Annotated in this window: 91 protein-coding genes, 9 tRNA genes and 2 pseudogenes (1 of these 102 running past the window's edge); 36 read left to right on the top strand and 66 right to left on the bottom strand. The window is 45.7% G+C overall.

Going from position 1 to position 115,343, the window contains the following annotated elements; genetic code table 11:
* The 5 genes and pseudogenes from L2744_RS01080 to L2744_RS01100 all read left to right on the top strand — a co-directional run.
* Window positions 1-104 (top strand): annotated as a pseudogene (locus L2744_RS01080) (transposase); the annotation flags it as partial.
* A gap of 656 nt (window positions 105-760) precedes the next feature.
* Window positions 761-5,515 (top strand): DUF3320 domain-containing protein, encoded by a 4,755-nt coding sequence (locus L2744_RS01085; protein WP_248990314.1) that lies wholly within the window; start codon window positions 761-763, stop codon window positions 5,513-5,515.
* Window positions 5,516-5,872: 357 nt separating this feature from the next.
* The gene (locus tag L2744_RS01090) at window positions 5,873-6,307 is read left to right on the top strand and encodes an OsmC family peroxiredoxin (RefSeq protein ID WP_248990315.1); all 435 of its coding nucleotides are present in this window, start codon (window positions 5,873-5,875) and stop codon (window positions 6,305-6,307) included.
* A gap of 373 nt (window positions 6,308-6,680) precedes the next feature.
* Window positions 6,681-7,523: a PRC-barrel domain-containing protein gene (locus L2744_RS01095; RefSeq protein ID WP_248990316.1), complete on the top strand. Its 843-nt coding sequence runs from the start codon at window positions 6,681-6,683 to the stop codon at window positions 7,521-7,523.
* A 32-nt stretch (window positions 7,524-7,555) separates the two neighbouring features.
* Window positions 7,556-9,268 (top strand): FAD-dependent oxidoreductase, encoded by a 1,713-nt coding sequence (locus tag L2744_RS01100; RefSeq protein ID WP_248990317.1) that lies wholly within the window; start codon window positions 7,556-7,558, stop codon window positions 9,266-9,268.
* Between the two features lie 505 nt (window positions 9,269-9,773).
* On the opposite strand, the gene relA is transcribed toward L2744_RS01100, so the two are convergent.
* Window positions 9,774-11,981 (bottom strand): GTP diphosphokinase, encoded by a 2,208-nt coding sequence (gene relA, locus L2744_RS01105; RefSeq protein ID WP_248990318.1) that lies wholly within the window; start codon window positions 11,979-11,981, stop codon window positions 9,774-9,776.
* A 152-nt stretch (window positions 11,982-12,133) separates the two neighbouring features.
* Entirely contained in the window at window positions 12,134-13,486 is a 1,353-nt protein-coding gene (gene rlmD / locus L2744_RS01110) for a 23S rRNA (uracil(1939)-C(5))-methyltransferase RlmD (protein ID WP_248990319.1), read from the bottom strand.
* 100 nt (window positions 13,487-13,586) lie between these two features.
* Between rlmD and barA the strand changes: the two genes are divergently transcribed.
* Both barA and L2744_RS01120 read left to right on the top strand, forming a co-directional pair.
* On the top strand, window positions 13,587-16,388 hold the full coding sequence (barA, locus tag L2744_RS01115) for a two-component sensor histidine kinase BarA (RefSeq protein WP_248990320.1): 2,802 nt from the start codon (window positions 13,587-13,589) through the stop codon (window positions 16,386-16,388).
* Complete coding sequence (locus tag L2744_RS01120; RefSeq protein ID WP_248990321.1) at window positions 16,363-16,962, top strand: YjaG family protein; 600 nt, start codon at window positions 16,363-16,365, stop codon at window positions 16,960-16,962. Before barA ends, L2744_RS01120 begins: the two co-directional genes overlap by 26 nt.
* A gap of 274 nt (window positions 16,963-17,236) precedes the next feature.
* On the opposite strand, the gene lldR is transcribed toward L2744_RS01120, so the two are convergent.
* Window positions 17,237-18,136: a LysR family transcriptional regulator LldR gene (lldR, locus tag L2744_RS01125; protein WP_248990322.1), complete on the bottom strand. Its 900-nt coding sequence runs from the start codon at window positions 18,134-18,136 to the stop codon at window positions 17,237-17,239.
* 499 nt (window positions 18,137-18,635) lie between these two features.
* Here lldR and L2744_RS01130 point away from each other — a divergent pair, with 499 nt between their 5' ends.
* Both L2744_RS01130 and recN read left to right on the top strand, forming a co-directional pair.
* Window positions 18,636-19,598 carry an AEC family transporter gene (locus L2744_RS01130; RefSeq protein WP_248990323.1) on the top strand — a complete coding sequence of 321 codons (963 nt, stop codon included), beginning with the start codon at window positions 18,636-18,638 and terminating at the stop codon, window positions 19,596-19,598.
* A gap of 128 nt (window positions 19,599-19,726) precedes the next feature.
* A complete protein-coding gene (recN, locus tag L2744_RS01135) occupies window positions 19,727-21,385 on the top strand; it encodes a DNA repair protein RecN (RefSeq protein WP_248990324.1) in 1,659 nt (552 codons plus the stop codon).
* Between the two features lie 92 nt (window positions 21,386-21,477).
* On the opposite strand, the gene L2744_RS01140 is transcribed toward recN, so the two are convergent.
* The 9 genes from L2744_RS01140 to glyA all read right to left on the bottom strand — a co-directional run bounded on the left by L2744_RS01140 (window position 21,478) and on the right by glyA (window position 29,129).
* Window positions 21,478-21,972, bottom strand: coding sequence for a phosphatidylglycerophosphatase A family protein (locus L2744_RS01140; RefSeq protein ID WP_248990325.1), 495 nt, complete (start codon window positions 21,970-21,972; stop codon window positions 21,478-21,480).
* A gap of 15 nt (window positions 21,973-21,987) precedes the next feature.
* Complete coding sequence (gene thiL, locus L2744_RS01145; RefSeq protein WP_248990484.1) at window positions 21,988-22,944, bottom strand: thiamine-phosphate kinase; 957 nt, start codon at window positions 22,942-22,944, stop codon at window positions 21,988-21,990.
* Window positions 22,945-23,022: 78 nt separating this feature from the next.
* On the bottom strand, window positions 23,023-23,427 hold the full coding sequence (gene nusB / locus L2744_RS01150; protein WP_248990326.1) for a transcription antitermination factor NusB: 405 nt from the start codon (window positions 23,425-23,427) through the stop codon (window positions 23,023-23,025).
* Window positions 23,428-23,441: 14 nt separating this feature from the next.
* Window positions 23,442-23,918, bottom strand: coding sequence for a 6,7-dimethyl-8-ribityllumazine synthase (gene ribH, locus L2744_RS01155; protein WP_198780709.1), 477 nt, complete (start codon window positions 23,916-23,918; stop codon window positions 23,442-23,444).
* A 130-nt stretch (window positions 23,919-24,048) separates the two neighbouring features.
* Complete coding sequence (ribBA, locus tag L2744_RS01160) at window positions 24,049-25,152, bottom strand: bifunctional 3,4-dihydroxy-2-butanone-4-phosphate synthase/GTP cyclohydrolase II (RefSeq protein WP_248990327.1); 1,104 nt, start codon at window positions 25,150-25,152, stop codon at window positions 24,049-24,051.
* Window positions 25,153-25,217: 65 nt separating this feature from the next.
* Window positions 25,218-25,874 (bottom strand): riboflavin synthase, encoded by a 657-nt coding sequence (locus L2744_RS01165; protein WP_248990328.1) that lies wholly within the window; start codon window positions 25,872-25,874, stop codon window positions 25,218-25,220.
* Window positions 25,875-25,885: 11 nt separating this feature from the next.
* Complete coding sequence (gene ribD / locus L2744_RS01170; protein ID WP_248990329.1) at window positions 25,886-27,040, bottom strand: bifunctional diaminohydroxyphosphoribosylaminopyrimidine deaminase/5-amino-6-(5-phosphoribosylamino)uracil reductase RibD; 1,155 nt, start codon at window positions 27,038-27,040, stop codon at window positions 25,886-25,888.
* Window positions 27,041-27,149: 109 nt separating this feature from the next.
* On the bottom strand, window positions 27,150-27,599 hold the full coding sequence (gene nrdR / locus L2744_RS01175) for a transcriptional regulator NrdR (protein WP_105251748.1): 450 nt from the start codon (window positions 27,597-27,599) through the stop codon (window positions 27,150-27,152).
* Between the two features lie 276 nt (window positions 27,600-27,875).
* Window positions 27,876-29,129 (bottom strand): serine hydroxymethyltransferase, encoded by a 1,254-nt coding sequence (gene glyA / locus L2744_RS01180; RefSeq protein ID WP_248990330.1) that lies wholly within the window; start codon window positions 29,127-29,129, stop codon window positions 27,876-27,878.
* A 189-nt stretch (window positions 29,130-29,318) separates the two neighbouring features.
* Between glyA and ettA the strand changes: the two genes are divergently transcribed.
* Window positions 29,319-30,986, top strand: a complete 1,668-nt coding sequence (gene ettA / locus L2744_RS01185) for an energy-dependent translational throttle protein EttA (protein ID WP_248990331.1) — start codon at window positions 29,319-29,321, stop codon at window positions 30,984-30,986.
* 127 nt (window positions 30,987-31,113) lie between these two features.
* Here ettA and L2744_RS01190 read toward each other — a convergent pair whose 3' ends face one another.
* Window positions 31,114-32,073, bottom strand: a complete 960-nt coding sequence (locus L2744_RS01190) for a LysR family transcriptional regulator (protein ID WP_248990332.1) — start codon at window positions 32,071-32,073, stop codon at window positions 31,114-31,116.
* Between the two features lie 234 nt (window positions 32,074-32,307).
* On the opposite strand from L2744_RS01190, the gene L2744_RS01195 reads away from it, so the two are divergent.
* The 6 genes from L2744_RS01195 to L2744_RS01220 all read left to right on the top strand — a co-directional run bounded on the left by L2744_RS01195 (window position 32,308) and on the right by L2744_RS01220 (window position 39,727).
* A complete protein-coding gene (locus L2744_RS01195; RefSeq protein WP_248990333.1) occupies window positions 32,308-33,231 on the top strand; it encodes an MBL fold metallo-hydrolase in 924 nt (307 codons plus the stop codon).
* Between the two features lie 109 nt (window positions 33,232-33,340).
* Window positions 33,341-34,006, top strand: a complete 666-nt coding sequence (locus L2744_RS01200; RefSeq protein ID WP_248990334.1) for a DsbA family protein — start codon at window positions 33,341-33,343, stop codon at window positions 34,004-34,006.
* The gene (locus tag L2744_RS01205) at window positions 33,999-34,496 is read left to right on the top strand and encodes a nuclear transport factor 2 family protein (protein WP_248990335.1); all 498 of its coding nucleotides are present in this window, start codon (window positions 33,999-34,001) and stop codon (window positions 34,494-34,496) included. Before L2744_RS01200 ends, L2744_RS01205 begins: the two co-directional genes overlap by 8 nt.
* 302 nt (window positions 34,497-34,798) lie before the next feature.
* Window positions 34,799-35,917 (top strand): efflux RND transporter periplasmic adaptor subunit, encoded by a 1,119-nt coding sequence (locus tag L2744_RS01210; RefSeq protein ID WP_248990336.1) that lies wholly within the window; start codon window positions 34,799-34,801, stop codon window positions 35,915-35,917.
* Window positions 35,917-39,057, top strand: coding sequence for a multidrug efflux RND transporter permease subunit (locus tag L2744_RS01215; RefSeq protein WP_248990337.1), 3,141 nt, complete (start codon window positions 35,917-35,919; stop codon window positions 39,055-39,057). The genes L2744_RS01210 and L2744_RS01215 overlap by 1 nt, the downstream gene beginning before the upstream one ends.
* Window positions 39,058-39,253: 196 nt before the next feature.
* Window positions 39,254-39,727: a LabA-like NYN domain-containing protein gene (locus tag L2744_RS01220; protein WP_248990338.1), complete on the top strand. Its 474-nt coding sequence runs from the start codon at window positions 39,254-39,256 to the stop codon at window positions 39,725-39,727.
* A gap of 105 nt (window positions 39,728-39,832) precedes the next feature.
* Here L2744_RS01220 and L2744_RS01225 read toward each other — a convergent pair.
* Both L2744_RS01225 and L2744_RS01230 read right to left on the bottom strand, forming a co-directional pair.
* Window positions 39,833-42,989, bottom strand: a pseudogene (locus L2744_RS01225) (efflux RND transporter permease subunit).
* Window positions 42,990-43,002: 13 nt separating this feature from the next.
* The gene (locus L2744_RS01230) at window positions 43,003-44,241 is read right to left on the bottom strand and encodes an efflux RND transporter periplasmic adaptor subunit (RefSeq protein ID WP_248990339.1); all 1,239 of its coding nucleotides are present in this window, start codon (window positions 44,239-44,241) and stop codon (window positions 43,003-43,005) included.
* A gap of 417 nt (window positions 44,242-44,658) precedes the next feature.
* On the opposite strand from L2744_RS01230, the gene L2744_RS01235 reads away from it, so the two are divergent.
* Window positions 44,659-45,285, top strand: coding sequence for a TetR/AcrR family transcriptional regulator (locus tag L2744_RS01235; protein ID WP_248990340.1), 627 nt, complete (start codon window positions 44,659-44,661; stop codon window positions 45,283-45,285).
* Between the two features lie 307 nt (window positions 45,286-45,592).
* Window positions 45,593-46,417, top strand: coding sequence for a substrate-binding periplasmic protein (locus L2744_RS01240; protein WP_248990341.1), 825 nt, complete (start codon window positions 45,593-45,595; stop codon window positions 46,415-46,417).
* Between the two features lie 28 nt (window positions 46,418-46,445).
* On the opposite strand, the gene L2744_RS01245 is transcribed toward L2744_RS01240, so the two are convergent.
* On the bottom strand, window positions 46,446-47,339 hold the full coding sequence (locus tag L2744_RS01245) for a LysR family transcriptional regulator (protein WP_248990342.1): 894 nt from the start codon (window positions 47,337-47,339) through the stop codon (window positions 46,446-46,448).
* Window positions 47,340-47,479: 140 nt separating this feature from the next.
* Here L2744_RS01245 and L2744_RS01250 point away from each other — a divergent pair, with 140 nt between their 5' ends.
* The gene (locus L2744_RS01250; protein WP_248990343.1) at window positions 47,480-48,736 is read left to right on the top strand and encodes an adenylosuccinate synthase; all 1,257 of its coding nucleotides are present in this window, start codon (window positions 47,480-47,482) and stop codon (window positions 48,734-48,736) included.
* Between the two features lie 209 nt (window positions 48,737-48,945).
* Window positions 48,946-49,371 carry a thioesterase family protein gene (locus L2744_RS01255; RefSeq protein WP_248990344.1) on the top strand — a complete coding sequence of 142 codons (426 nt, stop codon included), beginning with the start codon at window positions 48,946-48,948 and terminating at the stop codon, window positions 49,369-49,371.
* Window positions 49,372-49,428: 57 nt separating this feature from the next.
* Here L2744_RS01255 and L2744_RS01260 read toward each other — a convergent pair whose 3' ends face one another.
* Window positions 49,429-50,925, bottom strand: a complete 1,497-nt coding sequence (locus tag L2744_RS01260) for a putative bifunctional diguanylate cyclase/phosphodiesterase (RefSeq protein WP_248990345.1) — start codon at window positions 50,923-50,925, stop codon at window positions 49,429-49,431.
* 34 nt (window positions 50,926-50,959) lie between these two features.
* Window positions 50,960-51,802 (bottom strand): HDOD domain-containing protein, encoded by an 843-nt coding sequence (locus L2744_RS01265; protein ID WP_248990346.1) that lies wholly within the window; start codon window positions 51,800-51,802, stop codon window positions 50,960-50,962.
* A 262-nt stretch (window positions 51,803-52,064) separates the two neighbouring features.
* Here L2744_RS01265 and trhP point away from each other — a divergent pair, with 262 nt between their 5' ends.
* Together trhP and L2744_RS01275 are read left to right on the top strand one after the other, a co-directional pair.
* Window positions 52,065-53,432 carry a prephenate-dependent tRNA uridine(34) hydroxylase TrhP gene (gene trhP, locus L2744_RS01270; protein WP_248990347.1) on the top strand — a complete coding sequence of 456 codons (1,368 nt, stop codon included), beginning with the start codon at window positions 52,065-52,067 and terminating at the stop codon, window positions 53,430-53,432.
* A gap of 4 nt (window positions 53,433-53,436) precedes the next feature.
* Window positions 53,437-53,688 (top strand): YfhL family 4Fe-4S dicluster ferredoxin, encoded by a 252-nt coding sequence (locus L2744_RS01275; RefSeq protein ID WP_248990348.1) that lies wholly within the window; start codon window positions 53,437-53,439, stop codon window positions 53,686-53,688.
* Window positions 53,689-53,755: 67 nt separating this feature from the next.
* On the opposite strand, the gene ubiT is transcribed toward L2744_RS01275, so the two are convergent.
* Window positions 53,756-54,292, bottom strand: a complete 537-nt coding sequence (ubiT, locus tag L2744_RS01280) for a ubiquinone anaerobic biosynthesis accessory factor UbiT (RefSeq protein ID WP_248990349.1) — start codon at window positions 54,290-54,292, stop codon at window positions 53,756-53,758.
* 138 nt (window positions 54,293-54,430) lie between these two features.
* Between ubiT and ubiU the strand changes: the two genes are divergently transcribed.
* Window positions 54,431-55,432 (top strand): ubiquinone anaerobic biosynthesis protein UbiU, encoded by a 1,002-nt coding sequence (gene ubiU / locus L2744_RS01285; RefSeq protein WP_248990350.1) that lies wholly within the window; start codon window positions 54,431-54,433, stop codon window positions 55,430-55,432.
* Window positions 55,433-55,473: 41 nt separating this feature from the next.
* Entirely contained in the window at window positions 55,474-56,343 is an 870-nt protein-coding gene (locus L2744_RS01290) for a U32 family peptidase (RefSeq protein WP_248990351.1), read from the top strand.
* A gap of 8 nt (window positions 56,344-56,351) precedes the next feature.
* Here the strand turns inward: L2744_RS01290 and L2744_RS01295 are convergent, their stop codons facing one another.
* Complete coding sequence (locus L2744_RS01295) at window positions 56,352-57,038, bottom strand: DUF998 domain-containing protein (protein ID WP_248990352.1); 687 nt, start codon at window positions 57,036-57,038, stop codon at window positions 56,352-56,354.
* 727 nt (window positions 57,039-57,765) lie between these two features.
* Here L2744_RS01295 and L2744_RS01300 point away from each other — a divergent pair.
* From L2744_RS01300 to L2744_RS01315, 4 genes are all read left to right on the top strand, one after another.
* The gene (locus tag L2744_RS01300) at window positions 57,766-59,124 is read left to right on the top strand and encodes a YjiH family protein (protein ID WP_248990353.1); all 1,359 of its coding nucleotides are present in this window, start codon (window positions 57,766-57,768) and stop codon (window positions 59,122-59,124) included.
* Between the two features lie 152 nt (window positions 59,125-59,276).
* Window positions 59,277-60,344, top strand: a complete 1,068-nt coding sequence (locus tag L2744_RS01305; RefSeq protein ID WP_248990354.1) for a UDP-2,3-diacylglucosamine diphosphatase — start codon at window positions 59,277-59,279, stop codon at window positions 60,342-60,344.
* Between the two features lie 106 nt (window positions 60,345-60,450).
* Window positions 60,451-62,223 (top strand): bifunctional ornithine lipid synthase OlsF, encoded by a 1,773-nt coding sequence (gene olsF / locus L2744_RS01310; RefSeq protein WP_512700981.1) that lies wholly within the window; start codon window positions 60,451-60,453, stop codon window positions 62,221-62,223.
* A gap of 133 nt (window positions 62,224-62,356) precedes the next feature.
* Window positions 62,357-62,788: a CBS domain-containing protein gene (locus L2744_RS01315; protein WP_248990356.1), complete on the top strand. Its 432-nt coding sequence runs from the start codon at window positions 62,357-62,359 to the stop codon at window positions 62,786-62,788.
* Between the two features lie 46 nt (window positions 62,789-62,834).
* On the opposite strand, the gene L2744_RS01320 is transcribed toward L2744_RS01315, so the two are convergent.
* Window positions 62,835-64,187 (bottom strand): NCS2 family permease, encoded by a 1,353-nt coding sequence (locus tag L2744_RS01320; RefSeq protein WP_248990357.1) that lies wholly within the window; start codon window positions 64,185-64,187, stop codon window positions 62,835-62,837.
* A gap of 586 nt (window positions 64,188-64,773) precedes the next feature.
* On the opposite strand from L2744_RS01320, the gene L2744_RS01325 reads away from it, so the two are divergent.
* Window positions 64,774-65,145 carry a PilZ domain-containing protein gene (locus L2744_RS01325; protein WP_248990358.1) on the top strand — a complete coding sequence of 124 codons (372 nt, stop codon included), beginning with the start codon at window positions 64,774-64,776 and terminating at the stop codon, window positions 65,143-65,145.
* A 78-nt stretch (window positions 65,146-65,223) separates the two neighbouring features.
* Here the strand turns inward: L2744_RS01325 and radA are convergent, their stop codons facing one another.
* Window positions 65,224-66,588 carry a DNA repair protein RadA gene (gene radA, locus L2744_RS01330; protein WP_248990359.1) on the bottom strand — a complete coding sequence of 455 codons (1,365 nt, stop codon included), beginning with the start codon at window positions 66,586-66,588 and terminating at the stop codon, window positions 65,224-65,226.
* A 102-nt stretch (window positions 66,589-66,690) separates the two neighbouring features.
* Here radA and L2744_RS01335 point away from each other — a divergent pair, with 102 nt between their 5' ends.
* A complete protein-coding gene (locus L2744_RS01335) occupies window positions 66,691-69,072 on the top strand; it encodes a PilZ domain-containing protein (RefSeq protein ID WP_248990360.1) in 2,382 nt (793 codons plus the stop codon).
* A gap of 36 nt (window positions 69,073-69,108) precedes the next feature.
* Here L2744_RS01335 and L2744_RS01340 read toward each other — a convergent pair whose 3' ends face one another.
* On the bottom strand, window positions 69,109-70,086 hold the full coding sequence (locus tag L2744_RS01340) for an alpha/beta fold hydrolase (protein WP_248990361.1): 978 nt from the start codon (window positions 70,084-70,086) through the stop codon (window positions 69,109-69,111).
* Between the two features lie 115 nt (window positions 70,087-70,201).
* Window positions 70,202-71,197 (bottom strand): phosphoserine phosphatase SerB, encoded by a 996-nt coding sequence (gene serB / locus L2744_RS01345; protein ID WP_248990362.1) that lies wholly within the window; start codon window positions 71,195-71,197, stop codon window positions 70,202-70,204.
* A 79-nt stretch (window positions 71,198-71,276) separates the two neighbouring features.
* On the opposite strand from serB, the gene L2744_RS01350 reads away from it, so the two are divergent.
* A complete protein-coding gene (locus L2744_RS01350) occupies window positions 71,277-72,341 on the top strand; it encodes a YtjB family periplasmic protein (protein WP_376711922.1) in 1,065 nt (354 codons plus the stop codon).
* A 106-nt stretch (window positions 72,342-72,447) separates the two neighbouring features.
* Here the strand turns inward: L2744_RS01350 and deoD are convergent, their stop codons facing one another.
* The 11 genes from deoD to pnp form a co-directional block, all read right to left on the bottom strand.
* The gene (gene deoD, locus L2744_RS01355; protein ID WP_248990364.1) at window positions 72,448-73,158 is read right to left on the bottom strand and encodes a purine-nucleoside phosphorylase; all 711 of its coding nucleotides are present in this window, start codon (window positions 73,156-73,158) and stop codon (window positions 72,448-72,450) included.
* Between the two features lie 91 nt (window positions 73,159-73,249).
* Complete coding sequence (locus L2744_RS01360; RefSeq protein WP_248990365.1) at window positions 73,250-74,464, bottom strand: phosphopentomutase; 1,215 nt, start codon at window positions 74,462-74,464, stop codon at window positions 73,250-73,252.
* A 9-nt stretch (window positions 74,465-74,473) separates the two neighbouring features.
* The gene (gene deoA, locus L2744_RS01365) at window positions 74,474-75,805 is read right to left on the bottom strand and encodes a thymidine phosphorylase (RefSeq protein ID WP_248990366.1); all 1,332 of its coding nucleotides are present in this window, start codon (window positions 75,803-75,805) and stop codon (window positions 74,474-74,476) included.
* A gap of 183 nt (window positions 75,806-75,988) precedes the next feature.
* Entirely contained in the window at window positions 75,989-76,759 is a 771-nt protein-coding gene (gene deoC, locus L2744_RS01370; protein WP_248990367.1) for a deoxyribose-phosphate aldolase, read from the bottom strand.
* Window positions 76,760-77,169: 410 nt separating this feature from the next.
* Window positions 77,170-78,009 (bottom strand): nucleoside-specific channel-forming Tsx family protein, encoded by an 840-nt coding sequence (locus tag L2744_RS01375; RefSeq protein ID WP_248990368.1) that lies wholly within the window; start codon window positions 78,007-78,009, stop codon window positions 77,170-77,172.
* A 341-nt stretch (window positions 78,010-78,350) separates the two neighbouring features.
* A complete protein-coding gene (locus tag L2744_RS01380) occupies window positions 78,351-79,610 on the bottom strand; it encodes a NupC/NupG family nucleoside CNT transporter (RefSeq protein WP_248990369.1) in 1,260 nt (419 codons plus the stop codon).
* Between the two features lie 176 nt (window positions 79,611-79,786).
* The gene (locus L2744_RS01385; RefSeq protein ID WP_248990370.1) at window positions 79,787-80,551 is read right to left on the bottom strand and encodes a TatD family hydrolase; all 765 of its coding nucleotides are present in this window, start codon (window positions 80,549-80,551) and stop codon (window positions 79,787-79,789) included.
* Between the two features lie 10 nt (window positions 80,552-80,561).
* Entirely contained in the window at window positions 80,562-80,747 is a 186-nt protein-coding gene (locus L2744_RS21780) for a DUF5363 family protein (protein WP_312018316.1), read from the bottom strand.
* Window positions 80,748-80,830: 83 nt separating this feature from the next.
* The gene (prfC, locus tag L2744_RS01390) at window positions 80,831-82,411 is read right to left on the bottom strand and encodes a peptide chain release factor 3 (protein WP_248990371.1); all 1,581 of its coding nucleotides are present in this window, start codon (window positions 82,409-82,411) and stop codon (window positions 80,831-80,833) included.
* Between the two features lie 98 nt (window positions 82,412-82,509).
* A complete protein-coding gene (gene nlpI / locus L2744_RS01395) occupies window positions 82,510-83,412 on the bottom strand; it encodes a lipoprotein NlpI (RefSeq protein ID WP_248990372.1) in 903 nt (300 codons plus the stop codon).
* Between the two features lie 192 nt (window positions 83,413-83,604).
* Window positions 83,605-85,704, bottom strand: a complete 2,100-nt coding sequence (pnp, locus tag L2744_RS01400) for a polyribonucleotide nucleotidyltransferase (protein ID WP_248990373.1) — start codon at window positions 85,702-85,704, stop codon at window positions 83,605-83,607.
* Window positions 85,705-85,900: 196 nt separating this feature from the next.
* Here pnp and L2744_RS01405 point away from each other — a divergent pair, with 196 nt between their 5' ends.
* Complete coding sequence (locus L2744_RS01405) at window positions 85,901-87,949, top strand: putative bifunctional diguanylate cyclase/phosphodiesterase (protein WP_248990374.1); 2,049 nt, start codon at window positions 85,901-85,903, stop codon at window positions 87,947-87,949.
* Window positions 87,950-88,025: 76 nt separating this feature from the next.
* Here the strand turns inward: L2744_RS01405 and rpsO are convergent, their stop codons facing one another.
* From rpsO to rlmE, 14 genes are all read right to left on the bottom strand, one after another.
* Window positions 88,026-88,295, bottom strand: a complete 270-nt coding sequence (gene rpsO / locus L2744_RS01410) for a 30S ribosomal protein S15 (protein WP_011788446.1) — start codon at window positions 88,293-88,295, stop codon at window positions 88,026-88,028.
* A gap of 128 nt (window positions 88,296-88,423) precedes the next feature.
* Window positions 88,424-89,380, bottom strand: coding sequence for a tRNA pseudouridine(55) synthase TruB (gene truB, locus L2744_RS01415; protein ID WP_248990375.1), 957 nt, complete (start codon window positions 89,378-89,380; stop codon window positions 88,424-88,426).
* Window positions 89,380-89,823 (bottom strand): 30S ribosome-binding factor RbfA, encoded by a 444-nt coding sequence (rbfA, locus tag L2744_RS01420; RefSeq protein WP_248990376.1) that lies wholly within the window; start codon window positions 89,821-89,823, stop codon window positions 89,380-89,382. Before rbfA ends, truB begins: the two co-directional genes overlap by 1 nt.
* A gap of 63 nt (window positions 89,824-89,886) precedes the next feature.
* Window positions 89,887-92,529: a translation initiation factor IF-2 gene (gene infB / locus L2744_RS01425; RefSeq protein WP_248990377.1), complete on the bottom strand. Its 2,643-nt coding sequence runs from the start codon at window positions 92,527-92,529 to the stop codon at window positions 89,887-89,889.
* A 25-nt stretch (window positions 92,530-92,554) separates the two neighbouring features.
* Entirely contained in the window at window positions 92,555-94,054 is a 1,500-nt protein-coding gene (nusA, locus tag L2744_RS01430) for a transcription termination factor NusA (RefSeq protein ID WP_248990378.1), read from the bottom strand.
* A 29-nt stretch (window positions 94,055-94,083) separates the two neighbouring features.
* Window positions 94,084-94,539, bottom strand: coding sequence for a ribosome maturation factor RimP (gene rimP / locus L2744_RS01435; protein WP_248990379.1), 456 nt, complete (start codon window positions 94,537-94,539; stop codon window positions 94,084-94,086).
* A 171-nt stretch (window positions 94,540-94,710) separates the two neighbouring features.
* Window positions 94,711-94,787: transfer RNA gene (locus L2744_RS01440), tRNA-Met, on the bottom strand.
* An 82-nt stretch (window positions 94,788-94,869) separates the two neighbouring features.
* Window positions 94,870-94,956, bottom strand: a tRNA-Leu gene (locus tag L2744_RS01445).
* An 11-nt stretch (window positions 94,957-94,967) separates the two neighbouring features.
* Entirely contained in the window at window positions 94,968-95,303 is a 336-nt protein-coding gene (gene secG / locus L2744_RS01450; RefSeq protein ID WP_248990380.1) for a preprotein translocase subunit SecG, read from the bottom strand.
* A 1-nt stretch (window position 95,304) separates the two neighbouring features.
* Window positions 95,305-96,087 (bottom strand): triose-phosphate isomerase, encoded by a 783-nt coding sequence (gene tpiA / locus L2744_RS01455; RefSeq protein WP_006082720.1) that lies wholly within the window; start codon window positions 96,085-96,087, stop codon window positions 95,305-95,307.
* Window positions 96,088-96,282: 195 nt separating this feature from the next.
* Entirely contained in the window at window positions 96,283-97,620 is a 1,338-nt protein-coding gene (glmM, locus tag L2744_RS01460; protein ID WP_248990381.1) for a phosphoglucosamine mutase, read from the bottom strand.
* 80 nt (window positions 97,621-97,700) lie between these two features.
* Window positions 97,701-98,534 carry a dihydropteroate synthase gene (folP, locus tag L2744_RS01465; RefSeq protein ID WP_248990382.1) on the bottom strand — a complete coding sequence of 278 codons (834 nt, stop codon included), beginning with the start codon at window positions 98,532-98,534 and terminating at the stop codon, window positions 97,701-97,703.
* 210 nt (window positions 98,535-98,744) lie between these two features.
* The gene (ftsH, locus tag L2744_RS01470) at window positions 98,745-100,712 is read right to left on the bottom strand and encodes an ATP-dependent zinc metalloprotease FtsH (protein WP_248990383.1); all 1,968 of its coding nucleotides are present in this window, start codon (window positions 100,710-100,712) and stop codon (window positions 98,745-98,747) included.
* A gap of 29 nt (window positions 100,713-100,741) precedes the next feature.
* Window positions 100,742-101,371 carry a 23S rRNA (uridine(2552)-2'-O)-methyltransferase RlmE gene (rlmE, locus tag L2744_RS01475; RefSeq protein WP_248990384.1) on the bottom strand — a complete coding sequence of 210 codons (630 nt, stop codon included), beginning with the start codon at window positions 101,369-101,371 and terminating at the stop codon, window positions 100,742-100,744.
* Window positions 101,372-101,461: 90 nt separating this feature from the next.
* On the opposite strand from rlmE, the gene yhbY reads away from it, so the two are divergent.
* Window positions 101,462-101,761, top strand: a complete 300-nt coding sequence (gene yhbY / locus L2744_RS01480; protein ID WP_248990385.1) for a ribosome assembly RNA-binding protein YhbY — start codon at window positions 101,462-101,464, stop codon at window positions 101,759-101,761.
* A gap of 78 nt (window positions 101,762-101,839) precedes the next feature.
* Here yhbY and secF read toward each other — a convergent pair whose 3' ends face one another.
* The 7 genes from secF to L2744_RS01515 form a co-directional block, all read right to left on the bottom strand.
* Window positions 101,840-102,742, bottom strand: coding sequence for a protein translocase subunit SecF (gene secF / locus L2744_RS01485; protein WP_248990386.1), 903 nt, complete (start codon window positions 102,740-102,742; stop codon window positions 101,840-101,842).
* 2 nt (window positions 102,743-102,744) lie between these two features.
* Window positions 102,745-104,574 carry a protein translocase subunit SecD gene (gene secD, locus L2744_RS01490; RefSeq protein WP_248990387.1) on the bottom strand — a complete coding sequence of 610 codons (1,830 nt, stop codon included), beginning with the start codon at window positions 104,572-104,574 and terminating at the stop codon, window positions 102,745-102,747.
* Between the two features lie 220 nt (window positions 104,575-104,794).
* Window positions 104,795-105,346 (bottom strand): hypothetical protein, encoded by a 552-nt coding sequence (locus L2744_RS01495; RefSeq protein WP_248990485.1) that lies wholly within the window; start codon window positions 105,344-105,346, stop codon window positions 104,795-104,797.
* Between the two features lie 338 nt (window positions 105,347-105,684).
* The gene (gene greA, locus L2744_RS01500; RefSeq protein ID WP_248990388.1) at window positions 105,685-106,161 is read right to left on the bottom strand and encodes a transcription elongation factor GreA; all 477 of its coding nucleotides are present in this window, start codon (window positions 106,159-106,161) and stop codon (window positions 105,685-105,687) included.
* 286 nt (window positions 106,162-106,447) lie between these two features.
* Window positions 106,448-107,266 carry a DUF4198 domain-containing protein gene (locus tag L2744_RS01505; RefSeq protein ID WP_248990389.1) on the bottom strand — a complete coding sequence of 273 codons (819 nt, stop codon included), beginning with the start codon at window positions 107,264-107,266 and terminating at the stop codon, window positions 106,448-106,450.
* A gap of 36 nt (window positions 107,267-107,302) precedes the next feature.
* Window positions 107,303-107,815: a DUF2271 domain-containing protein gene (locus L2744_RS01510; RefSeq protein WP_248990390.1), complete on the bottom strand. Its 513-nt coding sequence runs from the start codon at window positions 107,813-107,815 to the stop codon at window positions 107,303-107,305.
* A gap of 15 nt (window positions 107,816-107,830) precedes the next feature.
* Window positions 107,831-108,427 carry a PepSY-associated TM helix domain-containing protein gene (locus L2744_RS01515; RefSeq protein WP_248990391.1) on the bottom strand — a complete coding sequence of 199 codons (597 nt, stop codon included), beginning with the start codon at window positions 108,425-108,427 and terminating at the stop codon, window positions 107,831-107,833.
* A gap of 424 nt (window positions 108,428-108,851) precedes the next feature.
* Here L2744_RS01515 and L2744_RS01520 point away from each other — a divergent pair, with 424 nt between their 5' ends.
* Window positions 108,852-109,532 (top strand): Ivy family c-type lysozyme inhibitor, encoded by a 681-nt coding sequence (locus L2744_RS01520; RefSeq protein WP_248990486.1) that lies wholly within the window; start codon window positions 108,852-108,854, stop codon window positions 109,530-109,532.
* Window positions 109,533-109,716: 184 nt separating this feature from the next.
* On the opposite strand, the gene L2744_RS01525 is transcribed toward L2744_RS01520, so the two are convergent.
* The 10 genes from L2744_RS01525 to L2744_RS01570 form a co-directional block, all read right to left on the bottom strand.
* Window positions 109,717-109,791 (bottom strand) — tRNA-Gln (locus tag L2744_RS01525).
* Between the two features lie 42 nt (window positions 109,792-109,833).
* Window positions 109,834-109,918 (bottom strand) — tRNA-Leu (locus L2744_RS01530).
* A gap of 83 nt (window positions 109,919-110,001) precedes the next feature.
* Window positions 110,002-110,078: transfer RNA gene (locus L2744_RS01535), tRNA-Met, on the bottom strand.
* A gap of 2 nt (window positions 110,079-110,080) precedes the next feature.
* Window positions 110,081-110,155: transfer RNA gene (locus L2744_RS01540), tRNA-Gln, on the bottom strand.
* A 21-nt stretch (window positions 110,156-110,176) separates the two neighbouring features.
* Window positions 110,177-110,251, bottom strand: a tRNA-Gln gene (locus L2744_RS01545).
* Window positions 110,252-110,312: 61 nt separating this feature from the next.
* Window positions 110,313-110,397 (bottom strand) — tRNA-Leu (locus tag L2744_RS01550).
* Window positions 110,398-110,471: 74 nt separating this feature from the next.
* A tRNA-Met gene (locus tag L2744_RS01555) sits at window positions 110,472-110,548 on the bottom strand.
* Window positions 110,549-110,756: 208 nt separating this feature from the next.
* Window positions 110,757-111,848, bottom strand: a complete 1,092-nt coding sequence (gene ychF, locus L2744_RS01560) for a redox-regulated ATPase YchF (RefSeq protein WP_248990392.1) — start codon at window positions 111,846-111,848, stop codon at window positions 110,757-110,759.
* A 135-nt stretch (window positions 111,849-111,983) separates the two neighbouring features.
* Entirely contained in the window at window positions 111,984-112,571 is a 588-nt protein-coding gene (gene pth / locus L2744_RS01565; RefSeq protein ID WP_248990393.1) for an aminoacyl-tRNA hydrolase, read from the bottom strand.
* 155 nt (window positions 112,572-112,726) lie between these two features.
* Window positions 112,727-113,974, bottom strand: a complete 1,248-nt coding sequence (locus L2744_RS01570; RefSeq protein ID WP_248990394.1) for an FAD-dependent monooxygenase — start codon at window positions 113,972-113,974, stop codon at window positions 112,727-112,729.
* Window positions 113,975-114,249: 275 nt separating this feature from the next.
* Here L2744_RS01570 and L2744_RS01575 point away from each other — a divergent pair, with 275 nt between their 5' ends.
* Entirely contained in the window at window positions 114,250-114,609 is a 360-nt protein-coding gene (locus L2744_RS01575; RefSeq protein WP_248990395.1) for a hypothetical protein, read from the top strand.
* 85 nt (window positions 114,610-114,694) lie between these two features.
* Window positions 114,695-115,343: the beginning of a tRNA (N6-isopentenyl adenosine(37)-C2)-methylthiotransferase MiaB gene (miaB, locus tag L2744_RS01580; protein WP_248990396.1), read on the top strand. 776 nt of this gene lie beyond the right edge of the window; 649 of the gene's 1,425 nt are visible here — the first part of the coding sequence; it begins with the start codon at window positions 114,695-114,697; its stop codon lies off the right edge, out of view.

The raw sequence follows: 115,343 nt of genomic DNA on the forward strand, positions 1-115,343 counted from the left end.
ATGGCCCTGTGGGAACATTGCAAGAACTTACCGATTACTGTGAGCATTTAGAGAAGCGACGACGGCACTTTGCGTCTTGCTGCCAGCACCTCAAAGCAGGCTGACTTCAAGTTTATTCATCGGCTTTATCTTTCTACACAGCCAACCAGACAATGGGTTAGGTAACTCTTGCTAAAAATCACCATTTTTCAGTTAAATAGCACAATTTAGCTCATCCTTATCCATTTGAACCCTGCCTTGTCGGTTTTTTCGCGACTTAGTGACTTGTCGTTGCTTGAATCTAAACTTCGAGTGCATTATGTTGTTTTAACTTGGGTGGCCGGATTTCCTTCGCCGGATTTCCTTCCGGATTTCCTTGCCGAATTTCCTTAGCCGGATTTCCTTGTAACCGGATTTCCATTGTTGATTAAATCATTCCGTAGCGCGTAATAGCTCCTCGGAGGCTGGCCGATTAGATAATTTGCTTGCAAAAGGGAATACCCAGAATTGCTGGAGCACATTTTTCCTAATTAGTCATAAGTTGAGCAGTAATCTCATGGCGAATAGCACCATCAACTTTAGCTAATTTCGTTAAATTTATAAACGGCTCATAAAAGCAATATACGCCCACTCACTTTCTGCACGACTTGTTCTTATCATTCTAATAATTCGCAAGATTGCTTTTAGAAACAACCGTTGATATGGTAGATTTTTAAACAACGCCACCAGCAAAACCTAGTGAAAACTATTGCTGTTCAGCATATCTCGGAGATGGATTTTTATGGTTGTTGAGCAGCAACTGGAACGTGCGCGTCTGGAATTACTTGATATGGGTCTTCGATCCAACCCTCAGCTGAATTACCGCAGTGGTAGTAAAGCCCTCGACATTATTGATGAGCAATCTGCCAAGATATTTGAAATGCTCGTTGAGCAAGAAAACACACTCAGCTTTTTACCACTGCCAGAAGCTTATCAGCAAAAAATTGCCGACAGCGAAGATGAAGGATCATTCTTTCAGACCGACGATGATTTGGAATTGCCACCTCTTGATTTATACCTCGAACAGAAAAAGGGAGCGGCCCGCTTCACCGACAAATACCTACAAACCGGATTAGTGCCCGCCAAGCTGGATAAAGCCCTGCTGAAACTGGAAACCGAAGCCCATACAATGCTGCAAGAGCAAGGTGTTGAGGTTCTGTATTTAGCACTTGGTTTTTTACAGTGGAATGAGCCAACAAACTCATCTGTTTCAAGATATGCACCTTTAATTCTGATCCCAGTTCAACTAATGCGATCATCAGCCAGAGATAGCTTCAAATTGCGCTACACAGGCGAAGAGCTGGGTTCAAACCTGACCTTAGCTGCAAAACTAAGGACTGAGTTTAAGTTAATGCTTCCCGCTTATTCTGATGAGATGGTCATCACAGATTATTATCAGGCGGTATCAGATGCGATTACAGCGCAACCTTCATGGCGAGTGCATCAGGATAAAATTGGTTTAGGGCTGTTCTCTTTTGGCAAGTTTCAAATGTACATGGACTTGGACCCTACAGGCTGGCCGGAAGGAAAAAAACCATCACAGTTACCGTTGATTGGCCGCTTATTTCGTGATGGCTTTTCCCACGATGCAGAGATCAATCCTGCAGATCTGAATCATCCAGAAAAACTCCACTTGGTAAAAGACGCCGATTCCAGCCAGATTGAAGCTATCTTGGCGATGAAGTCTGGCGCGGACCTGATCATTCAAGGGCCGCCAGGTACAGGTAAATCCCAAACAATCACCAACATTATTGCCGAAGCGGTTGCGCTGGGTAAAAAGGTGCTGTTTGTTGCACAAAAAATGGCAGCACTTGAGGTGGTGAAAAAACGCCTTGATGAAACTCATATGGGCTACGCCGTACTCGAACTACATAGTCACAAAAGTACCAAGAAATCTGTGCTTGGTTCTATTGCTGAGTCACTTGAGCAAGGTCGGCCACAAACAGCAAACCGGGAGCAAGAGTTTTCAGATTTAGCTGAATCAAAAGCCTCGCTGGATGCTTATGTGCATGCTATCCGAGCCCCTATTCTGCGTAGCGGTATCAATTACATTGAAGCGTTGGGCTCATTGCTGCAATTGAAGACAAAGGATCCCGACAACTCCTTACCAGCCCTCCCCTTTAGCTACTTCGAACAATGGACAGCAGAGCAATACAGCAATGCCAGAAAACTGGTGACTGAATTAGTGCTGCAACTAGCATGCGTTGGCATACCTGCAGCGCATCCATTTGCGATATCTGGCCGCACTGACTTTTCACCTGCGTTGCAGCAGGCATTAACCTCTACTTTGGCGGAGATATGCCAATTACTTAGCCAACTTGATACCCAAGCCCAAACTGTCAGTATTTTTCTCAAGCTTGAGAAACCACAAAGCTTGCAACAAGTCACGCCGCTGATTTCAACTACAAGCTGGTTATCTGAAGTGCCAGATCTTAAAAGCGTTAAAGTAAATAACCCCATATGGGCTTTAGAAACAAAGAGGATAGATAACGGCCTGACCTGCCTGGCCAATTTCTTATCACTCAAAGCAAGCAGTGAACAGCATTTTATCGCTCAAGCGCTGGATGCCGATTTGCTGAGTATCAGGCAAGGGCTTATTGGCAAAACAGATAAATGGTGGCGTTTCCTGTCGTCCAGCTATCGCCAAGCCAAAGCACAGTTAGCAGGGCTTTGGCTTGGCGCGCTGCCCGCTTCGTCTACCGACTGGCTTACTGCATTAGATACTGCCTTAACTTACCAAAGCGCGAAAAAAGAGTTAACTAGCTACCACACTCTGTTATCTGAAACTTTTGGCGCGCAGTGGCAAGGCGAATTTTCGGAGCACAGTGAATTAACGCAAATAAACAGCTGGATAAACACCTTTTACACAAAGGTAAACCGCCTTGAATTGTCGCAGTCATTGGCTGAACTGATTGATACGGGCCTTGATAAAAAGCTGCTGCGTGACCATACAAACTCACTGACAGCGCTCTGCACAGGCATATCTGTACAATTGAAAACACTGAAAGAGTTGATACAAATACCCAACAGCAATCCAAACCATGACTTAGCAGCAATGCAATTTACGCAACTAAATATCTGGTTAGAAGGCTGGAAAAACTCTGCCCTACTTTACGATTTTGCACGCTACAACCAGATTATTAAGGCGTTTGAGCCTTATAACATCAATGACTTCACTAAACATGCTTACTCATGGCATGCAGCCCCAGACTTGCTAATGACGGTATTCGAACTTAGCTATTATTCTGGTCTGGTTAACAATGCCTATGACAGCTCAGAAGCAATACGGCACTTTGACCGTAATAAACATGAACAAAGCCTACGCGACTTTAAACGTATTGATGGTAACAGTTTGTTTTTCGCCCAAGAATTTTTAGTAAACAGCCTATACGAGCGCTTGCCAAAGAAAACAGCTAAAGGTGAAATGGAATTAGTACTGCGTGAGTTAGGTAAGAAAAAACGCCATATTCCTATTAGGAAATTGCTGGCTGAAGCAGGTACAGTGATCCAGCAAGTAAAACCTATTTTTATGATGAGCCCTATGTCCATCGCCACCTACCTAAAACAAGGTGCGTTAGATTTTGACCTGGTGATTTTTGACGAAGCAAGTCAAATTCCAGCACCCGATGCCTTAGGCGCAATGCTGCGCGGGCGGCAAGTGATTGTGGTAGGTGACAGTAAGCAAATGCCACCAAGCAACCTATTTGGTAAAGCTGTTGAACTGGAAGAGGAAGAACTGGAAAACAGCGCCACCGCAGAAATGGAAAGTATTCTGGCATTAATGGAAGCCCGTGGTGCGGCAAGTAAAATGCTACGCTGGCACTACCGTTCTCGCCACGATTCACTGATCGCAGTGTCCAACGACCAGTTTTATAAAAACAAGTTAGTGGCCTTTCCAAGCCCAGGCTTTCACCCCGATGCAACAGGACTGAAGTTTCATTATTTACCTGAAACACATTACGACAAAGGCAGCTCTCGCACTAATACTGGCGAAGTAAAAGCTGTTGTAGCAGCAGTACTGAATCACGCTTTAACTAAACCTCACCTATCGTTAGGCGTTGTTGCGTTTAGCCTTTCGCAACGAGATGCTATCTTGCTTGAGCTGGAAAAAGTGCGCCGCTTACAGCCAGAAACCGACGAATTCTTTGCACGCCATGCAGGTGGCGATGAGTTTTTTGTAAAGAACCTGGAGAACGTGCAAGGCGACGAGCGCGACGTTATTTTGATCAGCATTTGTTACGGAAAAACCAGCACAGGCCAGCTGAGCCAGAATTTTGGCCTTCTGAACAAACCGGGCGGCGAACGGCGATTAAACGTATTGATTTCACGTGCACGATTGGCAATGGAAGTGTTCGCCAACTTCAAAGGCGATGAACTAAAAGTTGGCGCAGACAGCACTTTTGGTGTGCGTTCACTGCAAATCTTTTTGCAGTTTGCCGAATCAGGCCAGTTGAACAAAGCCTATGAAAAACAGCAGGAACAAAACTTTGCTTTTGGCACCCTACTGCATCAGGCAATCCAGCGTTTGGGGTATCAGGTAGCCACCCGAGTCGGCAGTCAGGGTTATTACATCGACTTAGCCATCAAGCATCCTGAAGACCCAAGTAAATTTGTATTGGCGCTGGAATATGACGGCGCAGGCTATTATGGAGCTACTTCGGCACGCGACCGCGAAAGGTTGCGGCAAAGTGTACTGGAAGGCCTTGGCTGGAGCTTTGAACGCATTTGGTCTACTGACTGGTTTCGAGATCCAGATGCAGAGTTACATCGCCTGAAAATACTCATAGACAAAGCCATAACCCAACATGACGAACTGATGGTAACAATGGCAGCACAAGCCAATAGCACCATACAAGTGAAACACAAAGTTGCTGCGCCAGAGGCCATTGCAACGCCAATAATGCGGATTGAAGAAGAACAATCAGAATTTGAAGCCTGTACTACGCCCTATAAAAAAGCCGATGTGTCTAAGCTCAATATTCCGCATGTCGATGATTTCAGCGCCATCCCTTTAAGTATGTTGGTGTATGCGGTTGAACGTATTGTTGAAACCGAATACCCAATATTCACCAGCCTAGTTGCTACTCGTTTAGCCAACGCTGCAGGCCTGACAAGGGTTGGCGCCAAAATTAAACGCACTGTAGACCAAGCCATTACAGGCGCTATTGCCAAAGGATTAATCCAGTTAGATAGCGATGAAGTGTTATGGCCGCATGGCCGCAGTACAGTCAAGTTAAGAAACTGGAACAGCGTCGACACAGCCACCCGTAAGCTGGAAAACGTCTGTGATGCCGAGCTCACAAACGCCTTATTGCTGACAGTGCAAGACGCCCACGCTATCAGCGTAACGGACGCAGCATCAGCTGCTTTGGGCTTATTGGGTTTCCAACGTGCCACAGCTCAGGCGACAGAACGGATGGCGAAGTTAGCGCAGATTCAGTGTGATAAAAATGTGTTGGTTTGTGAGAATGAGCGGTTGAAAATATCAATCAATTAATCAGGCAACCAATAAATCAGGCCATATATGGCCTGATTTTCTCTGCTTAATAAGCACTTGTCAGTCTCATCTATCGGATAACAGGCCATATATGGCCCGTTAATCCTCTGAAATGAAAGCGTACAAAAGCGATCTTGAGAAGCATATCTTCGATTGGTAGGTGAGGATCTGCAACGCCCAGCGCAATCACATTAGCGCCTTCGCAGCTATCATATCTGTTGCATACCGTACAGACGGATACCTATGGTCAAGTCCAGACTGGCATAGGTTGGCAATATAAGTCGTCTCAATTTGCCCGATCATTAGCGTCGAAAATGAAACCCTTCTTGAGCAATTTTGATATTTAGGAGACACACCATGATTGAAAAAATCGCAACTATCCAATGGCAAGGTAAAGGTAAGAAAGGCCAAGGTAAAATAAGTACCGAGACCGATGCACTGAAGCAATATCCGTATGGCTTCGGTAGTCGCTTCGAGGATAACCGACGTGGCACGAACCCTGAAGAGATACTAGCTGCCGCCCATGCCGCATGTTTTACGATGGCGTTTTCATTCGCCTGCGACAAGGCAGGGTTTACCACCGCCAATATTGACACCAAGGCCAGTGTACGTCTCGCTAAACAAGGCGAAGGTTTCGTTATAGACCGCATCGCATTGACTATGATCGCAGAGGTTGCGGGCATCGACGAAGCGAAATTCCAAGAGATTGCGGCTGCGGCAAAGTGTGACGGTCCGGTATCGAAGGCCCTTGCTGGTGTTGAAGATATTACCCTGCAAGCGACACTGAAATAACTCATCTCCTGAGACACGGTATCAGCCAGCGCCATGTGGCTAAGCTGTACTAACACCAGCGCCAGATCTGCCGCTAAAATTAATTTTTTAATTGGTGTGTTCATATCGCCCACTAAAAATGTTTCCCACAACCTTTAACATTATCGATTGTATTTTCTATGGTGAATGACCAGCGGTCTGGTGTCAGTGTGTTCACGCACCCACTAAATAGTTTGGATTTGGCTGCGAACTCGGCGACTTAGGCATCTGGCAGTTCATCACTTCCACAAAAATGATACTTACGTTAGATAGCGTACGGACAGCGTCACCGCTTTTGCATACTACATAGGTATCAACCCTCTAGGAAAACAAACATTCGAAGGAGACAGTGCTTATGTTACGCACAGTTAAGAATATGGAGGACTATGTCATCAGTGCTACAGATGGCAACATTGGTCATGTTAAAGATGTCTATTTCGATGACGAAACTTGGTGCATTCGCTATCTCGTTGTTGACACTGGCACTTGGCTTTCCAGTAGAAAAGTACTGATTTCGCCTATCTCGATAGGCCAAGCTAATTGGGCGGACAAGCTGTTGCCCGTCTCTATCACAAAAGTTCAAGTCGAGAACAGCCCCGACATCAGCACCCAAAAACCTGTCTCTCGACAGCAAGAAATTCGCTTACTTGAGTACTACGGCTATCCCTATTATTGGGGCGGTGACGGGATGTGGGGCGGGGGTGTGTATCCGAATATGATGTTAACGGGTTACGTCGGCTTAGCGTCTCCACCTGATGTCGAACATCCAGAAGTAGCTAAGACTAATGCACAAACTAAAGCCGAGCAGCACCAAGATGACGACATTCATCTGCGTAGTTGTCAGGCAGTAATCGACTACCGCATTCATGCGACCGATGGTGACATTGGCCACATACAGGACCTGCTTATCGATGAAGAAACTTGGGCCATTCGATACCTGATAGTGAATACGAGTAACAGGTGGCTAGGTCATCAAGTGCTGATTCCTGCTGATTGGATCGAAGATGTGAGTTGGCCCGATGCCAAGGCGTCTGTCAATCTGACACGACAGGCAGTGAAAGACGCTCCGCCGTATAACCCAACGGTGCCAGTTGATCGTAAGACGGAAATGCATATTTACCATCATTATGGTCGCCCCAGTTATTGGCTGGATGACAAGAAACATGAAAGCATAAAATCCCCCCTAAAAGCACGTTAGACACAAACAACGATAATGTTAAGAGGTGCTAAATGTTAGTTGGAGCTATCTCTAAATCCACAGAATCATCTACAGAAGCGAAAAGTGTCGCTATTTTTGGTGGTGGTATTGCCGGACTAACGGCAGCGCATGAATTTGCAAAACTTGGGTATAAAGTCAAGGTATTCGAGGCGAATGCGGATGCGGGTGGTTTTTTTAGAAGTGCCAGAAGGAAAGAAGATCAGGGTATGCCTTCTGAATACTCTTGGCATGGAATGGGCCCTTGGTATAATAATTTTTTCGAACTCATCAAGGAGATCCCCTTTGATGAGCATTCCAGTCTCTATGACAATATTCTTTCTCGGCCAGTGGTATTCGGCTTGGCGCCTAATTCAGGTTCAGCTCATTTTGGTGATTCTAACTCCAGCAATGTCGATTTGGAAAACCTGTTTAGTATGACGACCAAAGAAAAATGGCTTTGGTGTTGGCTGATGGGAAAAGCATGGTGTTCAAATACCCGAAGTAGCCAAAAGTACAGCAACATCAACGCTAAAGAAGCTTGGCGACCTTATTTAGCCGCTTCGACACTGAGTACCTGGAGTTCCACTTTTGGCCCTTGGGTGGGCTCTGACTGGTGTCATGTTTCTTTCCATCATGTGGCGCATTTTTTCCGTAAGCAATTGGTCACTAAGTATTGCTATCGTCATCAAGCAGACAGTGAAGGAGGGCCATGGGAACACAAGGCCCGTACGGGATGGCTGCTTCTGAACGGGCCCAGCAGTGAGGTTTGGTTTGATAAGTGGGTCGATGACCTGAAGCAAAAGCAGGTTGAGTTTTATTGGCAGACCCCACTTCATCGTTTGAGTTTTGAAAATAACCGCATAACAGCGGCAGAACTGGACAATGGCGAAACCGTTCAGGCCGATATCTATGTCCTCGCACTGAATCCCTTTTCTGCGGCAGATATTCTAGACAGAACCCCGCTGCTTCAAAATCAACCGAAACTCAATCTTTTTAAATCCTTGGTACAACAGGGGCCGCATACCCAAGTGTCTTTTAGAATTGGCTTCAAAGAAAAAATGTCTTGGCCGCGAAAGCGATGCGCGCTGGTTATTTCAGACTCCGCTTTTAACCTGACACTTTTTGCTCAGGAACAAGCGTGGGGAGAGTCGAGTTCACTGGGGGAAGATATTCAATCACTATGGACGATTACTGCTTGCGTTTCAAAAGTCCCAGGCCCTGTTCATGGCCTTTGTTTGGAACAATGCACTGAGGAGCAATTCCTTGATGAAGTGTTATTTCAATTAAAGCAGTGTGATGCCCTAGATGAACTGGTGAAAAAGGCTAACGGCGGCAAAAGCTGGCAAGACTTTTCCATTGTAAAAATCAAAGTTTGGCATGAATGGGCGTTTTCTCCCGAAGGCATAACATCTGCGCAGCCCAAATGGGTGAATTCGACCCACACCCAGCAATATATGCCACAACAAAAGACATCAATATCCAACCTTGTTCTAGCAGGTGCTCACACCCAAACGACAGCTGATGTGTGGAGCATTGAGGCCGCGGTCGAGAGTGGCAAGCTTGCGGTAAAGGTCTTTGAGCCGCAGCTCAAGGTCATTCCACAGTCGAACTTTCTGGTGTTGAACATCCTTGGGAAAGTGGATGATGTACTTTATTACTTCAAACTGCCTAACGTGTTGGATGTTGGCTTGGTATTAATAGTTTTGTTATCTGTGAGCGCCATCGCCTTTGGGATTGGCGGATAAAGCCTTGCTTATGTAAAAGACAAATAACGCAGGGTGTATGAATGACCATGAGGATAATGCTGGCTGACAAGGTCAAAGTGAATTGCCCAACAGCGATTCCTGACGTTGAGATTGCGGCCATCGTCATCACCTTTTTCTGCTTATGGACATGACGATCTATGCGTTATCTCCAAAATCAAGTGGGTGCAAGGAGTACCTTTCTTAATTACTTTAGTTCACTCGAAATATTCGCCCTCCATAGCTCGTTCATAAGCTTAGAATCCCTAGGCTTCTATCCACAGTGTCGGAGAGTGAATGCCATGGCACACCTGTATGGGTGATATCAGGCTAACACTAAGAACATCGCAGCTGAACTAACAAGTCATGCAGCTCAATTTCCATAAAAAATAAGCCAAATGAAAAGGCGGCAGGTGAAATTCACCCTGCCGCTCTAATCCTTGATTACTTTCTTTCTAGCTTCTAGATGGTTTCTAGATACTTACTGCTTCGAAAGGCGTTACTAGCCTTAAAGTCGTCTTGCCTCTATCACACTATCGACTTGGGTGAGTTTCGATAACACTCGCGATAAACCATCAAGGTTATAAAGCTCCAGTTCCAACTCAATCGCGGCGGTCTGGTTTTTAGTATCCGATGATGAGCTCATGGCCAATACATTGGATTTTTCGGCGGCCAGCACTGAGGTTAAGTCACGCAATAAACCGCTGCGATCGTGGGCCAATACCCGTAAACGCATCCGATAACCGCCGGAGTAATTTTCGCCCCAGACCACATCGACACCGCGCTCTGGGTGAACCCGCATCAACTCTTTAACCTGTTCACAATCAGCGCGATGCACAGAAATGCCACGGCCTTTCGTGATAAAACCTAAGATTTCATCACCGGGAACTGGCTGACAACAACGGGCGATATGGTTAAGCAAGTTACCCACACCATTGACTTCAACCTGACCACGGCCACTAGAAGTCGGCTTATGTTGACCTTTCTTGACTAATTCTTCGACGGCGTCTTCTTCCGACACTTCGTCCAGACGCAGACGGCTCTGAATATGGTTAACCACTTGATGCAGACGCACATCACCGCCGCCAATCGCCGCAAGTAAGTCATCCATGCTCGCCATATTAAAGCGCTCGACCGCGATGGCTGCATCTTTAATTTTCAAGCTCACCCGCGCCAATTCGGATTCAAGCATTTCTTTGCCGGCGACAATATTCTTGTCTCTGTCCTGCTGCTTGAACCAATGCTGGATTTTCGAACGCGCCCGCGAGGTACGGATATAACCTAAATTTGGGTTAAGCCAGTCGCGCTTGGGGTTGGGCTGTTTCGAGGTGATGATCTCGATACGCTCGCCGGTTTCGACCTGATAGGTGAACGGTACAATACGGCCATCGACCTTAGCACCAATACATTTATGCCCCACTTGGGAGTGAATGTAATAGGCAAAGTCGAGCACGGTTGAGCCCAGTGGCAAGTCGACGACTTCACCGCTTGGGGTGAACACATAGACTCTATCTTCAAACACTTGGCTGCGCACTTCTTCAACCAAGTTGCCACTTTCGACCACGTCCTCCTGCCATTGCAGAATTTTACGCAGCCAGTTAATTTTTTCTTCGTAGCCGCTTTGCTTACCGGAATGATTGCCTTCTTTGTATTTCCAGTGTGCGGCCACGCCCAGCTCGGCATCTTCATGCATGTCTTGGGTACGAATTTGAATTTCAACGGTTTTGCCCTCAGGCCCCACCACTACGGTATGAATCGATTGATAACCGTTAGGCTTAGGGTTAGCGACATAGTCGTCAAATTCCCGTGGAATATGGTGCCAAAGGGTATGCACCACACCCAATGCGCCATAACAATCCTGCAGACGCTCGGTCACGATACGCACGGCACGCACATCAAACAACTCATCAAATTTGAGGTGTTTGCCCTTCATCTTGCGCCAAATACTGTAGATGTGTTTCGGCCGACCGTAGACCTTAGCGCGAATTTGATCTTCATCTAATCTTTGTTGCAACTCCCTGACAAACTTGTCGATAAAGACTTCACGATCCAGCCGTTTGCCATCTAATTGCTTGGCAATATCTTTGTAAGTGTCTGGATGCAAATAGCGGAAAGAAATATCTTCCAGCTCCCACTTTAATTGACCAATACCCAAACGGTTAGCCAGCGGCGCATAAATATCGGCAATTTCGCGGGCCAGCAGCACCCTGGTTTCTTCATCGGCATTTTTCACCGCCCGCAGCAAACACACACGTTCGGCCAGTTTGATCACCACCGCACGCACATCTTCGACCATCGCCAGCAACATGCGGCGGATGTTATCGATTTGCGGCTCGGTTGAGCGGCTATTGGGATTGATTTTCAAGGCGCCGATGGCGTTCATGGTCACGACACTCGCGACTAAACGCGCCAGTGGCTCACCAAATTTTTCTTGAATGGCTTCTTCGGTCAGTAACCCCGCATCGAACACCACAAACAGAATCGCCGCTTGTAAGGTTTCTATGTCCATGTTCAGTGGCGCGAGGATTTCGATCATCTCGCGCCCACGTTCGAGTAGCTCTCTTTTCGCGGCAGGACTCTTAGCGGGTAAGGCTTCGACCTGTGCAATCAAGGTGAGCAGCATCTGCGCCTCATCTGCCTGACTGACATAACGAGCCACCCAATCGTCTAGATTAAAATCGGGATCGTTAAAGTGTGCTTCGCGAACAGAGACCATCTAATTTATTTCCTTATCCGTGCTCAGAGAGAAAGTGGGCACCACTTCGGCTCTCCTATCTTCAGCATTGGCGCGAACTTGTCAAACCTAACTGACCAAATATTCACATTTTTTACGTTTTTCAAACGCTTTGCTTACTTTGTCAGCGCAAATTACTTGGTTAATTCAAACAGTGCCATGGCTTCAATATGATGTGTTTGAGGAAACATGTCGATTAACCCCAATTTTTGCAGCTTGTAACCACGATCTAACAGCACAGCGCTATCACGGGCCAAACTGGCGGGGTTACATGACACATAAACCACTTTGCGCGGTTTCATTTTTTTCAACCATTGCAAGCTTTCAAAAGCGCCAGCTCGAGCAGGATCGAGCAGCAACTTATCAATTTTGCCCATCCAAGGCTCAAGGGATAAATCCGCACTCAAGTCGCCGTGGTAAAAGGTCAGTTTATCCAGATTGTTAGCTTTAGCGTTCACCCGCGCCTGAGTCACCATCTCGGCAACCCCTTCGACGCCAATCACATCTGCACCCATTTTCGCTAAGGGTAAACTGAAGTTCCCCATGCCGCAGAACAAATCCAAAATACGCTCACCCGCTTCGGGGGCTAGCCAATTCATGGCTTGGTTGACCATCGCCTTGTTAACCTGCCCATTCACTTGCACAAAGTTACCGGGCGTGAAGCTTAAACTCACCGCATCAGACTCAGCATTTTCATCTAACAGTTGATAAACAGGTAATACTAACTCGGCACCGACACCTTGGAATTGCCCTTCGTTGTCCTGCAGACAAATGTAGATCTGGTGCTGCTCGGCAAAGGCTGACAGCTTAGCCAAATCTTTATCGTTTAACGCCTTAGTGATACGCAGCACAGCAAAATGACCATTATCTGCCTCAATAAGCTCTAAATGGCCTAGGCTCGACTTAGCAGAAAGTTGGTTTAACAGCTTTGCAAAGGGAGTAATCAAATCCGACAAGGGTTTTGCCAGTACTGGACACTGGCTTATTGCAACCACATTGCTGCTACTGGCCGCGCGAAAGCCTAGACTTAAGTGTTTGGTATTTTTATCGAATACGGTTGCAAGGCGTGCGCGGCGGCGATAGTGCCAACCCTCACCCGTTAACGGGGGTGATAACTCGCCACCTTCAGCACCGGCAAATTTAGCCATGATATCGAGGAGTGCTGCCGACTTGTGTTCTCGCTGGCCCGTTAAAGACATATGCTGCAAATCGCAACCACCACAAGTATGGTAATGGGGGCATGCAGGCGTAACCCGTGCAACACTTGGAGTTTGAACCGAAATTAATTTAGCACGAGCGTAATTTTTCTTTTGCTCAGTCAACTGCACCATCACAGTTTCATTTGGTAGAGCACTAGGGATAAACACGACTTTCCCCTGATGTTGTGCTATACCAGCACCTAGATGATCGAGCTGGTTGACAGTGAGCGACAACTTAGCCGACAACTGTTTGGAACTATTTGGTTTTGCTTTAAAAAATTGCGCCATTTCGGCCTCTAAATCAATAAAATACTGGCAAAGACCGCCCTCTTTCTGGCAGTCTTATAAAATTATCTTAGTCTCTTTCACAGGAAACACCGCCGCTGCTATGACCCCTGTCAACAACATGACCAAATACAGCTTGCGTTCTTGGGTGCTAGTGCTGGCGCTAGCACCGACTATTTTGGTCGGTATCCTTCTGGGCAGTTACTTTACCATAAACCGCTTTTATGAGCTCGAAGATACGCTGATTGAGCAAGGCAGTAATATTATCGAGCCTTTAGCTATTGCCAGTGAAATTGGTTTACTCGGGAATGATCGCGAAGCGACTAAGAGGTTGCTCGCCGCCGCACAAATCAACAAATCGACCTTAGTCAAATCCATCGCCATTTTTGACATCCAAAATCAACTGTTTGTCACATCCCATTACCACAAAGATTTTGAGATCATGCGCTATAAAGAAGCGCTAAACAATTTACACAAAACCGAAATCGAACATGTTGGCGACAGCCTTATTCTACGAACGCCAATTTTTGCTAGTGCGCCTTCTGCTGCTCCCGCGAATTTGGAGATCCAAAACGATGATGGTGAATTACTGGGTTATATCTCAGTCATTATCAACAAGGAACGCGCTCTACTCGAACAGCACAGAGCCGCCGTTGCCGCTTTTATCATTGTGTTACTTGGCGTTCAATTAAACCTGTTATTCACTTTTAGGTTAGTGAAAAATGTAACCCAACCCATTACCGAAATGGTACGGGTAGTCGCAAAGATCCGTGAAGGAAAATTAGATGCACGCTTAGATGGTAATTTAATTGGCGAACTGGATTTACTCAAACGCGGTATTAATGCGATGGCAGGGTCATTGTCGGAATACCACGATGAGATGCAGCAAAATATCGACCAAGCCACCTCTGATTTACGCGAAACCTTAGAGCAAATTGAGATCCAAAACGTCGAGTTAGATTTAGCCAAAAAACGCGCCTTAGAAGCCAGTCGCATTAAATCTGAATTCTTAGCCAATATGTCCCACGAACTACGTACGCCACTGAACGGCGTGATTGGCTTTGCGCGACAACTGGTTAAAACCCCTTTGCATTCGAGCCAAGTTGACTACATCAATACCATTGAACGTAGCGCAACCAATCTGCTAGCTATCATTAACGATATTCTCGACTTTTCGAAACTCGAAGCCGGCAAAATGGTGTTGGAAAATATGCCCTTCGGTTTACGGGAAACCATAGGCGATGCCATTACGTTGATCTCGGGTAGCGCCCAAGCTAAGGGCTTAGAGCTCGTGGTCGATATCGCCCCCAATGTGCCTGACAGTGTGAATGGCGATGCCATGCGCGTATGTCAAATCATCAATAACTTAGTCGGTAATGCAATCAAATTTACCGACTCTGGCAGTGTGCTAGTTAAACTTGAATTACAAAGCCAATCAGAGGAACAAGTGGTCCTCCGCTGCGATGTAACTGATACAGGCATAGGCATCGACGAAAGCCAACAGGACTTTTTATTCCAAGCCTTTGGTCAAGCGGACTCATCTATCTCTCGACGTTTTGGCGGCACAGGACTTGGCTTAGTGATCACTAAACGTTTGGTTAATCAAATGGGCGGCCAAATAGGTTTTACCTCCTCCATCGATAAGGGTTCAAATTTTTGGTTCACTTTGCCACTGGGCTTAGGACAATTCCAAATTGGTGATTCACTACCATTGGACAAGCTCAAAGGTAAAACCATTCTGTTTTATGAGCCTAGAGTACTGACTCATGCGGTTTTAGGCCGCCAATTGCGTCTATGGGATACCAAAGTCACTCATCACCAGCATATCCCTAGCTTGCTGACAACGCTCGCGACCACCGAAGCGCCATACGATTATATTCTGTTAAGTTGTCATGGTTTTAGTGATGCGACGCAATTAGTCAGCACCTTAAATCTCGCGAAGACGAAGACTGACTGTTTAGTCGTTCTGTATGATTGCCAAGAGCAAGATACCCTGACAAAATTTATACGGCCCAGTGCGGATGCAGTACTGTCACTGCCTGTCAGTGAACATCAACTCGCCCGCAATATGCTCTACCCTCCATTGGAATATGACATACCTACCCCGATTGCAAACGTAGCTCCTGCGGCGCGTCAATCCTTAACGGTATTGGCCGTGGATGATAACTTTGCCAATTTAAAACTTATCGACACCTTACTTAGTGAATTAGTCACCACTGTGATTGCCGTTAATAATGGCGATGAGGCGGTCAAACAAGCTAAAACCCGCACCTTCGATTTGATTTTTATGGATATCCAAATGCCGGGCACCGACGGAATTAGCGCGACGAAGCAGATTCGCCAAGGCTCGATGAACCGTAATACGCCAATCATCGCAGTTACCGCCCATGCCATTGCCGAAGAACGTGAATTGATATTAGGCAGCGGGATGGATGGTTATTTACCTAAACCCATCGATGAAGCTGCGCTAAAAATGGTTATCAATCGTTGGATAACAAGACCTAAGTTTACCCATTTTGATCTGCATACTCTTAACTGGGATCTGTGTTTAACCCAAGCTAATCATAAATCGAACCTAGCACTTGAGATGTTAAGAATGCTGCTGGACTCACTACCAGAAACGGTAGAGAAAATTCAGACGGCGCTGAACCAAAATGATCAGGCTACTATGCTCAGTACTATCCATAAATTACACGGGGCTAGCTGCTATTGCGGTGTACCCACCACCCAAAGATTATGCCAAGAGATTGAATCAGCATTAAAACGTGAAACCCCTGTGGAAGATCTCGAACCCGAAATACTAGAGTTACTTGATGAGTTAACTAAGGTAGAATCAGCGGCAAAACAAGTGCTATCACAGCTATCAGCGGAAATAACAGATGACCAAAAAAACGGGCTTCTTTAAGCGTCTTAAAGCGCTAGAACTACCTCAAAAACAACTCTTTGCCATTGCTCTTTGTCAGCGTATGTTGCCCAATTATCAACTGTTTTCAGAAGTCTGCGAATTTGGTGATCCCGCAGTTTTAAACACAGTGTTAGAGTTGTTATGGCAATCCCAGTACGACAATAAACTCAAATTTAATATTGATGTCCATCTACAGCGATTGGAAGATAACACACCCGATCCTGCCGATTTTGAAGCCTATGGTGTCTATCCCGCCATGGATGCAGTTGTTGCACTCTCAACATTGCTAAGTGCAATCCAAGATAAAAATGAAGAAGATATAACCAATATCAGTAAGTTATCATCAAGCACTGTGGCGAACTATATTGAAGCCATCAGCGATGTCGATTTAGTCGATGACGCCCTAGATGATTTCGTCTTCGCCCATGAAGTCATGGAAGAAGAGAAGGAGTTACAAAATTCTCTGCTCGAAATTATTGAAGAAAATCCAAAAATCACTGCGGAATTGGTAAAAGGTCTACGCAAAGACATCATCGAAGCAGGTGTATCCAATATTGGCATTAGCATCGCCTAACAGCCTACATGTATCTAAACTTGCAAGTTTAATCCGTGTTATCCCAAAGTATTAAGCCACTCTAAGATAACACGGCGTAAACGGGTCATCATTGACTGACTATCGCAGTCCAAGTGCAATCTCCGATGAGAAAGATTGTTTATCAAGGATTTATACCCATAGCGAAAGTTGCATAGACAGTTGGAAACTTACCATAGGCCAGCAAAGCCGCATTGCAGATAATCGTCATTAAACGATGCCTTGAGCGATGCAAGTGCTCAACATCAAAGGCAACTTAAGCCATAGAAAACAATTCTGGCGACCTTGACTGCATAAACTCAATAAACACTCTCACCTTCAGCGGTTGCTGACTGCGTTGATGATACAAAATTGAAATCCGCCGCTGTTCACCCATCCATTCTGGTAATAATACTTTGAGTCGGCCCTCTTTAATCTGCTGTTTTACAAACAATTCAGGGCCGTACAAAATCCCACCATTATCCAATGCCGCCTCAATAGCACCATGTAAATCCGTCAATGTTAGCTTGGTCGGCCCATTAAAATAGAAGGATTCACCGTTTGGATGCTTTAAATGCCAATTAAATAATGGCCAAACTTTGATAAGTTGGTGCGCTTCTAAATCATTTGGATGGGTTAACTTAGGTGCCTTTGCTAAATATTCTGGTGTAGCAAATAAACAGTAATCTAACTCGCCTAATGTGCTCGATACCCATGAAGAATCAGGCTGAGCGCCACCAACAATCGCCACATCAATCCCTTTGTCGATCAAATCAACCAACTCATTGCTCTGGGATATATGCAGGCGAATATCAGGATACAAACGACCAAACTCATTAAGAGCTCGGATAAAGATGATAGAGATAATAGAAATCGGTGCGGCAATTCTCAACGTCCCTTCGGGTTTATCACTGCCAATGCCACTAAGCTCATCAAACTGGGCTATGACACTCTGATAACGCTGAAATAACGCTAATCCCTCTTCAGTCAACCTCAGTTTACGAGTGCTGCGCATAAAGAGTTGCTTATCGAGCTTTTCTTCTAATTTGGCTAACTTACGACTCACGGTCGCAATGGGCATATCCAACTCTTTGGCCGCCTGTGAAAAACTTCCTGCATTCACTAAGTGCACAAAAAGATAAAGAAGCTGTAATTCACCGCCCAAATCATCACTCATATCACATCCAAATTTTTATAGGCTACTTAGGTCTACATATCAACTATATTGCTAAATCATTGTATTTCAAACATAGAATTATTATCTATCCCCCCACAGAACCTCATGCTGCAGGATCCAGCTACTGATGTTAACGGCATGCTGGACGGAGCGCCGAAGGGACACCACTTCCGTGTTGCACCAATTCAAAAGGTGACCGACATTCTGTCATTGATGTACCTTGAATTGAAGCACTGTGAATTGAAGCACCGTGGACGCACCGAAACTCGTATCTTGAGCTCGTTTGGGTATATACGACCATAGCGCAATAGTATCAGTTGCAAATGGTATGTTATTTTGCAGGACAATTTACTGCGCTAGTTCGAATATTACTAATTCAGTTATCGGTATAAATGAACTGCTAAATCTATTTAGTACAGGCATATGTATTTGGATCAAGATGGTACTCAATGAGCCTATCTTACATTGCGAATACCCAATCATAAGGATGAGTGAGGGAATGACACTATTAACCCCGCTGTTTGCCGTCTTCGGGATAATGCTACTAGGTACACTAGTACAAAAATTGAAACTTCTCCCCGTGGAAACGGATCAAGTATTAAACCAATATGTGTACTACATTGCCTTTCCTGCGATCATGCTAATCGCCCTAGCTCAGCAGCCAATTAACGAAATCTTACAATGGGGATTTATTGTAGGCTATAGTGCAGCAATGCTAATTATCTACCTAATTTGTTTAGGTATTTCACTTATCGCCAACCCAAAAGAGCACGCGATTGCTACAATTAGAGCCCTAAATGCCACCTTTGGTAATACCGCGTTTATAGGTATTCCATTACTGATGATAATCTTTCCACAACAACACAGTGCTTTAGTTGCTGCGGCCATTGCCAGTCTGCTATCGGTACTTATGTTTGCAGTCGCGCTAGTATCATTAGAACTTGCCACTAACACCCAAAGACAACACCATGCCTTAGTCATAATGGCAATGGCTGTCGGTAAAAATCCTATCGTTATTGGTAGTTTGATTGGCGTAGGTATTTCGGCGCTGGAGATAAAACTGCCCTCAGGTCTGGCGCTAATGATCCAGCAAATAGGTAACACCTCAAGCCCCTGCGCCCTATTTGCTATTGGTATGGTACTCGCAAAAGCCATGCGGTATCAAAAGGATAGCAAGATTTTTAGTTTCTCAAACTTCCTAGAGTTAGGCCTAATCAACCTTTTTAAACTGGGTATACAGCCCGTGCTAGTCTACTTTATGTTGAAATACTGCGGTGTGCATGGCGATTATCTGATTATGGGCGTTATCCTCAGCGCACTGCCTACAGCAGCCAGCGTTTACTTGCTCGCCCAGCGCTACAATACTCAGGCTTCAACCAGTGCTCAGGGCATTTTATTCGGCACCTTAGTCACTTTTTTCAGTCTGCCCATATTAGAAAGCCTAGTAAGAACCCATGCATAATCAGTTAATTGAAAGTATTTACCGCTAATTATGCCGATTATTTACCCAAGCCACTTTACTGTATATAAAATCAGTATATACTGTTTATCAATACAGTGGTTTGGTATATTTTTCGACAGGAATTCACTATGCTTTGCCAACTCAGCATTAACAACTTCGCTATCGTCCGTTTTTTAGAACTGGATTTTCGCCCCGGCATGACCAGCATCACAGGTGAAACCGGTGCGGGTAAATCGATTGCCATCGATGCACTAGGTCTATGCCTAGGCAATCGTGCCGATGCCAGCAGTGTTCGCCCAGGAGCCAATAAAACCGAGGTCAGCGCCCGCTTTTCCTTGGATGATATTCCATTGGCTAAACGTTGGTTAGAAGACAACGATCTTGAACTCGATGATGAGTGTATCCTACGTCGCACTATCGGTAGCGATGGCCGCTCACGCGCCTACATCAATGGTAATCCAGTGCCGCTGACACAACTCAAATTATTGGGTCAGTTGCTTATAGGTATCCACGGCCAGCATGCTCACCATGCGATGTTAAAGAGCGAACATCAACTCACCCTGCTCGACAGTTATGCCAACCACAGATTACTTATCGATACGGTTGCCGCAAGTTTTCAACGCTGCAAACAAATTGAAGCCGATCTAAAACAACTCGAAGCCTCTCAGCATGAACGGATTGCCCGTAAACAATTAGTGCAATATCAAGTAGAAGAACTCGATGAGTTTGATCTTAAAGTCGATGAATTCGAGGAAATTGAACAAGAGCACAAACGCTTAGCCAATGGCACTGAGCTCATTGATACCTGTCAGGCGAGTCTTGATCTACTGACAGATGGCGAAGAAAATAATATTGAGTCACTACTTAATCGCGTCGTTTCCCTTGCAGAAGATCTGCAAAGCTACGATCCCGCATTAAGCAATGTCAGCACTATGTTGAACGATGCCTTAATCCAAGTACAAGAAAGTGCAGGCGAATTACAGCACTATTTGAGTAAGCTTGAACTCGATCCGACCCATTTCGCCTATTTAGAAGAACGGCTATCAAAAGCCATGCAACTGGCGCGTAAGCACCATGTCAGCCCAAATAAACTGGCGGAACATCATCTAGCATTAAAAGCAGAGCTCAGCACCTTAGACAGTGATGAAAGCAAACTCGAAGAAGTTCAGCAACAAGTCGAAGCGAGCAGAGCAGCTTACCTTAGCAATGCCCAAAAGCTCAGCCAAAGCCGTGCCAGATATGCTAAAGAGCTCGATAAGCTAGTGACTCAATCAATCCACGAACTGAATATGCCTAAGGGTAAATTTACTATTGAAGTCAATTTCCACCCAGAGCAAATGTCAGCCAACGGCAGTGACAATATCGAATTTATGGTAACCACTAACCCTGGCCAACCCTTGCAACCTATTTCTAAAGTGGCTTCAGGTGGTGAACTTTCACGGATAGGGTTAGGCATTCAAGTGATTACGGCGAAGAAAGTTGCCACACCGACATTGATCTTCGATGAGGTGGATGTTGGGATCTCAGGACCTACCGCCGCAGTGGTAGGCCGAATGCTGCGCAGCTTAGGGGAATCGACCCAAGTGCTGTGTGTGACTCACTTGCCTCAAGTCGCAGGTAATGGTCATCAACATATGTTCGTCGATAAATTTAATAAGGCGGGAAGCACTGAGACCACAATGAAGTCGCTCGATCGTGAGCAACGCATTCAAGAACTCGCAAGATTGTTAGGCGGCGATACCATCACCAGCAATACCCTAGCGAACGCAAGGGAACTGCTGCAATAACAGAAATAAAGCAGATAAGGTACAAAGTCACTAAACGACTCTAAATTTCCAAAATCTGCAAAATAAAAACTAAGGGCTAGCTGTTAGCAATGTTAGTTAAAACACCACACTAGCCCTTGCAGACAAATAAACGCAAATACGCCGGCCAAAACATCGTCGATCATAATGCCAAAGCCACCATGGACTTTGGCATCAAGCCAACGAATAGGCCAAGGCTTGATGATATCGAAAAAGCGAAATAGACCAAAGCCGACTAACAACCAAATCCAGCCTGCAGGTGCCGCTATCATAGTAATGAGTAGTCCAGTCACTTCATCCCATACAATCGCACCATGGTCATGCACCCCCATATCTTTAGCGGCTTGACCACAAATGTAAATGCCTGCCAAAGCAGCGAATACAGTCAAACCCAAATACCACCCCAGAGGCAGCGGTGCTAAGAGTAAATATAAAGGGATTGCGGCTAAAGTACCAAAAGTCCCCGGCGCCTTTGCGGCAAGCCCACTGCCGAAACCTAAGGCCAAAAAGTGCACAGGATTTTTTAATGATAGGCGAGTTAACACCTGATCCTTTGACAACCATTTCATTAACATGCTCTTCGATTAAAAGTGCTCGAAACCGTGATACGGCGGCGTAAAGGGCTCACCATTGAGTTGCAACTTGAGCTTACTGCCCGCACAGATTTGTCCAACACGAACAAACTTTGCCCCTGCATGGCTCAAGGCGGTCTCAAGCGCGCCTTTTTGGGACTCAGGAACCGTAAACAGCAGTTCATAATCCTCGCCACCGGTCAGAGCATAACCCAAGGCATGTTCATCGCTAACGGTATCTTGCATCGCGCGGGACAGGGGAATATTAGCCACATCGACAACAGCTCCCACCGCAGAAGCCTTAAGTACATGACCGATATCCGAGATAAATCCATCGGATAGGTCGATAGCACTAGAGGCTAATGAACGCAATGCTTGGCCCGCTAATACCCTTGGCGTCGGACGATAATGACGGTTGATTAGGAATTCTTTATGTTCAGCTCTGGCGTGTTGAGTGCCTCGAATGATATCTAGCCCTAAGGCAGAATCTCCGAGTGTACCTGTGACATAAATCCAATCACCCGCTTTAGCACCATGACGGGTGAGCGCTTTCCCCTGAGGAACTTGTCCATGCACTGTGATGTTAATAGCTCTGGGACCACGAGTGGTATCACCACCAATTAAGGCAATACCATAGTAGTCAGCAGCCTCAAATAAACCTTCGCTAAAACCACTGAGCCAAATTTCATCCACTTCAGGCAGCGTTAAGGCAAGCGTCATCCACGCAGGTTCGGCGCCCATGGCAGCCAGATCGGATAAGTTTACGGCTAAGGCTTTATAACCTAAGGCAGCAGGAGGAATATCGGGGAAAAAGTGGACATTTTCGACTAAGGTGTCGCAGGAGATTGCAATCGACTTGTTTTCCGCGGGTTGCACTAAAGCGCAATCGTCGCCGATGCCAAGCTTCACATCACGGCGAGTGGGGCCGCGGTTGTTAAAATAACATTCAATTAATTGGAATTCTTTCACTGTACAGTTTGGCACGACTTACATCGGCCACCTTTGTTAGCAATGAAAAACGGTATCCTAGGATACCGTTTGTCTTTATTACTTGCGTGCAACCAGTTTGTCGAGCAGTCCGTTCACAAACTTATGACTCTCGTCCGCACCGAAAGCTTTTGCCAACTCAATCGCTTCGTTAATCGCGACCTTGTAGGGCACATCTTTACGGAAAGTCAGCTCATAGGTCGCTAAACGTACTATGGCTTTTTCTACTGGAGACACCTCATCGATCGGGCGTTCCAGATGCGGGATGATAAGCTCATCCAATTGGGTTTTCTTCGTTGCAACGCCTGAAAATAGCTCACGAAAATAAGCTACGTCCACACCGTCGAGACTCTGCTCAGTTAAAAACTCATGCTCGATATCGGCAATGTTATTCCCGCTTAGTTGCCATGAATAGATGGCTTGAACGGCTAAACGGCGGGCCTTGCGGCGCTCAGAAGGCTTCATTATTTTTCCTACTATTACAACTGTTGTTCAAGTTCTTGCAGAACATTGACCATTTCTAGCAGGCTTAAAGCAGCTTCGCCGCCTTTATTACCCGCTTTGGTACCTGAACGTTCAATCGCTTGTTCTATGGTATCTGTGGTCAAAACACCGAAGGCAACAGGCAGATCAAATTCTAAAGCAACTTGAGCTAGACCTTTATTACATTCGCCTGCAACAAAATCAAAATGAGGAGTACCACCACGGATCACCGCACCTAATGCGATAATACCGTCGAATTTACCACTGGCAGCTACGCGACGCGCAGCTAGCGGCAACTCAACCGCACCTGGTACACGGACAACAGTGATATTGTCGTCGCTGACTTGGCCAAAACGTTTCAGCGTGTCAAGTGCACCTTCAAGCAAGCTCTCAACTAAAAAGCTGTTGAAACGCGAAATTACAATCGCAACTTTGGCATTTTTCGCTTCGATATTACCTTGAACTACGTTCATTATCTTACCTAATTTAGCTAAAGCACCCAGCTCGGGGCGAAAAGTGGCGACATGATATCACAGCAAATTGCCCAGAGCCCTATGCAAATTATCAGAAATTGTTAATTTTACTTCGGTGTAACTTTGGGTTTCAGTCCGCCACATACTCGGTCACTTCAAGGCCAAAGCCAGAAAGCGAATGGTAACGTTTAGGCGAGCTAAGCAGGCGCATCTTAGTCACGCCAAGGCTGGCGAGGATTTGCGAACCCACACCCACACGGCGCGACGTCCCCTGCCATTTTGCAGAAGCAGGTGCTTGACCTTGATCTTCGGCTTCAAAGGCTTTCACCTTAGAAAGGATTTCACAGGGATGTTCTTGATTCCCGAGTAAAACCAATACGCCACCTTCTGCAGAAATACGCTCCATCGCCTTTTCGAGTGGCCAGCTGCGTTGCTGATCGCGCTCTGAATGGAGTAAATCGTTAAAAGTATTTTGCAAATGCACGCGCACCAAACAATCTGCTTTCACCTCACCTTTGACTAGGGCAAAGTGCAGTTGATTGTCGATAGTGTCTCTAAAGGTCACCATATCAAACTCACCGAAACGGGTCGGCAATTTGCATTTAGCTTCACGCACAACCGTAGTTTCTTTGGTGTTGCGATATTCAATTAATGCCGCAATAGTGCCAATTTTGACGCCGTGCAACTCGGAGAAAATTTCTAAATCTGGGCGACGAGCCATAGTGCCGTCTTCATTCAAAATTTCAACGATAACGCCCGATGGTTCAAGTCCCGCAAGACGGGCTAAATCGCAGCCCGCTTCTGTGTGCCCGGCGCGAATTAATACACCGCCGTCCTGTGCCATTAACGGGAAGATGTGCCCTGGTTGCACTAAATCAGCCGCTTTAGCCTCTTTAGCCACAGCCGTTTTTACCGTCACGGCGCGATCGTGGGCCGAAATACCGGTCGTCACGCCCTCCGCCGCTTCAATAGAAACCGTAAAGTTAGTTGAGAACTGGGCGTTATTATTCGTGACCATTAAGGGCAGATTTAACTGCTGGCAACGGGCTTTGGTCATGGTCTGGCAAATGAGCCCACGGCCATATTTGGCCATAAAGTTAATCGCTTCTGGCGTCACCATTTCGGCCGCCATGATCAAGTCACCTTCATTTTCTCTGTCTTCGTCATCCATCAAAATAACCATTTTGCCTTGACGAATATCTTCGATGATCTCTTCTATACTGTGCAGCGCCATTGTAGGACCTTATGATTTTGCTGTTGTTATGAAATTCTATACGTAAGTATGGTTATTACCAGTGCCTAACGCACAAACCCAGCACGGGCTAACATTTCCATGGTGACGCCACCGCTCTTACTGTCTTTGCCATCAAAACTCATCAAGCGTTCTAGATAACGGGCGATTAAATCCACTTCGATATTCACCTTATCACCCGCTTGCAGGTCGATTAACGTGGTTTCACCTGCGGTATGCGGCACTATGGTCAAGCGGAATCGGCTGCCATCCACTTCGTTAACCGTCAAACTCACGCCATCAATGGTGATGGAACCTTTATGGGCAATGTAACGCCCAAGCTCTGCGGGGGCGGCTAACCAAAACTCGATAGCTTGACCACGCACTAAGCGTTGCTCAACCGTTGCAATACCGTCGACATGGCCGCTAACCATATGGCCGCCTAAGCGTGTGGTTGGGGTGACGGCCTTTTCAAGATTCACCTTAGTGCCCACTTTATAGTTGGCAAACCCAGTTAGACTCACTGTTTCCGCTGAAACATCAGCCACATAACCGTCGGCTAATTGCTGCACAACCGTTAAGCACACTCCGTTAGTGGCAATACTGTCGCCTAAGCGCACATCATTTAAATCCAATTTGCCACTTGCCACGGTCAGGCGAATATCATCGCCTTTACGCTCCAGTTTGCGCAGGGTGCCAACGGCTTCAATAATCCCAGTAAACATGGTTAACTCACTTAATTAAATAAAGAAGTATCAAGCTTAACGCTTAAGATTAAACGGGTATCTGGCCCTAATTTGCGCTCATCGACCAAAGTTAGTGCAGGAATGTGTGCCATGGTTTGATAATCGGGCAATTGCAGCAGATTACGCCCATGCCCACCGAGGATTTTCATCGCTTGGTATAGCACTAACTCATCGGCAAGCCCCTCTGCTAAAAAAGCGCCCGCTAAGGTTGCACCCGCTTCCACCAGCACGTGATTACAACTTTGGCCTAAATAGTTTAATAGTTCAGGAAGCGAGACACGACCTGCAATTGCGGGTAACAGGAGGCAACTCACATGGGAGGGCAATTGTGCTTGAAACTCTGCGGGATAAGCCACGGTCGAGACCAACAATATTGGCGATACGATAGCCAAGCAGGCGGCCGATAACGGCAAACGGGCACGGCTGTCGAGTATCACTCTTAATGGTTGCAGTAATTGCGCCTCGGTTAGACTGTCTTTTAAACCACCAAGTTCTTGATAACGCACATTGAGCGAAGGATCGTCTGCCAATATGGTTTCAACTCCAGTGACCAGCGCGCAGGAACGTAAGCGTAATCGCTGCACGTCACGGCGGGATTCTGGGCCGGTTATCCATTTAGACACACCATTCGACAGGGCTGTTTTACCATCGAGACTCGCGGCTAATTTTACCGTGACTCTGGGTAAACCTGATTCCATGCGCTTCATAAAGCCTAAATTCAAGGCATAGGCTTCATCGCGGTGTAATCCCACATCCACTTCAATGCCGGCGTCACGCAGCATTTGAATACCGCGACCAGCCACTTGCGGATTAGGATCTTCCACCGCCACGACCACACGTTTAACACCAATATTGATAAGTGCCAAGGCGCAGGGCGGCGTGCGCCCATAATGGCTGCAGGGTTCTAAGGTGACATAGGCCGTTGCGCCGCGGGCGTGTTCGCCAGCCATACGTAGTGCGTGCACTTCGGCGTGGGGCTCACCCGCTTTTTGATGATAACCTTCACCGATGATTTGGTTATCTTTAACGATAACGCAGCCCACACTGGGATTGGGTCTCGTGGTGTAAAAGCCTTTGCGCGCCAATTGAATCGCGCGGCTCATCATTTGGGTATCGAGTACGGACCAACTTATGTTCAAGCTCATGTTCAACCCTGTTGTTAAAGGTTTCGGCTTTCACCTGTCTTATAAAACCTGTCTTTTCACGCTTTTAGCAACTGCACGTCTGCCTTTTTAGGCGACAAAAGCTGAATGACTACTTTTGCAGTTTGGCGATGGCTTCGCCAAATTCAGAGACGTCTTCGAAGGCGCGGTACACAGAAGCGAAACGTATATAGGCGACTTTATCTAGGTTCATCAATTGCTCCATCATTAAGTTGCCGACCATTTCAGACGGCACTTCCCGCTCGCCCGTGGCGCGCAGGGTGGACTTGATTTTGCTGAGTGCTTGCTCGATTTCATCCATAGACACGGGGCGTTTTTCAACGGCACGCAGCATGCCACCTTGGAGTTTTTCTTCATCGAAGGGTTGACGTGAACCATCGCGCTTAATCACCCTAGGCATGACTAACTCGGCACCTTCGAAGGTGGTAAATCTTTCATGGCATTCGGTGCATTCTCGGCGACGGCGCACTTGGTGGCCTTCTGCCACTAATCGGGAATCGATGACTTTAGTATCTGTCGCGCTGCAAAATGGACAATGCATTGAGCCTCCTGCCAGTGAATGGTGGTAAAGCGTTAATGGCTTTACCGGTTAAATCTCGGCCAAACTCAGTGAATTTAAGCCTAAGATTTTACCAATAAAAATGGCCGCGAGATGCGGCCATGGGATTTTATCCTATTTATGGGCTGAGGTTAACTACCTGAGCTTAACAACCTAATGTTAAGTGCCAGATGCTAAGTACCTGATGTTATATGTATCAAGTCAGCCGGCGGTCAATCTCGGCCCTTCATCTTCTTTATGCGAAGATGCGCTGGCAACTTAGCCGTAAACAGGGAAACGTGCACAAAGTGCCAATACTTGGCCCTTCACACGCTCAATCACTGCTGGATTGTTAGCATCATCAAGGATGTCACAAATCCAGCCAGTCAGCTCTTTCGATTCCGCTTCTTTAAAACCACGGCGCGTAATCGCTGGCGTACCGATACGCACACCCGATGTCACAAAGGGTGAACGTGGATCATTTGGCACTGAGTTTTTGTTCACGGTAATGTTAGCGCTGCCTAAGGCGGCATCGGCTTCTTTACCCGTTAAGTCACGGCCAATCAGGTCAACTAGCATTAAGTGGTTGCTGGTTCCGCCAGAGACGATTTTGTAACCGCGCTCAAGGAATACTTCAACCATAGCTTTAGCATTGTTAACCACTTGCTGTTGGTACACTTTAAATTCTGGCTCTAGGGCTTCTTTGAACGCAACCGCTTTACCTGCGATAACGTGCATCAATGGACCACCTTGACCGCCGGGGAATACTGCAGAGTTCAACTTCTTGTACAAGTCTTCATCGTCAGCAGCAGACAGGATCACACCACCACGGGGACCTGCTAAGGTTTTGTGGGTCGTTGAAGTCACAACGTGGGCGTGTGGTACTGGGTTTGGATAAACGCCAGCTGCGATAAGACCGGCAACGTGTGCCATATCGACAAATAAATAAGCACCGATTTTATCTGCGATTTCACGCATTTTTGCCCAGTCAACGATACCTGAATAGGCAGAGAAACCGCCGATCATCATCTTAGGCTTGTGTTCTACGGCCAGACGTTCCATTTCGTCGTAGTCGATTTTGCCAGACTCGTCGATACCGTAAGGAATAATGTTGTATAGTTTGCCAGAGAAGTTAACCGGTGAACCATGGGTCAAGTGACCACCATGAGCTAAGTTCATGCCAAGTACGGTATCGCCAGGTTTTAACAATGCCATGTAAACAGCGCTGTTTGCCTGTGAACCTGAATGAGGTTGCACGTTAGCGTAAGTTGCGCCAAACAGTTCCTTAGCACGTTCAATCGCTAAGGTTTCAACTACGTCCACATACTCACAACCACCGTAGTAACGCTTGCCTGGATAGCCTTCAGCATACTTGTTGGTTAACTGTGAACCTTGCGCTTCCATCACGCGTGGACTGGTGTAGTTTTCAGAAGCAATCAGCTCAATATGCTCTTCTTGACGCAGAGTTTCATTCTGAATTGCGTTAAACAGTTCCGGATCATAATCTGCGATATTCATATCTTTTTTCAGCATTGCTTACTCCAGCAGCCAATTCTTATAGGTAGGGTTGCGCGGTATTCTACTCGGAACGTGACCACAATCCCAGTATTTGAAACATGAAATTCCTGCAGATAGTGCTTGAACTTGGCTCATTGTCGAGTTGAGTTCGGCGCGCAATCGAGTAGAATTAGCCGCATCATTAGTCACTTAAGATAGAGAAAAATGGCTCAGTTTGTTTACAGCATGCTGCGGGTGGGCAAAGTTGTTCCACCTAAGAAGCAGATCCTTAAAGACATTTCTTTAAGCTTTTTCCCCGGTGCCAAAATTGGCGTATTAGGCCTCAACGGTTCAGGTAAATCGACACTACTGCGCATTATGGCGGGGATCGATACCGAAATTGAAGGTGAAGCACGCCCAATGCCGGGTTTGAAAATAGGTTATCTACCACAGGAACCTAAACTCGATCCGACGCAAACCGTGCGTGAAGCGATTGAAGAAGCGGTCTCTGAGGCTAAAAATGCCCTGACTCGCCTCGATGCCGTTTACGCCGCCTACGCCGAGCCGGATGCCGATTTCGACGCCCTTGCTAAAGAACAAGGCGAACTCGAAGCCATTATTCAAGCCCAAGATGCCCATAACTTAGAGTATATCCTTGAGCGCGCCGCCAACGCCCTGCGTCTGCCAGATTGGGATGAGAAAATCGAAGTATTATCCGGTGGTGAACGTCGCCGCGTGGCGATTTGTCGCTTGCTGCTTGAAAAACCTGAAATGCTGTTACTCGACGAACCCACCAACCACTTGGATGCTGAATCTGTGGCTTGGCTTGAGCACTTCCTGCAGGAATATGCTGGTACTGTGGTCGCGATTACCCATGACAGGTACTTCCTCGACAATGCCGCTGGCTGGATTTTAGAACTCGACCGCGGTGAAGGTATTCCGTGGGAAGGTAACTATTCTTCATGGCTTGAGCAGAAAGATGCTCGCTTAAAGCAAGAATCTGCCACCGAAAGCGCCCGTCAAAAAACCATTGCCAAGGAATTGGAATGGGTACGCCAAGGCGCCAAAGGCCGTCAATCTAAGGGCAAGGCCCGCATGGCGCGCTTTGAAGAACTGAACACTAACGATTACCAAAAACGTAACGAAACTAACGAGCTGTTTATTCCGCCCGGACCACGTTTAGGTGACAAGGTCATCGAAGTGAATAACCTGACTAAGTCTTACGGTGACCGCGTATTGATCGACAACCTGTCGTTCTCTGTGCCTAAGGGCGCTATTGTCGGTATTATCGGTGCCAACGGCGCGGGTAAATCGACCCTGTTCCGCATGTTATCGGGCGCTGAAACGCCAGACAGCGGCACGATTGAACTGGGTGAAACAGTACAACTGGCCTCGGTTGAGCAGTTCCGCGATTCGATGAATGATAAGAACACTATCTGGCAAGAAATTTCAGGTGGCCAAGACATCATGCGCATCAACAACATGGAAATTCCAAGCCGCGCCTATGTGGGCCGCTTCAACTTCCGTGGTGCGGATCAGCAAAAAGTCATCGGCACTCTGTCGGGCGGTGAACGTAACCGGGTGCATTTAGCCAAACTGCTGCAAGCGGGTGGTAACGTCTTGTTACTCGACGAACCCACCAACGACTTAGACGTTGAAACCCTGCGCGCACTGGAAGAAGCGATTCTGGAATTCCCAGGTTGCGCTATGGTGATTTCGCATGACCGTTGGTTCCTCGACCGTATCGCGACCCACATTCTGGATTATCGCGACGAAGGCCAAGTGAACTTCTACGAAGGTAACTACACAGAATACTCGGCATGGTTGAAAAACACCTATGGCGCCGATATTGTTGAGCCACACCGCTTGAAATATAAGCGTATGATTAAATAAAAGGTTCTAGATTCTACAAGCCTACAAAATGGAGTTTAGCTCGAAAGGGTTAAGCTCCTTTTTATTCCATTCAATTTAGGGCGTGAATTTTATCGCTATTTCAAGCTGGCACTATTTCAAGCTAGCACTATTTCAAGCTAGCAAAGTAGGCCACCAGCATATCCATCATCACCCTAAGTGCAGGTTGCATATGTTTGCGAGATTGATATACGCCATACACACCGAGTGACTGGGGCTTAAACTCAGTTAACAAAGGCACCAGTTGACCCGAGTCTAAATAGGGTTTTGCCGCCCAAACGGGCTGCATAGCAATCCCCTCGCCCACTAACGTGGCATTGAGTACCACCATGGAATCATTGGCGCTGAAATTACCATTCACCGGTACGTTAAACGCTTGCCCTAGATTTACAGCCTGATCTTGGTTTGAATGAGGCTCGGAATTCAGCGACTGAGCCTGTTTCGCAGCCATATCGGTTTGATAAAAGCGCCACATCACATCGCCAAAGTAGGAATAGGTTAAGCAGTTATGCTGAGTTAAATCCTCGGGATGCAGCACGCTGGCTCGCGCCGCAAGATAACTGGGGGCGGCACATACTACAGATTCACATTCACCCAAGCGCCTTGCGATAAGATTAGGATCGAGCTCATTAGTGATGCGAATTGCCAGATCAATCCGCTCGGCGACCAGATCGACGGTTTGGCTACTCACGTGGAAATTCACACTCGCCTGCGGATAACTGGCTAAGTATTGGCGCACCACGGGCGCTAAGATCTGATGCGCCATAAACTGTGAGCAGCTAATGCGCAATAATCCCCGCGGAATCGCCATACCTGCGTTACTGACCGACGGCACTTCGTTAGCCAGTTCGAGTAATTTATGGCAATAATCCAGCACTTGCTCACCCGCTGGCGTCAAGCTGAGGCTGCGCGTCGAGCGATGAAGCAGCCTAGCACCAGACCATTCCTCCATTTCGCTCAAGTAACGGGTCACCATAGAACGCGACATATCTAAGGCATTGGCGGCGCTAATCATGCTGCCACGCTCAACAATAGTGACAAACACCTTAGCCGCTTCGAGTCTGTCCATTACTTATCTCCACTCACTTTGACTTACTCAAGGGCTCACTCATTACGCACATAACCAAGAGTGCAAGAGTATACGCGGCTATTCATCCGATTTATGCAACAAACATGGGCATTATAACGCATTTATCTAGTGATTTTTGCAACCTATACTTAACTCACTTTCGCAGCAGCTGCAAATCAATGAATGCTAAATCGAACCCTTTACTCTCATCCTGTGACTATAAGTGAGCCCAAAATGAACACATCAAGCTATGCAATACGCAACACAGTTAACGCCACGTTGAAGGCCTCGTCTAAAATCAGCCTAGCTGCCACTTTGCTGCTGGCTGGACTCAGTGCGGTCAATGCTGCGCCATTGCAAGTGAGCCATTTTAATCCGGGCGAAAATAGCATCTTTGCCGTGTCATCGAGCTTTATCAGTGGCGAGCATGAAATGATGTTAGTCGATGCGCAATTTCAAAATAACGATGCCCAAACATTGGTCGATACCATTAAGGCCAGCGGTAAAAAACTGACTCAGGTGTATATCAGCCATAGCGATCCTGACTTTTATTTCGGTTTAGCCGTGATTAAAAAGCACTTCCCCGATGCACAAATCGTCGCGACTCAAACTACTGTCGATGCCATTAAAGCCTCAATGGAAGGCAAACTCGCCTACTGGGGGCCGATTTTAAAAGACAATGCGCCAAGGGAATTAGTGTTACCTAAGGCGATTCACAGTGACACTTTTACTATCGACGGTGAGCAAGTGATTATTAAAGGTTTTAATGATAAACACCCTAAACACACTTTCCTGTGGGTGCCATCGGCAAAAACCATTACAGGTGGCGTAGAAGTATTTGATAACACGCATGTTTGGATGGCAGACAGTCAAACTGCCTCTGAGCGGCAGGAATGGTTAACCCATTTAGATGCAATGGAAAAACTGCTGCCGACTACCGTTATCCCAGGTCACTACTTAGGCGAGGCTCGCTTTGATACCCGCGCCATCGGTTTTACCCGTGAATATGTAAAAGCCTTTGAAGTGGCGGCAAAAGCCTCGAAGGATTCAGCCCAATTAATCCAAAAGATGTTAGCACTATACCCACAAATGCCAGCCGATGCAGGGCTAGAGATCAGCGCCAAAGTTTACATGGGCGAAATGACCTGGCCTATGTAAGCCCATCGAGATTAGCCGTTAGGTGGACTGAGGCACGTACTAGATTGCGTGCCTAATATATCGTTTTAAAAAGCTTTAGTTAAAAATGTCAGAATCTAAGAGGTTTAGAATGCACAGCCAAACTCACCAAACGCGCACTCTGCACGCCATTATCGATCCTTTATGTGGCTGGTGTTATGCGGCAGCGCCTTTACTCGACGTTGCAGCCAAAGCTGGCTTTACCATTAAGCTCCACGGCGGCGGTATGCTCACGGGCCCAAGACGTAAACAAATCGATGCTAACTGGCGCGACTATGTTATGCCGCATGACTTGCGCATTGCCGAGTTAACCGGACAGACTTTTGGGGAAAACTATTTCGACGGTCTGCTGCGTGATACCACAATCGTACTCGACTCGGCGCCGCCCATTAAAGCCATGCTCGCAGTCGAAGCTATAGGCGGCGACAGTTTAGCCTATCTACACTCAGTGCAACTCGCCCATTACCGTGATGGCCACAGTGCCAGTGATGAAGGCAATCTCGCAAGAATAGCCACAGAGCTTGGGCTCGACCCAGCAGCCTTTGCGCTACATTACGCCCAAGGAGAAGGCAAACTGTATAAGCATATTGCCGCGTCACGCGCGCTGCTCAATCAAATTGGTGCCCAAGGCTTTCCTTCGATGGCGATGGAGGCAGAGGACGGCAAACTAACTGCCATTAATATCAACCGCTTCTACGGCCAACCCGCCCAGTGGTTAAGCCACCTAGAAACACAATTTGATGACCATAATGAATAACCCTGATGCCTTTATAACCAAGCAAGCTGAGGTGCATATGATTGAAAAACACGGATCACAGGCGCATTTAACCACTGAAGCCCAATTATTAAGGCAAACCGAGGCTAATCTCGCCATCGTAAAAAGTACCTATGAAGGACAAAATTCAGCCGAAAACGCCCATAACCTGCAGCAAGCGCTGGCGGTAGATGCACGCTGGACAGAGGCAGAAAGATTTCCCTATGCAGGTACTTACATAGGTTTTAGCGATATAGCCACCAATGTGTTTGATAGACTAGGAACCGAGTGGGATAACTATCGCGTCATGATTGAAGACTATGTCGCTCAAGGAGATAAAGTCTTTGCCTACGGTACTTATACAGGCCGTTATGTAAAAACGGGTAAAACCTTTAGCGCGCGAGTTGCTCATCTTTGGCAATTACACCAAGGTAAAATCATCAGCTTTGAGCAGTTTGTGGATAGCAAAACCGTTGTGAATGCCATGCAATAATTGAACAACCATCACACAGCAAGGCAGACTTATTCCATAAGCTCGCCTTGTTGCTTGCCGCCTTGAGACCTTATCCGTATTATTTTGTTTTTCAATATATTGCGTTTAGCCAATACCATCTCAGTATAGAAAACACCCTAATTGCCAAATTAATTGTCTTAATTGGATGAAAAACACAATTTCTTTCACTTTCGTGAGCTTAACTTTACAAACTTTTACCCAATAAGCGTACGTTATTCATTAGAATAGCCATCATAGCGCTATCGCCCTCTTAACAGCCTTTGTGCGAGATAATCATTCCAATGAAAAAAACCATTATTGCCATAGCCCTGCTTGCAGTTGTTGCCGCAGCAGTAAGTTTTAGTGATGTCCTTCAAGCGGCTAAACCCGAGAGCGCCCCACATCTAATGCGCACTGTTCCCGTGGTGACAGGTGAAGTGGTTGAGCATCCGCTGGCGCAATCTATTTCGCTTATTGGCAAACTCGCCGCAGAACGCGCTGTAGTGGTTGCCCCCCAAGTCACTGGCAAAATAAAACAAATCGCAGTCACATCAAACCAAGCCGTGAAAAAAGGCCAGCTCTTAATCGAACTCGATGATATGAAAACACAGGCCGCAGTGGCCGAAGCTAATGCATACCTAAATGATGAGAAGCGTAAACTTAAAGAATTTGAAAAACTGATCAGCCGTAATGCGATTACTCAAACCGAAATTGATGCGCAAAAAGCAAGTGTAGATATTGCGCAGGCACGTTTAGCCTCTGCCCAAGCGGATTTGCATTATCACTCACTCATAGCACCATTTGCGGGTAAAACCGGTTTAATTAATTTCAGCGAAGGCAAGATGGTGAGTGTCGGAACTGAGCTGATGACATTGGATGATTTATCCAGCATGCGCCTCGATCTGCAGGTTCCTGAGCATTTCCTAGCGCAGCTCAGCATTGGTATGCCCGTTTCGGCCACAAGCCGTGCCTGGCCTGGTGAAACCTTTATGGGCAAAGTGGTGGCTATCGATCCGAGAGTGAATGAAGAAACATTGAACCTAAAGATCCGCGTGCAATTCGACAATCCTAAAGATCGTGTAAAACCCGGCATGATGATGTCATCTACCATCACATTCCCCGCCATATCTGCACCGATCGTGCCTGTCCAAGCCTTGGAATACTCAGGTACAAAACGCTATGTCTATGTTGTTGGCGACGACCATATTGCCCAGCGTACGGAGGTGATTTTAGGTGCTCGTGTTGGTGATCAAGTGCTTATCGATAGCGGTTTAAAAATTGGCGATAAAGTCGTGGTTCAAGGGTTAGTGAACATGCGCGATGGCTTAAAAATCAATGAGGTTACACTCGGGTCTAAAAATACGGCTAGTCCAGAGCAAGCAGCAAAACCTTCAAATGCTAAAGCGACGGAGACCAAATAATGTGGCTGTCCGATGTTTCAGTTAAACGCCCCGTCGTTGCAATCGTTTTAAGCCTGTTGCTATGCGTATTCGGTTTTGTGTCTTTCACTAAACTGTCGGTACGTGAAATGCCCGATGTTGAAAGCCCAGTGGTCACCATCAGTACCAGTTACTCCGGTGCTTCCGCGGCCATTATGGAAAGCCAAATCACTAAAACCCTCGAAGATGAACTCACAGGGATCAGTGGTATTGATGAAATCACCTCTACCACACGTAATGGTAGCTCACGTATCACGGTTAAATTTCTCCTTGGCTGGAATTTAACCGAAGGTGTAAGCGACGTCCGTGATGCGGTTGCCCGCGCCCAACGTCGCCTTCCAGAAGATGCTAAAGATCCCGTGGTTTCTAAAGACAATGGTTCGGGTGAACCTTCTGTCTATGTCAACTTAAGTTCTAGCATGATGGACCGCACCCAATTGACCGATTATGCCCAGCGCGTATTGGAAGATAGATTCAGCCTGATCAGCGGTGTCAGCTCTATCAGTATTTCAGGTGGTTTATATAAGGTTATGTACGTCAAGCTCAGACCCGAGCAAATGGCAGGACGTAACGTGACCGTCACGGATATCACCAATGCATTGCGTAAGGAAAACGTAGAAACACCCGGTGGGCAAGTTCGTAATGACACCACTGTCATGTCAGTGAGGACGAAACGTCTATATTACACACCAAAGGATTTTGACTATTTAGTGGTACGCACCGCCAGCGATGGTACGCCTATCTATTTAAAAGATGTGGCCGATGTCGCCGTTGGCGCACAGAATGAAAACTCAACCTTTAAAAGCGATGGTATTGTAAACCTCAGTTTAGGGATTATTACTCAGTCCGATGCCAACCCATTAGTGGTGGCCCAAGAGGTGCACAAAGAAGTCGATCGCGTACAAAATTTTCTTCCCGAAGGGACAAGTCTAGTGGTCGACTTCGATTCAACTGTCTTTATCGACCGTTCAATCAACGAGGTCTATAACACCCTCTTTGTGACGGGCGCCTTAGTGGTATTGGTGCTCTATATCTTTATTGGGCAAGTTAGGGCGACATTAATCCCTGCGGTGACAGTGCCCGTATCACTTATTTCAGCATTTATCGCTGCTAATATATTTGGTTACTCGATTAACTTATTGACCTTAATGGCATTAATTCTCGCCATTGGCCTAGTCGTCGATGATGCCATTGTGGTGGTCGAAAACATATTCCACCATATAGAAAAAGGGGAAGAACCGCTGCTTGCGGCCTATAAAGGCACCCGTGAAGTGGGTTTTGCGGTTGTTGCCACAACGGCTGTGTTGGTGATGGTGTTTCTGCCTATATCATTTATGGAAGGTATGGTCGGACTGCTATTTACTGAATTTTCGGTAATGCTTGCGGTATCTGTGATGTTCTCGTCACTCATCGCATTAACACTTACCCCCGTCCTTAGCAGTAAATTGCTCAAAGCTAATGTCAAACCCAATCGCTTTAATCGCTGGGTCGATAGCGGTTTTGTACGAATGGAAAAGGTTTACCGCGCAGGTGTGGCTAAAGCGATTCAATTTCGCCTTATCGCCCCATTAGTGATCTTAGCTTGCATGGGTGGCAGCGTTTGGTTAATGCAACAGGTTCCGTCACAACTGGCACCACAGGAAGACCGTGGCGTGTTATACGCCTTTGTGAAAGGCGCTGAAGGCACCAGTTATAACCGCATGACAGCCAACATGGACATAGTTGAAGACAGACTCATGCCTTTACTCGGTCAAGGTGTGTTGCGCTCCTTTAGTGTGCAAGCTCCCGCCTTTGGTGGCCGTGCAGGCGATCAAACAGGCTTTGTTATCATGCAGTTAGAAGATTGGGAACACAGAGATGTCACAGCGCAGCAAGCCCTTGGTATTATTAGTTCTGCCCTAAAAGATATCCCCGATGTGATGGTTCGCCCTATGATGCCAGGCTTTAGAGGGCAATCGAGCGAACCCGTACAATTTGTGCTTGGCGGCTCCGATTATAGTGAGCTGTTTAAATGGGCGCAGATCTTAAAAGAGGAAGCTAACGCTAGCCCTATGATGGAAGGTGCAGACTTAGACTACGCCGAAACCACACCAGAGCTGATTGTGACCGTAGATAAAGAACGCGCTGCTGAACTTGGGATCAGTGTCGATGAAGTTTCGCAAACCCTAGAAGTGATGCTCGGTGGCCGCACAGAAACCACCTATGTTGATCGCGGTGAAGAATACGATGTCTATCTACGTGGCGATGAAAACAGCTTTGATAACGTCGGTGACTTAAGCCAAATCTATATGCGCTCCGCAAAAGGTGAATTAGTCACCTTAGACACTGTGACTCATATTGAAGAAGTTGCCTCGGCGCAAAAACTCAGCCACACCAACAAGCAAAAATCGATCACGCTAAAGGCCAACATCAGTGAGGGTTATACCTTAGGTGAATCACTAGAGTTCTTAGAAAATAAAGCAATCGAATTATTACCTAAGGATATTTCCGTTAGCTACACGGGTGAATCTAAACAGTTTAAGGAAAACCAAAGCAGTATTCTGATTGTATTTGGCTTAGCTTTGCTGGTGGCTTATCTTGTCTTAGCCGCTCAGTTTGAGAGCTTTATTAACCCGTTAGTTGTGATGTTTACTGTACCTATGGGCGTATTTGGTGGTTTCTTAGGCCTCTTAGTCACCAGTCAAGGCATCAATATCTACAGCCAAATCGGTATGATCATGCTTATCGGTATGGTGACCAAAAATGGTATTTTAATTGTTGAATTTGCTAACCAATTACGAGACCGAGGTTTTGAGCTTGATAAAGCCATTATTGATGCATCGACCCGTCGTTTACGGCCAATCTTAATGACAGCCTTCACCACACTTGTCGGTGCCGTCCCCCTCATTTTCTCAACGGGTGCGGGCTCAGAAAGTCGTATTGCCGTAGGTACAGTGGTGTTCTTTGGGATGGCATTTGCCACCTTTGTAACACTATTTGTGATCCCCGCCATGTACCGGTTAATCTCGGCAGCAACCCATTCACCGGGTTATGTTGAAGCAAAACTGGAAGCGGCTATCAAGGCACAGGAGTTAGCCGCGCAAGAAGCGGCCAAACAAAATGAGTTAATGCCTAAAACGTAAATGCGATTACTCAACAAAGGCCAAGGCGCAAAGCGGCTTGGCCTTTTGTTTTATGGGTATAACTGGGGTTCATCAACAACATTCATCGAATATAAAATTCACCAAATTTGCTCATTAGCCCACGAATAACGCCCTATGCATTCGGGGTCATCTTTGTATGTTATAGTGTTTCCCTCCCCCTCGGCTGGATATCATCTTGAAAAAAATCGCTTTATTTGTCGATGTGCAAAACATCTATTACACCTGCCGCGAAGCCTATGGTCGTCAATTTAATTACCGTAAATTGTGGCAGCACTTAGGCTACGAGGGAGACATAGTGCTGGCTGTTGCTTATGCCATCCACAAAGGTGACGATGGGCAGTTGAAATTCCAAGACGCGCTAAAGCACATAGGTTTTGAGGTAAAGTTAAAGCCGTTTATCCAACGCAGCGATGGTTCGGCCAAAGGCGATTGGGATGTGGGCATTACAATTGATGTGATGGAAGCGGCGAGCGAGGTGGATACTGTAATTTTGTTATCTGGGGATGGCGATTTCGATCTCTTGCTGGAAAAGGTCGCACAAAAATATGGGGTTGAAACCCAAGTGTATGGCGTCCCCACTCTTACGGCAAAATCCTTAAGGGATGCGACTAATCAGTTTCATCCGATAGATGAGGCTTTACTGCTTTAAGTTAAAAACCGTGACTGTATATTCGACATCAGCACCACAAAGCAAAAGGCCTGTTTTCACAGGCCTTTAACACGATAAACTCACATCAAAATCATAGATAGAAGCTTATGTTTTTTCATGGTGTTGGTTTGTAGAAATACCTTCTAACTGCACGACATTTTTACTGCCTCGCTTTGCCAGTGCGTAGTAGAACAGCGGTGTGAGGATAAGACCAAACACTGTTACCCCTATCATACCGGCGAATACTGCCACCCCCATGGCTTGACGCATCTCGGCGCCCGCACCAGTGGAGAACACCATAGGCACAACTCCCATAATAAAGGCGATAGATGTCATCAAGATAGGACGTAAACGTAATCTTGCTGCCTCTAATATCGCCTCCATAGGTGCCATACCATGGTCTTGTTTCTCTTTCGCGAACTCGACAATCAAAATAGCATTCTTAGTCGCCAGCCCCACCAGCACTATCAGGCCAATTTGGGTGAAGATATTATTATCCCCGCCGTAAATCAGCACACCACTGAGGGCTGAAAGTAAGGTCATTGGGATGATTAAGATAGCTCTCGTACTGGGCGGCTAGCACCATAAACACTAAGATGATCACCAGCGGGAAAACCAAAAGACCCGTATTGCCCGCTAGGATTTGCTGATAGGTCAGCTCGGTCCACTCATAAGTCATACCATTAGGTAAGGTTTCAGCCAAAATTTTCTCAATCGCCGCCTGCGCTTGGCCTGTACTCACTCCGAGTGCTGGACCACCGTTGATTTCAGCGGTTGTGAAACCGTTATAGTGCATCACTCTGTCAGGGCCTGAGCTTTGGCTGACGTTGATGAACGAACCTAGCGGGATCATGTCACCATTCAGATTCGGCACCTTTAGCTGACTTATCTGCTGCGGACTTTGACGGAACACCTCGTCGGCTTGCATATTCACCTGATAGGTTCGACCGAAACGATTGAAGTCGTTGACATAGGTCGAGCCCATATAGGTTTGTAATGTCTGGAAGATTTGATCGAGCGACACTGCCTGCTGTTTCGCTTTAGTACGATCAATATCCAGTTCAAGTTGCGGCACATTCACCTGATAGCTAGAGAAAACTCCAGCTAACTGAGGATCGGCCCACGCCTTGTACATCACTTGTTGGGTCACCTGATACAAGGCCTCATAACCAAGGTTGGCTCTGTCTTGAATTTGCAGACGGAACCCTCCTATAGTGCCGAGGCCTTGCACAGGTGGCGGCGGGAAGATGGCAATAAACGCGTCTTGAATAGCAGCAAATTGCTGATTCAATTGTCCTGCAATGGCATTCGCCGACAGTTCAGGACTGGTACGCGAGTCAAAATCATCGAGCGCGACAAACACCACGCCTGAGTTAGGACTATTGGTAAAACCGTTGATGCTAAGGCCAGGAAAGGCAATCGAGTGCGCGACTCCGGGGTGATTTAGTGCAATCTCAGACATCTTCTTGATCACACTATCCGTACGCTCAAGGGATGCCGCATCGGGCAACTGGGCAAAGGCCACTAAATACTGTTTATCTTGGCCGGGCACATAACCCGTTGGTGTATTGGCAAATTGCACACCCGTTAACGCCACCATGCCTAAATACACTAGACCAATAATGCCGCCAAAACGGATCACCTTACGCACTAAGTAACCATAACCATCGGATGCGCGGTTAAATAAGCGATTAAAGGGTACAAATAACCAAGCACCAAACAACTTATCCATTAGACGGGTTAAGCCGTCCTTAGGTGCATCATGGCTCTTGAGTAACAGCGCCGATAATGCCGGACTTAGGGTCAGTGAGTTAATCGCCGAGATAAAGGTCGAGATAGTAATAGTCAAGGCAAACTGTTTATAGAACTGCCCAGTTAAACCGCTCATAAACGCGGTTGGAATAAACACCGCCGCCAGCACTAAGGTGGTTGCCACAATCGGGCCAGTCACTTCCTTCATCGCCTTTTGCGTTGCCGCTACTGGGCTTAATCCTGCGGCAATATTACGCTCGACGTTTTCGACCACGACGATGGCATCATCAACCACGATACCGATGGCGAGCACCAGCCCGAATAGCGACAAGGCATTTAACGAGAAACCGAGCAGATGCATAAAGGCAAAGGTACCGACCAAAGACACAGGCACGGCCACCAGCGGAATAATCGATGCGCGCCAGGTTTGCAGGAACAGTACCACCACTAGCACCACCAGCAACACGGCTTCGAGCAGGGTTTTTACCACAGCTTCAATCGAGCCACGCACGAAGACCGTCGGATCGTAAACGATTTCGTATTCGAGTCCTTCAGGGAATCCTTTAGATAGCTCTGCCATTTTGGCGCGCACATCGTCGGAAATTTGAATCGCGTTAGAGCCCGATGCTTGGAATACAGGAATGGCGACCGCATCCTTATTATCGAGTAAAGAGCGCAGTGCATAACTGGTGGCACCCAACTCGATACGGGCAACATCTTTTAGGCGGATCACTTCAGCGTTTTGGCCGACTTTGATGATGATATCTTCAAATTCAGACAGTTCAGTTAAACGACCTTTAACGTTAATTAAGAGTTGAAAGTCGGCACTGCCACTGGGCTGAGCACCTAAACTGCCCGCTGCCGCCTGTTGGTTTTGCTCACGCACGGCGGCAATAATGTCCGCAGGCGATAGGCCCAGTGCCGAGACTTTATTCGGGTCGAGCCAAATTCGCAGGCTATATTCCCCTGCACCAAACAAACGTACCGCACCCACACCTTTAATCCGCGCTAACTCGTCTTTAACGTTCAGCGCCGCATAGTTAGACAGATACAACATGTCGTAACGGTTATCCGGCGATAACAAATGCACCACCATGGTCAAGTCTGGCGATGATTTTTCAGTGACTATGCCTAAACGTTGTACTTCCTGTGGCAGACGCGGCATAGCCCTATCCACTCGGCTCTGCACTTGGGTTTGTGCCTTATCCACATCCGTGCCAATCGCGAAGGTGATGGTCAAGGTCATGCGTCCATCGGACGTCGCCTGCGATGACATATACAACATGTCTTCGACGCCGTTGATTTCCTGCTCGAGTGGTGAAGCAACTGTCTCGGCAATCACCTTAGGATTTGCGCCAGGATAGTTAGCGGTGACCACTACGGTTGGCGGCACCACTTCAGGATATTCAGTTATCGGCAACTGCCAAACGGCAATCGCCCCCGTGATAAAAAACAGCAGTGACAGTACGGCTGCAAATATCGGTCTCTTAATGAAAAACTGCGACAACATAGTGTGTTATTCCTTAACTGCGGCGAGCCGTTTCGACCGTTTGCGCCGTCAAATTATCTTGATTTTTATCGAGTATTAACTGGGCTTGGCGCAGTGCTTCGAGCTTGTCGCTATCTGCCATTTCAACTATGTTTGACTCAATTTGCATCTTAGGGCGAACACGTTGCATGCCATTGACGACGATCTTGTCTTCCGCCATCAAGCCTTGGGTTACAATGCGTAGTCCTTGGACTTTCTCACCTAAGGTCACGCCGCGATATTCGACCATGCCATCATTGCCAACGACCAGCACAAACTTATTATTAAGATCTGTGCCAACGGCTTTATCGTCAATCAAGATGCCCTCATAGGCGCCACTGCCCGCGGTGCGAAGACGCGCAAACAAGCCAGGCAATAAACTATTGTCTTCATTGTCAAAAGTGGCTCTAACTCTAATTGTACCCGTCTGCTTATCCATCGCATTGTCAACAAAGTCGACCATGCCGATATGCTGATAATCGCGTTCATTGGCTAAGGCCATATACACAGGATTATCGCCGGCGCGGGGATCGTTACGCTTGTTTTGCGCGGTTAACTTGACGTATTTAAGGTAAGTTTGCTCGTCCACATCGAAATAGGCATACATGCTGGCGGTGGACACTAAACTGGTCAGTACACTTTGCCCTGCGGTGACATAGTTGCCCGCGGTGACATTAGCGTAGGATACGCGGCCATCAATCGGTGCTTGTACTTGGGTATAGGCTAAATCGAGCTCGGCGCGCATCAGTGCCGCCTTAACCGAGGCCACCGCCGCCGCCATTTGACGTTTGTTCGACTCACGGGTATCGAGTAACTCAGCGGATACCGCCTTTTGGTCAAACAACTTACGAGCACGCTCAAGGTCGTTAGTGGCCAGTTGCTCAGCAGAGAGTGCGCTAGCAAGATCTGCTTTTAACCGGGCCACTTCCACTTCAAACACGCTTGGATCGATACGAAACAACACATCGCCTTTTTTCACTAAGGCGCCTTCTTTAAAATTCACTGAGTCGATATATCCCGAGACTCGTGGGATAAGGATGACACTTTCTGGCGCCTGTAAACGGCCAGTAAACTCATCCCATTCGGTGACTCGCTCATGCAATACTTGGGCGACATCGACCTTAGGCGTACTCGGTGCTGGCCCCTGCTGCGCTGTTTGCTCACCACAAGCTGAAAGAACGAAAGCGGCCACAGCCGTTAACATCATTATTCGTAAGGGTTTGTTACTCATCATATTACTATCCTCAAGGTGGCGGGCATTTCACGCTGTTCGAACTACACACATTCATCTGTGTTACAAACCAAACCGAATAAATACCGACTGGTAAAAAATGTTCTGTACTGAACGGTAATATATAGCGTAAAATGACTCTGTCAACAAATTTATGTACCGATAGGTATTAAATTAAAAGTGCGCACTTACCTTAGGTATGAATTGCGCCCTGAGGCGGAAAGCCACAAGTTTGATCTTCAAAGTATTTTTATGAAATTGAGGCGAACGCTGACTGACACGGATTGAATGCTGAACTTAGGTGACACTTCGATGACTAAGTAGGACAAATCCCCTTAGTCAGTCATCAGTGAGCAAGAGTGGCTGGACATGAACTAAACCCATGTCTATCCTAGGGGCAATTGAAAATTGAGGAGCCTAATGATGTCAACCGTCACCCAGACGCCCTGTGTAGGTCGCCCGCGAGCCTTCGACACTGACGATGCATTAGAAAAAGCCTTAGAAGTCTTCTGGCGCAAAGGTTATGAAGGTACATCGTTAACCGATCTCACCCAAGCTATGGGCATTAATAAGCCTAGCCTCTATGCTGCCTTCGGTAATAAAGAACAGTTATTTCTCAAAGCGATAGAATTATATGAACAACGTCCCTGTGCATTTTTCTACCCCGCACTTGAACAGAAAACTGCCTATCAGGTCGTTGAGTCTATGCTAATGGGTGCCGCCAGCTCTTTCGTGGATAAAAGCCACCCCCAGGGATGTTTGATTGTTCAAGGCGCTTTGGCCTGTAGTGAAGCGGGGCAAGCGATAAAAGATACCCTGATCAGTCGTCGCCGCGATGGTGAAATCGCCCTGTGCGAGCGACTCCAACGTGCCAAAGATCAAGGCGATTTGCCCGTAAATGCCGATCCATTACTGCTTTCCCGGTATATAGGTACGGTATTGCAAGGTATGGCAGTACAAGCCACCAACGGTATTTGCCCACAGGAACTGCGTAAAGTAGCAGAGTTAGTGCTCGCGAATTTCCCCAGAAATCATGCGCTATCTTAGCGATAAGTGACCGCTACATAATAAAATCCCCAGTGAAAGCATGGCATTACTGGGGTTATTTTTTCGGTTGAAACCTTAACTATTCACGGCATGAGACATCTGCATCGGATGCAACATATTTTATCCAATCAAATTACCTTAGTGACTAATTTATAGGAAACCACAGTGCAACCTCGCTATCGCACTGGGATTTTTGCGCTTCTGAGGATGTTTAACAAAAGGTCTAACTCGCTAGAAAATCATTAGCCTACCTATAAAGACTTATGCTATAAACGCCCTATCTTGAGCAGACTCAAATGGAAGTAAAATGCGCATAGAGAGTAGAGCAAGTATTAAAATGCGGCAGGCATTTTATTTGCCCTTATCATTTATGCTTGGCACATTATTGCTACTTATTACTCTTTTATATGGCATAGCACAGGCTCAAGAGAGCGATGCAATCTCCCTTGCCGCCCCAATTAATACTGTTACCTTAGCCGCCGAAGATGGTTGGCCGCCCTTTGCTAACCAACTTGGTCAAGGCATTTCCCATCGCTTAATCCAAGCAGCATTTAAACAGTCGCATATTGAAGTGAACAGCCTCGTTGTGCCCTATTCCCGCGCATTAATGATGGCGGAAAAAGGTGCCGTTGATGGCGTATTCAATGTCACCCGCGAAGCCAGCACTGAGCAACGTTTTGTATTTGGACAGATCCCTTTATTTGTTGCAACGGCATCATTTTATCAAAAAAAACAAAAGCCTATTCTTGCTAACAATAAATGGATGTTACCAAAGGGTACCGTTGTTGGCGTAATAAAAAGCTATGAATATGGCGATGATTTCCCCAAGCTAGTCAAACAACAACAGCTCAATATTGTCACAGTCGCCAACCAACAGCAGCTGATCAATTTATTGTTAATTGGTCGTATTGATACTGCGTTAATGTTCGATATGGTCGCAAAAGAGAATCTACACAAGATGGGGGTTAGCGACGAAATCGTCCCCATATTTCATAACCACAGCAGCGATATTTACTTAGCTTTTTCGAAGGAAAACCCACAGGCCGCACTGTTAGCACAAGCTCTGGATGAAGGGATCATTCAGTTAAAACACAGTGGACAATATCAGCAACTGCTCACCATTGAGCGCTAGGGTTAAGTTAAGTAACTTATCGCTATATCTAAGACTGTTGCGATCGAATAATCTCTTGATTTACCCAGTGTAATAACTGTTTTATCGCCTTTGACAGTATTTGGTTCTGGCGCACTATATAACCTAAACTCGTGCTCGGAAATTGCGGTAATGGTGTGACTTTGGTTACCAAATTGGTCTTAGTGTAAATTGAAAACTCCGGCACTATTGCTACGCCAAATCCCGCTTCTGCCCAGTCAATCTGGGCATCAACACTGCCCACCTCCATAATGCGATAGCTTGGTAAATTAAGCGATGGTAAAGCGGGATCCAGCAATTCCCTAGTGCGAGTGTCATGCCCAAGCAAAATGAGAGTAGGTTGCTCGGCAAGTGGCGCATCGGCGGCCAGCCTTGCCTGTTGCCAAAGTTCTAGGTTATCGCCTAAAGCACACCATTTAATCTGTTGCAACTCAGTAAAATGAAGCGGTTGGCTCTCTTTTTGTGCAATAACAAACCCTAAATCAGCTTCTGCATTAGTCACTAATTCCGAAGCTTGGGATGAGGTTGTATTGAGCAATGAAAAATCGATACCCGGGAATTCAGCTTTAAATAATTGAAAAGGTTGAATAAGTAGTAATCGCGAAATGATATCACTGGCGGCTATGGTTAACGTCCCTTGGCTAAGATCGTTGATGGCATTGAGATCCGCTTGACAGATCTGCAGCTCCATTAAAGTCTTTTGACTGCTTTCTAATAGACGAAATCCCGCCTGCGTTAATCTAAAGGGATTACGTTCAATCAGCTTTACCCGAGTGGTTTGCTCCAGTTGCTTAATATGCAGGCTCACATTAGGCTGCGTCATATGCAGCGCAATCGCTGCCTTACCAAAATGCTTAAATTCCGCCAGAGTGACAAAAGTCTTTAACCAATGAAGATCGAGCATAGCGCCACCTTTCAGACAGAAATGGAGTTAATTATAGCCAATTGTATATGAGATCCTTATCAGCACGATAACTATAATTAATTTCTCTTATTCATATTGGAGGTCTAGCATAACCGCTTAATCAATGTGGAGATAATGTTATGCCGTCGATCGTGGTTGTGGGTGCAAATTGGGGTGATGAAGGCAAAGGCCGCATCGTGGATTTTCTAGCCGCGGATGCCGCTGCCAGTATTCGCTTTCAAGGCGGTAACAACGCAGGTCATACCGTAGTTAACGACTATGGCACCTTTAAGTTACACCAATTACCGAGTGGCATTTTCAACCCTAACTGCATTGCAGTATTAGGCCCTGGCATGGTGATAAGTCCAGAAGCACTGAGCAAAGAAATTGCCGAAGTGCAAGCGACTGGCGTTGAAGTCAAACTGTGTATTTCTGATCGCGCTACCCTGTGCTTACCTTTGCATGCATTAGAAGATACCTTAGAAGAACAACGTCTTGGCGATTTAGCCTATGGCTCAACCCGTCAAGGGATTGCACCTGCCTATGGCGATCGTGTGATGAAAAAAGGCATTTTAGTCGGCTGGTTAAACCAACCAGAAGTGCTACAAGAACGCATTCAATTTATGCTCGACTGGAAAATGCCGCAATTAAAGGCACTTTATCCAAGCTGCGATTTCAATCAAACCGCCGCCGAAATGACAGCATGGTTATTAGACGTGACAGCGCCTTGGCGTCCATTTATTTGTAACGTGACTGAGCCATTAAAAGCATTACAAAAACAAGATGCTAGCTTACTGTTTGAAGCGCAATTAGGTGCTGGCCGCGACTTAGTCTATGGCGAATATCCTTATACCACATCGTCAAACGTGACTGCGGCTTACGCAGGTATCGGCAGCGGTTTACCGGCACTGCGCCCTGAGCGCGTGATCGCTGTGGCTAAAGCCTTTAGTTCATCCGTGGGTACTGGCACCTTAGTGACAGCAATGGAAGAGCAAGACGCCTTCCGTGAAAATGCCAACGAATTTGGTGCAACCACAGGTCGTCCACGTGATATGGGATATTTTGATGCTGTTGCCACCCGTAATGGTGTTGAGCTGCAAGCAGCAACGGAAATTGCTTTGACTAAGATTGATTGTCTATCGGGCATGAAAGATCTGAAAATCTGTGTCGCCTATGCCGGTGAGCACACTGAAAACCCAATTTGGCCACAAACTGCGGCGTTAAGCCCAGTGTATGAGCAAATGCCAAGCTGGAGTGAAGATATCACTGGTTGTCGCACCTTCGAGAGTCTGCCAGTGGCAGCACAACAATATGTTGAGCGTATCGAAGCCTTAATGGGCGTGCGTGTCAGTATGGTGTCAGTGGGACCTGAGCGCGATCAAATGATCATCCGCTAGTCGCGAAGTTTACCCTACAAAAAAACCATATTCGCCTCGGTGAATATGGTTTTTTGTTTTCTTGCTTGTTAATTTTTAAAAAGTTACACCAACCATATAAAAATGCTAATACTCTTCCCTCCATACTTGATGTCCATTTTTAGTTTTGTTTGTCTGTATAAACCGCTAAACTGCGCGCTATAACAAACTCTCAAACTAGCTTAAATCCCATGCCGCATTTTAGCCCTACTTATTCTTTTCCTGTGCAAATCTACTACGAAGATACGGATTTTTCTGGTGTGGTTTATCACCCTAATTTTTTGAAGTACTTCGAGCGCGCCCGCGAACATGTAATAGGTGCCGAACGCTTAAGTTCGTTATGGCAACAAAGCCAACTCGGTTTTGCCGTATATCGCAGCGATATGTTGTGCCATGAGGGCGTGGAATTTGCGGATATTATCGATGTGCGCACGCGGTTTTATTTCGAGAGCAAATACCGCACAGTGTGGCATCAGGAGATTTGGCGCCCTCAGGGGAAAAAACCTGCGGTCACTGCAACAATTGAAATGGTATGTATGAACCAAGCGCGCCAATTAGCGCCTATGCCCGCTGACTTGATTGCGGCTTTAAGTGTTGATTTTAATTCAAGCATGTAGAATTTGCTACTGCGACCCAAGGACTCAGTAACAATCTATCTATTTGAAAGGATTACCTTAAGCACCATGATGTAACTGAGCCCAATTCATTTCTAGTTCGGTAGCGCTCATGGGCTTAGCGTAATATATTCCCTGCAGGGTATCAGCCCCCATAGCCACTAAAATTTTCCGAACTTCTGGTGTTTCAACGCCCTCAACAGTCACGTCATAACCCAGTTTTTTCGCAATATTGATACTCGCCTCGAGAATGTACGCCGATGATTTATCCTGCTCAATATCCTTTAAAAAGGCTTTATCGATTTTGACTTCATTCACAGGTAAATGCTTTAAATAGGCGAGTGATGAATGCCCAGTACCAAAGTCATCAATCGCGAGACGAACCCCCAACGCACGAATTTTATCTAAGGTTTCAACCGCTTTATTTAAGTCCGACATCAAGGTACTTTCCGTAATTTCAATCATCAAAGATTCGGGCGGTAAATGATAATAGGCAAGGCGCGATGCAATTTCCTGTGGCAAGGTTTCACTGTCCAGATCCCTTGTTGAAAGATTAACCGCCACACATAAATTAATCCCAGCAGCACGCCATTTTTCCTGTTGGGCTAAAACCTGTTCAAGCGCCCACTGACTGACTAAGTCAATCATCCCGGCATATTCAGCCAGAGGAATAAACTCTCCAGGGGAGATAGCCCCTAGCTCCTCATGCTGCCAACGTATTAATGCTTCGACTTGGGTACATAAGCCAGTTTGCACATTTTGCTTAGGTTGGTACACCATATATAAATGATTACTCTGTAACCCTTTGGGAAGGTTATCAATGATTTTTAGCTCCCGCAGTTGCCGTATATCATCATTCTCACTGTAACAGGCAATAGCACTACGTGTTACTCGGGCTTTTTTAAGGGCAAGATCGAGTCTTCGCAACATTTGGCTTGCATCGGCATGGTGTGATTGAAGCTGCAGACATCCAATCTGCACACGGACACTAACAGGCGTGTCCTTAATGCGAAAGGGCACTTGTAGGCGGCCACGTAGATGTAGCAATTGTTCTTCTGTTAGGGTTTGGTCGTAATAAAGAAAAAACTCATCACCGTTTAAACGAGCAATTAATCTAGGGGTGAGACTGAGAGTATTTAAACGCCCAGCAAACTGCTTAAGTAGAATATCGCCAAACACAAAGCCAAAGAGATCGTTGACATAACGAAACCGATAAATATCGAGTAAGACCATAGTCCCTTGGGTAAGAGGCATCATAGACGCTAAGGTACGTTTAAGGCCTACTCGATTACTAAGACCTGTAAGCTTGTCTTTACCCACTACCGCAGGCAAGGCGGTTAGCATCTCGTTTAAGGAATAATAAAGCGCAGCAAACTCTTGGGGAACAACAGCAATATTAAGGGATCGACGTTCAAGCTTTTGCTGATCGAGTTGAAAGCATAGCTGGGCCAAAAACCGTTGCTGCAGACGCAGAGAGTGATATTTTGTCAGCAAAATATAGAGCACACCTATCAAGATGATAAGCAACACTATACCGATAAATCCCATCGTGATCATCCCTAGGCCTCAACCTTAGCGCGTAACCTAACAACTATTGGTAACTTTCTCTAATCGAATGAAATCTATCCATAAACTCATCACTGGCTAGCTCATCTGCTGACACTGGTAATCCCCTCGTAACAAACACATCAAGGCGTTGTTCAAGCTCAGCTCCCGTCCGTAGTTCACCCGTATAGAAGGCTGCCGCACGGATAAAATCTAAGTAAGTGACATGTTCTGGTAGATAAGGTAAATCCGCCCAACGTTCGACCACTTCCATCACTTCAGGCGCAAAATCCCAACTTTTTAACACGGCTCGCCCTAGTGGGCCCTGCATTTTTCGCACTAATGCCCGCAGTTGGTCAATACTGGTAAACAACTCGGGGTGTGCCTCGGCCTCGGTGAGTACGGGTAAAGCACCAATATTATGCACTAAACCCGCTAAGGTTAAGGTATCGGAGTTTAGTCTAGTCGGGGGGCGACGTTTATTGTACATCTGCAATATAGCGCAAGCAGCAGCGGTCACATCAATAGAAGTACGCCACACTTCATCCATCACTTCCCACACCATTTCATTGGTGGAAATAAAGAGTTGCTCCATGGCAACTGAAGTAGCGATAGTTTTGATCTGAATTAAACCAATTCGGGAAACTGCGCTACGAATACTTTCTGCAGGAATACCTCGGCTGTATAAAGCACTGTTGGCCACTTTGATAATGCGGGCTGAAATAGCCGCATCTTGGCCTATTACTTCGGCCACTTGTTTAAGGCTTGCATCTGGGCGCCCGACAACTTCTTGTACCCGCATTGCCACTTCAGGCAAGGTGGGTAACACTAAGGCATCATCTTTTAGTTTTTTTAATAATCCGACTAACAGTAGATGTTCAGTAGACATCTTAGCTCCCATCAATCTGCGAACATTCATCTTGAATACTTGGAGTATATCAGTTGGCTGTGATGAGATGAGTAGAAAAAGCAACTGACGTTAATAATTTGTATACTTACGTTAGAGATTATACTCAACACACTGCTATATTCATAAAGTGCGAACTACAGCTAAAGTTAGGCGCCGCCATTTGCATAACCCTACTCCCATTGTGTAAAATGCCGCCCCCGCGCATTGCGCCTCTATCGTATCAATTAATTCGAGAGTCATTATGTTTAAACCAGAGCTACTTTCGCCCGCTGGGACGCTGAAAAATATGCGCTACGCCTTTGCCTATGGTGCAGATGCAGTGTATGCCGGTCAGCCAAGATATAGCTTAAGGGTACGTAATAACGACTTTAAGATGGAAAACCTTGCCACAGGGATTGAAGAAGCCCATGCGCTCGGTAAAAAGCTGTATGTAGTCAGCAATATTGCGCCACACAATGCCAAACTTAAAACCTATATCAAGGACATGGAGCCCGTAGTGGCGATGAAGCCAGATGCGCTGATTATGTCCGATCCCGGTTTGATTATGATGGTGCGTGAAGCGTTTCCCGATCAAGTCGTGCATTTATCCGTGCAAGCCAATGCCATCAACTGGGCCTCGGTCAAGTTTTGGCAAAGCCAAGGGATTAAACGGGTGATTTTGTCACGGGAATTGTCTTTAGATGAAATTGAAGAAATTCGTCAGCGTTGTCCCGATATTGAACTCGAAGTTTTTGTGCATGGCGCCCTGTGTATGGCTTATTCAGGCCGCTGTTTACTTTCGGGTTATATCAACAAACGCGATCCAAACCAAGGCACTTGCACCAATGCTTGTCGCTGGAAATACGATGTACACGAAGCGCAGCAAAACGATAGCGGTGACATCATAGCCATGCCAAATGCGGTGCAAATTGAAACGCCAACCACCTTAGGGGCAGGCGCTCCGACAGATCAAATTTTCCTATTACAGGAAGCTAATCGCCCCGGCGAATATATGCCAGCCTTTGAAGACGAACATGGCACTTATATCATGAACTCTAAGGACTTACGTGCAATCCAACATGTAGAGCGCCTGACAAAGATGGGGATTGACTCACTCAAAATTGAAGGCCGTACTAAGTCTTTCTATTATGTCGCGCGTACTGCGCAGCTCTATCGCCAAGCGATTGAAGATGCTGCATCGGGTAAAACCTTTGATCGTAGCTTGATGAATCAATTAGAGGGTCTCGCCCACCGAGGTTATACTGAAGGCTTCCTACGTCGCCATGTGCATGATGAATATCAAAACTATGACTATGGCTACTCTGTCAGCGATACCCAACAATTTGTCGGAGAGCTAACGGGTAAACGCAACCTTGCGGGGCTTGCCGAAATCGAAGTGAAAAACAAGTTTTCCGTGGGTGACAGTGTTGAGCTGATGACTCCACAAGGCAATATCAGTTTGACGATTGAGCAACTCGAAAATCGCAAGGCTGAAGCGGTTGCAGCTGGTTTAGGTTCTGGACACATGGTATATCTTCCCGTACCGAAGGAAGTCGACTTAAGCCACGGAATTTTACTGCGTAACCTGCCCCACGGTCAGGATACGCGCAACCCCCATGAACTAGGTTAAGCTAATGGCATTACTGATCGACGACAGCTGCATTAACTGCGACATGTGTGAGCCTGAGTGTCCTAATCAGGCGATCACTATGGGTGAAGAGATCTATGAAATCGACCCCGATCGCTGCACCGAATGCGTTGGTCACTACGACAAGCCAACCTGTGTGTCCGTCTGCCCGATTGACTGTATCGACCCCGATCCCAACCGAGTAGAGTCGCAGGACGAACTGCTAGTGAAATTTGCAGTTCTAACACAAAAAACTTAGCCAATGTTAAGCCAATAAAAAGCCCTGAGATTAGCTCGGGGCTTTTGCTTTATCTCTGCCGAACACATTAGTTAAAACTGGGGGATTTACTCAGAATAACCGTCGGTTTAGCCTCAATTTGCAGTCGCTCAATAATGGCAGCCAGCTTTTCGATACTCAGGCGGATCGGGGTAGGCATAGTTGAAAATTCTATGCTTAATAATAGGTTTTTTACCTCAAGGCCCAATTCAGTATCCCCTTCAATATTCAGTTTACGCTGAAAAAATAGCGTATCGGGATCTTCCTTCGCCGCAGCAACTAACAGCAACTCCGCCGAGTTAGCGCTAAAGGTGACCTGCGCATGGGTTAACTCTCTCACTTGCCATTGACCATCAAAAGTCACTTCAAAATTCAGGTTTAAATCCTCAACCCGAATAGCGACCCACTTTTCCGCTAAAAAATCCAGTTCATCATCCGCGGTTTGCGAAGCTAGCAAAAGTCCAAGCAATTGGCTAATCACTTTCGCTTTAAGGCTAAACGGCACTTTTGCGAGGGGGAAACTCATTAACTTAGGCGTGATTTCAAGGAGTTGTTTTGCAAATTTTGCTGAAAAAACAGCGGACATAATGGGTACCCTACAAAAATAAAACACGATATATCCCAGTTTAACGGGATTTTATGATCTTAAACCTGTTTTAAATCAATTCACCGCTATTCAATCTTGCCTAAACTCAGCGGCTATCAATTTATCGGGAGCATGAATATGGAGCTTTTGTGTCCAGCAGGAAATCTGGCCTCGCTAAAGTCGGCGTTACAAGCCGGAGCCGATGCGGTATATCTAGGGTTAAAAGACGATACCAATGCACGTTCATTTGCGGGATTAAATTTCACTCCGGCAAAGCTACAGGAAGCCACTGAGCTTACGCATATGCGCGGTAAGAAAATCTTTTTAACCTTAAATACTTTCCCAAAACCTGGGGAAGAACATCGCTGGTATCAAGCCATAGATTTAGCCGCCAAGCTCGGGATCGATGCATTGATTGTCGCCGATCTTTCTTTGCTCGATTATGCCCATAAACATTACCCGCAGCTGCCACTGCATCTTTCTGTACAGGCAAGCGCAACCAATCTTGGCGCACTGAGTTTTTATAAAGAAGCCTTTAATATTGCTCGGGTGGTCTTGCCTCGAGTGCTATCCATAAAACAAGTGCGCGATCTTGCCAAAGTCAGCCCAGTGGATTTAGAAGTGTTCGCCTTTGGCAGTCTATGCATTATGGCCGAGGGGCGATGCCATTTATCATCCTATGTCACGGGTCAATCACCCAACACAGGCGGTTCTTGCTCCCCAGCCAAACACGTGCGCTGGCAAGAGGAAGGACAAGACAGATTAACTCGGCTCAATGATGTGCTTATCGATAAATCAGCCTTGGATGAGCAAATGGGTTATCCCGTGGTTTGTAAGGGACGCTACATTACTGATGATCAAGATTCTCCTCAGTATTTACTCGAGTCGCCAACCAGTTTAAATACCTTAAGTTTACTACCTGAACTGGCTAAGGCAGGCATAGTGTCGTTAAAAATCGAAGGTCGTCAACGTAGCCCAGCTTATGTTGAGCAAGTTACTAGAGTCTGGCGCCAAGCCATAGATACCTATTTTGAAAATCCCGATAAGTTCCACAGTCAACCCCAGTGGGAGCAAGCCTTAGCTAAGGTTTCCGAAGGGCAGATCACAACGCTTGGCGCCTATGAGCGCAACTGGCAATAGGCAGTAATGCTCGATAAACAGATTGAAAGTAAGGAAGAGTTATGCGTATTTCCCTAGGCCCATTACTGTATTGCTGGCAGAAACAACAAGTCATCGACTTTTACCAGCACGTTGCAGCCAGCCAAATCCCGCTCGTCTATTTAGGTGAAGCTGTCTGTAGCCGCAGACGCGAACTAAAATGGGGGGATTATCTTGAACTTGCACAAATGCTCAAGCAGGCAGGTAAAGACGTAGTGCTTTCAACTCTCGCATTAATTGAGGCGCCATCGGAGTATACCGAGCTCAAGCGTCAAGTAGATAACGGCGAATTTATGATAGAAGCCAATGATATGGCTGCAGTCTACCTCGCCAAAGAGCACAAATTACCCTTTGTCTGCGGTGCCAGTATTAACAACTATAACCGAGCCAGCTTAGATATTTTGCAGGGTTTAGGTATGCAGCGATTTGTCATGCCAGTGGAGTTATCTAAAGCTTGGTTAGAGCAAGTCATACAAGATAAACCCGCTTTTGAGGTGGAAGTGCTTGGCTACGGCTATTTACCGCTGGCTCATTCAGCGCGCTGCTTTACCGCAAGGCACAAACAACTCACCAAAGACAGTTGTGAAACAATTTGTCGCCAATACAGCAAAGGGCTCTTGGCGCAAACCCAAGAGATGCAACCCCTATTAAGACTTAATGGTATTCAAACCCAATCGGCTGCTTGCTTGGATTTAGGCAGTGAAATCGCAACTATGGATCAAATGGGGGTGGATGTATTTAGAGTGTCACCCAGCAGTGCGGAATGTATCGCTAAAGCCGAAGCCTTAATCGAAGCCCTTAAGACACAAAGGGTACTCTATGTCCCCATAAGCGATGAGCAATGTGATGGCTATTGGTTTGGTGAAGCGGGCCTTACAACGCATGCCAGCTAATAGATGAGTCAATCTCCATTACTGGCCTTTGGACTATAAGTAAACTGACTGATGAGCAGTACAGTCGTCCAACATAATAAACTACCCAGTCCTATCCATTCCAATAGGGCTGGCCACCATGGGGTGGGTCTTGGAAGTTGTTGCACCATTTCTTGATAAAAAGGTCTATCGCCTTCCGTTAATCCCAGTTCCAATTGCGGAGCATACAAAAACGTCATCATGCTACAGAGCACAATCAAGGCTAATAACCAAGTCCAACGTCCGAATGCTGACCGGCCCAAACTGGCGAGGATTAAATAAAATATCGCGCTTAGGCTGCCCAAATAGAAAAACCATTTCAGGCCTAAAATGTGCAAATGGTACACATTGACCGGGAATAAACCGACCCAAGCTAACGCAAAGAAGGTTAAAGCCAAACAAATAAAGAAAGGATATCCCCAACAAGAGGTTACATTTTGCAATGAAGACAAACAATAAAAAACGATGCTTAAACTGCCAAAAAATAACCCTCCATTAAGGACTACAGCAAGGGGGGAATGCCCATAAGTCCCTAATTCACTTAGGGTATGGTTTAGAACGTTAAAATGCGGTTGATCTGAAGAATTAAACCCCAATACCGCCACTACAATCCCGAGCAACAACCCAAAAATACCAAGAAAACCAAATTTAGTGGCGAGTGTAGAACTCTTTTTCATGTGACGCTTCTTATCGTAACAGTCATGAATAAATTAGCTAAATAGGAATGACACTAACTTACATGGAAATTAAAAGATTTAAAGCGGCACATATCCGCTTTATGATAATTTTTTTACTTTCTCCGTTATTATCGATTTTTTAGTCATCCTTAAGCAGAACAACAACGTCAAAAAAACCGAATAAAACTATTGAGAATTGCACCTCAGCCACGCATAAAAATGTAATCTCCCCCCAAAAATAGCTTGAATCGCCCCATAGCAATCAATAGGTGATCGGCATCGCACTGTTAGCATTATTTATTTAACACCCGCTAGCTCAGCACAGGTATTACGGCTAAAAAATGGCCTGATGCTGCATTTCATGTCTTAACTGTAATATTTTTTACTCAAACCTAAACCGAGCCCATTATAGGCGACAGAATAAAACACGTCTAAAAACCTGCGCCATATAAACACCTAACCGATTGATTAGCTTAATATAGCATAGGGATAGTTTGATAAGCATGGCTATAGACTAAAGTGGAATACTCAAAAAATAACTATGCTGTTTTGCTGCTTATATCAAACTAACTAGCGAATCGTTTTACATAGCAAGGCTAAGCGAGTAATCTTCCCCATTCTCGTTTTTGAGTTGAATGAAAATGCACCTTAACTGGCATTAAAAACAGTTTGGATGGCAGCTTATTCAAGTTTATTTTGTGCGACTCGTACTTTAAGGTGTACACCATTGGCTACTGAAAATAAAAACCTCAATATAAAGACGATACTCACCTTTATCGTCCCTTCGCTGGTAGGCCTGCTGCTGTTTATGACGCCTATCAGCTATAACGATGCGATTACGATTCCTATCGCTATCATATCTAAAGCATTACAAAGCGCATTAAGCGATGTATTAACCCTCATAGTGACTGTCATAGTCGTGGCTATGGCTGTCGTATCTTTGCTGGCAAAAATGCTTAAACCGGCCTTTATTACGGGCAATCACTTCCTGAACGGCTTACTCAATGTGAGCCCATTATGGTTAATAACCCGTATTGTCGGCGCCGTGTTTATCGTGCTCACCTATTTAGGCCTAGGTCCTGAGGTGATTAATTCCTCAAGCACTGGCGCATTAGTGTTGAACGACTTACTGCCCGTGCTGTTCTCAGTGTTTATTTTTGCGGGGATGTTACTGCCGCTGCTACTGAATTTCGGTCTACTAGAGCTATTTGGCACCCTGCTAACCAAAATCATGCGGCCGGTGTTTAATCTACCGGGTCGTAGCGCTATCGATTGTATGGCCTCATGGTTAGGCGATGGCAGTGTGGGGATTTTGCTGACCAGTAAACAGTACGAAGCGCGCTTTTACACTCAGAGGGAAGCGGCCGTTATTGGTACGACTTTTTCGGCAGTGTCTATTACCTTCAGCCTAGTGGTAATTTCACAAGTCAAGTTAGAGCATATGTTCGTGCCCTTCTATTTGACTGTGTGTCTGGCGGGTTTTGCCGCGGCGATCATAGTGCCTAAGTTGCCTCCCTTGTCATGGAAGAAAGACCATTATATCGATGACACCCCACGCTTACCCGACGATGAACTGATCCCTGTGGGTCACGGCGCACTCTCTTGGGGCTTCGAAAAAGCCCTAGAAAAAGCGGCCAATGCGGGAGGAATTAAAACCGTCCTACACGAAGGTGTGAAAAACGTCATCGATATGGTGTTTGGCATTATTCCTGTGGTGATGGCGATTGGTACTCTGGCGCTGATCATTGCCGAACATACCCCCGTCTTTAACTACTTAGGTATGCCGTTTATTCCCTTACTGGAACTACTGCATATTCCCGAAGCCACCGAAGCGTCTAAAACCATAGTGGTCGGTTTTGCCGATATGTTTATCCCCTCAATCCTCGCAAGCTCGATTGAATCGGATATGACCCGTTTCGTGATTGCGGCACTCTCTGTCACTCAGTTGATCTACATGAGTGAAGTTGGCGCACTCCTTATTGGCAGTAAAATTCCAGTGAACTTTGTAGAGCTCTTCGTTGTGTTTATCCTACGCACCTTAGTAACACTACCCGTTATCGCGGGCGTAGCACATTTGCTGTTTTAACAGCTTAAACTCGCTTCACTGAAATAACCCCAAAGGGGAGTCAGTTCAACTGACTCCCCTTTTGTCATCTGCACGTCATGTAAACGTCATCATTCAGTCAAAGCCTCTGGCTAAGCTTGCTCTCGTCAACAGCCTAATAGGGTGCATACGAGATGACGGGATTTGATTTCAGGAATATTGCCCCTACAGTGAAGGGGAATACGCAAAGCGCTAAGACTGATTTTTCGCCCACATTTAATCGCTCAGCTCACTTCGCACCCTCGCTAGACACCTCCATCCCCACACAAGCAAGCCCATCGATATTAAACCTCCCACATATAACCGTTAATGCTTTGTGGCTCTCGGACATCCATTTAGGTTGCAAGGACTGTAAGGCTGATTATCTACTGAGTTTGCTCGCTACGGTGCGCTGCCAGCATCTGTATTTGGTGGGGGATATTGTCGATTTATGGGCCCTAAAACGTAAGTTGCATTGGCCCGATAGCCACAACAAAGTGCTACAAAAAATCATCGAGTTAGCGCAAAACGGTACCCAAGTGATTTATCTACCAGGTAACCATGACGAACTGATAAAACCCTATGCCGAGCTCAGTCTTTGGAATATCAAAATTGCACGCCAACATATTCACCAAGGAATTGGCGGCCATAAACTATTGATGCTCCATGGTGATCAATTCGATGCTGATGTCTGTGTCGGTCGTTTTTATGCCATGCTAGGCGATAATTTGTACGACTTACTGTTGTTCCTTAATCGTAATCTTCACAGCCTACGTGAACGCTTAGGTTACCCCTATTGGTCACTGGCAAGTTATATCAAATCAAGAGTGGGTAAAGCCCAAGTCGCCATTGGCCGCTATCGTCAAGCCGTGATCGACTATGCACAGCACTTTGATGTCGATGGTGTTATCTGCGGCCATATCCACCAACCTGAACTTTCTACTCACCCAAGAGCTGCGCAATACAGTACACCCGAGCAGCGTCAGATCATTTACGCTAACGACGGAGATTGGGTTGAAAACTGCAGTTTAATTACTGAAACCCTCGCAGGTGAATTACAGCTCTGCCGCTGGAATGAACAGACTTTAACACTCGACATACTCCAGAGTATCGCACTTGTACAAAGTCCACCCGATGTGAACAGCACTGTGCACGATAAATCAGCGGCGCGCAGGACGAACACTGCCCAAGAACTCGAATCTCGGCCAAGGGATGTCGCCTAATACTATGACTATCCTTCCTAACCCAATGAATAATAATGAACAGACGTCAAAACTCCTTCCCTATAATAACAATGCAGAGCGGCTGTCAACGCTTAAGGTAAACCCAATGATCTTTACCGTCGATAATGTGGTTGAAAATAATCTACCCGCCATCCATGGCAAGCCTTGGCTGGCTAAACCGGCCAAAGCCATGCTGCGTTATCTCCTTAATGAGAAACAATGTAACGATATCGCCAATCAGTTTTCCTACTTACAAGGTATCGACTTTGTCGAACAAGTATTAGCGAGTTTCGATTTTAGCTTTACCGTCCCGGCCAATGAGATTGAAAATATCCCCTGTGAAGGGCGAGTCCTCATCTTCGCTAACCACCCCATAGGTTCACTCGATGCACTAGCCCTGATCAAGTTGATCAGCGAAATTCGCCCCGATATTAAAGTCGTCGCCAACGAACTCCTGATGGCACTTGAGCCTTTGCATTCAATCCTGCTCCCCGTGCGCAATATGACAGGCGGCACGCCTAAACAGCATTTAGAAAAAATCCACCAGCACCTGCGTAATGAAGGTGCTGTACTGATTTTCCCCTCGGGCGAAGTCTCGCGCCTGCGACCCAACGGGGTAAGGGATACCCAGTGGCATTCTGGTTTTTTAAAAATGGCAATTTCCTGTAATGCACCTTTGCTACCTATCTATCTTGATGCCAAAAACTCAGCCACCTTCTACGGTGCGTCGATGATTTATAAGCCGCTGGCGACGCTACTATTAGTAAAAGAGATGTTCAAACAGGCCAAACGCAATATGCCGATCCGAATCGGCGAGCTGATCCCCAATGAAGCCGTGCGCTCGATGGATTTTCCGCTTAAGACCAAAATAAAACTGTTGAAGAATCATTTATATCGCATTGGTAAAGATAAAGATCCGCTGTTTATCACCCAAAGTGCTATCGCCCATCCAGAATCCCGACGAGAGTTACAAACCGCATTGCAACAGTGTGAACTGTTAGGGGAAACTCAAGATAACAAGTTGATCTACCTCTATCACCACCACGATAGTAATCCCATCATGCGGGAAATTGGCCGCTTAAGAGAAATCGCCTTTCGCGCTGTAGGAGAAGGTACAGGTAAGCGCCGGGATATCGATAAATACGACTCTTATTATCAACATCTTGTCCTATGGGATAAGCAACAATTCGAGATTGTTGGCGCCTATCGCTTTGCCAGTGGTGATCAAGTCTTAGCTCAGTACGGTGAAAATGCTCTTTATAGCCAGTCCCTGTTTCAATATGACGATAGTTTTATGCCCTATGTGAAACAAGGTTTAGAGCTAGGTCGCAGTTTTGTGCAACCCAAGTATTGGGGTAAACGTAGCTTAGACTACCTCTGGTTTGGCGTTGGGGCATTTCTCGCCAAGCATCCTGAATATCGTTATCTATTTGGCCCAGTATCCATCAGCAATCAACTCCCAGGTAGTGCACGGGAAATGCTGGTGCATTTTTACTCAAGGGAATTTGCGCCCATGCAAACTATGGCCGTGTCTATGTCACCCTTTGGCTTATCACAGCAACAAAAAGCACAATTAGACAACTTATATAGTAACGATGATTACCCGAATAATTTCAAGCAGCTTAAACAAATGCTCGCGAGCATGGGCGCCGCAGTCCCAACGCTTTACAAACAATATGGTGAACTCTGTCGGGCTGACGGCGTTAAATTCCTCGCCTTTGGTATCGATGCAGACTTTGGTGATTGCATCGATGGCCTAGTGCTAGTCGATACCCATAAGCTAAAAGGTAAAAAGTATCAACGCTACATTGGTGCGCATTTGCCTGAAGCTGAACGCATGCTAATAGCACAGGAAGATGAATGCGAGGAGCTGGATTAGCCGAAAGCCGTGCGGCTTAATCTTAAATCAGCCATAGGTTAACACTTTGTACTAAGGGATTGGCTAATTAAGCACCACTCTGTTATAAGTATCTGTAATGCTGTGCATTAACAGAATTAACAGGGAGAGTACCATGACGATCATTATCGCCGATATTATGAGTACCCGAGTCGTCACTATCGAAATGGACGATCGGCTCACTGTGGCAAAGGAAATATTCGATCAAGCAAACTTTCATCACCTGCTTGTAGTTGATGAATATAAACTAGAGGGAGTGCTCTCTGAGAGGGATTTACTACGAGCGATTAGCCCTAATCTTGGTAGCAGTTCTGAAACCATCAAAGATTTAGAAACCTTGCAAAAACGGGTGCATCAAGTCATGACCCGCAATCCCCTTACTGTAGCCCCTCACATCAACTTAGACGCAGCCACTCGCCTTCTATTAGATAATAATATTGGCTGCTTACCGGTATTAGAGAACGGAAACTTGGTTGGAATAGTCACTTGGAAAGATTTACTGCGTGCCTATTGTGAATGTCGCGCACAAAATCAAAGCGAGTGCTAGCCCTAACTAAAAGCCTGCACTCGCTTTTTATCATCAAATAACGGCTTTAAATCGCCCAGCCGCCCATATAAAACACCACTAAGCCTAAGGTAATCGCCAATACACCTACCTTCAACTTACGCCATTCACCGCTACAAATACGGCCTACCACTAAAGTGACAAAGCCCAGCATAATACCTGTAACAATATTGCAGCTTAAAATGATGAATACGGCGCAGGTCAATCCCGCCATAGCATCGACCTTATCGTTAAAGTCGAGCTTTGCCACATTGCTCAGCATCAATAAACCCACATACATAAGGGCTGGTGCCGTTGCATAAGCAGGAACTAAATAACTCAAAGGAGCAAGGAATACCATAAGCAAAAACAACACACCCACAATCGTTGCCGTTAAACCCGTTTTACCGCCCGCTGCAGTGCCAGCTGCCGACTCGATATACACAGCTGCTGGAGCACCGCCAACCACCCCTGCAAACATGCTGCTCACAGAATCCGATGTTAACGCTCTGCCACCGCCGACAATATTATCATCTTTATCGAGCAGGTTAGCTTGGCCAGCCACAGCGCGAATGGTTCCCGTTGCATCGAAAATTGCCGTCATCACTAAGGCCAACACTATCGGTAATACCACAGGATTAAAAGCGCCCATAATATCGAGCTGACCAATTAATGAATGTTCAGAGGTAAAATCGGGGAAGGCAAATAAGCCTTGGTATTTCACACTTGGGTCAAACACTAACCCAAATAACGACAGCACGATAATCACCAGCAAAATGCCACCGGGTACACCACGGCGCTCTAAACCAATAGTTGCCGCCAAACCAAGTACAGTGGCAATCACAGATAAACTATTAATATCACCTAATTTAACCGGTAAACCCGCATTATTGGCGACAATCAACTGCACGCTGTTAGTGGCAATTAACAGTAAAAATAAGCCAATACCTATGCCAGTACCGTGGGCTATGCCTTTGGGTAAATTCGCCAGTACCCACTGACGAATACCAGTCACACTCACGAGGGTGAAAGTCACACCCATCAGGAAGATTGCACCTAAGGTGACGGGGATCGACATGCCCTGTCCCAACACTAAGCTAAAGGCCGTAAAGGCCGTGAGTGAAATAGCGCAACCAATTGCCATGGGTAAATTGGCCCATAGGCCCATCAGTAAAGAACCAAAGGATGCAATTAAACAAGTGGCGATAAACACGGCGCTGGGATCAAACCCCGCTTGGCCTAGCATATTGGGCACCACAATCACTGAGTAAACCATAGCGAGGAAGGTGGTTAACCCTGCAATCACTTCTTGGCGAGCTGTGCTACCACGTTGATGAATTGAAAAAAAACGGTCCAGAAATGAACCTGAGGGTACGGCTGTTGAACTTAAGTGCTCAGACATAATATTGTTATACCTTGTGATCTCTTAAAATTAGGGTCGATACCATAGTGTAAAAAACACCATTGGCGACGCTGGCTACGGCAGATTAGAGCCCCAAATCCATCGGACTTGGGTGAGAGATCCACATCATTTTCCTACTGCGGGAAAAATCCATGATCTGCATGCAGTGACGCTTCGCAATGGCTAAAATACATTAACCATATTGACGCAGCCGTTGTTGGCCGCGGATGATACTGGAATATCCCAAGGATAGCTAAGACATCGCCAGCACTTCGATAAAAAATTAGCGATAAAATCCGAAATCAGTTGTTCAATAAACAAGCTAACCCCATACAATAACTGTAGTTTTAGATCACAGTAAAACAATTGAAACTCTGCCAGAACAAGATCCAACCAATTTCATACTCGAAATGCCCAACGTCAAAATATTTTCACTACTCACTATTAATGGAAATGTAATATGCGATCTAAGTTGTGTTATTGAACAAAAACCTAGCTTGCTTTTACAGCCACATAAATATGACTTATGCTTAGCACTACAAATTAAGGCTACCGTTGGCAGGCTATGAAAGGAAAAGAATTGGTTATGGACGAGAGACGCAAATTTTCGCGGATTTTATTCGCTGCCAGCGCATCACTACATCAAGAAAACGAGCATTGGCAAACCACCATTCTCGACCTCAGCCTTAATGGCGCATTGGTTGAAGAACCACGTGACTTTATTAACACGGGGAAACCGATTCGTTTAAGTTTTACTCTGCCAGAATCCGATATTGAACTGCAAATGGAAACCGAGCTAATCCATCAGAGAAACGGCCAACTGGGTTTAAAATGTAATTTTATTGATGTCGATAGCATCAGCCATCTTAAACGTATGGTTGAGCTCAACCTTGGGGATTCGACCCTGCTTAACCGAGAACTTGCATTCTTTATTGAAGAGCATAATAACGCCGACTAAATGCATTCATTCGCCCAATAGAAACCGCGCCAAGGCAAATGCGTTGTTTCTATTGGTAAGCATATATCAAACTCTGCGCTAAATAGCCTCTAGGGCTTCAGATAGTTTTGAAACACCTATGACTTCCATTCCAATAGGAGGCTTTTTCGGTACATTTGCCTTTGGCACTATCGCTCGCTTAAAGCCATGCTTAGCCGCTTCAATGAGTCTCTCTTGCCCATTAGGTACAGGGCGAATTTCGCCGGATAAGCCTACCTCACCAAATGCGACCAAATCACTGGGTAAAATCTCGCCACGAAAGCTGGACACCATAGCGAGTAACAAGGTTAGATCCGCACTGGTTTCAGTAACTTTAACGCCTCCAACCACGTTGACAAATACGTCCTGATCCGACATTTGTAAACCACCATGACGGTGCATTACCGCAAGTAACATGGCTAAACGGTTCGCATCCATACCCACAGCCACACGGCGAGGATTAGACATAGCCGAGTTATCCACCAGCACTTGTAATTCCACCAACAGCGGGCGAGTACCTTCCCAAACGACCATAACTAAAGAACCCGAAGACTCCTCTTCACCGCGGGATAAAAATATCGCAGAAGGATTAGCGACTTCTTTTAAACCACGTTCGGTCATCGCAAACACGCCTAACTCATTAATTGCGCCAAAACGATTTTTGTGGGACCGCAGGGTACGATAGCGACTATCGCTATCCCCTTCAAACATCACAGAGCAGTCGATACAATGCTCAAGCACCTTGGGACCAGCAAGACTGCCGTCCTTAGTCACATGACCAACCATAATCACGGCTATACCATTTTGTTTGGCAAAACGAGTCAGATAAGAGGCCGATTCGCGCACCTGCGACACGCTGCCAGGGCTCGATGCCACGTCACTCATATGCATAACCTGAATTGAATCTACCACAATCACCTTAGGCAATTCCTTTAGGGCGACTTCGCAAATTTGCTCGACACTGGTTTCCGATAACATCCGCAATTTATTGGTAGGTAAACCTAGGCGATGGGCGCGCATCGCCACCTGCTGCAATGACTCCTCACCAGTAACGTATAACGCAGGCATTTGTTCAGCCAGATAACATAACGTCTGCAACAACAAGGTACTCTTACCCGCACCAGGGTGACCACCGATAAGAATCGCCGAACCAGGGACAATACCTCCACCCAGCACTCGGTCGAGTTCGCCAAAGTGACTCAAAATTCGCGGTAAGGCATTTAAATCTATTTGATCTAAGGTTTTGACTTCACTACTACTTGTTCCAGCATAACCGGCAAACTTAGTGCCACGCCCAAGCGTCGCAGCACCGAGTCTGACTTCGGTGATCGTATTCCACTCTTGGCAAGCACTACATTGACCTTGCCAACGTGGGAAATCTTGCCCACACTCATTACACACGTACGCGGTTTTATTCTTTGCCATAACTTATTAAAATCTGTATAAAATCAATTTAAGTAACTGTGAATACTGCCGACATAAGACTAACAGCACGATACTAAATAAGCATCAGAAAAGAACCCTCATATGAGTTTAGATAACCATAGTGCGCTCATTGAACAGCTAAAGCCGCTGCTTATGGAACCTAACTTCCATGAGATTTTTCAACAACTGACGATTGATGAGACCAATTCGACACGTTTTCTACTAAAAATGGAACTCAATCGTTTAGCTTCGCCTTGCACACGTATTATCGATCTTAGGGATAAATCTGAGCTTCCCTGTACTGAATCCATGCTCGGCCAACAACGCCACTTCTTAGATGAGCCCGCCAAACACAGTCTTCACGAAGCAATGTCACTCTACCGTAATCAATATACTTTAGGTGTGTATGAATATGTTATCGCGGCTCACCAACAACGTCGTCAAAAATTACGTCAAGGTATACAACAAACTGATGCAATAGAGTCCGAACCTTTTATGGTGCCAGGCGTGGTATTAGGGAGTTATTTCAATCGCACTGAAGAACGGATGAATTACAGCATTCGTATCACAGTCTCACAATCGGGACGCGGAGAAATGCCAGGCATCACCGCCGATCTCTCCGTCAATGGCGCTCGAATTCGACTCGCGGCTAATCATTCATTTGACCTTGATAAACCATTAAAAGTAAAACTGCTTGAGCTTAGCGAAGAATATTATTACCCCGATCTGCAACTCGGTGTCGACTACGAAATCGTCGATAGCCAAACGAATGGCGAGTTTATTTGGTTAAGGCTTAAACGTATTAGTGGCAGTGAAGCCCTAGGCGAAATGCTCGGTAATTTAATCAGAGGCTATAAACTACGTTATAAAGTCGATGTAAATGATGTACTCGTTACCGCTTCAGGACTTGGGTTTGAGCGTCATTATTTGCCACATTTACCGCATCTATCGCTCTATTTCAATACCCAAACCCAAGGTTTGAGCCATATGCTGCTCAGCCGTGATAACCAACAAATAGTGCATTATTTTCAGGATGAGAATGATGTAAGCCAATTACCGGCAATGCTGACGCAAACGAGGCTATCCGCATTACTCAATCATCCTGAAGATCCAGACCATGGGTTGTTTTTTAGCTTTACTTATAACGCTCAGGGGTGCTTATGCTTTTATTCCGCAACCCTAGCAGAGCTAAAAGCTAAGGGCATGATGCCATTATTTTTAGGCTTTGCATCGACTAAACCTAGCTGGCGGATCTTTAAGCTCACCCAAGATAAAATCTACCATGATAAAGGTTACCGCCGCGCCACGTTACCGGGGGATGAGGCTAAATACAGTCCCCTAGTCGAACAACAATTGGCTCAATTCAGTCATTTACTACAACTTATTGATCTTACAAATGAAGACGTAAGAGAATCCTATAAAGCCTGGCAAGACAATAGTAATGCTAATACGCTGAAAACCTTTGCCCAACAAAAACTAACAACACACTCCATTAAACCGATTTCAATGCAGTTTAGTGAACGTCGGCAGGAAGCCCGTTTTGCCTTTAAAACGTTAGTCAATGTCTCCCAAGGTGAGCTTAAAGCAGCGGGGATTAGTTTAGATATTTCCAGTAGAGGTATGCAGTTAACCCTAGATAATCCAACCGAGTTCTCGTCGAATAAACCTTTGATGCTCAGCTTTCCAAAGTTACAAACTATTGCAGGTAAAACCCAACTGGATCACCTCCCCTATCGTTTAGTTAGAACGCGCAAAAATGGTGTCACCTTACATTTAACCGCTGTTATGGGTCACACCCCCCATGTGGGAGTCGAGTTTTTAAATAAACTCATTGCCCATAATAAGGAAAAGCTCGAACAACTCACACAGAACGATAGCGAAGTAAAAGAGCTTGCCGATGGCTTAAAAAACATTCTGTTACGTGACCTACATTCAGTGCCCTATTTTGTCGAAAAAACAACTAAATCAGCCCAAATCGCCTGCCTTGGTGTTAGCACTCAACAGGATGATATCTGTGATATTTTTGCGGCTGGCACCTTTGATACACTGCAATACAATTTGGGGCCATTGCTCAAGGATGGCATCTTTAAGCGAGATATTCTCGATCCTATACGCCAAATGAAACCCCAACAAGATATGGATTTTATTGAAGTATTTATCCAGCTTACACGTCAATCCCGGGGGCAGATTCACCTAAAATGTGTACTGGCGAGTGAAATATCGAATACCCAAGCTAAACTCACGTTTATTCATCAGAGTAAAATTGCGGGACGATTTATGGCGCTACGTATCTACCGCGGTGCAACGGAAAAACCCGATATGAGCTATCTACGCCGCGAGCTTGAATATATTAATATTCATGCTAATCACAAGGCGAAACAGCTTGAAGAACAGCTATGGCGTATTATTGGCGTGGGAGAATTATTGGATATAACCCAAGAAGTGGAACTTAGATATCCTGCACTGCATCAAAAACAGTCTTAATTGGCGCAGTGCTACCAACTATCAATAGTGGCATTATTAATCCTTTAACACGCAAAGATCAAAAGCCAAATACCAGTCACGGATCAATGGAAAATGATCACTTGCCGCATCTAAATGGGTCAACATCTCCGCGTGCCCATAATCCTGCTTAAAACCGTTCGCTTTCGATAACAAGGTAAATTTAACCCGTTTGAACCCACATTCGGTAATCATATCGGCGACATCTTCTGGATGACCTAGTACAGTGTCATTTTGCCCCGCAATAAACCAAGCTTTTGGCCATTGAGTATCGGCTGCCGCCTTTGCATAATCAAATCTATCATCATGATCGCACCATTCACCCCGCACCCAATCAATACTTTGAGTTAATGATGCACGGCTTTCATTATCCATACCAACGCGCAATTTATCCGCCGCAAGGTAACCTTGGCCCATCGCTAAACTGGGAGCGAGTCGATTCCAAAATACATCGACCATCAACCATTTTTTAAAGGATTTCACTCGGATAGTACGCTTGCTGCCAAAGGTGAGTAGTGAGCGGACACTTAGCTGCAATTCTGGATAGCGCGCAAGACTGCTCGCCATCAACACGCCGCCCCAAGAATGAGCGCACCAATGCACTTGCGATGGCGCAGTAACGGCAAGCCCTTGGCAAGTAGTTTGATGTAAATCCAAGATAAACTGCTGTACTAAGGGGATCTGCTCGCGAATAACTTCTCCCTGTCCTAGGGTAAAACCCCGGGTGATCTTGGGAATACTTAGCCCTCTTCCAGCAGTATCAAGCACATAAACGACAAAACCAGCCTTAGCTAGAAAACACCCGAGACCACGACCACTTTGGCTATAAAATACCCTGCCATTAGACATAGCACCGTGAAGCATCAAGATCGGCGTTTTTGAGAAATTGGCCTGAGCGGGTAACAATTGACGCAGATGTAACTGTCCATCCCGATAGGGAATATAGAGTGAAGTCTGTGAAATGGCCGAAGTCGCACCAGAAATAAGCTGAGTCAAAATAAGTCGCTGGCAGTTTATTAAGTAGAACTAAACTACCAGTTCACATTCAAAAAACAAGAGTCATTACTCTAACCCCTGTTTTAATATTGATTAATACCAATAAATGGACAACCTAGTTTTGTAATAAGTAAGGTAACACCCGCAAGTCGAGGTGGCGAATATGGGCGTCCGCTGCTGCAGCTAACTTAGGTTTAGCATGGAATGCAATGCCAAAATCTGCCGCTTTGACCATAGGAATATCGTTGGCACCATCACCAATAGCCACTCTTTGGCCCTTAGGGATATTCCACTGCGCGCTGCAACGCTCTACTACATCAGCCTTAAATTGTGCATCAACAACCTTACCTGTCACAGTGCCCGCCAGTTTACCGTCAATAATGACTAACTCATTGGCAAAGGCTGCATCTAAGTTCAATAGCTGCTTTAAATGCCCCACAAAGGGCGTAAAGCCACCCGAAGCCACTACTAGGTGCCAATGATGCAACTTAAGCTCAGCAAGCATGGGTTCAAGCCCAGGCATTAAAGGTAATTTTTTACACAGAGTGGCAATAATACTGGCATCGGCTCCCTTAAGTTGAGCGACTCGTTGGCGTAAACTCTGCTCAAAATCGAGTTCGCCCTGCATGGCTCTTTCGGTTATCGCCGCCACTTGCTCCCCAACTCCGGCCATAGCCGCTAATTCGTCGATGCATTCGATTTGAATCGCAGTTGAATCCATATCCATCACAAGTAACCCTGGCACACTCAATTTGGGCAACTCGGTATTAAAAATATGCAATTCAGCCCAAGCATGGGGGAAAGTCGCTAACAGCTCGGGCGATGGCTCAAGGGGTAAAGCAAGTTCAACACAATGCAAAGCCACTTGGCGTTTGATTGACGCAATATAAACATGGGGTAATTTGAATGTTCTAGCTAACGTTAACAACCACTCAGCGAGGGATTTCTGTGCACTTATCTCTTGATAAATCACCCTAATACGTACAAGCGTTCCCAATGGTGGAGTCTCAGACTCTTGATAAGCCTCAAAGGTATACCCTTGATATTCAAACCGTGGCGAAGGGCTAGCCGCTAACCATAAAAAAAGCGCATCTTGGTTCAAGCTTTCCATAGGACTCGTGTTCTCCAACTATCGGGCTTACTCATAATCAATTATGATTAGGTAAGCGCTCTAAATGTTAAGGGTCAAAGTGTTATATCTTAAAGGGCTTAAGAAAAGCCATAAAATCAGTAGACTACTCCAAATCGCCATCGCCTTGACCTTGATGGTGGGCTTAGTGCAATTGTGGCAGACAAGCCTACTACAAGGTCAGTTGCTTCTAAAGTCCCAAACTCAAAAGATGGCCAGATTACTGGTTCAGCAAACCGCTTACAGCGCGGCCCCTGCACTACAACTGCAAAATGATGAACAATTGCAATGGCTAGCGAGTGCACTCGTCGAAGATCCTAAGGTCATGTCGGCAGCGATATTCAGTGATCAAGGGATTCGGTTATCCTTTGCCCAAAGCATTACCAAAGAAGTTTTAGATCCTGACTCAAAGGATATGGATCAACTCCTCAGCAAATATCCTCCCTATGTGGAACCCGTGCTTCAGGAAGGCAAAAACCTAGGTTATGTCGAAGTTAGACTCGATACCAAACTGTTTTTTAACGAAATTAAAGAAGCGCATAATTTAAACATGGAGCAGCAACAAATTATGCTGCTGGTTGCTGGCTTAATTGGCATGCTACTATCCCGCGCCCTTTCTTTTAAACGCGCTGACTTTGATCGCCGCCGTACCCGCGTCAAATTGCGCCAAACCCCTAAGAAAAATAAGACAGTAAAACCAGCGGGATCGCCCAACGCTGAATTAATAGCATCTGGGACTCAAGATGATGCGAATAAGAACATTGAACAGAGTATCAGGGATCATGCAAAAGCGAGCCCAATAAAAGCCGGTACTCCGATTAACCAAGTTAAGGCTGAAGATAAATCCAAGCTAAAAGACATTGGTGATAGTGAAATAAAGAGCGAGCAGAATACCATCCACTTAACAGAACTGGTTCAACCAGCTAAAAAGCCACAATTAAAGTCTAATGTAAGCCTTTCAAAAAACGAGACTAAACCAAAAGCTAACCCTGAACCGACCAGCGTAGCAATAACGCTAACAATCAAACCTAAAGTAAAAATGGTGCGCCGAGTTAACACCACAGCTAAAACTGACGTGGAGAAAACAGCACAATCCAGCGATCTCGACACAGATTCAACGGGCTAATATCAATTAGCTCAATTCAATAAACTCACTCTGACGAGTGAAGTTATTGACTTGTCCCATAAAAAAGGGTTCGCACTGCGAACCCTTTTTCAATCGAGAGCAACAATTACAACGTAATAGCAGCGTCTAATGTCATGATGATCATGTCGTTGAATGTAGTTTGACGTTCTTCTGCAGAGGTTTTTTCACCAGTACGGATGTGATCAGATACAGTCACAACACAGAGTGCACGGGCGCCAAACTCATGGGCAACACCGTACAAACCAGCCGCTTCCATTTCCACGCCTAGTACACCCATTTTCTCCATTACGTCAAACATTTGTGGATCGGGTGTGTAAAATAAATCGGCAGAGAATACATTACCTACACGGATTTTTGTACCTTTTACTTTAGCTGACTCGATAACCGCATTCATCAGCTCATAGTCAGCGATAGCGGCAAAATCTTGGCCTTTAAAACGTAAACGGTTCACCTGTGAATCAGTACATGCACCCATACCGATAATGACATCGCGAACTTTAACGTCTGTGCTAATCGCACCACAAGTACCAACACGGATTAGGTTTTTAACGCCATAATCACGAATTAATTCAGTTGCATAGATAGAGCATGAAGGAATACCCATGCCTGAACCCATTACTGAAATACGCTTACCTTTATAAGTACCAGTAAAACCTAGCATGTTTCGAACATCATTCACTTGCTCAACATTTTCTAAGAATGTTTCAGCAATATATTTTGCACGTAATGGATCGCCAGGAAACAAAACTGTCTCAGCGAATGCGCCCTCTACAGCATTAATGTGTGGTGTTGCCATCGAAATAACCCCTGTTTATTTTATTAAGACTTAAGTCTTTGTTTACTGGCGGCCCAATGTCAGCCGCCAAATCGATATCTTGTATGTTTAATTAGATAAACGACTCGCCATAGGCCATTGGCTCAAGTTTAAAGTGGCTGGCAATTGATTGGCCTATATCGGCAAAGCTGTTACGACGACCGAGTGACCCCGCTTTTAACCCAGCGCCATAGGCCAATACAGGCACATACTCACGGGTGTGGTCAGTACCTTGCCATGTTGGATCACAGCCATGATCCGCGGTTAAGATAAGTAGATCGTCTTCACCCAGCAAGGCGAGCATTTCAGGTAGACGAGCATCGAAATACTCCAGTCCTTTAGCGTAACCTGCCACATCGCGGCGATGGCCGTAATGGGAGTCAAAATCAACGAAGTTAGTAAACACTATAGTGTTATCGCCCGCAGATTTCACTTCCGCTAACGTCTCATCAAAGAGATCCTCAAGACCGTTAGCTTTGACTTTTTTAGTAATACCACAGTAAGCGTAGATGTCGGCAATCTTACCCACACTCACCACTTCACCACCGGCAGCTTTCAGTTTGTCTAAAACGGTTTTTGCTGGCGGCTCTAATGAATAGTCTTTGCGATTTCCGGTGCGGGCAAAATCGCTTGGACCTGTACCGTCGAAGGGACGAGCGATCACACGACCAATGTTGTAAGGCTCTAGTTCTTCACGGGTAATTTCACAAAGGCGATAAAGATTTTCTAAACCGAAAGTCCCTTCGTGACAGGCAATTTGGAATACGGAGTCCGCCGAGGTATAGAAAATAGGCTTGCCAGAACGCATATGTTCTTCACCTAGCTCTTCTAAAATCGTCGTTCCTGAAGCATGACAGTTACCCAAAAAGCCATCAAGCCCAGCTCTTTCTAAGATCTTATCCGTCAGTTCTTTGGGGAATGAATTTTGATGTTCACTAAAATAGCCCCACTCGAACAGTACAGGCACACCCGCCATTTCCCAATGACCACTCGGAGTATCTTTACCCGAACTCAACTCTTGAGCATGACCATAGGCACCGATGAGTTCAACATCATCACCAAAGCCCGGCGCAAAAGCACCCGTACTTTCCATCGCAGCATGACCTAAACCTAAACGGGCTAAGTTAGGTAACTTCAGCGGACCTTCACGGCCAATATCAGCTTTACCTTCGGCACACGCCTTAGCAATATGTCCAAAAGTATCTGAACCCACATCTCCAAACTTGGCAGCATCACTCGCAGCACCAACGCCAAAGGAGTCCAACATCATAATAATGGTACGTTTCATAATTCTTCCTTAAAGATCCGACGCACGAATATAAGCGTAGATCTCAGGTGTTTTTTCTGGAGCAGTTTCACCTATGTGAATCGCTTTTTTCACCGCATTTTCAGCTTCTGTAAAGGCCGCTTCAGATTGTGCATGGATCACGGCAATCGGTGTTGACGAATCAATTTTATCGCCAAGAGCACACACTTGGGTTAGACCTACACTATAGTCTAGTGCATCACCGGGTTTTCGGCGGCCACCACCTAAGGTTACTACGGCCAAACCAAGCTCACGGGTATCCATGCTATAGGCATAACCTTTGGCATCGGCAAACACGGGGCGAATGATTTGCGATTGCGGCAAGTATTTACTGTAGTTTTCAACAAAATCAACTGGTCCTCCAAGACCCGATACCATCTTGCCAAAAATTTCAGCAGCGCGGCCGTTATCCAAAACACGATTGAGTTTTGCACGAGCGTCTACTTCATTGCTCGCCAAGCCACCTAGCAACAGCATCTCTGCACAGAGGCCCATAGTGACTTCATATAAACGCGGATTACGATAAGCGCCCGTTAAAAAGTCGATAGCCTCTTTTACCTCAACCGCATTACCCGCACAGGACGCAAGTACTTGGTTCATATCGGTAAGCAAAGCAGTGGTTTTAGTACCTGCACCATTGGCAACGGCAGCAATACTGCGGGCTAACTCCTCAGAGGCTTCGTAGGTTGGCATAAAGGCGCCGCTACCGACTTTTACGTCCATTGCTAGCGCATCTAAATTACAGGCTAATTTCTTAGACAGAATCGAAGCTGTGATGAGGGAAATGGATTCAACGGTTGCGGTATTATCACGGATAGAATAGAAGCGTTTATCGGCAGGAACGAGATCGCCTGTTTGACCAATAATGGCAACGCCAACTTCTTTAACAACTTTACGGAAGAGTTCGCTTGATGGCTCAGTTTGATAACCAGGAATGGCATCAAACTTATCAAGGGTGCCGCCCGTATGACCTAGGCCACGCCCAGAAATCATAGGAACATAACCACCACAAGCCGCGGCCATAGGGCCAAGCATTAAGCTAATCACATCGCCAACGCCGCCAGTGCTGTGTTTGTCAATCACAGGACCGTTAAGCCCTAATGATTGCCAATTAAGTACAGTGCCAGAATCGCGCATGGCTGTGGTTAAAGCGATTCTTTCATCCATATTCATGTCATTAAAGTACACCGCCATGCCTAATGCTGCGATCTGACCTTCAGACACTGAATTAGTGGTAATGCCCTTAACGAAGAATTGTATCTCTTCGGAACTTAACGCCAAACCATTACGTTTTTTACGAATAATCTCTTGAGCTAGAAACATGATACTGCCTCCAAGATAGGCACCAGTATACTGTCGCTGGTGCTTACCTTTGCAATGAAACATCAAAACTGTAGCAATATTACAAGTTCATGCTATCCAAGTTTTGATGTCCCCAACTAGATTTAGGTCACACTTAATTAGATTCGATATGCGCTTTTAGTATTAATCAGCGACGAATCGCCATTAATAGCCTTGAGTAGGCTTAGGCGCATCGGCTAATTCTAATGTGTGCAATAAGCTATTAAGTAAGCTTGATGCTCCAAATCTAAAGGTGCGAGGCGACACCCAGTTCGCGCCTAAAATACGCTCAGCAACACCTAAAAACTCCGCAGCTTGCGCAGCATCACGCACACCACCCGCAGGCTTGAAGCCCACTTTAGTGTTCTTCTCACTGATCACCGTTAGCATGATCTCAGCTGCTTCGAGCGTTGCATTAACAGGTACTTTACCAGTAGAGGTTTTAATAAAGTCGGCACCCGCATCGATTGAAAGCTCAGAAGCACGACGAATAAGTGCTGGATCGGCTAATACGCCAGATTCAATAATGACTTTCAGTAATACTTCACCGCAGGCTTCTTTACAGGCTTTAACTAATTCAAACCCAATAGTTTCATTGCCTTCCATCAGCGCACGGTATGGGAATACGACGTCAACTTCATCGGCGCCATAAGCAACTGCTGCACGGGTTTCTAGTACGGCAATAGCAATATCATCGTTACCGTGTGGGAAATTAGTGACAGTGGCGATTTGGATATCTTCAGCGCCAATTTCATCTAAGGTCTTACGTGCGATAGGTATAAAACGTGGATAAATACAAATAGCGGCAGTGTTGCCTGCAGCAGTTTTCGCTTTGTAACACAGTTCGATGACTTTCTGATCGGTATCGTCATCATTCAATGTGGTTAAGTCCATTAACTCAATGGCGCGTTGTGCAGCTTTTTTTAAATCAGTCATAATAGCTCTCCAAAAGAAAAATAAATCAATAGAAATCAGTCGCATAAAGCAACGCTTAGAAGTGGCATTATTGTGATTATTTTTATGGCCGGGCCTTCAGGCGATGCCGAGTAATTTGCTTATACAAACTACCTTGTTGTTAGGTATTCAATCTTGCCTATGCATGACACATACGCATCCTGACACTTAAATGACATATAAGTGGTCACGACTTGAATCCTTGAAGACCGGAAGAGAGGATACGAATAAAACCTTGTTCCTACTTTTCCGCGAAAAATCCATTTTAGCGCGAGAAAAACACAAACCTTTATATAAACACACTGCTCAGATATTGAATGGGTTTAGATAAAGATTCATGACAAACTAAATGTGGAGCCGCGTATTGCGGCTCCAGCGGCAATTACAAGAGATTAGAACTTGTAAGTTGCTGACAGGTAGTGTGACCAACCTGTTGATTCTAGAGCAAGTGCACCAGCACCATCTTCTAACAGGTAAACGTCTTTGAAGCCTTTCAGGCCATAGCCCAGAGCATAACGATCTGAGTGCCAGTATAGACCGAAGAAGATGTTACCACCGTTAGAGGTTTTTGGTACAAAAGCAGTTTTGTCTTCGTCAGCACCAAATTGGTAATCAACATAACCTTGGAATGCTATGAAGCTCTTATTGTCGAAGAAATAGAAAGGCTTGAACCAGTTAGCAGAGAACTGGTAACCATTCCACTCTTTAGCATTCATGTCATAGAAACCATATAGGTTCATACCTGTTTTGCCTAACCATGGTACCATTACGTCAGCGCCCACACCCCAGAAAGTAGAGTTAACGCCTTCACCGTTTAGGCCATCCCAGTTAAACAGGGTAGAAAAGTAAACTTCTTCTACAGGACCGAAAGATAAATCTTTACCTGTTAGCGCATCGATAGAAACACGTGGTGCAAACTTCATGAATAGTTTGCTAGTGCCAGAACCTGGGTTCTTGTCACCATCGTTTGTGCTTTCGTTTGCTAAGTTGAAAATATCAACATAACCGTATAGATCGAATATGCCAGAACGGCCGCCAAATTCCATTTCTAAGTAGTTGTGCTGATCGCCAGAAGCTGGGTTATCTGGTTTTTCACCGATAGAGTACATAGCGTTGAACTGCACCCACTTGTAGTCACTACCGTGAAGGTCTGTACGATCCGCTGCAAATGCATTACCAGAGATTGCTGCTACTGCGGTAGCGGCTAAAGCTAAAGTTTTAACGTTTTTCATCATCAACCCCATTTATCTTGTTTGCTACCATCGAGGGTAGCGTTCTTTTTGTGGCGCTCGCATTTTACCTCGATTAAAAAAAATCTCAATAATCTAGCGTAAAATCACGAACACAAAATCTTTAATTGTGAACAAAGTCGCGACCTGTATATCACGGTTAATTAACTTAACCATGAGTTCACGACATTTATAACAGAATAACAACTAGAGTTTAGATGTATTCTGGCTATTGCAATCGGAGAAAATATTCACTACTGGAAAATGGTTGAATTAACTTGGATCCTGCCCTGCAATGGTCAGGACCCAGTTAGTGGGGTTTCCCCCAACTGCCGCTCATTAACTTAGATAGCTAAGAATAAGCCCGCAAGAGTTGCGCTCATTAAGTTAGCTAAAGAGCCTGCGATAACCGCACGTATACCCATTTTAGCTAAATCATGACGACGGTTAGGAGCCATAGCACCTAAACCACCAAGTAGAATCGCGATTGAAGACAAGTTAGCGAAACCACACAGAGCGAAGGAAATAATCGCTTTCGTTCTGTCAGTCATTGCTAAACCAGTTTCAGCAACAACTAGGCCACCATCAGCGATGTCTTTTAAGTATGGAGCAAAGTTTAAGTAAGCTACGAATTCGTTAACAACGATCTTTTGACCGATGAAAGAACCCGCGACTAATGCTTCGTTCCAAGGCACACCGATTAAGAATGCTAAAGGCATGAAAATGTAGCCAAGGATCAGTTCAAGTGTTAACCCTTCAACACCAAACCAGCCACCCACACCACCGATAATGCCATTGACCATAGCGATCAAACCAACGAAGGCTAACAGCATTGCGCCTACGTTCAGCGCTAGGTGCATACCAGATGAAGCACCTGCAGCAGCCGCATCTAATACGTTAGCTGGCTTGTCAGGATCTTCTGGCAATTCATCCATATCGTTCTTAGCAGCTTCAGTTTCTGGGTGCATCAGTTTAGCCATTAATAGGCCACCTGGTGCTGCCATGAATGAAGCGGCAACTAAGTATTCGATAGGCACACCCATCTGTGCATAACCAGCTAATACTGAACCTGCAATAGAGGCTAGACCACCAACCATGATCGCAAACAGTTCAGACTGCGTCATAGTTGGAATAAATGGACGAACCACTAAAGGCGCTTCAGTTTGACCTACGAAAATGTTAGCAGTTGCTGACATTGACTCAGTACGGCTTGTACCTAATGCTTTTTGTAGCCCACCACCGATAATACGGATGATCCACTGCATAACACCTAGGTAGTACAGTACAGCGATCAGAGAAGAGAAGAACACGATAACTGGCAATACGTTAACGGCAAAAATAAAGCCAAGCTTGAAGTTAGCTAAATCGCCGAACAGGAAGCTAATACCGTTTTGTGCATAACCAATAACGCTAGATACGGCGTCAGATACACTTTTCAGAATATCTTTACCAACGGGAACATACAGAACAAAACCACCGAAGGCGGCTTGAATGGCTAACGCACCACCCACTGTACGTAAATTAATTGCTTTTTTGTTATTCGATAGGAGGAAACCTATCGCAAGTAGGGTGACCACCCCTACTAAACTCATTAATATATTCATTAACCATCACCCTATTGTTAACAATTTTTAATTATGTTGTTAATCAACCTATTTCCGAGTCAGATTATACCCGAGGAAAAGTCGAAAATCGTCGTTTTGATCAAATTTTTGGAGTTTAATTTCAATCGCTTAGTGCCGAATGCTGGTGCGACATACATCTGTTTAATTAAAAATAACTAAAGGTCAAATAGTTGCATAGCATTCAACATCAAGTGTTCTGATATTAGAACACTTGATTTTTTTTGCAAATTGGCAATTTTGTCTATAAAAAGAACAGCGTTAGCGGGCTGGTTACGTTTTTCAGTAACATTTATAGGGGGCATTGAGGGTGAGTCTGTCTCAAGTAGGAAGTTTTCGAGAGGAAGTTCACATACAGTTTTGATCAATTTTTTGGCATTCGGGTTCATAATCAAACCACCAATTCCCAGCTTATAACCTAATTTAATATACTCGAGGGCAATTTCTGGACTGCCAGAAAAGGCATGTATTACGCCACCTCGAGGCAATTGATACTTTTTCAAACAGCTCAATACTTCAGAGTGAGCTTTCACACTATGGATAATGACGGGGAGATTAACTGTTTTTGCCAGCCGTAATTGTGCTTCGAAACAAGCCCGTTGTTGCGGCCAAGTTGCAGAGTAGAGTTTATCTAAACCACACTCTCCAATAGCCACAAATCGAGAACACTCAAGCAACACTGATATCTGAGAGGTTAATGCTTGGATCGCCGCTTCGACATCCTGTGGGCAAAACCAAGGGTGAATGCCCAACGCAAAATAAGCTTCATATTGCTGTGCAACGGCGAGTTGTTTTTGCCAATGTGAGGGAGAAACACCAGGAATAATCAGGTTTGTTATCCCAGCTTGATGCATCTTAAGCACGACATCACTTCGGTCTGCATCAAACTCGGCAAAGTCCAAATGTGCATGGGTATCTAGCACACAAAATACCTCATTCAGACGTTTTATCAATTGGCGACGAAACCACCTTTTCTTGCGTCAAAGAGTGAGAACGCTTTGAAACTAACGGAGGATCTTCAAGCCGCGGCATACAACAACGACGATTCTCAGGTGTTAATCCCATCCGATCGCACCACCGAATGTAAGCCTGCCATGATGTTGTGATCCAATTAGCCATAACTCGCACCCCAAAAAGTAAATTAGATACAAAAATGGCGGTAAATTACCGCCATTTTAACAACTATAGTCACCCTAACAGAATTAATGCTCGCGGGTTTTCGCAAACTCAATATCAGGATATCTTTCCATCGAAAGATTAAGATTAACCATAGTTGGTGCAATATAAGTCAAGTTATCGCCGCCATCGAGCGCCAAGTTTTGGCTACACTTACGGCGGAACTCTTCTAGCTTACGCTCATCCTTACAATAAACCCAGCGGGCAGTCGACACGCTAATGCCTTCATAAATAGCTTCGACGTTATATTCGCTCTTCAAACGCCCCACAACCACTTCAAACTGCAGCACACCAACGGCACCGACAATTAAATCATTGGTATCAATTGGGCGGAACACTTGTACAGCTCCTTCTTCAGATAACTGTACTAAGCCTTTAAGCAACTGCTTTTGTTTAAGCGGATCGCGCAGACGAATACGACGGAACATCTCAGGGGCAAAGTTAGGCACACCAGTGAAACGGAATTTTTCACCTTGGGTAAAAGTATCGCCGATACGAATGGTGCCATGGTTATGTAAGCCAATGATATCGCCGGGATATGCCTCTTCAGCACGCTCACGGTCACCCGCCATAAAGGTCAAGGCATCACTGACGTTAACATCTTTACCAATACGGACATGGTGCATCTTCATGCCCTGCTCATAACGACCAGAACAGACACGCATAAAAGCGACACGGTCACGGTGTTTTGGATCCATGTTTGCTTGGATCTTGAACACAAAGCCAGTGAACTTTTCTTCATCAGGCATAATCACTCGGGTATCACTTTCGCGCGGTAATGGCTTAGGTGCCCACTCAACGATTCCGTCAAGAATATGATCCACACCGAAGTTACCCAATGCAGTACCAAAAAAGACCGGAGTTAACTCACCTTTCAAGAAAGCAGCATGGTCAAACTCATTCGATGCGCCGCGCACTAATTCCATCTCATTACGCAAATCGGCCGCATAACTGCCAAGCGCCTTATCCACATCAGGATTATTAATGCCTTCAATCACACGACGCTCTTGGATCGTATGACCCATACCACCTTGATACAACACCACTTCATCACGCAGTATGTGGTAAATGCCTTTGAATTCTTTACCCGAACCTATAGGCCAAGTGATAGGGGCGCAGGCGATATTCAGCACATTTTCGACTTCATCCATCAGATCGATAGGATCACGGATATCGCGGTCGAGTTTGTTCATAAAGGTCACGATCGGCGTATCACGTAAACGAGTCACTTCCATCAACTTGATCGTACGGTCTTCAACCCCCTTTGCAGAGTCGATCACCATTAGACATGAGTCAACGGCCGTCAGAGTACGATAAGTATCTTCGGAGAAGTCTTCGTGGCCCGGCGTATCAAGTAGGTTAACGAGGGCGCCACCATAGGGAAATTGCATTACAGACGTAGTAATCGAAATACCACGGTCTTTCTCCATTTCCATCCAGTCAGATTTTGCGTGCTGACCCGATTTTTTACCTTTAACGGTACCCGCTTTTTGCAAAGCGTTGCCGAATAGCAGCACTTTTTCGGTAATGGTTGTTTTACCCGCGTCGGGGTGCGATATAATCGCGAAGGTGCGACGTTTATCCACCTCTACTTTATTGCCTGACATATTAACCTATGCACTAGTATCGCTAAAAAGGCGCAAATTATAGCGCCTCAGTTCTCACTTGGCTAGGCAAAGCCCGAGATGAGCCCGGGCTGAGGAGGTTATTTTGTGTCTTCGAGCAAACCTTTAACTTTTGCTAGCTCAATACGTGCGTATCTGTGTTCGACAAAATCATAGATATTGGTCGCAAGTGTAAGACGAAAGTAATTGGCAGCATCTTGATATTGCTTCTGCTCTATCGCCATTTTTGCAAGATAAAAATAGGCTTCACATAAACGCTCTGCATATTCTTTTGGATGAGTTAGACCTTCTTTTGCTGCATTAAACACATCATCACGGCGCTTGTGGCCTAAATAATAATCGACAATAACCGTTGACCATGCTCCGTTATCAAGATTCTTACGATTTTCTAATAATCGACGTTTGGCTTCTTCGTGATTATCTTTGGACTCAATCAAATATAACCACAGAGCACGATAACCATCTTTATTATCCCCCGCGTAGAATGCTTGCATATCTTTAGTGGCAAGCTCATTTCGATCGCCATAGTAAAGTGCTATCCCACGGTTTAGATAGGCATAATCGTAATTAGGTGCAAGTTCCAACACGCCATCGAAAGCTTCATAGGCGCTGTCGTACTCGCCCTCTTGGGTGTAATAAATACCAAGAAAATTATAAGCATCGGCAAGATCTGGCTGCAGTTTAAGTGCTTGCATAAAATCAATACGCGCCAGTAGTCTTAAACCCACACTGTCATATATTACGCCGCGATCATAATGAAACCTTGCCCTCTGTTCATTGGTAAGTTCGACGGCAGATAAAATTTCATTTAGCTTAGCAAGTGTAACCTCTACTTTATAGTCGGGCATTACAGGTGCAATCACCAACTTGCCTTCAAGATCATTATGGTTATCTAAAGGGGACTGAGTGGTCGCACATCCAGCCAACATCAGGCTGGCACCCGCCAGCACAGCAACAACAGCGGTTCTAATTTTAAGACTCATCCATTTCTACCTTTTTAGATTCCCAACACATGCAGAAGAGTATTCATGATAGCAATCCCACCCTAGGACTGCTATTAACGAATAGCATTAATAACAATTATATTAAATTCGAACAAATAAAAAGGAGATCAATTGATCTCCTTTCAATGCAATAACTTAAAAGCACATGGGAATATTGAGTTTATGGCTCAGTTATTCTGCTGTAACTTCTTTAGTTTGTGCTTCTTTAATTGACAGACGTACGCGACCTTGACGATCCACTTCCATTACCTTAACAGCAACTTCTTGGTTAAGTTCAAGGTGATCAGACACGTTAGCCACACGCTCATCACTGATTTGTGAAATGTGTACTAAACCATCTTTGCCCGGCAGAATGTTAACGAATGCACCGAAATCAACGATACGGATAACTTTACCGCTATAGATACGGCCCACTTCGACTTCTGAAGTGATTTCTTCGATACGACGGATTGCTTCTTTCGTTGCTTCGCCGTTTGAAGATGCAATTCTTACAGTACCGTCATCTTCCAGCTCAATCGTGGTGCCAGTTTCTTCGGTTAGAGCACGGATAACTGCGCCGCCTTTACCGATAACGTCACGGATTTTTTCTGGATTGATTTTGATTGTAGTGATGCGTGGAGCATGATCAGAAATATCATCACGGTGCGAACCAATCGCTTGATCCATCACATTTAGAATATGCACACGTGCGCCATAGGCCTGTTGCAGTGCGATTTCCATGATTTCTTTCGTGATACCTTCGATCTTGATATCCATTTGCAGTGCAGTAATACCACCACGGGTACCCGCTACTTTAAAGTCCATATCACCTAAATGATCTTCATCACCTAAGATGTCAGAAAGCACGACAAAATCATCACCTTCTTTCACTAGACCCATAGCGATACCCGCTACAGAAGTCTTGATTGGTACACCTGCATCCATCAACGCTAGCGAAGTACCACACACTGACGCCATAGAGCTTGAACCATTAGATTCAGTGATTTCAGATACAACACGCACACTGTACGGGAAGTCTTCTGCCGATGGCATAACCGCGTTAATACCGCGCCATGCGAGCTTTCCATGACCGATTTCGCGGCGCTTAGGTGAACCAACCATACCTGTTTCACCAACAGAGTAAGGAGGAAAGTTATAGTGCAGCATAAAACGATTCGTGCGCTCACCCATGATGCTGTCGATCTTCTGTGCATCACGTTCAGTACCTAAAGTACAAGTTACTAACGCTTGAGTTTCGCCGCGAGTAAATAACGCACTACCATGAGTACGTGGTAATACGCCCGCTAATACACTTAAAGCGCGGATCATGTCAGGTTCACGACCATCGATACGTGGCTCGCCACGGATAATACGACCACGAACAACTTTCTTCTCTAAGCTGCCCAGTAAGTTGTCTACTTCACGTAAATCAACATTTGGGTTGCTCGCAAGTAAGGCTTCTTTAGTTGCTGCTTTAACAACAGAAACTTGAGCATAGCGATCTTGCTTAACTTGGATTTTATACGCGTCACCTAAACCCGCTTCAGCAAGCTCTTTAATTTGAGCAACAAGCGTTTCATCTTGAACTGGTGCAGTCCAATCCCACATTGGTTTACCAGCTTCTGCTTTAAACTCAGCAATCGCGTTGATAACCACTTGTTGTTGATCGTGACCATAAACAACAGAACCTAACATCACTTCTTCTGGTAATGCTTGGGCTTCTGATTCCACCATTAATACTGCTGCAGCAGTACCAGCAACCACTAAGTTCAATTGACTTGTCGCAAGTTGAGCCACACTTGGGTTCAACACGTATTCGCCATTAATGTAACCTACACGAGCAGCGCCTAAAGGACCGCTGAATGGGATACCAGAAATAGCCAGAGCAGCAGAAGTACCAATCATAGAAATGATATCTGGCTCAATTTGTGGGTCGACAGATACAACTGTGATGATAACTTGGACTTCGTTTTTAAAACCATTAGGAAAAAGAGGACGAATTGGACGGTCAATCAGACGAGCAATTAATGTCTCATCTTCCGAAGGACGACCTTCGCGCTTAAAGAAACCACCAGGAATTTTACCCGCTGCATAGGTTTTTTCTTGGTAGTTAACAGTCAGAGGGAAAAAATCACGCCCAGCGTCGGCTTCTTTTTTACCAACAACAGTGACTAAGACTGTCGTGTCACCCATACTTGCTAACACGGCGGCATCGGCTTGACGCGCTATAACACCTGTTTCCAGGGTGACTGTATGCTGACCATATTCAAAACTCTTTACAATTGGATTCACGTGACCCATTCCTTATATTAATGACCTTTAATTACGCGCGTAAGTATACTGCAATTGGGGGTAATAGATAAAGAGCAGATAATGATGACAAAGACCTATCTTTTCACTAAAGTGGATAAATTAATAAAGAGTTGTGCTTCAAACTGATATGGAAGATCCACCCTATGGCGAAAAGCAACTATAAAGGACAAGCTTTATGACGGGTCGCTTTAAATCCCTTACATGGAAGCAAACTAACCTCGTTGTTTTTACTGCGTTATTTTTTGCCATTGCTATTTTTATTGTTGAAATAGCACTTGTCGTTATATCCACAAAACAGCAGCTCACTACCACTCAGCAAGAATTACTTAATTCAGTAGAGCAACCCGCAGCCAATGCTGTCTGGGCGCTAGATGACAACTTAGCGAGGCAGACCCTAGAAGGTGCAATTAAAGTTGAACACGTTGGCTCTGCCGTTATCGAACTTGATGACGGTTCTATGTTCGTCTCTGTCAGTAATAATAAAAGTAATAGTTCACAAACCTTTGTGACTCTCAGTAATAACCTTTTCGATGAACTAAAAGAAATCTCTCGTCCTTTATATCGCCCCTTCTATTTTGAAGGCACACAAAAACAACAATTAATCGGCACGCTTACTATTTTCTATGATACTCAAGAACTGACAGACACCCTATTTTCACAACTAAAACTCGGTTTCTTCGCCACTTTGGCTCGAGCTCTCTTGCTTACCCTTGTTTTATCGGTTGTATTCCACCGTTTCCTAACCCAACCCATAGCAAGGATCAGTGAGGCGATTGATAAAATTGATCCCGACTCACCGGATGAAAATCTGCTTCCCGTGTCCAATGCACACAAGGATGATGAACTCGGTTTAGTCACCTCAAAATTCAACCAAATTCTCATCCAATTCAGTCAAACACAGTCGAAACTGCGTAAAATGGCGACGAGGGATCCACTCACTGGGTTACCAAACCGCACACTATTACTCGAAACCATAGCGGTCACCATTCAACGCTCCCGCGTACACAAGCGTAGCTTTGCACTCATGTTTATCGATTTAGATCGTTTTAAGAATATTAATGATTCCCTTGGTCACGCACTCGGCGATCAATTTTTAGCACGTATTGCCCGAATCCTTGAACGTGTTGTCGGTGATAAGGGGACAGTGTCACGCTTAGGTGGCGATGAATTTGTGATTTTAGCCGATACTGTGCATTCGCCCGATCAAGCGGCGGACTTTGTCGATAAACTACTTGTACAGCTCAATGTTCCCATTCAGTTAAATGAACATGCGATTCACCCTGCGGCATCGATTGGTATTTCAATTTACCCCGAAGATGGTAATAGCGCCGAAGATCTTATCCGTCATGCCGATATCGCCATGTATAGCGCGAAGGCCGCAGGTTCAAATCAATGGGCCTTCTTTAAACAGCAAATGACCGAGCGTGCAGCGGTAAGATTGCGCACCGAAGCATCGTTGCATGATGCCTTAAAAAATAACGAATTCTTGCTTTATTTCCAACCTAAACTTGACCTACAAACGGGTAAAGTGACTGGCTGTGAAGCCTTAATTCGTTGGCAAAAAGATGGGCGTTTGATTAGTCCAATGTCATTTATCCCTGTCGCCGAAGAAACAGGGATCATCATTCCTATCGGGCGCTGGGTGATTGAGCAAAGCTGTAAAGTTTTAAGAGAATGGCAAAAAAAGTATCACTTCGCGATCCCTATCGCTATTAATGTTGCATCGCAACAATTTGCCGATGCAAGTTTAGTGTCTGATATCAAACAAATGGCTTTACGCTACCAAATTCAGCCAGAACTGTTAGAAATTGAAATCACTGAAACCTCATTAATGAACGATATTGAGCTAGCAATCAATAAGCTTGAGCAGCTCAAGTCGGCAGGTTTTGGTATTGCTGTTGACGATTTTGGCACAGGCTATTCTTCACTTTCCTATCTACGTCATCTCCCCATCACCACTATGAAAATCGACCGTTGTTTTGTATCCGATTTACCGGAAGACAGCGCAATTGCATCGACAATTTTGATGTTAGGCAAGCAACTTAATTTGACCATTGTGGCCGAAGGGATTGAAAATGAATTACAACTTGACTGGCTTAAGGAAAACCAATGTCAGATAGGCCAAGGGTTTTATTTTAGTCAGCCATTACCGCAAGCAGAATTTGAAACCTTATATATCGCAAGCCAAACTGCAACGATCACAAGTATAGACAGCAGAGCATAGCCAAAACAGCATTACTTAATCTGCGCGCAATAAAAAAGGAGGCTAAGCCTCCTTTTTTACGTTAGTCGACGTGAGATTAACGACGTAGACCTAACTTTTGGATCAGTGCAGTGTAACGCTCAGCATCTGTACGCTTCAGGTAAGCAGTTAACTTACGACGCGCGCTAACCATGCGTAACAGACCACGACGTGAGTGGTGATCGTGGATGTGCTCTTTGAAGTGATCTTGCAAATGGTTGATTTGCGCAGTTAACAAAGCAACTTGAACTTCAGTTGAACCAGTGTCATTTTCGCCGCGGCCAAATTCAGCCAGGATTTTTGCTTTCGCTTCAGTACTTAGTGACATGTGTCTCTCCAAATATATAGTATGAATCCCTAGCCGATCACTAACTCAGCCAGAGGGCGCGCTATTCTACCCATAATCCAACCCTAGCGCAATAAAAAGGCTGGCATATTTCAAACAGGTGGAGTGGATTAATCTGTGCTTATCGGCTCGTCATGGATCACTATGAGTCGCTTCGGCGCCAAGAGGCCATCATCATTCATCGCACCAATGCCAACAAATCTGTGTGCATCCCCTAGGGTAATACGCACTAATGTATCGGCTTTTAGACCTACCACATGCACAGCTTGGCCCTGCATCAAATAGGCTGCGCTCGCTTCAGGCACATTTACCTCAGGGAAGTCGGCCACAGCCGTATCCATGGGTAATAAAAGAGGATCGAGTAATACGCTCGGATCTATCTGTTGCTCATGTGCTTGAGTCACGAGTGCTTCAAGCTGATCTAAGGTCACCATTTTGGCATAGGGATACTGAGCTACTTGGGTGCGTCGCAGCATGATCACATGGGCGCCACAACCTAACATTTCACCAAGATCATCAATGATAGTGCGAATATAAGTGCCCTTAGAACAATGAATATCTAAGGTTAACTCATTGCCTTCAAGACCGATAAAATTAAGTTCAAATACCCTGATAGGACGCGACTCACGCGGTACTTCTATGCCCTCACGCGCATATTTATATAACGGCTGTCCCTGATATTTCAGCGCGGAATACATAGAAGGCACTTGCTGCGTGTCACCACGAAAGTGCTCAAGAGCACTCAGCAGTTGTGCCTCAGTAAACGCGACAAGACGAGTCTGAACCACTTCACCATCGGAATCACTGGTATCGGTGCGCTCACCCAGTTTTGCTGTTACTAAGTAACGTTTATCAGCATCTAATAAATGCTGGGAAAACTTAGTCGCTTCACCTAGGCACACAGGCAACATACCGGTTGCTAAAGGATCGAGCGCACCAGTATGCCCTGCTTTGTTCGCATTAAAAAAGCGCTTTACCCTTTGCAATGCAAAGTTAGAACTCATGCCAGTGGATTTATCCAGTAACACTATCCCATCGATAAAACGGCCTTTTGGACGACGAGCCATTAATCTTTACCTTTTGTATCATCTGTATCGTCGGTAGCATCCTCATTAAGGACTTCATCTGCGCTACCAAACTGCTGCTGCTTAGCTTTGTCTTGGTTGATGACTTGGCTAACGAGATTAGACATACGCATCCCCTCAACCAATGAGCTGTCATAAACAAAACGTAGCTCAGGCATAACACGCAATTTCATACGCCCAGCCACTAAGGTACGGATGTAAGGCGCTGCGCTGATGAGAGCGTTCAGCTTTTCCTGCACAACTTCTTTATCTTCTTCGAAGAAGGTCACAAAGACTTTGGCGTAGCTGAGATCGCGGGAGACATCTACGTCATTTACGGTTACAAAGCCAATACGAGGATCTTTCATATCGCGTTGCAGCACCTGAGCAAGTTCTTGCTGAAGTTGCTGTGCTATACGACGTGTACGACTGAATTCTTTTGCCATAATATTTGTACCATAGCTAATATCATTAAATCGAAAGGGCGGCTAATGCCGCCCTTTTTATCGTTAAAGTGTACGTGCCACTTCGACGGTTTCGAATACTTCGATTTGGTCGCCTACGCGAACATCGTTGTAGTTCTTAACGCCAATACCACATTCCATCCCGTTGCGAACATCGGCGACGTCATCTTTAAAGCGACGTAACGATTCGAGTTCACCTTCGAAGATAACAACGTTATCACGCAGTACGCGAATTGGTGCGCTACGCTTGATGGTACCTTCGGTAACCATACAACCTGCAATCGCACCCAGCTTAGGCGACTTGAACACATCACGCACTTCAGCCAGACCAATAATTTGTTGTTTGAATTCAGGAGACAGCATACCTGTCATCGCCGCTTTCACTTCATCAATCAAATTATAGATAACGCTGTAGTAACGTAGATCAACACTTTCGCTCTCGATAGTCTTACGTGCTTGTGCATCGGCACGCACGTTAAAGCCCACCATGATAGCGTTAGAAGCCGCGGCTAACGTCGCGTCGGTTTCAGTAAGTGCACCTACACCACGAGCGATGATGTTTACCTTCACTTCGTCGGTAGACAGGCCCGTTAATGAATCGGTAATCGCTTCGAGTGAACCTTGAACGTCCGCTTTCAGAACAATGTTCAGCTCTTTCACTTCGCCGTCTGTCATGTTCGCGAACATGTTTTCTAGCTTAGATTTTTGCTGACGCGCTAATTTAACATCACGGAACTTACCTTGACGATACAGGGCAACTTCGCGAGCTTTACGTTCGTCACGTACCACTGTTGCTTCATCACCTGCAGACGGTACGCCCGACAGACCCAGAATTTCAACAGGGATTGATGGACCCGCTTCAGTGATTGAACGACCGTTCTCGTCTTTCATTGCACGGATTTTACCGTACTCTAAACCACACAGAACGATATCGCCTTGGCGCAGCGTACCTTCTTGAACCAGAATCGTTGCCACTGGGCCGCGACCTTTATCCAATTGTGATTCAATTACCACACCGGCAGCCATACCATCACGCACCGCTTTCAGTTCGAGAACTTCAGCTTGCAGTAAGATACCTTCGAGCAGTTCGTCAACGCCTTCACCTGTCTTAGCTGAAACGAAGGCAAACATGTTGTCTCCACCCCAATCTTCAGACATAACACCGTGTTGTGACAATTCGCTCTTAACGCGATCAATATCCGCTTCCGGCTTATCCATCTTGTTCACAGCCACGATTAAAGGCACGTTACCGGCTTTAGCATGTTGAATCGCTTCGATAGTTTGTGGCATTACGCCGTCATCGGCAGCAACAACTAAGACTACGATATCCGTTGCCTTGGCACCACGGGCACGCATGGCGGTAAACGCGGCGTGACCAGGGGTATCAAGGAAAGTGATCATGCCGTTTTCGGTTTCAACATGGTATGCACCGATATGCTGTGTGATACCACCGGCTTCGCCGGCAGCCACTTTAGCGCGGCGAATATAGTCGAGTAAGGACGTTTTACCATGGTCAACGTGACCCATGATAGTCACAACCGGTGCACGAGATTCTAGCTTGATGCCATCTTCATCGTCACGATCTTGCAGCACTTGGTGCTCAAGTTCGTTTTCACGGATAAGCACCACTTTGTGGCCCATTTCTTCAGCAACTAACTGGGCAGTCTCTTGATCCAACACTTGGTTGATCGTGACCATTGAGCCCATTTTCATCATTTGTTTGATGATTTCAGTCGCTTTAACGGCCATTAAATGCGCCAGTTCAGAAACAGTCACAGTTTCACCGATACGCACATCACGGCTTACGGCTGCTACTGGCTTGTTAAAGCCATGCGCCATAGACTCAGGTGCTGTGCTGCGGTTACGCATATGTTTTTCACGGCCATCGCGCGCATCTTTGCCGCCACGCTTTTTGGCATTGCTCTTGTTGCGAGCACGACGTCCGCGTTTTTCTTCATCCAGATCAGAGGTATCTTCAGCGGCGCGAGCCACTATAGAGGTAGTGATGTGATGATCGCCGTTTCTTTCGGCTTCTAGACGTTGACGCTCTTCTTCGGCCCAACGCTTAGAGTTTTCTTCAGCTAACAAACGGGCCTTTTCAGCCGCTTTTGCCGCTTCTTCATCTTGCTTACGTTTAGTTGCAGCTTCTTGAGCCGCTTTTAAACGTTCAGCTTCTAGACGCGCTGCTTCTACTTCTGGTGAAGACTCTTTAATCACTTTTACTTCTGCCGCCGCTTTGGCTTTTGCCTTGGCTTCAGCTTCTGCTTTTGCCTTAGCTTCTGCCTCTGCTTTCGCTTTGGCCGCTTGAGCCGCTTCCGCTTCGGCCTTTGCTTTTACTAATGCTTCAGCTTCGGCTTTCGCCTCTTCTTCGGCTTTTAGCACTGTGTCATTCACATCGCGTTTAACAAAAGTACGGGTTTTACGCACTTCCACTTTAACGTCTTTAGATTGACCACCATTACCAGCCACGCTCAGGGTAGATACCGTTTTGCGTTGCAGCGTCATCTTAGTCGGTGCGCTATCAGCACCGTGCTGCCTTTTCAGATAATCCAGTAACTGCTGCTTTTCCGCTTCAGATACGTTATCGGCTTGGCCTTTCTTAATTCCAGCCTGAGAGAATTGCTCAATCAGACGTTCAACACTTTTACCCACTTCCGTGGCCAATTTCTCTACGGTAGTATCTGCCATCAGTTAAATCCCCCTGTTGATCGACTTATGCTTCTTCGCCAAACCAACAGATGTTGCGGGCAGCCATGATGAGCGTACCTGCTTTTTCTTCTGTCAATTCTTCAATTTCGATCAAATCATCAATGCCTTGTTCAGCCAAGTCTTCTAGAGTCACAATACCTTTGCTAGCTAAAACATAGGCTAAGTGTCTTTCCACACCTTCAAGTGCTAACAACTCGTCACTTGGCTCCACACCATCCAGTGCTTCTTCAGATGCGAGCGCTCTTGTCGAGATCGCAGCTTTTGCACGTTCACGTAAAGCTTCAACGAGATCCTCGTCAAAACCGTCTATCGCCAATAGTTCAGACACAGGTACATAAGCGACTTCTTCAAGCGACGTAAAGCCCTCGTTCGCTAGTACTTGTGCAAAATCTTCATCGACATCCAGTGAATTAATAAACAGACTCACCACTTTGGCGCTTTCGGCCTGATGTTTCTTATTCATGTCTTCCACTGTCATTACATTCAGCTCCCAACCCGTGAGTTGAGTTGCCAAACGTACGTTCTGGCCATTACGTCCAATGGCTTGTGCCAAACTATCAGCCTCAACCGCGATATCCATTGAATGGTTATCTTCGTCAACGATGATAGAAGCGACATCAGCTGGCGCCATGGCATTGATCACATATTGTGCTGGATTATCATCCCACAATACGATATCAACACGCTCGCCACCCAATTCATTAGATACAGCTTGTACACGCGCACCGCGCATACCCACGCACGCACCGATAGGATCGATACGACGGTCATTTGACTTAACGGCGATCTTAGCGCGGGCGCCTGGATCACGGGCAGCGCCCATGACTTCGATCAACTCGTCAGCAATTTCAGGTACTTCAACACGGAAAAGCTCTATCAGCATTTCAGGTTTAGTACGGCTTAAAAATAACTGTGCGCCGCGAGCTTCTGGACGTACAGAGTAAAGCAATGCACGAACACGGTCACCAGGGCGGAAAGATTCACGTGAAATTAAGTCTTCACGGAACAATACGCCGTCAGCGTTGTTGCCTAAATCAACCACTACGCTTTCACGGGTCGCTTTTTTTACAACACCAGTGATCAACTCGCCTTCTTTGTCTTTGAACTGCTCAACCACTTGTGCACGTTCAGCTTCACGTACTTTTTGCACAATCACTTGCTTAGCGGTTTGAGTGGTAATACGGTCAAACACCACTGACTCGATATCGTCTTCGATAAACTCGCCAGGTTGGATGTCCGGATTTTCGTAACGTGCCGCTTCTAACGTGATTTCACGATAAGGGTTTTCTAGCGCTTCACCGTGATCATCAACCACCATCCAACGACGGAAAGTATCATAACCACCCGTTTTGCGGTCAATGGAAACACGAACGTCAATATCACCATCGTATTTTTTCTTGGTTGCAGTAGCCAGAGCGATCTCTAGCGCTTCAAAAATTTTCTCGCGTGGAACGGCCTTTTCATTTGAAACCGCTTCAGCGACTAGCAGGATCTCTTTATTCATCTCGTCTTGCCTCGTTCACCTTGAAACTATCAAAACTTAGCGATTACGTTGCCTTTACGGATGTTATCCAGGGCGACAACTAGCTCTTTACCATTCACATTCAGTGAGAGCATTTGCCCTTCCACCTTTGTAATGGCGCCTTTTAAATTACGACTGCCCGCGACAGGCATAGTCAGTTGAACTTTTACATCTTCCCCCACATAGGCCGCATACTGCTGGGCAGTAAACAACGGTCTATCCACACCAGGTGAAGAAACCTCTAGGGTATATTCGGTCGGAATAGGGTCTTCAACATCGAGCACAGCACTGACTTGGCGGCTGGTATTGGCACAATCTTCGATATTGATACCGTTTTCACCATCGATGAACACGCGCAGTATTGAATGCTTACCCGCTTGAACATATTCAATGCCCCAGAGTTGAAAGCCTAATGCTTCCACAGGCACTTTGAGCATTTCTGCCAGTCTGGATTCTAATGTTGCCAAAATTGACCCCCGGAAAAAACAAAAAAGGGCTTAATAGCCCTAGTACAACGCCGTATAGAATATACGACAAATTTAAAAGTCCTAGATAACAAAAAACCCCGTAATCACGAGGTTTTTAGTGTCAAGAACCTGTAAACCATAACGAATCGATAAACATTCGTTACTAGGAGCTGGTTGCGGGGGCCGGATTTGAACCGACGACCTTCGGGTTATGAGCCCGACGAGCTACCATGCTGCTCCACCCCGCGTCAACTGTGTGCAAGTATATTGACTATCGTCATTCCTTGCAATAACTAAGACAGAACTTACATCGTCAATCTTAATTATATTTGGTGCCGAGAGCGGGACTTGAACCCGCACGACCGTTAGGCCACAGCCACCTCAAGGCTGCGCGTCTACCAATTTCGCCACCTCGGCGACACCTTTTACTAGTCAGGAATTTTAGTTTCTGACTTTTCGGTTTCATCTTGAACAGGCTGAGTAACCTGTTCAGTATCTGAACCTAAATTTTTCCATGAATCTTCATTTTTTGCGTGGTTCGCACTTAAGTTGCCAATAACCAAACTTAAGGTAAAAAACGCAATGGCAAGAATCGCCGTTGTGCGTGTCAGGAAATTACCTGAACCGCTCGAACCAAACAGAGTACCTGATGCACCGGCGCCAAATGAGGCCCCCATGTCAGCTCCCTTACCTTGCTGAATTAACACTAGACCAATTAAACCTAATGCAACCAACAAGTAAATAACTAGTAGAACTTCATACATATTATGCGCTCATCGCTATGGTACACAGACTTAAAAACTCGCTAGAGTTTAAGCTAGCACCGCCAATCAGTCCACCATCAACATCAGGTTGGGCAAATAAATCTGCAGCATTACTCGGTGTTACACTACCACCGTAGAGAATTCTGATATTTTCTCCGATAAACGGAGATACCTCAGAGAGACGTTTGCGAATAAACGCATGAACTTCTTGTGCCTGCTCTGGTGTAGCGCTTTTACCTGTCCCTACAGCCCATAGTGGCTCGTAGGCGATAATGGCGTTATCAAAAGCCATAGTGCCATTTTTCTGGATCACTATATCCAACTCTTCCGCAATCACCTCGAAGGTGCGTCTTGCTTCACGCGCTGGACCTGACTCTCCCACACACAATATTGGGGTTAAGCCATGCTTTTGTGCAGCGGCAAATTTCTCCGCTACAATATTACTCGTCTCGCCGTACATACGACGACGCTCTGAATGTCCGATAATCACGTATCGACATCCTGAATCTTTTAGCATCTGACCTGAAACTTCACCGGTATAAGCGCCAAAGTCATGTTGACTTAGGTTTTGTGCGCCCATCCTCACAAGTGAACCGTCTAACGCTTCCTTGTTTGCTTCTAGCAGTTGCCTAACGCTCTCTAGATAGATAGAAGGCGGGCATAAAACCACTTCAGCTGAATCATTTTGGAGCTTAGAGGCAAATTTCTTGAACAACTCTTGGGCTAATGCCGCACTGCCGTTCATTTTCCAATTGCCAGCTACCATAGGACGTCTGAGTGCCATCACTGTCTCCTCTGAAAGCGGCGTGAATAATAGCGAACCACTTATTAAGTTACAATAGCTAAATTCGATTTTTTTCAGTTATCAGGTTGGGATGCTTACTTTTTACACGACCAAGCTGTTTTCTGTTCGTTTGCGCAGCTAACACCTTCATTTTTAATCGGTATCAGCTGCAGCGCTTTGCAATAATGCTAAATATTAGCTAGCCGATTTTACCGCATCTGCAATCAGATTTGCGTGGGCTAATACTGCACTATAATCGTCCCCTTCCACCATGACACGGATCAAAGGTTCAGTACCCGACTTACGTAATAGCACACGACCACGAATACCGAGCTCAGATTCAACTTGCGCTTGCGCGGCTTTGACCTTATCGGAGTTAAGGGGATCATGTTCACCTTCAAAGCGCACATTGACTAATACCTGTGGCAACATTTCCATCGGTGCAGTTAATTGCTCTAAGGTCGCATTCTGACGGCGCATAGCCGCTAATACTAAAATCCCGGCAATAATACCATCACCAGTTGTACCATGATCTAAGTTAAGAATATGCCCAGAGTTTTCACCGCCAATACGCCAATCGAGCTCTTTAAGTAACTCCATCACATAACGGTCGCCCACTTTTGAGCGGGCGAAGGGAATATCTAATGCTTGTAAGGCTAAATCGAGCCCAAGATTAGACATTAACGTACCAACAACACCACCACGCAGTACGCCACGCGCTTTGGCATCGCAGGCAAGGATGTAGAGGATCTGATCCCCGTCGATCACTTCACCTGTGCTGTTGACCATCATAATACGGTCGCCATCGCCATCGAGCGCAATACCTAAATCGGCACCTTCGGCAAGCACAGTTTCGCAGATTTTGCCCATGGACGTTGCGCCCACTTTATCGTTGATGTTCACTCCGTTTGGCTGATCGCCAATCGCAATAACTTCAGCACCTAATTCACGAAACACGGCTGGAGCAATATGATAGGTTGCACCATGGGCACAATCCACCACAATTTTTAAGCCCGTTAAGGTGTGCTCTGCGGGGAAATTTCCTTTGCAATACTCAATATATCGACCACGGGCATCTTCTATACGGGAGACTTTACCCAGCAGATGCGACTCGACACAGACTAAGGGCTTTTCAAGCTCGGCTTCAATTTCTAACTCTAGGTTATCGTCTAACTTACTGCCGTCGGTGGAGAAAAATTTAATGCCGTTATCGTAATAGGGATTGTGTGATGCGCTGATCACTACCCCCGCCTCGGCGCGGAAGGTTCGCGTCAAATAGGCCACGGCTGGCGTTGGCATGGGACCCATTAACATGACATTGAGACCTGCGGCAGAGAGGCCCGCTTCTAATGCCGATTCAAACATATAACCCGATATACGGGTATCTTTACCTATGATCACTTTCTTGGTACCACTGCGGGATAACACCCTACCCGCGGCCCAACCTAGTTTCAGCGCGAGCTCAGGCGTCATTTGACCTGAACCGACCTTTCCCCGAATACCGTCAGTTCCAAAAAATTTACGTTCTTTCATATCACCCCACAAACTCAAATGTGCCCCAATTATTTGGGATCATAATACTAATTAAATGCTTAACGAGAGCATAATGAGGCTTAACAATACACTTGTGTCGCTTGCAACACCTTGAGCATATCCACTGTTTCAGCAACATCGTGCACACGAATGATATGAGCCCCCTTTTGAGCCGCTATCATAGCGCCAGCAAGGCTCCCAGCAAGACGTTCTGAGGTCGGTTTTGCTAAGAGGTTCCCTATCATGCTCTTACGAGACAATCCTATCAATATGGGTAGATCAAACTTGGCAAAACGGTCTAGTTTTGCAAGTAATTCATAGTTATGTTCTAAGTTTTTGCCAAAACCGAACCCCGGATCCAGTAATAACAATTCACGGGGGATGCCAGCTTGTACGCAAGCCTCGATCCGCTCATTTAAGAAAGTCAAAACCTCTGCCACCACATCATGGTAATTCGGTGCAGATTGCATGCTCTTTGGCTCGCCCTGCATATGCATTAGACATATGGGAACTTGCAACTCTGCGGCGGCTTCCAAGGCACCGGGCTCCATCAAGGCACGCACATCATTAATCAAGTGCGCGCCAGCAGCCACTGCTTGACGCATAACTTCGGGTTTACTGGTATCAACCGAAATCCACACATCATGGTGCGCCGCAACATATTTTACTAACGGGATCACCCTCTCAAGCTCTTCTGCTAGGCTGACCTCTGCGGCACCGGGTCTTGTCGACTCGCCACCAATATCGATCATGCCTGCACCTTGGGCCACCATCTCATCGGCATGTTGGCAAGCAAGCTCGAAGGAAGAATATTGTCCACCATCGGAAAAGGAATCGGGAGTCACATTGAGAATGCCCATAACAATAGGCGAAGCTAAAGAAAGGTGTTTTGTACCGGCTATCAATTCAAACACGCATTTACTCCTGTAATACGAACACTAACTATTTTACTCGCTGCCATAGCTTGCGTCATTAATTTCAAGCCATCACTTTCTATCCTAGGTGACTAATGTCAGAGGAAAAATATCAGTGCCAGCAGTGTGTATCAATGAAAATGCAGTCTAATTTCTAGCAAAGTAAAACAAGAAAACCCCTTTACGGGGTTTTCTTTCAATTAAACATCATTACTTAGCGGGTGATTCATCAGCGCCTTTAATTTCTGGCTCAACCGGTTTAACCGCTTCTTCGGGTTTAGCCTCTGGCTCACTATGACCGTTGCCTTTGTCGTTTGAACCATTGTCATCCACTTGCCAATCGGCAGGTTGACGGACTTCACGGCGATTCATTAAATCATCAATTTGCAGTGAATCAATGGTTTCATACTTCATTAAAGCTTCTTTCATCGAATGCAGAATATCGAGATTATCCGTCAATATCTGTCTCGCCCTAGCATAGTTTTTGTCGATAAAGACTTTCACTTCGGCATCGATAATGGTGGCCGTTTCATCGGACATGGCTTTCGCTTTACCCATACTGCGACCTAAGAAAACTTCACCGTCTTCTTCGGCATACAGCAAGGGACCTAGCTTGTCCGAGAAGCCCCACTGAGTCACCATGTTACGCGCAATAGATGTCGCGTATTTGATGTCCTGCGATGCACCAGTTGATACTTTTTCAGTACCGTAGATAATCTCTTCGGCTAAGCGTCCACCGTAAGCCACTGAAATTTGGCTTTCTAATTTACGACGGCTTTGACTTACCGAGTCAGCTTCGGGTAAGAAGAAAGTCACACCTAGAGCACGGCCGCGAGGAATAATAGTCACCTTGTGCACAGGATCGTGCTCTGGCACTAAACAACCCACTATCGCATGGCCCGCTTCGTGGTATGCGGTCATTTCTTTTTCAGCTTCAGACATCACCATAGAACGGCGCTCAGCACCCATCATGATTTTATCTTTCGCACGCTCAAATTCTTCCATACCTACAACTCGGCGATTTCCGCGAGCCGCAAACAGTGCCGCTTCGTTCACTAAGTTAGCTAAATCAGCACCAGAGAAACCTGGCGTACCACGGGCAATCACGCTCGCCTTTACATCATCAGAAAGCGGCACTTTACGCATATGCACTTTCAAAATCTGCTCACGACCACGAACATCGGGTAAGCCAACAACCACTTGACGGTCAAAACGACCTGGACGTAATAACGCAGAATCGAGTACGTCTGGACGGTTAGTTGCCGCGATAACGATAACGCCTTCATTACCTTCGAAGCCGTCCATCTCAACCAGCATTTGGTTCAGTGTTTGCTCACGTTCATCGTGACCACCACCTAAACCCGCGCCACGCTGACGACCGACCGCATCGATTTCATCGATAAAGATGATACAAGGTGCCGACTTTTTCGCTTGTTCGAACATGTCACGCACACGGGATGCACCGACACCAACAAACATTTCCACGAAATCCGAACCCGAAATAGTGAAGAAAGGCACCTTAGATTCACCCGCAATGGCTTTCGCCAGCAAGGTTTTACCCGTACCAGGTGGGCCTACCATCAGCACGCCCGTTGGAATTCGGCCACCCAATTTTTGGAATTTAGTGGGGTCACGCAGATAATCAACCAGCTCTTTCACTTCTTCTTTTGCTTCGTCACAACCAGCAACATCGGCGAAAGTGGTTTTAATCTGATCTTCGCTCATCAGCTTGGCTTTGCTCTTACCAAAGGACATTGCGCCTTTGCCACCGCCGCCTTGCATTTGGCGCATGAAGAAAATCCATACCCCGATAAGCAATAACATCGGGAACCAAGAGATGAAGATTTGGGTTAGGAACCCTGACTCTTCGGCTTCTTGGCCCTTCATAGTGATACCTTTACGATCAAGATCATTAATTAAATCTTGGTCATATAACGGCATAATAGTAGTGAATTTTTCACCAGTTCGTTTAGAACCTTCGATAGTACGTTGGTCGCTTTTTACTTCGACCGTAGCGACTTGTCCATCACGAACATTGTCTAAGAAGGTAGAATAATCCATCTTCTGCGATGACGAAGAAGAGGGGGAGTAACCCTGAAACACTGACATCAGCACAACGGCGATGACAACCCAGAGTATTAGATTTTTTGCCATGTCACTCAAATTACTAGACCTCATTAAGTCTTGCGATGATTAACGCTAGGTTACTACAACTTGTACCCAGTCGCCACAAGATAGACTTCCCGGGAACGCGCCCGAGAAGAGTCCGGTTTACGTGTTTTAACTACTTTGAACGCTTCTTTAACCGCTTTCATATATTCGTCAAAGCCCTCCCCCTGAAAGACTTTCACAGCAAAACTACCATTAGGTGCCAATACTTGATGACACATATCTAATGCCAATTCCACTAAATACATAGCGCGCGGCTGATCGACACCGTCTGAACCACTCATGTTGGGTGCCATGTCTGACAACACAACGTCAACCTTATCCTCACCAACTCGGGTAAGCAATGCTTGGAGGACTTTATCTTCACGAAAATCCCCCTGCAAAAAGTCTACCCCAACGATGGGATCCATAGGCAAAATGTCACAGGCGATGACCTTGCCTTTATCTCCAACCAACTTAACCGCCACCTGTGACCAGCCCCCAGGGGCGGCCCCTAGGTCAACCACAGTCATACTTGGGCGAATAAGTTGATCCTTTTGTTGAAGCTCTTCAAGCTTAAACGCAGCGCGAGAACGCAATCCCCGTTTCTGTGCTAGTTTGACATAATGATCATCAAAGTGTTCCAGCATCCAGCGATTGGAACTGGCCGTACGTTTTTTACCTGACATTTAAAATCCGCAACAATTGAGAGTTACACAAAGGCTATATAAGGGTAGAATAGCCGTTTTTCAACAGTAACTCAGCAAAAGTTGGTAGAAATGAACTTAACAACCAAACAAAAACAGCATTTAAAAGGTCTGGCGCATGCGCTAAAGCCAGTGGTGCTGCTTGGTGCCAATGGATTGACTGAAGGTGTACTCGCTGAAATTGAAAGCGCACTCGCTTATCATGAACTGATTAAAGTGAAAGTAGCCTCTGCCGACAGAGAGCTAAAAAATGCCATCGTTGATGCCATAGTACGTGAAACTCAATCCGCAAAAGTGCAACTTATTGGTCATATTCTGGTGATTTATCGTCAATCGCCAGAAATGAAGATTGCTCTGCCAAAGGCAAAGTAATTTTTCTTGATTTTTATTGTGTTAACAAGGAGGCCACTCAATTGAGTGGCCTCCTTGTTTTCGCTTTACGTTGAGCTATCAGGGTGTATCTGAGATAACTTGAACCTTGTAATGCTCTGGCGATAAGCCTAAAAGTTCTGGTAATGAGGTGCCAACAGAAATAGATGAGAACGTGCCGGTTAAGATACCGATAAACATCGCAATCGAGAATCCTTCCAACGGCCCACCACCCATGATCCACAGTGCACCGACCGTCATTAAGGTTGTCCCGGAAGTCACCATAGTGCGAGAGAAGGTCGCGACAATCGCTTGATTATTGATTTCTTGAATAGCCAGCTTAGGCTTAGCAATTAATAACTCACGGATGCGGTCAGCGATGATGATCGAATCATTTAGGGAATATCCTAAAATCGCCAACACAGCCGCGAGCACAGTTAAATTAAATTCCATTTGAGTCAACGCGAAAAATGCCAGCACGAATACTACGTCATGCACTAACGCGAATAGGGCGCCAGATGCGAGTCGCCATTCGAAGCGATAACTTAAATAGCCAAGGATACACACCATAGCCACTAAAAGTGCCAAGCCGCCCTGCTCCGCCAACTCTTGACCGACCTGCGGGCCCACAATACTGCTATTAAGCACTTGTACCTCTGAACTCAGTGGCGCTAAAACCTGCTTAATATCAGTTGCACTTGGCTCCGTATCGGCACTCTTTATATCGGAATAGCGCAACACCCAACACCCCGGCTCGCTCGCGGAAATAACATTCACTTCTTGATGATAAGCAGTATTAAGTAAAGGTTGTAACTCACTGCTGGTGATTTTTTTATCGAGCTGAACTTCAGTGACCACCCCACCGGTAAAATCTAAGCCCCAGTTAAAACCCTTCACGCCAATGATAGTTAATGACGCTAACATCAATAAAATTGAGATAGCACTCGAGACATAACGCCATTTACTTAAGTTGATATTTTTCATAGTTACACCTTCACATGACGACTAGCATCACGTCCATAAACGAGGTTAATCAGGGATCTTGAGGCAAAAATACCGGTAAACATGCTGGTCAACAGGCCTAAGCCTAAGGTCAAGGCAAAGCCTTGGATTGGGCCATTACCGATGGAATAAAGCACAACGGCAGTGATCATAGTGGTAAAGTTAGCGTCGAAAATAGTAGAAAATGCGCTATCAAAGCCAGTATCAATCGCCAGCGCAAAACTGCGACCTTCTTTTAGCTTATCTTTTATCCGCTCGAAAATCAGCACGTTAGTATCAACCGCCATACCAACGGTTAATACAAGTCCTGCAATACCGGGTAGAGTCAACACGGCGCCGGGGATAAGCGCGAGCAAACCAAATAAAATCACCATATTGCTAATCAGTGCAATGTTTGCCACCCAACCGAGACGGCGATACCAAAGCGCCATAAACAACAAGGTAATTCCCATGCCTAAACCGAGCGCAGCAAAGCCGTTTTCAATATTTTCAGCGCCAAGAGTCGGGCCAATGGTGCGCTCTTCCACAATGGTGACTGGCGCTGTCATTGATCCAGCTCTGAGTAGTAACGCTAACTGCTGCGCTTCTTGATAGGTGCCCGCACCCGTAATACGGAAACGATCGCCAAGCTGAGACTGAATGGTTGCAACACTGATAATCTCTTGGGTTTGTTTGGCCTTGCCTTGTTCATCACGGCTATATTCACTGTAAGAAGTCGCCATAGGCTTACCTATCTTACTGCGAGAAAACTCAGACATTTTCTGGCCGCCGACGCGGTCGAGATTAATATTCACCTCGGCCATGCCCATTTCGCCAATGCTTGCCCTCGCATCGACAATATGATCGCCGCCCAGCACTGGCATTCGGCTAACATAAATCGGATTACCTGACTTATCGTTGAGCACCATGGCATTCACAGAGCCAGACTCTTTCACCTCGAAGAAGGCCAAACTCGCCGTAGCCCCAATCACATTTTTTGCAGCTGCTGGATCTTGAACGCCGGGCAATTCAATACGGATGCGGTGTTCCCCCTGACGCTGTACCAAAGCTTCAGTGATCCCTAACTCTTCGATACGACTACGCATAATTTGCAGGTTTTGTTGCACGGTCAAATTACGCAGCTTTGTTTGTTCCTCTAAACTCAATTTAGCCTGCAAATTTGCGCTATCGGCATTCGTAACTTGCCATGAAGGATAGGTTTCTTTCATAAACTGCCGCACCGCAGCACGCGCATCGTTATCGGGCAAACTGAGATAAAGTTGACTCGTTTGATCGACACTGGCTGCACTAACACGTGCACTTGCGCCACGAATTTCATGTTCACGGAAAAACTGCCTTAGTGATTCAACTAAAGTATCGGCCTGAGTTTGGTATACGGGTTCAATATCAACATCCAATAAAAATTGGACGCCACCGCGTAAATCAAGCCCGAGTTTAATCGGCTGGAAACCTAAGCTTTGCAACCAGTTGGGTGCCGCACTGGCAAGGGACAAGGTCAACTCTTTTGGCTCAGTGACCATAGAAGATAGTAAGGTTTTAACTAAGGTCTGTTGACTATCCTCATCGAGGACGATCAGGGTTTCGCCATTTTTTTGGTCGATGCGTTTTACCGTCACACCCTCAGCTTGTAGCTTATCTCGAAGGGCAATAGGTGTGAGTGTTAAACCCGCCTTAGCGCCGACTTGCACCGCCGCATCCTCGCCATACCAAGTCGGCAATGCACTGAATAACATCACAATTAGAGTGGCAATTAAAACTACATATTTCCAGGCCGAGTAGTGATTTAGCAGCCGTTGATTGGGTTTTCTTTCCATGGGATTAACTCGCGATTTATCGTCTAGCATTAAAATAGCTAGGCGAACATATTGATATCAGTCCGAAGCCCCATTGAGCGCCAGCAAGCTAAGCTAGATGGACTCAAGTCATCACAGCGAGTAAACCGTGATAAAAAAGGGTTCGGTGAGAACAAAAAGACCACGGCATGAAACATCGACGAGAGCGGACTCCTATCAACGCCACACCTAAATAGGCGAGTTAAGCGGCTTGTTGGCTGAATCGATATTGAAGATTGGAGACCTTCCAACCCGAAATGCGGGCGGGGGAAGATACAGCTGAAAGCGTCCAGTCTGAGTTGATATCAAGAACGGTCGATTCCACTACATTTGGCGTAGGCTCGGCTGTAAAGTCCATTGCGAGTAAGTAAACAGGTTTCACCTCACGCACATCGTGCTGGGCAAGACTGATAAATCGCGGTGAATTTATCGGGGCAAAATCTAAGTCGTCCGAATGGCTCACATAATCGGAACTCGGACAAGGCATTGGCTGAGATGCTGAGTCTGAACGGACTAGATTGGTATCATTACTATTCAATGAATTGCAGCTTTCAACGGCTTGCGCCTTAGACTCGGCTGTAGAGTCGACATCTGGCGGGCTATGAGGAACCGCATTTTGTTTTACATCGGGTGTTGAAGCATCAAGATTATGCATCTGAACATGCTGGTGAGTTGCTTCACTGCGCTGCACATAGGTTTTCGGCGTATAGCTAGCCGAGTGCGCGATCAACATGATCGCCACGCAAACTAACATCAATCCCGTACGCCAATGTTTTACCAAAGCGTGCCCTCTTATAAAACTAAAAATAAACCATTCATACTTAATGGTAGGTCTAGGCTGTGGATATCACGCAAAATCAACAACACACAATGTTTCACTAGATTTGCAGCTTAGGTAAAAGTATATAAAGAGACAAATTAATCTTTGTCCATCTTATTTAAATGCGAGCTCCATCCTTAGCCCAAGCGCGAAACTTAATCTCTAAGCAAGAGCTAAAACGCAGCTAATGGACAACAAAAAACCGCCCTAAGGCGGTTTTGGATATATCACGAGTCACACTCATGACACTATAAGCAAAGTATATAAGCAGATTATAAATACTGTACCGAGATAATTTCGTAATCTGTCATGCCACCAGGCGTAGTAATAGACACCTCATCACCTTCATTTTTACCCACGAGACCGCGGGCAATAGGTGAATTAACCGAAATCAGATTCTCTTTAATATTGGCTTCGTCATCACCTACGATACGATAGGTCACTTCGGCATCGGTATCGAGATTTAAAATAGTCACAGTCGTACCAAAGATAATTCGACCGTTGTTCACCATCTTAGTCACATCGATAATCTGCGCATTAGAGAGTTTACCCTCAATATCTCGAATACGAGCTTCACAAATACCCTGATCTTCACGGGCAGCATGGTATTCCGCGTTTTCTTTTAGATCACCTAATTCTCTGGCTGAGGCAATCGCTTCAGTGATTTTTGGGCGACGCTCAAACTTGAGAATATCTAACTCTTTACGCAGCTGCTCTGCACCGACAACTGTCATAGGAACCTTAGTCATAACTTCTTTCGTCTCCTTTAAAACAAAAGCAACCCGTGCCGACGCTAGGGTCAACACAGTCAAATGGGGGTGGAATTGCGCTATTCTAATCGTTATGCGCTTTTGATGCATCAAGAACGATGCGTTCACGCAGCTTACCCAACCTTAAGCAGAGTTACCAGCATTGAAATTCAAATCTGTATACCTAGGGAAGTTTCGCACAAATTTTAGTATGAAATGGCAATAAAAATGCCCACTCGCCATTGGGAGAGTGGGCATAAATACTTAAAATTGAAACCTCAAATACTTACTCGAGCCCCGCCTCGAAGGTTAAAAATATTTCGCTAACCGTTTTATCGGCAAGGGATTTATCTGAATTAGGGCGCTCAATAGCCGCATGCAAAAGATAACGTCCAGCTGAGGGTAAGGTCATTGAAACTTTACCGTCTTTATCTGAGGAGAGTTCTATTTCCTCTGGTTTGTTACGATATAGGCTACCGTCTTTCATAATTGCCACTTTAACACCTTCAACAGGCTTACCGTCGAAAACAAATTGCAAGGTAGCAGCTTCATTCTCAACGATATCTGCAGGATGGGTTACTGGCACTAGCTCTAAATATTCACCCTTAGGCTTTAACACGTCTTCAGTTGGTTTATTACGTGTTACGTAGGTTTCAACCCGTGATACATTTAAAGAACTTTCAAGTTCATAGGCACCCTTTGGCATAGCAGCAGCTGTGGCTTTCTTGTCCATGCGACTGCGTACAACCCCTTCTTTTCCTTTAACTTTATACTGAGAAAAATAGCGGGGCGAAACTTCTTTTTCAAACTTATAGGTTCCATCTTGCGTCAGTTGTACATCAAATACCGACTTACGTCCGCCTGTGTAACTTGAACTTGGAGAGCTTGATTTTCCATTTGGCTGCAACACACGCACATCACTGGCGGTATAAGGTTTATCCATCATAAAAACTTGGTTACTGGCCGATACATCGGAGGTAATCCACACGGCCTCTTGGCTTTCGGCGGAAACATTAAAATGGCTAGGTAAAATCCATCTGTCATGGCTGCTTGCCAAAGGGCTAATACAGAGCGAGGTGAATAATGCAATCAGACGTAATTTCATATTTTTCCTTAAGTTAAACGATCAACTATGGCGAGCTTAGCGAGCCATGCCGCTTAAGCGGATATCGATAATGCCGGTTTCAGTTGTTGCGGGGATCTGTACAGAAAAGTCCCCCGCGTTCAAATCAATATTGTGACGCACTAAGTCGCGTCCACCATGCTCACGCACCACTTCAACAAACAGTGTGTAAGTACCAAGCTCTACGGATTTGCCAGCGTCATCTTTGAGATCCCAATCAATTTTGTATCGGCCTGCTGGACGGGTAGCTGACGCAATACCATCTACAAAGCTCATATCTTCACGGCCTGCTTTACGCCACCAACGGCGGATATCTTTTAGCCATTTATAGCCTTCATTCCACACCCATAGACTTAACGTCTTAACGGGTTGCCCCTGCGGGTTTTCAACCCATACAGCCACATAGGGTCTATGGTATTGGCCTTCGGTAATTTCAGGTAAAGTCAAATCGACTGTCATTTTCGGCGCAGCAAATGCTGCTGAGCTAACTAGGATGGTACTGACTGCGATGGAACGAATAAGATGACGCATACTCGTCTACACTCCTTATGGAACAAAATAAAAATACACGACCCCGCAACTACTGCTGACTAACAGCATGTATAACAAAGACTTTTTAAGCCGCTTTGTTTGGGGGAGTAAAAGATAAGCCCCAGTAAGCGAAAACAAAATAATAAGCACTGCACTCAGATCGAGTATCCAAGCCCAAGCAATGCCCGTGTTTCGTCCCTTATGTAAATCATTGAGTACGGCAACAACACCGTAATCTAGGCTTTCGACATAGGCTTTTGCGTCAAGCAAATCCAGTGTCACACTTCGGTAAGTTCCAGGGCCTTTGCTGACGAGACTAATTTCATCTTCATCAATATCGGCACTCGCGATATCCATCGCCCATTCACTTTTTAGCCAATGTCCTGCGGCTAAGCGCCACTGCGGATCTTGAGTATCGACAGGGAGTAAATAACTAGGAATAGCAACCTGCTCGCGCAAAGGCTCCTGATCTGCCCCTGAAAACCAATTAGGATGATTTAATGTTATCCCTGTTACCGCAAAAAACAGCATCAGCAATAACAGCGCCATAGAAACATAAACATGGATAATACGGGCATAGGATAACGACGACTTACTGACTTTAAATTTCAATGAGACATTCTCTAAAAGAGACCACTATTGAACCTAAAAACTTCAATATCAGCCTTTATTACTGCAACGCGATTTACGATTGCGTTAACCCAAATTAATGGCCTGAAGATTAAATGATATTTATTATCAAACAGTATCAAGTTTACAAACTTTACATACTGAGTACTAAAAACTAACCTTTTCAAGGTAAGTCGATTTAATCGTTCAAAATAAATCAAATCAAACTTGCTCTTTCTTCCTGCAACACCTGTGAATATGCACTGCGTGCATAATTATAAAATCAATATTTTGACCGTTTAAAAATGTTAAAATTTACCTTTATCACCTCTCGTTTACCAAATCAGAATCAGCTACAATCCCGCCGCCAGTGACTGCTGGTACTTCCAAAGGAAAATTCATCTTGAGTACATCTCTGCTCAAAAAAATGCGTTGCCTACAGATTGTTTTGCTCGCACTTATGCTTAATGCCTGTGTCGCTCCCCTGTTATTAATGTCACCTCAAGGTCAACTAATGTGGGCCTTGCTTAAACCCCTTGTCGGTTTAAACCCGAATGATGTGGGGTTGTTTGAGCAGCCTTTGATTAAGGATCGTATGAAGGCATTGTTGGGTGATAATTACGATACGACCTTGTCGCTGTTAAAAACCGCTGACAAAATCCAACAGGAAGGCCCATTATTCTACTTAGTCTCTAGCTATACTCCCGTGCCACTGATGGCAGAGAAAGCGGGGCTAGTATGGAACTCAGATACAAACCAAATGGCTGTAATGTTGATGACGGGCGGAGCGCCCTTAGTGATTGCCGAACAATTGAATAACCAAGCGGAAAAAGTGATCCCAAGCTGGCCGAAGGAATTAGCCGACTATACGGATCCTCAAAAGCTAAAACAAAAAGCCCTTGAAGCAGGCGCAAATCAAGTACAACAGCAACTAGGTGTGAGCCCTACTGAACTTGATGCAGCCAAAGCCTTAGCCACTGGCGATGTTAAGGCCGCTCAAAACGCAGTCATTACAACCCCTGTAACAGAAGCTGCCACCACTATAACCGCTCCAATCGTTCCAGCAGAAATAACACCACCTGTTATACCTGAAGTTAAAAAACAGTAAATCAAACAACCTCAGTGGCCTATTTATCGGCCACTGAGGTTTATTCAACACTGCTTCTTATTTTTAAAACTTCCACTTAACATCCAGTTAATCTACTGAATTTTATAAAATATTATTATACAGAGTTAGGAAATATTGAAAATCAGAAAGCAAAAAGCCCGTCCTAGGACGGGCTTTTTAACTATGGCTGGGGTACTAGGATTCGAACCTAGGGATGCCGAGATCAAAACCCGGTGCCTTACCACTTGGCGATACCCCAATAAACTTTTACTTTTATCTTCACTCGAAGATGACATTTTGATGGTACGGGAAGAGAGACTTGAACTCTCACACCTTGCGGCACCAGAACCTAAATCTGGCGTGTCTACCAATTTCACCATTCCCGCATCAAAAATGTACCAGAAATGCTCATACAAACAGCTCTGGATTTTGCCCAGATAAATCAAATGATTTAACGTGGATTTAAATATGGTAGCAATGGCGGGACTTGAACCTGCGACCCCAGCATTATGAGTGCTGTGCTCTAACCAGCTGAGCTACATTGCCAATGGCTGGGGTACTAGGATTCGAACCTAGGGATGCCGAGATCAAAACCCGGTGCCTTACCGCTTGGCGATACCCCAAACAACTTGGAAACTGAAAAATGGCTGGGGTACTAGGATTCGAACCTAGGGATGCCGAGATCAAAACCCGGTGCCTTACCACTTGGCGATACCCCAACTACAATTTGTTTCAAACACCCACAGATGCAGATGCTTCTAAACTCATGCTTTAAAATAATGGTACGGGAAGAGAGACTTGAACTCTCACACCTTGCGGCACCAGAACCTAAATCTGGCGTGTCTACCAATTTCACCATTCCCGCACAGTCTCAAGTTTACATCCTGAAGAGATGCTAGCAAATCGCTAGAACAATAACGAGTTTTCATCTTTATAAGATGGTAGCAATGGCGGGACTTGAACCTGCGACCCCAGCATTATGAGTGCTGTGCTCTAACCAGCTGAGCTACATTGCCACTTCAGTATTGCGCGCCCCTCGTAGCGAGGAACGGGGCGTATTATGCTTATTCGATGTATCTAGGTCAACAGCTTTTTTTCGCTATTTCCCTTAGCTTAAGCTATTCGGCTATTACTTCACCAAACTGAGCAACAGATACGCTAAATTGCGCCCTATTGCTCTTATTTAGCCTAACTTACGAATGCTTAGCCCTTGAATAACAGTGCTTATACGTTAAACAAGAAATGCATTACATCGCCATCTTTCACGATATAAGTTTTACCTTCTACGCGTAGTTTACCCGCCTCTTTAGCGCCAGCTTCACCTTTATAGGTGATGAAATCTTCAAACGCCATCACCTGCGCACGGATAAACCCACGTTCAAAATCAGTGTGGATGACACCCGCCGCTTGTGGAGCACTCGCGCCCACAGGGACAGTCCAAGCGCGCACTTCTTTTACGCCAGCGGTAAAGTAAGTTTGCAGATTCAGTAATTCATAACCCGCACGAATAACGCGATCAAGACCGGGTTCTTCGATACCCAGATCCGCCATAAACTCGTCACGATCTTCGATTTCCATCTCGGCCAGTTCAGATTCAATCGCCGCACACACGGCAACAACGATGGCGTTTTCTGTAGCAGCAATGGCGCGAACGGCATCTAAATGTGGGTTATTTTCAAAACCGTCTTCCGCAACGTTGGCAATGTACATTGTCGGTTTTAAGGTTAAGAAGTTAAGGTAAGCAACGGCTTCCAGTTCTTCTTTTGATAAATCCATTGAACGCAGCATTTTCGCTTCATCTAAAACTGGACGCATTTTTTCTAATACTTCCACTTCAAACTTAGCGTCTTTATCGCCACCCTTAGCCCGTTTTTGTTGGCGCAACACGGCACGCTCTAAACTGTCTAAGTCAGCCAAGGCTAATTCGGTGTTGATCACTTCGATATCGCCAGCAGGATCAACCTTGTTGGCCACGTGAACAATATTGTCATCATCGAAACAGCGCACAACATGACCAATCGCATCGGTTTCACGGATGTTGGCAAGGAACTTGTTACCTAAACCTTCGCCTTTAGATGCGCCAGCAACTAAGCCAGCGATATCCACGAATTCCATGGTTGTTGGCAGTACACGTTGTGGATTCACAATCGCAGCTAACGCATCCAGACGCGGATCCGGCACAGGTACAACACCTGTGTTAGGTTCAATGGTACAAAACGGGAAGTTAGCCGCTTCGATGCCAGCCTTAGTTAACGCATTAAAAAGCGTTGATTTACCTACGTTAGGAAGACCAACAATGCCGCATTTAAAACCCATATGCTTACCTTTCTCTCAATTATTGGCTAGCAAGTCACACTCACCAGCGAGTTTTAGTTGTGCAACCAAACGGCAACACATTACTGAATTATAGAACTGTCATAGATAACATTCGGCATTTCGCCTAGCGAAACCCTACTCCGCTTTAAAGGAGTGTAATCTGGTCATGGCTTTAGCCATGTTTTCTTTATATAAAATCTCAGTTGAACGTACCGCTTCATCAATAGCGGCATCAATAAGCTCTTGCTCTTTCGCTGGTGCTTTACCTAGTACGTAACCACTGACTTGGTTTTTATCGCCGGGGTGACCAATACCTATGCGTAAACGATAAAAATTTTTATCGTTAGCCAATTTGGCAATAATATCCTTTAAACCATTGTGACCACCATGGCCGCCACCGAGCTTAAATTTAGCGACACCTGGCGGCATATCAAGCTCATCGTGCGCGACTAAAATCTCTTCAGGGGTGATACGAAAAAAATTTGCCAATGCGCCTACGGCTTTACCACTTAAGTTCATATAAGTCGTTGGGATCAACAAGCGTACATCTTTACCCTGTAATACCACTCTGGCTGTTAAGCCAAAGTATTTGCTGTCAGGTACTAATGTCACACCGCAAATTCGAGCCAACTCCTGTACATACCAAGCACCCGCATTATGGCGAGTCTGCGCATATTCGGTTCCAGGATTAGCAAGACCCACTATTAATTTTATTTCGCTCATGACACTCAATATCGTTATTTTGTCGATGGCGGTCAGCGAAAAATACCATCCGAGTGCTGACCCTATCTGCTAAAAACGCGGCATTTTAGCACTCAAAGCCAAAGTCAACAAATGCCGCGTCATTTTGCAAGGAGAGAAATCAAGTAGGCTAAGAATTAATTAAGCCCCATAGCGTATTTAAGTACGACTTTCTTGATGGGGGAATTAACGTTCGCAAGCTTTAGTGCACCATTACGTAGCAGTTTAAGCGGCAAAATATCGTTACTAAATCCTGCGTAAAACATATCCATGGTCGTCATCATTAATTGGTTATCGCGGTAACGCTTACGTTGATATTGAGCCAAAACCTCTTTGGTCCACCAAGGTTTATCTTGGGCTAATGCCTCTTTTATTACCCCTAAAAACGCTTCAACATCCTTAAACCCAAGGTTGACTCCTTGACCCGCAAGCGGGTTAATGGTGTGGGCGGCATCCCCTAAAATCACCACATTATTGGCGTAATAGCGCTGTGCATGGCGACGAGTTAAGCCAAAACTGCCTTTATTCTCAACGGTGAAATCAGCGTCCAAACGCGCGGGGAAATGCACTCTTATCTGCTCTGCAAGCTGTTTATGATTAAGTTGCATTAGCTGTTTGATGCGATTGGCATCGTCGTACCAAACTAAGGATGCATGATGACCCGGTAAGGGTAAGAGAGAACGCGGCCCTTTAGGTGTAAACTGCTGCCAAGTGACATCCTGTTGCCCCTGTGCGGTTTTTATATTGATCAGCATGGCCGATTGAGCATAATCCCAACCTGAAATACCAATTCCCGCCCACTGGCGTACCTGTGAGTTTGCACCATCGGCCCCAATCAACAACTTAGCCACAAGTTTAATACTCGATTGTAAGCACACACTCACGCCGTCAGATCCACGGGCAAACGCCGCCACTTTATCTGGACAATATAAAGTGATGCCATCCAATTGTGCCATCTGTTGCCAGAGGGCAAGCTGGATTAAACGGTTTTCAACAATATGGCCTAAATGGCTGGCGCCAATTTGCGAACTGTGGAATTGGGTAATGCAGCCATCCAGTTCCCAGGTTTCTAAGCCAAGATAAGGCACATTACGCATCTTAAGCAGAGCGTCCATTGCGCCTAAGCGATTAAGTAGGGTTTCGGAGGCAGCACTAATAGCCGAGACTCGCACATCTAACGGCTGTTCGACATGGTAAGCCTCAGGCACAAAGGATTCTATGACCGCGACTTTCAGGCCCATTTGAGCAAGTCCAATAGCCGTAGCCGCACCAACCATACCGCCACCCACTAAAATGATATCGAACCCAGTGACGTCAGGATCTGTGACGTCAACATGAGTGGCATCGGATGTCATCTGTGCATTTGTCTCTTCAATCTGGCTCATCTTAGTGACCACCTTATATTCCCTTCTTTATTTCTGCCCAAGTGACATCCTCACAAACTATCTATGCGCCATCTATTTTACCCATATGGCATCAAGCCAAGTTATACGCTGGGACATCCACGAACTTTGTATCAAAAGCATGTTTATTGGCGCTCAAACGTGAGCAAATGTTGCTATAACCCCATCTGCTCATAGTTGCTTACAAAGACAACATTTACCCGTTTCAACACTGACTACACTCAATTAACGCCACCGTATACATTAGCGAGGATGTTATGAAAACACTGACTCTGTTACCAATGACCAGTAGCTTATTGATTTGCAGCGCACTTACATTCGGCATAGCACCACTAGGACAAGCCATCGCTGCTACTGCAGCCGCGAACCCAAACATTGAAACTATTACTGTGACCTATCGTGACCCGCTCGATTATGCCTTATATCAAGATACCACGGAAATGTTGAGCGCATTTCGATTCGAAATCCGTGAAGACATAGGCATTCAAGCACGCAATAGTTTGTTGGAAATGGCTAAAGCTCATCATGTTAACAATCTTAATCTCGCCCAAGTGCAGCCGAACAATAAAAACCTAACATTTGTATGGGTATCGCCCTTGGCAAAAGCCAACAGGTAAAAGTGTGGACAAAGCTGGTCAGCAGCCATAACAGCAGGTAAAATGTCGCGCTATTTTTACTGGGCATCTTAGGGCGACACAACTGATGAGTAAGAAACTCCATATTAAAACTTGGGGCTGTCAAATGAATGAGTATGACTCATCCAAGATGGCTGATCTGTTAGGCGAATATCAAGGTTACACCTTGACTGAAGATGCGTCTGAAGCCGACATTCTCCTGCTCAACACTTGTTCTATCCGCGAAAAAGCGCAGGAAAAAGTGTTTCATCAGCTAGGACGCTGGAAGACGCTTAAAGATAAAAATCCCAATTTGATTATTGGCGTGGGCGGCTGCGTTGCCTCACAGGAAGGTAAAGCCATTAAAGACAGAGCCCAATGTGTCGACATTATTTTTGGTCCACAAACCTTGCACCGTTTGCCCGATATGATCGAACAAGTACGCCGCGGTGACAAAGCGGTTATTGATATCAGCTTCCCTGAAATCGAAAAATTCGACAGCCTCCCAGAGCCCCGCGCCGAAGGGCCAACTGCGTTTGTGTCTATCATGGAAGGTTGCAGCAAATACTGTTCATTCTGCGTCGTGCCTTATACTCGCGGCGAAGAAGTCAGCCGTCCATTGGATGATATTATCCTTGAAATCGCCCAATTGGCTGAACAAGGTGTGCGCGAAGTCAACCTGCTCGGTCAAAATGTGAATGCCTATCGCGGTGCAACTCACGATGGCGCAATTTGTA

The sequence above is a fragment of the Shewanella profunda genome (assembly GCF_023283765.1).
Taxonomy (GTDB): Bacteria; Pseudomonadota; Gammaproteobacteria; order Enterobacterales; family Shewanellaceae; genus Shewanella; species Shewanella profunda.

What these genes read in the sequence shown, in the direction of transcription:
- L2744_RS01095 (WP_248990316.1), top strand. Translation starts at nt 6,681, where the DNA reads ATGTTACGCACAGTTAAGAATATGGAGGACTATGTCATCAGTGCTACA.
- L2744_RS01295 (WP_248990352.1), bottom strand. Translation starts at nt 57,038, where the DNA reads ATGAAAAAGAGTTCTACACTCGCCACTAAATTTGGTTTTCTTGGTATT.
- L2744_RS01240 (WP_248990341.1), top strand. Translation starts at nt 45,593, where the DNA reads ATGCGCATAGAGAGTAGAGCAAGTATTAAAATGCGGCAGGCATTTTAT.
- L2744_RS01325 (WP_248990358.1), top strand. Translation starts at nt 64,774, where the DNA reads ATGGACGAGAGACGCAAATTTTCGCGGATTTTATTCGCTGCCAGCGCA.
- infB (WP_248990377.1), bottom strand. Translation starts at nt 92,529, where the DNA reads ATGGCAGATACTACCGTAGAGAAATTGGCCACGGAAGTGGGTAAAAGT.
- rbfA (WP_248990376.1), bottom strand. Translation starts at nt 89,823, where the DNA reads ATGGCAAAAGAATTCAGTCGTACACGTCGTATAGCACAGCAACTTCAG.
- nusA (WP_248990378.1), bottom strand. Translation starts at nt 94,054, where the DNA reads ATGAATAAAGAGATCCTGCTAGTCGCTGAAGCGGTTTCAAATGAAAAG.
- L2744_RS01090 (WP_248990315.1), top strand. Translation starts at nt 5,873, where the DNA reads ATGATTGAAAAAATCGCAACTATCCAATGGCAAGGTAAAGGTAAGAAA.
- ribBA (WP_248990327.1), bottom strand. Translation starts at nt 25,152, where the DNA reads ATGGCGCTGCACAGTATAGAAGAGATCATCGAAGATATTCGTCAAGGC.
- secF (WP_248990386.1), bottom strand. Translation starts at nt 102,742, where the DNA reads ATGAAAAATATCAACTTAAGTAAATGGCGTTATGTCTCGAGTGCTATC.
- L2744_RS01505 (WP_248990389.1), bottom strand. Translation starts at nt 107,266, where the DNA reads ATGAAATTACGTCTGATTGCATTATTCACCTCGCTCTGTATTAGCCCT.
- deoD (WP_248990364.1), bottom strand. Translation starts at nt 73,158, where the DNA reads ATGGCAACACCACACATTAATGCTGTAGAGGGCGCATTCGCTGAGACA.
- L2744_RS01360 (WP_248990365.1), bottom strand. Translation starts at nt 74,464, where the DNA reads ATGAAACGTACCATTATTATGATGTTGGACTCCTTTGGCGTTGGTGCT.
- L2744_RS01305 (WP_248990354.1), top strand. Translation starts at nt 59,277, where the DNA reads ATGACGGGATTTGATTTCAGGAATATTGCCCCTACAGTGAAGGGGAAT.
- glyA (WP_248990330.1), bottom strand. Translation starts at nt 29,129, where the DNA reads ATGCTGAAAAAAGATATGAATATCGCAGATTATGATCCGGAACTGTTT.
- rlmE (WP_248990384.1), bottom strand. Translation starts at nt 101,371, where the DNA reads ATGTCAGGTAAAAAACGTACGGCCAGTTCCAATCGCTGGATGCTGGAA.
- rpsO (WP_011788446.1), bottom strand. Translation starts at nt 88,295, where the DNA reads ATGTCACTAAGTACTGAAGCGAAAGCAAAAATCCTGGCTGAATTTGGC.
- prfC (WP_248990371.1), bottom strand. Translation starts at nt 82,411, where the DNA reads ATGTCAGGCAATAAAGTAGAGGTGGATAAACGTCGCACCTTCGCGATT.
- glmM (WP_248990381.1), bottom strand. Translation starts at nt 97,620, where the DNA reads ATGAAAGAACGTAAATTTTTTGGAACTGACGGTATTCGGGGAAAGGTC.
- L2744_RS01190 (WP_248990332.1), bottom strand. Translation starts at nt 32,073, where the DNA reads ATGGACAGACTCGAAGCGGCTAAGGTGTTTGTCACTATTGTTGAGCGT.
- nusB (WP_248990326.1), bottom strand. Translation starts at nt 23,427, where the DNA reads ATGAAGCCTTCTGAGCGCCGCAAGGCCCGCCGTTTAGCCGTTCAAGCC.
- L2744_RS01100 (WP_248990317.1), top strand. Translation starts at nt 7,556, where the DNA reads ATGTTAGTTGGAGCTATCTCTAAATCCACAGAATCATCTACAGAAGCG.
- L2744_RS01215 (WP_248990337.1), top strand. Translation starts at nt 35,917, where the DNA reads ATGTGGCTGTCCGATGTTTCAGTTAAACGCCCCGTCGTTGCAATCGTT.
- L2744_RS01405 (WP_248990374.1), top strand. Translation starts at nt 85,901, where the DNA reads ATGACGGGTCGCTTTAAATCCCTTACATGGAAGCAAACTAACCTCGTT.
- rlmD (WP_248990319.1), bottom strand. Translation starts at nt 13,486, where the DNA reads ATGGCGCAATTTTTTAAAGCAAAACCAAATAGTTCCAAACAGTTGTCG.
- deoA (WP_248990366.1), bottom strand. Translation starts at nt 75,805, where the DNA reads ATGTTTCTAGCTCAAGAGATTATTCGTAAAAAACGTAATGGTTTGGCG.
- nrdR (WP_105251748.1), bottom strand. Translation starts at nt 27,599, where the DNA reads ATGCATTGTCCATTTTGCAGCGCGACAGATACTAAAGTCATCGATTCC.
- L2744_RS01380 (WP_248990369.1), bottom strand. Translation starts at nt 79,610, where the DNA reads ATGAATATATTAATGAGTTTAGTAGGGGTGGTCACCCTACTTGCGATA.
- L2744_RS01320 (WP_248990357.1), bottom strand. Translation starts at nt 64,187, where the DNA reads ATGTCTGAGCACTTAAGTTCAACAGCCGTACCCTCAGGTTCATTTCTG.
- olsF (WP_512700981.1), top strand. Translation starts at nt 60,451, where the DNA reads ATGATCTTTACCGTCGATAATGTGGTTGAAAATAATCTACCCGCCATC.
- lldR (WP_248990322.1), bottom strand. Translation starts at nt 18,136, where the DNA reads ATGAGTGATGATTTGGGCGGTGAATTACAGCTTCTTTATCTTTTTGTG.
- ettA (WP_248990331.1), top strand. Translation starts at nt 29,319, where the DNA reads ATGGCTCAGTTTGTTTACAGCATGCTGCGGGTGGGCAAAGTTGTTCCA.
- L2744_RS01275 (WP_248990348.1), top strand. Translation starts at nt 53,437, where the DNA reads ATGGCATTACTGATCGACGACAGCTGCATTAACTGCGACATGTGTGAG.
- ribH (WP_198780709.1), bottom strand. Translation starts at nt 23,918, where the DNA reads ATGAACGTAGTTCAAGGTAATATCGAAGCGAAAAATGCCAAAGTTGCG.
- serB (WP_248990362.1), bottom strand. Translation starts at nt 71,197, where the DNA reads ATGGAAAGCTTGAACCAAGATGCGCTTTTTTTATGGTTAGCGGCTAGC.
- L2744_RS01495 (WP_248990485.1), bottom strand. Translation starts at nt 105,346, where the DNA reads ATGTTAGTTTGCGTGGCGATCATGTTGATCGCGCACTCGGCTAGCTAT.
- L2744_RS01315 (WP_248990356.1), top strand. Translation starts at nt 62,357, where the DNA reads ATGACGATCATTATCGCCGATATTATGAGTACCCGAGTCGTCACTATC.
- L2744_RS01200 (WP_248990334.1), top strand. Translation starts at nt 33,341, where the DNA reads ATGCACAGCCAAACTCACCAAACGCGCACTCTGCACGCCATTATCGAT.
- L2744_RS01520 (WP_248990486.1), top strand. Translation starts at nt 108,852, where the DNA reads ATGCGTTGCCTACAGATTGTTTTGCTCGCACTTATGCTTAATGCCTGT.
- L2744_RS01235 (WP_248990340.1), top strand. Translation starts at nt 44,659, where the DNA reads ATGATGTCAACCGTCACCCAGACGCCCTGTGTAGGTCGCCCGCGAGCC.
- L2744_RS01335 (WP_248990360.1), top strand. Translation starts at nt 66,691, where the DNA reads ATGAGTTTAGATAACCATAGTGCGCTCATTGAACAGCTAAAGCCGCTG.
- L2744_RS01510 (WP_248990390.1), bottom strand. Translation starts at nt 107,815, where the DNA reads ATGCGTCATCTTATTCGTTCCATCGCAGTCAGTACCATCCTAGTTAGC.
- ychF (WP_248990392.1), bottom strand. Translation starts at nt 111,848, where the DNA reads ATGGGTTTTAAATGCGGCATTGTTGGTCTTCCTAACGTAGGTAAATCA.
- nlpI (WP_248990372.1), bottom strand. Translation starts at nt 83,412, where the DNA reads ATGAGTCTTAAAATTAGAACCGCTGTTGTTGCTGTGCTGGCGGGTGCC.
- L2744_RS01165 (WP_248990328.1), bottom strand. Translation starts at nt 25,874, where the DNA reads ATGTTTACTGGGATTATTGAAGCCGTTGGCACCCTGCGCAAACTGGAG.
- ubiU (WP_248990350.1), top strand. Translation starts at nt 54,431, where the DNA reads ATGGAGCTTTTGTGTCCAGCAGGAAATCTGGCCTCGCTAAAGTCGGCG.
- L2744_RS01570 (WP_248990394.1), bottom strand. Translation starts at nt 113,974, where the DNA reads ATGAGCCAGATTGAAGAGACAAATGCACAGATGACATCCGATGCCACT.
- L2744_RS01290 (WP_248990351.1), top strand. Translation starts at nt 55,474, where the DNA reads ATGCGTATTTCCCTAGGCCCATTACTGTATTGCTGGCAGAAACAACAA.
- L2744_RS01230 (WP_248990339.1), bottom strand. Translation starts at nt 44,241, where the DNA reads ATGATGAGTAACAAACCCTTACGAATAATGATGTTAACGGCTGTGGCC.
- tpiA (WP_006082720.1), bottom strand. Translation starts at nt 96,087, where the DNA reads ATGGCACTCAGACGTCCTATGGTAGCTGGCAATTGGAAAATGAACGGC.
- radA (WP_248990359.1), bottom strand. Translation starts at nt 66,588, where the DNA reads ATGGCAAAGAATAAAACCGCGTACGTGTGTAATGAGTGTGGGCAAGAT.
- L2744_RS01245 (WP_248990342.1), bottom strand. Translation starts at nt 47,339, where the DNA reads ATGCTCGATCTTCATTGGTTAAAGACTTTTGTCACTCTGGCGGAATTT.
- barA (WP_248990320.1), top strand. Translation starts at nt 13,587, where the DNA reads ATGACCCCTGTCAACAACATGACCAAATACAGCTTGCGTTCTTGGGTG.
- deoC (WP_248990367.1), bottom strand. Translation starts at nt 76,759, where the DNA reads ATGACTGATTTAAAAAAAGCTGCACAACGCGCCATTGAGTTAATGGAC.
- yhbY (WP_248990385.1), top strand. Translation starts at nt 101,462, where the DNA reads ATGAACTTAACAACCAAACAAAAACAGCATTTAAAAGGTCTGGCGCAT.
- L2744_RS21780 (WP_312018316.1), bottom strand. Translation starts at nt 80,747, where the DNA reads ATGGCTAATTGGATCACAACATCATGGCAGGCTTACATTCGGTGGTGC.
- L2744_RS01375 (WP_248990368.1), bottom strand. Translation starts at nt 78,009, where the DNA reads ATGAAAAACGTTAAAACTTTAGCTTTAGCCGCTACCGCAGTAGCAGCA.
- recN (WP_248990324.1), top strand. Translation starts at nt 19,727, where the DNA reads ATGCTTTGCCAACTCAGCATTAACAACTTCGCTATCGTCCGTTTTTTA.
- ubiT (WP_248990349.1), bottom strand. Translation starts at nt 54,292, where the DNA reads ATGTCCGCTGTTTTTTCAGCAAAATTTGCAAAACAACTCCTTGAAATC.
- L2744_RS01250 (WP_248990343.1), top strand. Translation starts at nt 47,480, where the DNA reads ATGCCGTCGATCGTGGTTGTGGGTGCAAATTGGGGTGATGAAGGCAAA.
- L2744_RS01205 (WP_248990335.1), top strand. Translation starts at nt 33,999, where the DNA reads ATGAATAACCCTGATGCCTTTATAACCAAGCAAGCTGAGGTGCATATG.
- secD (WP_248990387.1), bottom strand. Translation starts at nt 104,574, where the DNA reads ATGGAAAGAAAACCCAATCAACGGCTGCTAAATCACTACTCGGCCTGG.
- greA (WP_248990388.1), bottom strand. Translation starts at nt 106,161, where the DNA reads ATGACTAAGGTTCCTATGACAGTTGTCGGTGCAGAGCAGCTGCGTAAA.
- L2744_RS01120 (WP_248990321.1), top strand. Translation starts at nt 16,363, where the DNA reads ATGACCAAAAAAACGGGCTTCTTTAAGCGTCTTAAAGCGCTAGAACTA.
- L2744_RS01130 (WP_248990323.1), top strand. Translation starts at nt 18,636, where the DNA reads ATGACACTATTAACCCCGCTGTTTGCCGTCTTCGGGATAATGCTACTA.
- L2744_RS01210 (WP_248990336.1), top strand. Translation starts at nt 34,799, where the DNA reads ATGAAAAAAACCATTATTGCCATAGCCCTGCTTGCAGTTGTTGCCGCA.
- L2744_RS01260 (WP_248990345.1), bottom strand. Translation starts at nt 50,925, where the DNA reads ATGATCACGATGGGATTTATCGGTATAGTGTTGCTTATCATCTTGATA.
- truB (WP_248990375.1), bottom strand. Translation starts at nt 89,380, where the DNA reads ATGGCTCGTCGTCCAAAAGGCCGTTTTATCGATGGGATAGTGTTACTG.
- L2744_RS01255 (WP_248990344.1), top strand. Translation starts at nt 48,946, where the DNA reads ATGCCGCATTTTAGCCCTACTTATTCTTTTCCTGTGCAAATCTACTAC.
- L2744_RS01195 (WP_248990333.1), top strand. Translation starts at nt 32,308, where the DNA reads ATGAACACATCAAGCTATGCAATACGCAACACAGTTAACGCCACGTTG.
- L2744_RS01265 (WP_248990346.1), bottom strand. Translation starts at nt 51,802, where the DNA reads ATGTCTACTGAACATCTACTGTTAGTCGGATTATTAAAAAAACTAAAA.
- relA (WP_248990318.1), bottom strand. Translation starts at nt 11,981, where the DNA reads ATGGTCTCTGTTCGCGAAGCACACTTTAACGATCCCGATTTTAATCTA.
- trhP (WP_248990347.1), top strand. Translation starts at nt 52,065, where the DNA reads ATGTTTAAACCAGAGCTACTTTCGCCCGCTGGGACGCTGAAAAATATG.
- pth (WP_248990393.1), bottom strand. Translation starts at nt 112,571, where the DNA reads ATGAGCGAAATAAAATTAATAGTGGGTCTTGCTAATCCTGGAACCGAA.
- secG (WP_248990380.1), bottom strand. Translation starts at nt 95,303, where the DNA reads ATGTATGAAGTTCTACTAGTTATTTACTTGTTGGTTGCATTAGGTTTA.
- ftsH (WP_248990383.1), bottom strand. Translation starts at nt 100,712, where the DNA reads ATGAGGTCTAGTAATTTGAGTGACATGGCAAAAAATCTAATACTCTGG.
- L2744_RS01140 (WP_248990325.1), bottom strand. Translation starts at nt 21,972, where the DNA reads ATGAAATGGTTGTCAAAGGATCAGGTGTTAACTCGCCTATCATTAAAA.
- ribD (WP_248990329.1), bottom strand. Translation starts at nt 27,040, where the DNA reads ATGAGCTTGAACATAAGTTGGTCCGTACTCGATACCCAAATGATGAGC.
- L2744_RS01575 (WP_248990395.1), top strand. Translation starts at nt 114,250, where the DNA reads ATGAAAACACTGACTCTGTTACCAATGACCAGTAGCTTATTGATTTGC.
- L2744_RS01085 (WP_248990314.1), top strand. Translation starts at nt 761, where the DNA reads ATGGTTGTTGAGCAGCAACTGGAACGTGCGCGTCTGGAATTACTTGAT.